This window comes from Streptomyces mirabilis (assembly GCF_018310535.1).
In the GTDB taxonomy this organism is placed as follows: Bacteria; Actinomycetota; Actinomycetes; order Streptomycetales; family Streptomycetaceae; genus Streptomyces.
The window spans coordinates 3,728,921-3,842,193 of the sequence record NZ_CP074102.1 but is presented as its reverse complement, the minus strand read 5'-3'; the positions used below and the strand labels follow the sequence as shown (position 1 = coordinate 3,842,193).

The following is a 113,273-nucleotide window of genomic DNA, read 5'->3' as shown; positions in this document are numbered from 1 at the left end:
GATACGCCCGGCGCAGGAAGTGCAGCGCGTCGTAGTCGAAACCGGCGACCGGGGCCACGTCGCCGGAGAGCCCCGGCATGTACGCGTACACCGGGACCGGCGGAAGTCCGGCCTCGCCCAGCGCTTTGTCGTAGAGCGCCAGCTCCTCGGCGAAGGGATTGTCGGGGGTGTGGCACAACACGTCGACGAGCGGGACCAGCCACAGGTCACAGGCCAACAGACGGCTCCTCTAGCTCCTTGGGAAGCACGGTGGTCAGGGAAGCGTAATGGGTGGGACCCGTCCTCAGTCCCCCTCGTGCGGATCCCATACCGCACCCCATGCCCGCACCCCGTGTGCCCATCCGTCGCGCAGGCGCACACGCCTCCCGGCACGACCTTACGTCGCGCTCATCCGGCGGTCAGGCGCTCGAGGAGGGCGAGGGAGTGCTCGTTGTACGCGGCGACGATCGCGTGCGCCGCGCCGGGGTCGCGGCGGGACAGCGCGTCCACGAGCTCCGTGTGGCCCGCCCACAGGTGGCCCTTCAGATCTTCCACCCGGCGCAGGTGCTGCACCGTGCACACCCAGGACTGGACGCGCAGGCGGTGCAGGAAGTCGGCGAGGTAGGCGTTGCCGAAGAGGGCGCTCAGTTCGCGCCAGAAGCGCAGGTCGTAACCGATGAGGATGTTCAGGTCGCCGGCCGTCGCGGCGCGCTGGGCCTCCTCGCCGCGACGTCGGACCCCGGCGAGGGCGGCGAGGGTGCGCGGATCGTCGGCCTGCGCCATGCCTCCGGCGAGGAGACTCTGGAACATTCCGTCGGTGACGAGGCTCCGGGCCTCGATCATGCCGCGGTAGTCGGCCGGAGAGTACTCGTGCACGTGGAAGCCGCGGTGCTGGTCCGCCTCCAGGAGGCCCTGGGCAGACAGATCGACGAGGGCCTCGCGGACGGGGGTCGCGGAGACGCCGTACTGCTCGGCGATCTCCTTCACCGTGAACGCCTGCCCGGGCCGGAGCCGGCCTGCCAGCACCTCGTCGCGGAGCGCGTCCGCGATCTGCTGCCGCAGGGTGCTACGGGTTACGGCGCCGTTGCCGCCGGTGCCGGGCATGGTCTCTCGCTCCCTCATCGCGTACGGGTGCACGTGCGTGTGCTTCCACTATGAGCACGTCACCTTACGCGGACCCGAGCCTTTCAGGGGCCCGGGATGCGGGGCGCAGCCCCGCCCCCCAGGGGCGCGGGGAACTGCGCGCCCAGCCCCCACCCCCCGCGGCCGACCCGCATGCCCCGGGGGCGAAGGGGCGGAGCCCCCGGGGCATGGGACGGGTAGGGGCGGCGGGGGCGAGACCCCCCACGCGTCACACGGTGTGTTCGTCCGCCACCGACAACGCCTCGTCCAGCGCCGCGAGCCCCTCCTTCGCCTCCCCCTCGGAGACATTGCACGGCGGCACCACATGAGTCCGGTTCATGTTGATGAACGGCCACAGCCCCCGCGCCTTCGCCGCGGCCCCGAACGCGACCATCGGCCCATTGGCCTCACCGGCGGCGTTGTACGGCACCAGCGGCTCCCGGGTCTCCCGGTCCTTGACCAGCTCCAGGGCCCAGAACACCCCCGTACCGCGCACCTCACCCACACTGGGATGCCGCGCGGCGAGCTCCCGCAGCCCGGGCCCGAGCACCGTCTCCCCGATCCGCGTGGCCTGCTCGACGATGCCCTCCTCCTCCATCACGTTGATGGTGGCGACGGCGGCGGCGCAGGCCAGCGGATGCCCGGAGTACGTGAGCCCCCCGGGGTAGGGCCGCCGGGCGAAGGTCTCCGCGATCGCCGAGGAGATCGCGACACCGCCGAGCGGAACGTAGCCCGAGTTCACGCCCTTCGCGAAGGTCATGAGGTCCGGCGTCACGTCGTAGTGGTCCGCCGCGAACCACTTCCCCGTACGCCCGAAGCCCGCCATGACCTCGTCCAGGATGAAGACGATCCCGTACTGGTCGCAGAGAGCGCGCACCCCCGCGAGATAGCCCGGCGGCGGCGTCATGATGCCCGCGGTCCCCGGGATCGTCTCGAGGATGATGGCCGCGACGGTCCCCGGCCCCTCGAAGGCGATCGTGTCCTCCAGGTGCTGAAGCGCCCGCTCGCACTCCTGCTGCTCACTGTCGGAGTGGAAGGGGGAGCGGTAGAGGAACGGCGCCCAGAAGTGGACGACGCCCGCCGCGCCGCTGTCGTTGGGCCAGCGCCGCGGGTCACCGGTGAGGTTGATCGCGGTGGAGGTGGCTCCGTGGTACGAGCGGTACGCGGAGAGCACCTTCGGACGCCCGGTGTGCAGCCGGGCCATGCGCGTGGCGTTCTCGACGGCCTCCGCGCCACCGTTGGTGAAGAAGATCTTGTCCAGGTCGCCCGGGGTCCGCTCGGCGATCAGCCGGGCCGCCTCCGAACGGGCCTCCACGGCGAAGGCGGGCGCGAACGTGGACAGGGTTGCGGCCTGTTCCTGGATCGCGGCGACGACCTTCGGGTGCTGGTAGCCGATGTTGGTGAAGACGAGCCCGCTGGTGAAGTCCAGATACCGCTTGCCTTCGTAGTCCCAGAAATACGACCCCTCCGCGCCGGCGACGGCGAGCGGGTCGATGAGCTCCTGCGCGGACCAGGAGTGGAACACGTGCGCGCGGTCCGCGGCCTTCACGGCGGCGCCGACCTGGGGGTTGGGCTGAGGGGTCATGCGCCGAAGCGTAAATGTCCCCGGAGGGGGCGCGACATCGGCGTCCTGTCTGTGACCGGGGGCTTTCCACGACAGTCTGTCGGGCTTGGCCGCCGACAACCGTACATTGACAGCGCACTGTCGAAATGACAGCATGCTGACATAGTGCACGGCCACGGTCCACGCGAGGAGAGAGAGCGATGAACGCAATGAGCGCGACGAGCGACCACGGCAGTCCCGTCCACCTCGCGGTCTACGACACCTACGCCGACTGGGAGACCGGTCACGCCACCGCGTATCTCGCCCGCGCCGGCCACGAGATCCGGACCGTCGGCCCCACCCGGGAGCCGGTGACGACGATCGGCGGTCTCCGCATCCGGCCCGACCTCGCGCTCGACGAACTCCGCCCCGAGGACAGTTCCCTGCTGATCCTCACCGGCGCCGACCTCTGGGACACCTCCGACGACCTAGCCCCCTTCGCCCGCAAGGCCCGCGCCTTCCTCGACGCGGGCGTGCCGGTCGCCGCGATCTGCGGGGCGACGGCCGGGCTCGCCCGCGAGGGGCTCCTCGACGACCGGGACCACACCAGCGCCGTGTCCTTCTACCTCGCCGCCACCGGCTACCGGGGCACCGGGCGGTACGTCGACACCGACGCCGTCACCGACGGCGACCTCGTCACCGCCGGACCGACCGAGCCCGTCGCCTTCGCCCGGGAGGTCCTGCGGCTCCTCGGGGTGTACGAGGGGGAGGTGCTGGACGCCTGGTACCGCCTGTTCCACGACTCCGACGCGTCCGCGTACGCCGTACTGGAGAAGGCCTCAAGGCCCGCCGAGGAGGCCGCCCGATGAGCCGGGAACGACAGAACCTCCTCAGCCGCGCCGCCCTCGGCGTCTTCCGGCTCAACGGCCAGTTCCTCTCCGTGGCGGACGAGCTGGCCGGCCCCGCGGGGCTGACCGCCGCCTGGTGGCAGGTGCTGGGCGCGGTGCTCCCCGAGCCGCTCCCCGTCGCCGGGATCGCCCGCGTCATGGGCATCACCCGGCAGAGCGTGCAGCGCGTCGCCGATCTGCTCGTTGGCAAGGGCCTCGCCGAGTACCTGCCCAACCCGGCCCACCGCCGCGCCAAACTGCTCTCGCCGACCGCCACCGGCCGCTCCGCCGTCGCCGCGATCGGCCCCGGCCACGCCGCCCTCGCCGACCGGCTGGCGCGGGCGCTCGGGGAGGACGGCTTCGCCGAGACCGTACGGATCCTGGAGCGACTGTCGGCGGTTCTCGACGAGATCGACGGGGCCGCGACGGACGTCACGAAAACGCCAGGTGCTGTTACTGAACCGTAGACCCCGCCCCACCCACCTCCCCGTAGGGCCGCACTATCCTCGGGCTCGGGCGGTTGCACAGGCACGGGGGAGGGCGGCGCGACGATGGAGCAGCTGGGGGCGGGGGAACCGCAGCAGATCGGGGCGTACCGACTGCTCGCGCGGCTCGGTGCCGGTGGCATGGGGCGCGTCTATCTGGCCCGCTCCGACCGGGGCCGTACCGTCGCCGTGAAGCTGGTGCGCGAGGAACTCGCGGCGCAGGAGGAGTTCCGGGCCCGCTTCCGCCAGGAGGTGCAGGCCGCGCGCCGGGTCGGCGGCCTGTGGACCGCCCCCGTCCTCGACGCGGACACCGAGGCCGCCGTCCCGTGGGTCGCGACCGGATATGTCGCCGGACCCTCCCTCCAGACGGTCGTGGGCCACGACCACGGAGCGCTACCGGAACGTTCCGTCCGCATCCTCGCGGCCGGACTCGCCCACGCCCTCAAGGACATCCACGCCGCCGGACTCATCCACCGCGACCTCAAGCCCTCCAACGTCCTCGTGACCATCGACGGCCCGCGCGTCATCGACTTCGGGATCGCGCGCGCCCTGGAGACCGTCACCGACGGCGGCCTCACCAGCACCGGCGCCCTCGTCGGCTCGCCCGGATTCATGGCGCCCGAGCAGGTCCGCGGCGACCGCGTCACGCCCGCGTGCGACGTCTTCTGCCTGGGCTCGGTCCTCTCGTACGCCGCCACCGGCGTCCAGCCCTTCGGGGCGGCGAGCAGCGGGGTGCACGCGACGATGTTCCGCATCGCGCAGGAGGATCCCGACCTGGACGGCGTACCGGAGGGCCTCGCCGACCTCGTACGGCACTGTCTGCGCAAGGACCCCGCCGCCCGCCCCGGCCTCGACGAGATCCTGGAGCGCATCGGCGCGGAGGACACCGTCGTGGACGGACGCTCCCGTGACCCGTGGCTGCCCAGCGCGCTGGTGGCCCAACTCGGACGGCACGCCGTGCGGTTGCTGGACACGGAGAACCCGGACGAGCGCCCCGCACCGGCTGCGGCGCCGCCCGCGCACCACGCCACCGTCCCCGCTCCGGAACCGGCCCCGGGATCCGCCCCGGCGGCCCTGGACCTGTCCAAGCCTTCGGCCGCACCCACCCCCGCTCCCGAGGTCGCCCCGGAGCACGCCGCCACCCCGCCCCCGCCGGGCGGACCGGCCTCGAAGGACCACCTCCCGACGCTGGTCGCGGGCGCCGGCCAGACGCCCCCACCGGCCGCGCCGCCCGCCGCGCACCCCGCGTACGGCCATCCCCAGCAGCACCCCAGCCCCACGGGCCCGCCCGCGTACGGCTATCCGCAGAGCGGCTGGGGCGCTCCCGGCTCGTACGGCCCGACGCCGCCGTACGGACCCGGCATGCCCACAACGCCGTACGGCCCCGTGGGCGTCCCCGAGCCCGAGCCGCCGCGCAGAAGCGGCCGCTCCACCGCCGCCCTGATCGTCGTGGCGGTGGTCGTCGCGCTCGGCGCGGGCGGTTCCGTCTACGCGCTGATGCAGGGCGGCACGGCCAAGGGCAGCGACGACGCGAAGGCATCCTCGGCCTCGTCCACGAGCCCGACCTCCTCCGACTCGCCCCCGCCCTCCCCCTCTGCTCCCTCCTCCTCCCCTTCCGGTTCGCCCTCTTCCCAGGCATCCCAGGGCGGCACGATCCCGGAGGGGTTCCTCGGCACCTGGGACGCCTCCATCGACAACGCGACGGGCCACAACACCCGCCGACTCACCATCCAGCAGGGCGCGGTGGGTGACACGGTCCTCTCGCTCGTCGCGGACGGTCCGTCCGGCAGCAGCACCTACCACTGCGTCTTCCGGGCCGAACTGACCGCCGCCCCCGGCGCCGGCGGCCCCCTGGTGATCGGGCCCTCCGAAGTCACCGGCGGCGCACCGATCTCCTCCTGCTCCCCGGGCGCCGCCTCCGAGATCACCCTTCTGTCCGATGGCCGGCTGCGCCGGGTGAACACGGGCTCGGGCGAGTCGTTGACGTACACGAAGATCGGCTGACGAGCCGTCAGTTCGGTTGACCGGACGCCAACTCCTCCTTGGACTGCGTCCACAAGGACGACGCGACGGCGCCCGTGGTGCGGTGCGAACTCGACTCCACCGAGCAGGTGCTGAGCACCGTGGCCGGGTTGCCCGGGGCGATCGGCTCCAGCGAACTGAACCTCGCCACCGGTTACAAGGGCCTGCACCAGCTCACCCTCCACGGGCACACCGCGTCCGTGGAGGACCTGGAACACGGCACGTCCTCCTACCCGTACCGGGAGACCGAGTACGCCTACGGCCGCCCGCCGACTCCCTCGCCTCCGGCTTCCTCACCTGCATCAGCCGCGGCAACGGCCAGGACGCCATCCGCACCCACGGCCACCTGCCGTGCGGCACCCCGGTGGGCCTGAAAATCTGCGGCACCAACTGATCCTTCGACCTGCATCCCCCGCCCACCCGGTTCGTTTGGCTGCGGGCCCGGTGGGGGCTGGTCGCGCGGTTCCCCGCGCCCCTTGAGGGCGTCGGCGCGCATCTTCAGCCGGTCCGGCGTATGAGGACGAGGCCGTCCAGGCCGATGCGGGGTGGAAGGGGCGGAGTCCCTGGGGCGGCGGGGCGAGGGAACGCTAGCGCGGCTCCGGGGGGCGCTGGCGGGGCATGTTCGGGCGGGTGCCCGGCGGCAACGGCAGCCGCCCGGGCGACGCACCCTCCCCCCGAGGAACCCCGGCCAGGGACGACTGGATGCCCAGCGGCGCGGGCCCGGTCCGGAACTCCACCATCCAGTCCGCCGTCTCCACCCGCACCAACTCCGTCATATCCTCCGAAAACCTCCGCAGCACCCCCAGACACCGATCCGCCGCCTCACTGGCGGTCCCCTCCGTCGGCCCCAGAACCTCCCGCACACTCTCCGACGCCCAGTCGAACTGCAACACCTGCAACCGCCGCTGCACCGCCTGCGCGGTCGCCACGTCCCTTATCCACCCGGAGGTCACCCCGAAGAACCGGTCCCCGGCCACGCACGCGACCCCGAGCAGTAGCGCGAGATACCCCCAGGGGGCGACCCCGCCGACCACCCCCGTGAGGTCCAGCAGGGGAAGCGCGGCCCCCGCCGCCGCGCCCGCCGCCGCCCCGCCCCGCAGCACCCGCGCCCCCCGCCGCTTCCACACCCGGTTCGCGAGATACCAGGACGCCGTGTCGAGCGCCCCCCGCTCCACCCACCGGTACAGCTCATGGAGCCGCTCGGCCGGCTCCCCCCAGTCCCCGAGCGGAAACGCCCGGCCGGTCAGATCACCCGGCCGGGTCCCCGCGGCCCCGCCGTCCCGCCCGTCCTGGGGCGGCCCCTCGGGCTGCATCTCCGGCTGGCTCACCCGGCACTCCCTACTGGCGAAGGACGACGAAGCTGGTGATGTTGCTGGTGACGTTGTGTCTGGTGACGGTGTGTGATGTCAAGTGACGTGTGGTGCCGAAGCGCCGCCCCCTTCCTACCGCCCAATGGGTGGCGATGGCCCGGGTTTCGCCGCTTTTCCGCCCGGAAGAGGGTCTTGGTCAGGTATAGGCTTCGAGATCGTCTCACTCGAAAGAGTGCTTGGGCGACGGCCCCGCCAACCACGTAGGCTCGTGCTGAACGGGAAAACCCCGTCCAGACAGCCGTACGGACCAGGAGCTGATCGTGATTCCCGGTGGTGGCCAGCCCAATATGCAGCAGCTGCTCCAGCAGGCCCAGAAGATGCAACAGGACCTCGCCAACGCGCAGGAGGAACTCGCGCGCACCGAAGTCGAAGGCCAGGCGGGTGGCGGTCTGGTGACGGCGACGGTGACGGGCTCGGGTGAGCTGCGCGCCCTGGTCATCGACCCGAAGGCCGTGGACCCCGAGGACACCGAGACCCTCGCCGACCTGGTCGTCGCGGCGGTCCAGGCGGCCAACGAGAACGCCCAGGCGCTCCAGCAGCAGAAGCTCGGCCCGCTCGCCCAGGGCCTCGGCGGCAGCGGCATCCCCGGCCTGCCTTTCTAAGACCGGCGGCGGCCAACTACCGTACGTACTGAAAGATTCCAGGAAGGGCGGCAGTCCGTGTACGAAGGCGTGGTCCAGGACCTCATCGACGAGTTGGGGCGGCTGCCCGGCGTCGGTCCCAAGAGCGCGCAGCGGATCGCCTTCCACATCCTGCAGGCCGAGCCGACGGACGTCCGCCGGCTCGCTCAGTGCCTCATGGAGGTCAAGGCGAAGGTCCGCTTCTGCGCGACCTGCGGCAATGTGGCGCAGGAGGAACTGTGCAACATCTGCCGCGACCCGCGTCGGGACCTGACCGTCATCTGTGTGGTCGAGGAGCCCAAGGACGTCGTCGCGATCGAGCGGACGCGCGAGTTCCGGGGCAAGTACCACGTGCTGGGCGGCGCGATCAGCCCGATCGAGGGCGTCGGCCCGGACGACCTCCGGATAAGGGAACTCCTCGCCCGTCTCGCCGACGGCACGGTCACGGAGCTCATCCTCGCCACGGACCCGAACCTGGAGGGCGAGGCGACGGCCACGTACCTCGCCCGCATGATCAAGCCCATGGGCCTCAGGGTCACCCGCCTGGCCAGCGGCCTCCCGGTGGGTGGCGACCTGGAATACGCGGACGAGGTCACACTCGGTCGCGCCTTCGAGGGGAGACGACTCCTAGATGTCTGACGCCACGCTGCACGCGACCAGTCAGGACCCCGACGACTTCGTGGTCCAGATCGCGGACCAGGTCGAGAGCTTCATCGTCGCCGTCACCGAAGTGGCGAAGGGCGACGAGCCCGACTCCGCCGTGCCCTTCCTCCTCCTGGAGGTGTCCCAGCTGCTGCTGGCGGGCGGCCGTCTCGGCGCGCACGAGGACATCGTCCCCGACGAGCGCTACGAGCCGGACCTCGGTCCGGAGCCGGACGTCGACGACCTGCGCGAGCGTCTCGCGGTCATGCTGGAACCGATCGACGTCTACTCCGAGGTGTTCGACCCGTACGAACCGCGCAAGGCCCCGGTGGCCTGCCGCATCTCGGACGACCTCGCGGACGTCATCACCGATCTGCGCCACGGCATGGCCCACTACCGCGCGGGCCGCACCACCGAAGCCCTGTGGTGGTGGCAGTTCTCCTACTTCTCCAACTGGGGGTCCACCACCTCGGCGGCCCTGCGCGCCCTCCAGTCCCTGGTGGCCCACGTCCGTCTGAACCAGCCCCTGGACGACCTCAACGGCCTCGACACCGACCAGGACCTCGGCGAGGAGGTCCTCGCGGAGGAGGCGGGCCGGGTCATGGCCGAGGAGATCGGCGGCCCGCTCGGCATCAGGTCGTCCAAGTAGCCCCGGTCCGGGGTCAGTCGGCGGGCCAGTGCGCCCGGGTGAAGGCGGCGGCGGAGGTCAGCGCGGCGTCGGCGTCGTCGAGCAGCGCGGCGAACCCCTGGAAGACGTGCGGGACCTGGGGCCAGACCTGCAGCTCGACCGCCACGTCGTGCTCGGCCGCGCGGGCGGCCAGTCGTACGGCGTCGTCCAGCAGGATCTCGTGCGAACCGACCTGGATGAGCAGGGGCGCGAGCCCCGTCAGGTCGGCGTGGACCGGGCTGGCCAGCGGCGTGGCGGGGTCGGTCTCGCCCAGGTAGTCGCGGGCGCGGATCTGCAGTCCCTTGGCGGTCAGCGCGGGATCGACGTCGGCCTTGCCGGTCAGACTGTCCCCGGACAGGGTCAGATCGGCCCACGGGGAGAAGACCACGGCCGACGACGGCTGCGGCAGCCCCGCCTCCTTGAGCGCGACGAGCGTGGCCACCACCAGCCCGCCGCCCGCGGACTCGCCGACGAACGCGATCTTGGAGCTGGGTGTCCCGTCCGCGAGCAGGGCGCGATAGGCGGCCACGGCGTCGTCGACGGCCGAGGGGAACGGATGCTCCGGGGCCAGCCGGTAGTCCACCGAGACGGCACGGACCCCGACACGCCGGGCCACGTCGGCGGCCAGTCCCACGGAGTCGGCGGCCGAGCCGAGGGCGTAGGCGCCGCCGTGGAAGTAGAGCACCACAGCCGAGGAATCGTTACCCGGAGTCTCGACGGTGACGACCGGTATGCCACCGAGCCGGCCCTGCGTGGCCGTGACGTCTTCGGGCAGCGGCACGGACGCGATCATCTCGTGGAAGAGGGCGCGCTGTTCGCCGAGTTCACCGCCGATGTCGAACGGGGCGTGCCGAAGGAGCTCATCAAGGGCTTGGCGTTGCTGCTGGGTCATGAGGGACCTCTCATCGGTGAGCGGGGGTGGGCGTCGGTCAGCGGGGCGGTCCCAGAACGACCTGTCCGTACTTGTCGGCGGCTTCGGCCAGCAGCTCCGGCGCGATCCGGAAACCCTCGGGTCGAGGTGTGGCCAGATCACGGCCGGCGTGCCGGAACATGCCCTCGATGCCGCCGGGGGTGCAGATCATCAGCAGGTCGGCCGTGTCGGAGGTGATCCGGTAGCCGTGCGGGACGTTCTTGGGCAGATAGACGATGCCGCCCTCGGACAGCTCCATCTCCTGATCGTCGGACCAGACCAGCGCGGTGCCCTTGATCAGCATGAAGACCTCGTCCTCACGGGTGTGCAGGTGGTACGGCGGCGCCTCGCCCTTGTTGACGCTGAACCGCCCGACGGTCAGCTGCCCATCGGTGGCCGCGCTGTCCAGCAACACGGCGAAGACACCACCGTCGAGCCACTCGAGCTTCTGCTGCTGATCGGCCTGCGCGAGATAAGCCATGCTCATGACCAGTCTCTCCTTCACTGTGGCAGATGCTGCGAATTCGAAACACATGGCGACCTTACTTCTGCTTCGAATTCGCAGCAAGTAAACTCTTGGTCATGCCCGACACACCGCCCCCCGATCCCGAGCGACTGGATCCCGAGCAACTGGCCGCCTACTTCGCCCTGATGGAGGTCAGCAGCCTGCTCCAGCACGCCGTCGACCAGCAGCTGCGCGACGAGGGCGGCCTCAGCTACACCCAGTTCCAGATCCTCGCCGTGCTCGGGCAGGCCCCCGAGGGGCAGCTGCGGATGACCGACATCGCCGACCGCCTGGTCCACAGCCGCAGCGGACTGACCTACCAGGTGGCCCAGTTGGCCAAGGCGGGACTGGTCACCAGGGCACCTTCGGCGGACGACGAACGCAGCGTCAACGTCACGGCCACCCCACAGGGCCAAGAGCTCCTCGGCCGAGTGATGCCGGGCCACGTGGCGGTCGTACGCAGACTCCTCGTCACACCCCTGAACCGCTCGGACATCACCACACTCAGCGACGTACTGGGCCGGGTCCGTACCCACATGCGCACGACCCCACCCCGCTCAGCGACCCCCGGCCGCAAGCCCACGACACTCCGCAACGACTGACCCCCCGCAGCCACCGACCACCGCGACGTACCGGCACGGCCCCGACCCGCCACCGGCGCCCCACCACCGGTACCAGGCGCCCCACCACAGGTCACCCCAACCCCCACAACCCCTTCCCTAACGTGGTGAGCCCGCCGGCCAACGCCAGCAACAGAACCAGCACCCGCGCCCGCTGCTCCGGCACCCGATCGGCAAGCACCCTCCCGATCGACGCCCCCACCACCGTCCCCGTCACCACGACCCCCCACCGCGCCGGCCCCAGATGCGGAACGCCGTTCGAAGCCACCGAGAAGGCGTTCACCACCACCCCGTAGAACAGCGCGTTCGGCACGAACTCCCGCACCGTCCAGCCCGCGTTGAGGGCGTACAGGGAGACCGGCGGACCCCCCACCCCCGCCGCCGAGTTCATGAACCCGCCCGCCGCCCCCGCGGCCACCGCACCCCGAGTGCCACGCAGCGCGGGCAGCCGGACGCCCCGCATGACCACGACCACGGCGACCGTCACCAGCGCGCCCATGAAAACCAACAGCGCCGCCGGCGGCAGCCGCCGCGCGACCCAGCTGCCCACCGGCACGGTGAGCGCCGCCGCCAGGCACAACGGCACCATGGCGCGCGGCCGTACCCGCCGCCACCCACCGGCCAGCCCCACGACACAGATCGCCCCGGCGACGCAGTTCGCGAGGACGACACCCTCGGCCGGCCCGAGGAGCAGCACCAGCGCCGGCACGGCGACGAGCGCGAAGCCCATCCCGGTCAGCCATTGCACGCAGGACCCCAACAGCACGATCCCGCCCAGCATCAACTCGCCCGTCACCCACGCCCCTTACCCCACCCGGCACCCGCACACGCCCGTCACCACCCCCTCGCACAGCGTGAGTTGGCCGTGAGTTGGATCAGCCCTGCACGTCCGCTGGACGGCCCCTAACCGGCGCGAAGAGAGGCTGGAGTCGCTCCCACAGCAAGCGGAGCACCCCGCAAGTACCCCCACCGCACTGGAGTTTTCATGAAGCGCCAGATACGCAAGCGCGCCGCCGTCGTCACCGTCTCCGCCCTCGTCGCGGCGGGCGCCGCGGGCGTCGGGATCGGCACGTCGGCCAGCGCGGCCCCGCAGAAGCCGCCCACCAAGGCGCGGATCGCCGCGCTCTTCGACGGCTGGAACGCCGCGCTGAAGACCGGCGACCCGGAGAAGGTGGCCGACCGCTACGCCTCCGACGCCGTCCTGCTGCCCACCGTCTCCAACAAGATCCGCGACACGCACGCCGAGATCGTCGACTACTTCGAGCACTTCCTCGAGAACAAGCCGGTCGGCAAGAAGATCGAGACGATCGTCAACGTCCTCGACGAGAACTCCGCCATCGACACCGGCCTGTACGAGTTCACGCTCACCGACCCGGACACCGGCGCCAGGCGCACCGTCGGGGCCCGCTACACGTACGAGTACGAGAAGCGCGGCGGCAAGTGGCTGATCGTCAACCACCACTCCTCGGCGATGCCCGAAGGCTGACGGCCACCCACAGCCCGCCGCCGGGCGCGTCGCGCAGGGCCACGGTCCCGCCGTCGTCCGTCACCAGCTGTTTGACGATGGAGAGGCCGAGCCCGGAGCCGGAGCGCCCGGTGAGGCCCTGGCCGCGCCAGAAGCGGTCGAAGGCGCGGGCCTTCTCCGCGTCGGACATGCCGGGGCCCTGGTCCAGCACCGAGAGCACCACCTCGTCGGGGCGGACCGCCACCTTCACGGTGATCACCGAACCGTCCGGGGAGACCTCCAGGGCGTTCGACAGGATGTTGTCCAGCACCTGGTCGAGGTGACCGGGACCGGCCAGCACGAGCGACCGGCCGCAGAGATCCCCGTCCTGCGCGATGGTGACCCCGCGCTCCTCGGCGGCCGGCCGCCACACCGTGAGCCGGTTCTCCACCAGCTCCCGCAGCGGCAGCGCCTCCGCCGCCGAGACCTTCGCCTCGGCACGGGCGAGCACGAGCAGCCCGTTCACCAGCCGGCTCATCCGGACGACCTCGGCGGTGGCCTGGTCCACGTCCTCGCGCACGAACTCGTCCTCGACCCCGTCCGCGATGTTGTCGAGGGACAGGCGCAACGCCGTGAGCGGGGTACGGAGCTGGTGGGAGGCGTCGGCGACGAAGATCCGCTGCGAGTCGATGAGGGTGTCCAGGCGTTCCGCGCCCGAGTTGAGGGTGCGGGCCAGGCGCTGGGTCTCCGGCGGTCCGGTCACCGGCGAGCGCGCGGTCAGATCCCCGTCGCCGAACTTGCTCGCCATCTCGTTGAGCTGGCGCAGCGGCCGGGTCAGCCGGCGCGCCACCAGCGCGCCGAGCCCGGCGGCCACCGCCAGCACACCGACGGCGAGGATCACCCGGAAGCCCCAGATCCGCCACAGCCGGGCGGTCAGATCGGAGGTCGGGTACGTGACGCGCACCGCGCCCACGACATGGTTGTCCCTGATCGCCGGAACCGTCACCCGCAGCGCGCCGTCGCCCCAGCGTGCCGTGTCCGTCCCGTCCGTGCCGGAGGCCGGGAGCACGTCCACACGGCCGGGCGTCCGGTCGGCGTACGCCGTCGCCAGCCGGTTCAGCGCGGCGCGTGAGGCGGGATCGCCCTGCGCCAGCATGAGTGCCATCGTGGTCGCTTCCCGGCGCACCGAGGCCTCGGTGTCGCCGCGCAGCTGAGAGGTCAGCGTGAAGGCCACCGGCACGGTGAACGCGGTCAGCGCGACGGCCACCAGCAGGACGTAACTGACGATGAGCTGCCGGATCATGAGCCGGGCGCGCCCTGATCCGGAGCGTGGGCCGACTGCGGGGCCGAGGCCGGGTCCGGGGTCGTCCTCGAGTCCGGCACCGGATCCCGTACGACCTCCAGACGGAACCCGACCCCCCGCACCGCCTCGATGGTGATCGCCCCCGTGAGCTTGCGCCGCAGTGCGGCGACATGGACGTCGAGCGTCTTCGTCGGGCCGAACCAGTTCGCGTCCCAGACCGCTTCCATGATCTGTTCGCGTGACATCAGCGCGCCCGGCTCCTCTGTGAGGAAGGCGAGCAGGTCGTACTCCTTGGGCGCGAGCGCCACCTCGACGCCGTCGAGGCGGACCCGGGCGGCCTTGCGGTCGACGGTGAGCCGGGGCCCGTACCGGTCGGGGCCCGCCGACGTGTCCGTACGGGGCCGGACGCGCCGCATCACCGCCCTTATCCGCGCGATGACCTCCCGTACGCCGAAGGGCTTGGAGACGTAGTCGTCGGCGCCTATCTCCAGGCCCACCACCCGGTCGGTCTCGTCGCTGCGCGCGCTGATCACGATGATCGGCACGTCACCGCGGGTCCGCAGCGCCTTGCAGACGTCGAGGCCGTCGGTGTCGGGCAGGCCGAGGTCGAGGAGGACGACGTCGTACGGGCCCTGGTGGGCCAGCGCCGCGTGGCCGGTCGTCACCCACTCGACCTGGAAGCCGTAGCGCAGCAGCCCCCGCCGCAGTGACTCGGCGACCGGCTGATCGTCTTCCACCAGGAGTACACGCACAGCCGAACCTTAGTGCTTGAGAGTTAAGACACGGCGGTGTCGTGTGACACGGGGCACTTTCCGGAGTGGCGGGGCGTGTGGGCGGGCAGGTGCCGCTCGGAGCGGCCGGAGGAACCCTGCCGAAACCGGTGGATCTGACGACTCCGGTGGACTCCCGGTGGACCTTGACGGTCCGGAGTGATCACGTCGTGAGCGGGACATCTCACGATTCGATACTCCGGAAGGGAAATCCGGCCGCTCGTTAGACTGAGCCGACCGCAGTTGTGCGGTGCAGAGACGGATTGAGCGAGGAGCGCACGTGGGCCTTGTCGTGCAGAAGTACGGAGGCTCCTCCGTAGCCGATGCCGAGGGCATCAAGCGCGTCGCCAAGCGAATCGTGGAAGCGAAGAAGAACGGCCACCAGGTGGTCGTGGTCGTTTCCGCGATGGGCGACACGACGGACGAGCTGATCGATCTCGCCGAGCAGGTATCTCCGATGCCAAGCGGACGAGAGTTCGACATGCTGCTGACCGCCGGAGAGCGGATCTCCATGGCCCTGCTGGCGATGGCGATCAAAAACCTGGGCCACAGCGCCCAGAGCTTCACCGGCAGCCAGGCAGGCGTCATCACCGACTCGGTCCACAACAAAGCGCGGATCATCGACGTCACGCCGGGCCGTATCCGGACGGCGCTCGACGAGGGCAACATCGCCATCGTCGCCGGCTTCCAGGGCGTCTCGCAGGACAAGAAGGACATCACCACGCTCGGGCGCGGCGGGTCCGACACCACGGCCGTCGCGCTCGCAGCGGCGCTGGACGCCGAGGTCTGCGAGATCTACACCGACGTGGACGGCGTGTTCACCGCCGACCCGCGGGTGGTGAAGAAGGCGAAGAAGATCGACTGGATCGCCTTCGAGGACATGCTGGAGCTCGCCGCCTCCGGCTCCAAGGTGCTGCTCCACCGCTGTGTGGAATACGCCCGCCGCTACAACATCCCGATCCACGTGCGCTCGTCCTTCAGCGGGCTTCAGGGCACCTGGGTCAGCAGCGCACCGAACAAACAAGGGGACCAGAAGGTGGAGCAGGCCATCATTTCCGGTGTCGCTCACGACACCTCCGAGGCCAAGGTCACGGTCGTCGGTGTCCCGGACAAGCCGGGCGAGGCCGCCTCGATCTTCCGCGCCATCGCCGATGCCGAGATCAACATCGACATGGTCGTGCAGAACGTGTCCGCCGCCTCCACCGGTCTGACGGACATCTCCTTCACCCTCCCCAAGACCGAGGGCCGCAAGGCCATCGACGCCCTGGAGAAGGCGAAGAACGTGATCGGCTTCGACTCGCTGCGCTACGACGACCAGATCGGCAAGATCTCGCTCGTCGGCGCGGGCATGAAGACGAACCCGGGTGTCACGGCCGGCTTCTTCGAGGCGCTGTCCGACGCGGGGGTGAACATCGAGCTGATCTCCACCTCCGAGATCCGCATCTCGGTGGTCACGCGTGCCGACGACGTCCCCGAGGCCGTCCGCGCGGTGCACACCGCCTTCGGACTCGACTCCGACAGCGACGAGGCCGTCGTCTACGGAGGCACCGGACGATGACCGTCCTTTCGTACGGCGGCACTGGCCGCCGCTGATGAGCAGGCCCGCAGGACCGACGCTGGCGGTCGTGGGTGCGACCGGGGCCGTCGGCACGGTCATGCTCCAGATCCTGTCCCAGCACGCGGACATCTGGGGTGAGATCCGTCTGCTCGCCTCCCCGCGTTCGGCCGGCCGCAAGCTGGCCGTGCGCGGCGAGGAGGTCGAGGTGGTGGCGCTCAGTGAGGCCGCCTTCGACGGTGTCGACGTCGCGATGTTCGACGTCCCGGACGAGGTGGCCGCGCAGTGGGCGCCGATCGCCGCGGCCAAGGGCGTGATCGTGGTCGACAACTCGGGCGCGTTCCGGATGGACCCGGACGTGCCGCTGGTCGTCCCCGAGGTGAATCCGCACGCCGCGCGTGTGCGCCCGCGCGGGATCATCTCCAACCCGAACTGCACCACCCTCTCCATGATCGTGGCGCTCGGCGCGCTGCACGCCGAGTTCGGCCTGCGCGAGCTGGTGGTCTCCTCGTACCAGGCGGTGAGCGGTGCGGGGCGCGCGGGCGTCGACACCCTGCGCCAGCAGCTGTCCCTCGTCGCCGGTACGGAACTGGGGACCACCCCCGGGGACGTACGCCGGGTCGTGGGCGACAACACGGGTCCCTTCCCGGAGCCGGTGGCGCTGAACGTCGTCCCGTGGGCCGGGTCGCTGCGCGAGGACGGCTGGTCCTCGGAGGAGATGAAGGTGCGGGACGAGTCCCGCAAGATCCTCGGGCTGCCGGACCTGCCCGTGGCCGTGACCTGCGTCCGCGTCCCGGTCGTGACCACGCACTCCCTCACCGTGCACGCCCGCTTCGAGGGCAAGGTCACCGTGACCAAGGCCCGCGAGATCCTGGCCACCGCGCCCGGAGTCGTCCTGTTCGACAACCCGGCCGCCGGTGAGTTCCCCACTCCGGCGGACGTCGTGGGTACCGACCCGACCTGGGTGGGCCGCGTCCGCCGGGCCCTCGACGACCCGACCGCTCTCGAACTCTTCGTCTGCGGCGACAACCTCCGCAAGGGCGCCGCCCTCAACACGGCCCAGATCGCTGAACTGGTGGCGGCGGAGCTGTTCTAGACAGCCGCGTCAGGGGAGCGGCGTGCGCGCGGATTCGACGGAATCACTCGGGTACGCCGCCGCCCCGGCACGGGGGCTCCACGCGGTGGCGTACGGCGGATGTCCATGGTCGAAGGCCAGGGAGGCAACTGTCGTCGTCGCGAACCGCTTTCGGCGGCGTGTGTCCGAGACTCGTCTTGCATGGCCGGTAGATTTCGCTGCTCTGGGTGTCCGCGGGTCAAAATCTCCCTGGCCATCACCGGATTCGTTTGTAGGATCTGTGTCAGTTGTGTGGCCGGAATAATGGTCCGGACCACTTGTACGGGACCCGCTTGGCGTTCGAAGATTTCCCTCCCCGTTCTCCGCAACCGCGCGGAGGGCGGGGAGCGTCTTTGCGGTCGCCCTAAACGGGTGCCCGGGGGCGGCACGGCATAACGGGGCATAGGGGATGAGCTAGTACGCATGAGGGCATTCAATGCACTGCCAGACGCGCTACCGGTCGCGTCGGCAGGCGTTCCGGCACATGGTCCGGCGGGCGTTGCGAGGTGCGTGGGGGCGGGTCTTGTGGAGCGCGTGGGGGCGGGCGTTGTGCGGTGCGTGGGGGCGGACGTCATGGGGTGCGGGGGAGCGGGCGCTTCGGCCGGTGTGAACCCTGGAGCGAATGTGATGCCTGTCGCGTACAACCCTGACGGGGGGAAGCGTGTCCAACTGGCGTGGCAGAGGTTCTCGAATTCACCGCGGTACAGACCAGGGGCACGCCCCTGCGTCCACCCCGCCGACTCCGCAGCCCCGGCATGCCGGTGATCGCGCCCATGCCTGCAGCGCGGCCCGCCCGCATACCGAGTCAGCGCGACGGCGCTGAAGACAGCATGGCCGCCGGCACCACGGTCGACCATCTCACCGAGACCTACCGCGCCCACTACCGGTCGCTGCTGGGCCTCGCGGCACTCCTGCTCGACGACACCGCCTCTTGCGAGGACGTCGTCCAGGAGGCCTTCATCCGGGTGCACTCGGCGCGCAAACGCGTCCGGGACCCCGAGAAGACGCTCGCGTATCTGCGGCAGACCGTCGTCAACCTCTCGCGCTCCGCGCTGCGCCGGCGCATCCTCGGCCTCAAGCTCCTCTCGAAGCCGATGCCCGACATGGCGAGCGCGGAGGAGGGCGCGTACGACCAGCTGGAGCGCGACGCCCTGATCAAGGCGATGAAGGGCCTCCAGCGCCGTCAGCGCGAAGTCCTCGTCCTGCGCTACTTTGCGGACATGACCGAGGCCCAGGTCGCCGAGACCCTCGGCATATCGCTCGGGTCGGTCAAGGCGTACGGCTCGCGCGGCATCGCCGCGCTCCGTGTCGCCATGGAGGCCCCGGCATGAGCCAGCGACGCGACAACCACGACCGACACGAGCCCTATGAGTGGCATGAGCCGACACACCGGTCCACGCCCGCCGAAGACGAGCAAGAGCACGAGCAGCAAGCTGGGAACGGAACTGTGAACCACGGCCCCGACGCAAACGGCCCCCACCCGCAGGGCCCGGACGCACTGGGCCCGGACGCACTGGGCCCGGATGTACTGGGCCCGGACGCACTGGGCTCCGACGGGTTCGGTTCGGACGAGCTGGCGCTGCGCCGGCTGCTGCACCAGGCCGTCCAGGAGATCGAACCCACCGACGGCACGCTGGAGCACCTGCGCCGCGCGGTCCCCGCACGTCGGGCCCGCAAGCGTCAGGCCATCGTCGGCGTGGCCGCCGCCGCGCTCTTCATCGGCACCGCCGTCCCCGCCCTCGTGCACGTCTCGAACGTCTCCGGGTCGAACGCCGACCCGTCCATAGCGGGCAACAGCTCACAGGCCCAGGGCGGCACAAGCCAGGGCAAGGGCCCCGACGGCGGCGAGAGCTCCGCGGGCGGCAGCTCCGGCACCTCCAAGGACAAGGGCAAGGGCAGCCAGACCGCCACGCCCGACAAGGGCAAGGGGGCGAACACCGGGTCGGCCACGGGCGGTCCGGATCCCTCGGCCTCGGCCGCGATCTCGCCCGCGTGCACACCGGCGCAGCTCGGCGGGGCCACCAGTGCCGTCGGCACCCCGGACGCCACCGGCGCGGTCTACGGCTCCTTCACGCTCTCGAACGTCTCCGCCACCAGTTGCACCGTCAGCGGCGCGGGCGCGGTCGGCACCCTCGCGCAGGGCGCCGCGGACTCGGCCAAGATCAGCGTGGTGACGCATGTGGCGGGCGACGCGGCCACCGGGCTGCCCGACCCCTCCACTGAGGTCGCCTCGGTGGTACTGAAGCCGAGCGCCTCGTACGTCGTGAAGTTCGCCTGGGTGCCCTCGGAGACCTGTCCGACCACCGGCGGCGGACAGCCCTCGCCGACCCCGACGACCACCACGGACGGCGCCACCAGCACGGGCGGCACCGCCACGGACACCGGTGGCACCGGCACCTCGACCCAGATGGTGACGGAGGACGGCGGCCTGGCCGACGGCAGCGTCACCGTGTCGTACACGGCGCAGACGGGCGTGGCGACGGCCACGACGACCGTGTCCAACGCGTGCGCCGGGACGATCTACCGGACGGGGATGTTGTCGGCGTCCTGAGGGGCGTCGGCGGCGGGTTCGGCGACCGTGGCTTCTTCTTCGTCATGGTCCGGGACGATTCCCAGCTCCGCGTCCCGCGCGAACTCCGCCTCGCGGCGCAGCAGCCGGAACCACATGAAGACCACGAAGCCCGCGAACACGAACCACTCACCGGTGTAACCGAGGTTCTGGAACGCCTTCAGGTCCAGGCCGGTGCCCTGAGGCGCGGTCGCGGGCACCGCACGCATCCCGCTGTCGGCCTTCGCGAGGGTGATCCAGGCGTCGTACACCTCGTACGGCACCAGGTTCACCAGTGACGCCGAGCTGATCGCGCCGGTCTGTCCTGCGGGCAGACCCCCGGCGGCGGTGACGCCGTTGGCCCCCGGGCTCTCGGACGCCTGGAGCGCACCCGTGACGGTGATCTCACCGGTCGGGGCGGCGGGCGCCTTCGCCGGGTCGGCGCTTCCGGGCAGCCAGCCCCGTACGACGGGCAGCGCCTTGCCGCCGTCGACGCGCAGCAGCGTCAGCACGTAGAACCCGGGCTCACCGTCGAGCTCGCGGCCCGGCACGAGGAGCTGCTTGCCGTACCGGCCGGTCGCGGTGGCCTGCTTTCCGGAGGTCTCCGTGCTCACGGGCAGCAGCCGGGCGAGCGGACGGGCCGCCTCCGTCTTGGCCGCGGCGGCCTGCTCACCGGCCGCGCGGTGGTCCTGCACCCGCGCCTCGAACCGGCTCAACTGCCAGGACCCCATGAAGATGCAGAAGGGGATGGCCAACAGCACGAAGACGTTGATCCCCCACCAGCGGGGCGTCAGCAGGAACCGGTACACGAGTTCAAAGGTACGGTGCCGCGCTCGACGCCGAGGCTTCGGGGCCCTCGTGCCGGTGCTCTCCCGTAGTTCGTCCGGCGCGATCGGCGAAGTTATCCACAGGCTGGGGACCTCGCCAGCGCGGGGTCGGTCGGGCCAGGCACTATGGGGCCATGACTGAGAGCAACGGGTCCATCGAGCAGCGGCAGGCAGCCATGCCCGACTGGGAGAAGCGCTTCCGGGCGCCGCGAGTGTCGCTGCCCGACTGGGCGGAGGACGCCCCGCACCGCGCGCTGTTCGTCTCCAACGCGACGGGGACGTACGAGCTGTACGCGTGGGACCGCGGGACGGGGGAGCAGCGCCAGGTCACGAACCGGGCGAACGGTACGACGGACGGGGTGCTCTCCCCGGACGGCGAGTGGATCTGGTGGTTTGACGACAAGGACGGCGACGAGTTCGGCATCTGGCGCCGCCAACGCTTCGTCGCGCCCAAGACCACGGAGACGGGCGATGTCGGCGATGCCGTCGATGGTGCCGAAAGTGTCGACGCCCCCGCTGCTCCGGGCCTGGAGCCTTCCTACCCCGGGGGCCTGGCCATCGGCAGGGACGGCCGCACCGCGGTCGTGGGCCGCTCGACGGACGAGGACGGCTCGACGATCCACGTGGTCCGCCTCGGCGAGGAGCCGGTGGAGATCTACCGTCACCGGGAGTCGGCGGGCGTCGGCGACCTCTCGCACGACGGCTCCCTGATCGCCGTCGAGCACACCGAGCACGGCGACGCGATGCACTCGGCGCTGCGGGTGCTGCGCCCGGACGGCTCGACGGTCGCCGAGCTCGACGACACCAAGGGCGGCACGGTCGAGCTGGGTCTGGAAGTGCTCGGCTTCGCCCCGGTCGACGGGGACACCCGCCTCCTCATCGGCCATCAGCGGCGCGGCCGTTGGGAGCCGCTGGTGTGGGACGTGGCGACGGGGGAGGAGACGGACCTGGCCCTGGACCTCCCGGGTGACGTGGCGGCCGAGTGGTACCCCGACGGTTCGGCCCTTCTCATCGCCCACAGCTTCGAGGCCCGCAGCGACCTGTGGCGCTACGACCTGGCGTCCCGCGAGCTGGTCCAGGTGCCCACCCCACAGGGCACGGTCTCCGGGGCGACGGCCCGCCCCGACGGAACCGTGGAGTATCTGTGGTCCTCGGCGGCCGAGCCGTCCGTGGTCCGCTCGACGACGGGCGAGATCGTCCTCGATCCCCCCGGCCTGAAGTCCCCGGGCTCGGTCCCCGTGGAGGACGTGTGGGTGGAGGGTCCCGGCGGCCGCGTCCACGCGCTCATCCAGAAGCCGGCGGGCACGACGGGCCCCCTGCCCACGGTCTTCGACATCCACGGCGGCCCGACCTGGCACGACAGCGACTCCTTCGCGGCGGGCCCGGCAGCCTGGGTGGACCACGGGTACGCGGTGGTCCGGATCAACTACCGAGGCTCCACGGGCTACGGCCGCGAGTGGACGGACGCCCTCAAGCACCGAGTCGGCCTGATCGAACTCGAAGACATCGAGGCGGTCCGGGAATGGGCGGTGACGTCGGGCCTCGCCGACCCCGCCCGCCTGATCCTCACCGGCGGCTCCTGGGGCGGCTACCTCACCCTCCTGGGCCTCGGCACGCAGCCGGAGGCGTGGACCCTCGGCATCGCCGCCGTCCCGGTCGCCGACTATGTGACGGCTTACCACGACGAGATGGAAGCTCTGAAGGCGATGGACCGCACCCTTCTCGGCGGCACCCCCGAGGAGGTCCCCGAACGCTTCGAGGCGTCCTCCCCCCTCACCTACGTCGACGCGGTCAAGGCCCCCGTCTACATTTCGGCCGGCGTCAACGACCCCCGCTGCCCCATCCGCCAGATCGACAACTACGTAGCCCGCCTCACCGCCCGCAGCGCCATCCACGAGGTCTACCGCTACGACGCGGGCCACGGCTCCCTGGTCGTCGACGAACGCATCAAGCAGGTGAAACTCGAACTCGACTTCGCCAACAGACACCTGCCCCAGTAAGGCCGCCCCGCCAGGGGCGCGGGGAACTGCGCGCCCAGCCCCCACGGGCCCGCGGCCAAAAGGACCCGGGCAACGGCAGGGGCGAAGCCCCGGGGGCGCAGGGGCGGAGCCCCGCAGGGGTCCGGGGGCGGAGCCCCCTGGTGGGGTCTGGGGCGGAGCCCCGGGGGGATGGGACGGGTAGGGGCGGCGGGGGCGAAGAAAATCCCCCCACCCCACTCCCCGCACCAGAGCCAGACACCCCTGCCCCCCGGAGACCGAAACCTACGTGCCAGCCGATTCTCGCCGCCGCCGCCGCCCCAACAACTCCGCCAGCCCCCTCCGAGTCGCAGCCAACACCACCCGATCCTCCGCCCGAAGCACATACGTGGAGGGAAGATCCCAGACCAGCCCGGAACCACCGCGCTCGCCCCCACCGCCCCCCACGGCGGACACCGGCTCACCACCCCGGCGTCTCCCCGACGCAGCCGTATCCAACGCGAGCACCCGCCACGCCCCCGCCCGAAACGCCTCCCCCACAGTCCGCCCCTCCAACTGCGGATGCCCACCCACCACGATGGCCGCGAACAGCAACACCCGCCGCTCCACCGGAATCGCCCCGAGGATCTGCCGCCCCATCATGGCCCCGGCAAACGCGGGTGCGGCCAGATGCGACACGCTACGACTGCGGGTCAGCGCCTGCGGATGCGCGGCCCGCAGGGTCCGGTACACGGCGGTGGCGAAGTCGTCGTCGTACAACCGCAGCACGACCCGCAGATCGGGCCGCACGGTACGGGCGTACAACGCGGCTTCCAGGTTCGTCGTGTCCGCGCTGGTCAGCGCGAGCAGCGCATGCGCCCGATGAATCTTCGCGGCCTCCAGCACACCTTCCTGCGTGACGTCACCCAACACCACCGGCACCCGCAACCGCCGCGCCAGCGCCAGCCCCCGCGCCTCCGGATCTGCCTCGACACACACCACCGGAATGTGCAGCTCACGCAGGCGCGTCAACACCCGCGTCCCGATCTTCCCGACCCCGAGCAGCACCACGTGCCCGGACAGTCCCCGCGGCGGCTTGCGCAAGGCGGACCCGCTGCGGAACGTACCGAGCGCCTCCAGCACGGCGGCGAGCAGCACAGGCAACAGCAACAACCCGACGAGCCCGGAGAAGAGCTGAAGAATCTGCCGCCCGATGGGTTCGCCGATGGCGGGGTTGTTGATGGCGAAGAGATCGAGCAGCGTCAGATAGGTCGCCCGCAGCGGGGGCTCCCCGGTGACGAGCATCGAAGCGACCGCCAGCCCGACCACACACCCCACCAGCCCGGCGAACGACCAGCGCAGCCGCCGCGACAGCAGCGAGCCGAAGGGCACGACACTGCGCCCCGCGGACGGCGCGGACGCGGCGTACGACACCGTCTCCAGGACGACGGTTCCGCGCCCGGTGGCCGCCGCCACGGCCCGCTCGTCCGGCAGCAGCCGTGGCCCGTGCGACCCGCTGCTTTCCGAACCGTCGGCCCCGGCGGGGTCGTTGGTGGTGGCGGACAGCAGCGCGAGCGTGCACAGCCCGGGATCGGCGACCTCGCCGGGCCCCGGCGGCGGCCGCTCCACCGCCCGCAGCATCAACCCATCGGTCTGGACGACCTTGCTGGTCCCGGCGACGGCGGTCGCGGCGAGCGCGGGCGCGGCGGTGTCGGCATCGGACAACACGGTGGTGGACGCGTCGAACCCGAGCCCCCCGCTCCCCCCTCCACCGTCTCCCTCACCATCGGTCACGGCCATGGCCAACGCCGAAGCCTGATCGAGGAGTTCCTCGATGTGCTGCCCGAGGCGCCGGTTGTAGAGCCGTATGACGAGCCGCAGCCGCGGATTGAGGCGGCGCGCGGTGAGCGCGGCCCGGATGTTGGTCTCGTCGTCGTCATGGACGAGCGCGAGGGCGGCGGCCCGTTCCACGCCCGCCTCGGCGAGTACGGCCTCGGTGAGTTCGGTGGCCTCCAACACCCGCTCGGAACCGGCGGGTTCGGCCGTCCGGTCGGGCGGCCCCTGCGACCCCTCCCCGTTGCCCGCGGCCCGGTTCACCGCCGCGGACATCCGGTCGAACAGCGTCGAGCCCCGCGCCCGCCCGACCACAGGCGGCCGCACACTGCGCTGGGTGGGCGGCACGACGAGGGTCACCCGTTCGCCGTACACACCCCGCAGTTCGGCGGCCAGCCGGTGCGCCAGGGCGTCGTCCCCGGCCACCACCATGTGCGCGGTCGTGTCGGTCGACGGGCTTTGATACGGAAGGGTCCCCACGAGGAAGAAGAGTGCCGCACTGGGAGGTGTGGTTCCAGAGGGCGGCCGACGGGCCGGCACCGCCTCAGCGGCGCGTACGGGCCCGTGCCTCGCGTGGCGGCCGGACGAACTGCAACTCCAGCGCGACCGGAGGTTCGGCGACCCCCGGCCCTCCGGCGGACGCCCAACTCACCAGCTCCTCGGTGCAGTCGTCCCCCATAGCGAACCCGATCCAGGTCGCCCGCGCACCCCGGCGCCGCGCGTCCCCCGAAGGCTGTACGACCACGACATTGGCCTGGTCGCAGGGCCCGAGACAGTCCACGGTCCGCACCACGAACCGCCCCCCGGACGCCTCGGCCCCGGCCCGCAACCGCTCCAGCTGCCAGGCGTGATCGGCGTCGGGATACTTCCGCGGATCGCCACAACAACACCCACGGCAGACGACCAGCGTGCAGGGCCGCGACCCGGCGGCACCGATCGCCACCGTACGAGACCTGTCGGCCGAGGCTCGGTTCAACGGATCGGCTCTCCTTGTCGAACGTACGTCTACAGCCGCAGACGATAGTTGACGCTCAGACGGCCACGGGCAGTCCGAGTTTCCGTAGCGCCGATCTCGCGGCGTTGTGCCCGCACATGCCGTGCACGCCCGCCCCCGGCGGCGTTGCCGCAGAGCAGAGATAGACGCCGGGGATTCCCGTGGCGTACGGATCAGGGGCCAGGCGTGGGCGAAACGCGAGAGAGGCGAGGGAGTTGGCGCCGTTGAGGATGTCCCCGCCGACGTAATTGGGGTTGTACGCCTCGAGCGCGGCCGGGGAGCGGGCGGTCAGGCCGATGACGCGGTCGCGCAGTCCGGGGGCGTACTGCTCGATGCGCTCCAGGACGGTGGTCGTCGCGTCCCCGTCGTAGCCGTGCGGGACGTGTGCGTACGCCCAGACGGGGTGGACGTCGCCGGCCGAGCGCCCGGGGTCGGCGAGGTACTGCTGGGCGACCAGTACGAAGGGATGCCGGGGCATCCGCCCGCGGGAGACCGCCTGTTCGGCCTCCGCGATCTCCTCCGCGGTTCCGCCGAGGTGAACGGTGCCCGCCGTGCGGCACACCTCGGCACGCCAGGGAACGCCTCCCTCCACCGCCAGGTCGACCTTGTACGCGGCGGGCCCGTGCCGGTAGCGGGTGTAGGCGCGTCGGACGTGGGCCGGAAGACGCGGACCGCACACCTTCGCCGCCTCGCGGGGAGCCAGGTCGAGCAGGACCGTGCGGGCGGGGGGAAGGTCCCGCAGGGAACGCACGGGGGTGCCCGTTTCGATGGTGCCGCCGAGTTCGACGAGACGGGCGGCGAGCGCATGGGCGATGGTCCCCGAACCCCCGCGGGCGACGGGCCAGCCATGACGGTGCGCGGCGGCGGTGAGCATGAGTCCGATGGCGGAGCTGCCCGGGCCGGTGAGCGGGCTCAGCGCATGGGCGGCGACCCCCGCGAACAGGGCCCGGGCCTCTTGCCCGCGCCATCGGCGCAGGGTCCACTGCGCCGGGTGGGCCGCCAGCAGCCCGAACCCGCCCGTGAGGACGGGGTGGCGGGGCAGGGCTGCCAAGGGGCGCATGAGGTCTTCGCTCAGGGCGTCGTAGCGCGCGGCCAGGGGCGCGAACAGCCGACGCCAAGCCGGGCCGTCGGCGCCGAGGCCGCGTACGGTCGCGTCCAGGTCGCGCCGGAGTACGGCCGCCCGACCGCCGTCGAGGGGGTGGGCGAGGTCGGTCTCGGCGTACTCCCAGCGCAGTCCGTGGCGGTCCAGGCCGAGGGTGCGCAGGTAGGGCGACGCGACGGCCATGGGATGCACCGCGGCGCAGTGGTCGTGGAGCAGGCCGGGCACCGTGACCTCGCCGCTGCGGGTGCCGCCGCCGATGGTGGCCGCGGCCTCCAGGACGGTCACGGAAAGGCCCGCCTGGGCGAGCGTGACGGCGCCGGCGAGGCCGTTGGGCCCCGCTCCCACGACGAAGGCGTCGACGGTCACTTCAGGGTGCCCTTGGTGTGCTGGAACCAGCGCAGGTAGCCGGTGTCGGGGGAGCCGAGACCGGTGGCGTCGTCGTAGCCGCGGCGGGCGTGGAGTCCGAAGTCGTGGCCGAGGGTGTAGAGGAGATAGCGCTGTGCGCCCGTGGAGGTGTCGACGGCGGGGCCCTCGTCGCGTACCACGGTGAGAGGTTGTGCGCCGGCGTTCGCGGGCCGGTCGGTGACGTCGTGGAAGACGTGGGCGCGGGACCGGGCAAGGGCGTACAGCAGCGGGTTGGCGAAGCCGAGCCGGTGTCCGGAGGCTTGTTGCGCGTCGGCCTGCACGGCGGCGAAGGCGGGCGCGGCCGCCGACGTGCCGCCGAATCCGACGAGGTGGTAGGCCCCGGCGTCCGTGAGCCCGACGAGGACGGGCAGTGCCCCGTCGCCCTCGAGCGCCACGTCGGGCGTCGTGCGGTGTGCGGTGCCGCCGGGGACGCGGCCGCGCTGGTACCAGGGCTGCGGGAAGTCGCTCGCACCCCCTCCGCCGCCGAAGGCGAAGACGCCGGGGACGGGCCCCCATGCCCTGCCCTTGTCGGTGAGGACGGACAGCCCATCACCCATGCTGGTCTCCCAGGCGTAGTCGCCGTGCCGGTCGAGAGCGAGGGTGGTGCCGCCGACCGAGGTGACCCACGGGGAGCCGCTGGGGAAGTCGGCCTGGGCCCGGATGGTCTTCGGATCGCAGTTGACGCCGGTCTGGGCGGCCTCGGGCGAGGAGTCGCCGCAGTCCCCCGCGGCGAAGTAGACGCCGATGCCCTCGGCGGCGGACTGCTCGAACAGCAGGTTCCAGGCGGCTACGAGGGTGGGGGTGAGGTGCCCGGGACTGGAGTGGATGATCTCGGCCCAGGAGTTGGAGATGACGTCCGCCCGGCGGCCGTCGATGATGTACGACTCGGCGTCCATCAGGTCGTTGTCGAGGCAGGAGTTCGCACCGACGTAGAGGACGTTCGCGTCCGGGGCGAGGCCGTGGGCGAGGTCGATGTCGAGGGCCTGTTCGCCGGCCCAGGTGCGCGGGGACGCGCACGCGTCGTCGATGTGCCAGTCGCCGGGAGTGACGTGCCGGCGGTACTGGCCCGGCCGGAAGGCGTGATCGCCGGTGGCCCGGGCGTAGCGGTCGGCGTCGGTGAGCATGTCGGGTGATCCGTAGGCGTCCACGACGGCGATGGTGGAGCCGCGCCCGGTGGCACCCTTGGCGCCCGCGCCGTAGGCGTGGCGGAGCTGGGCGGGGGTGTAGGGGCACGGAGCGTACGTGGCGGTCCTGCCGTACGCCTTGGGCAGACCCGTGGCGGGCTTCTCCCCGAAGTGACCGGAGCAGACGGCGTCGTCGGCGGGTACGTCGAGAGCCGGCGCGGGGGTCGACAGGGGGCGGGCCGCTCCGGGGGTGGACAGGCCGGACACGCCGAGCACGGTGGCGCCGAGGGAGGCGGGCACACTCAGGTCACCGGCGGGGGCGTCGCTCGTGCCGCGGCCGGTGCGATAGCCGTGCAGGCTCGTGCCGAAGGCCTGCCGGACGGCGCGGGCGGGCCCTTCGAACGTCAGGTAGTGGGAGGTTCGGCCGGTGACGGTGAATCCGGACCCGCCCAGCCATGCCGTGAGGGTCCGGACCTGACGGTCCGTCGGGCCGAAGTGCCGTTGGTATTCCGCCGGGGTGAGGTAGTGCCGGTAGCGCGGGCTGCGGGGGTCGCTGATGTCGCGCAGGAACGCCGCGAGCCCTTGCGGGTCACGGGAGTTGAGGTAGAGACGCGCGCTGACGTGACTACCGCCGGGGACGGGGCCCGTGTCGGCGGTTCGCGTCGCATATGTGGGCCGGGATCCCACGAGAGGGTGCCGGTCGGCCGCGTGGGCGGCGGGAAGGGAGCCGGTGGTGGCGAGCAGTGCGGCGCAGGCAGCCGCGACGACGGAGCCGCGCAGGCGACGCAGCGGGCGTATGGGGGCATGGAGAGGCACGGGATGCAGACCTTTTGGTGTGGGGGCGCCGGACGGCGCGCAGAGCAGAACGAGGGGGCGCGGCACGGACGTCTCGCCGTACCGGCCCGGTGGCTGCTGAACTGAACGGGATGCCTAGGTGCGGACGGTCCGGCCCCGGCACAGCGGGCCCGAGATTCCCTGGAACTCCAGGTCGAGGCCGAGGCCGTCGCGCTCGGCGTGGAGGTGCAGGTGCGGCTCGCTGCTGTTGCCGGAGTTCCCGACCTCGCCGAGCACCTGCCCGACGCGCACGGGGTCGCCGGTGCTCACGGTCACGGTGCCGGGGCGCAGATGGGCGAGCTTGACGATCTCGGCGCCCGTGTCGATCCACACGTGGTTGCCGTACAGGGGTTGGTAGCGGAGGGCGCCGGGTTCCTGGTCGTCGATGTGATCGGCGGCGGAGACGACCGTGCCGTCGCAGGGTGCGTGCACGGGCTGCCCGTAGACGAGGTAGCGCTCGTTCTTGCCGTGCATGCCCTGGGTGCGGGCGCGGTGACGCCCGCGCGTCCCGCCCGGGCCGGCCTGGACCACGTCCAGGGCGCCGCGTTGCTCGGGGACGGAGACGTGATGGTTGAGGCTGCGTCCGCCTCCCTGCGCCACGTACCAACTGCCGCCCTGCAAGGGGAAGACGAGGGGCCGGGAGACGGCCGTCCCCCAGCGGTGACGCCGTGCCCGCATCAGGAGTACGCCGAGGACGGCGACCAGTGCGGCCCCCACGACCAGTTCGGGGGCACCGCCCGACGTGGGCAGCCCCGGCAGCCGCCAGGCGGAGGCGAGGGCGACGAGCGCCCCGGCCTCCAGCGGCCGGCGTATCCACCACGGAAACAGGGCGGGGGCACGCCAGCCCTCCACGACCAGGTATCCGGCCGCGACGATCAGCAGGCGGCCGCACCAGGCGATCCGGGAGGGGGCCTCCCAGCAGGCGTCGATGCGCACGACGAACAGCAGCACCAGCACGGTCCAGGCCAGAGCCGGGCGCACCCAGTCGGTGCGCAGGCGTGCCGGGCGGTGTGCGCCAGGGGCGATCAGGAGCCCGTCCAGCTCATGGCCGTCCCTGGTGGCGGCGAAGGCGAGGGCCCGCCCCCGGGTGCCTTCGATCACCAGTCCGTCGCGGCTGTCGCGCACGCCGGTGACCTCGCCGACCCGTCCGAGCGTGGAGTCCACGATCTCGTCGAGCCGCTTCCGGCCCACGGCGGCGACCACGCGCGGCGCCAGGCGTTCCCGGTCGGCGGGCTCGGCGGTGAGGAACCGGTACAGGGCGTCCGGCGCGGCGTTCGCCGCTTCCTCGGTCGCGTCACGCATCGGCCGCACCTTCCTGTCCCGCCGTCATCGCCACCGGGGTCATGCCGCGCGCGGACAACGGTGACCAACTCCGGCTCAGTACACGTTCCTTGACGGACCGGAAGCGCCGCGCGAGCGACCGGTAGTCCTCGTCGCGCAGGCAGGTGCAGTCCGCGCCGATCATCAGTAGCCCGAAGCACACCAGGCCCATGCAGGCGATGATGCCCAGGTGCATGCCCTCCAGGGCCACCGTGTTGGCCTTCCGGATCCACGGGCGAGCGGACAGGATCGCGAAGGGCAGCGCCAGCTCGATGAAGATCGTGAAGTAGCAGAGGGCGGTGCCCACGAAGGCGTTGTTCATCAGGTGCGCGTACGTGGCCGACATCTCGAAGCCGGTGATCCGGCTGATGTAGTACATCGCCACGCCGTCCTGCCACACCTTCCCGGTGATCTTCCAGTAGCCGGCGGTGAAGTAGAGCACCGCGGTCTGGAAGACGATGAGAAAGGCGGCGAGGTTGTGCAGCACGGTGGACGTTGTCGGCCGTTCGTCCGCGCGCATCTGCGCGCGCCGCCGCTTGGCGCCGGGCGCGAAGTAGGCGTTGGAGACGGTGAAGACCATGAACAGGATGACGATCTGGGCGAGGTTGTCGCCGCCTTCGAGCACATCCTGGTTCCGGTTGTGCAGCGACCACATCATCAGGGCCTGCGCGAGGGTGAGTGCCCGGCCGCCGAAGATCATGAACGCCAGGGCGACCACGATCACCGCGTGATAGGCGATCTCGAACCAGAGCGTGGAATGGCTCCACAGGAAGATCGAGAAGCCCCAGCGCGGCAGCGCGGCCTTCGCCGTGGAGATCGAGTTGTAGGAGTCCGGCCCCCACAGGAAGCGCCGCCGTGAGTAGTCGGACAGGCAGTACAGCAGGGTGGCGAAGCCGATGACGACGCGGAGCGCCGCGACTCCGATGAGCCGGTGCTTCCTGCTCGCGAGGCGCAGCAGCGCGGCGTCCAGCCGCGCCGTGCCGGCCTGCCATCCCCTGCCCATCAGGGCGAACACGCCGGTCACTGCTCCACCCCCGCTACGTAGTCCATCCATGACGTCGCCAGCAGTCCCTTCTCGTGCTCCTTCGGCTTGGGTTCCGCGTACCGCGCCGAGAACGGCACGATGGGACGGTTCTTGAAGGTCGCTTGTACGGAGATGATCTCCGCGTTCGGGTAGAGCGCCTTCGCCTGTACGGAGAAGAACCGCTGCATCTCCTCGAAGTCCGGCTTGAACTGGTCGTCGAGACGCTTGCGGGCGTCCTCCCGCTCCGCTGCCGGAAGTTTCTGGATCTTGTTCGCGATACCCGCGTACCGGTTGGCCACGGCGTCGAACGCGAGAAGCACGCCGGGGAGTTTCGTCGGGTTCACCCGGAAGTCGCGCGGGGATCGGTCGACGGCCTGCTCGATCTCGACGGGGCTCGACTCCACGGTCTTGCCCGAGCCGGGGAGCGTCATCCGGGCGCGCAGGTATACGAAGTCGTTGTTGCTGCCGGGGGTGGGTCCGAAGAGCTGCCAGTCCTGCCAGAAGTACGGCTCCATGAAGGCCATGACGGGGCCCTTGACACGGTCCTTCGCCGGGGAGTCGGGGGCGTTGTACACCAGGCAGCACAAGCAGTACACCGCCACGGCCACGAGGGCGGCCAGCGCGCTGACCCGTACCTTCGCCGGGAGCGCCCCGCCCGCCGTCCGGGGTGCGCCCTCCGATGCGCGCGAGCGCGCGAGAACTCTCATCGCTGTCCACATCCAGGTGGGGCCGACGTCCAGGTCGGTCATGTCGGAAAAAGGGATGGATTCGCGCGACACTGTGTGCCGGGGCGGGGCGCCCCGCCCCGGCACCGGGGGCGATGCGGTGTCGGTGGACACCCGACACCGCATGTCACTTCGCACCGCTGGTCATGCGGTGGCTCACGTCATCCGGCACCGATCGTCGGTCGATGCCGCATGCCACGCGGCTTCGCCGGCCGGGCGGTGCCGTGGCTTCCCCCTGCGCCGAAGGTCAGTCGGCGCCACAGGTCACGCGGCGCCGGTGGTTGGCCGACGCCAGTGGGTCTTTCGCTGCCGCACCTCGTGCGGCGGTGTGGAACACCTGACGCAACGAGGTCAGTTGGCGTCGTAGGCGGTGTCGCCCGGTATCACTCCGTGCAGCGACTTGCCGCTGAGAGCGGGACCGCCGCTGGAGGACGACGAGGACTCGCTGGACGACGAGGAGTCGCTGGACTTCGGGAGCTTGGTCGTGTACTTCGCGACCTGCTCCGTCGCCTTGACGACCGTCGCCGCGGCGACGCTCTGGGCGATCGCGTGCCAGAACTGCGGCTGCGCACCCTTGCTGAGGACCTGGGCGGTGGTGACCGAGTGCTGGGCGGCGGCCTTGTGCTGCGGCAGGGAGGCAGCCGACGCGCTGGAAGTGGTGAGACCCGCGGTGCCGACCGCGGCGAGAGCCGCGATCACCGCACCGGCGACGGCACGCTTGCCGTTCATGGTGATTCCCTTCGAGTGGTGGAAATTTCAGCTGGGTGCGCGAATCGATTCGCAGACAAGTGCGCACTTTTCTCCATGGCTCATCACGGCACGCAATGGCCTTGAGCAACCGGGGAGTGAGTTCATGCTAGCCACGACTCGGCGCGACACTCAACGAAATAATTGGCCGTGAAGTGGAGTTAAGCCCTCCAACCTCAGATAAAGCTCAATTGACCTCAGGTGAAGCTCAAATCGAGAGGTTTTATTGCCACCCGTACTCTCCACAAGGCTTCAAGGTAATGGCCGCGCTGCACAATCTTTACTCCGCGATGGGTTCTTCGGGGGGAAACTAAACCCGCACTAACGCAGCCCTCAATGGACTGGCAGGACAAGGAAATAAGGTCTGCTCGGCCTCTATGGTTTGGAGCGTGAAAGAGCGTTATAGGAACGGACGGCCATGGGTTCCGACAGCGGCGGGGCACATCTGCCGGCTGATCGGTGTCCTGGACCTGGTGAGTGCCCTCTTCCCGGGCTTCCGGCACTCCCGGGTGCACAGCTGGCTCGGTGACCTTCCCGGCGGGGTGAGCACGCTGGCGGCGGTGGGCCAACTGACGAGCGGACTGCTGCTGGTCCTGCTGGCCCACGCGCTGCGCCGCCGCAAGCGTCGCGCCTGGCGCGCGGTGGTGGTGCTGCTTCCGACGAGTGCGGCACTCCATCTGCTGCACCGCCATGAGCTGCTCACGGCACTCATCGCGCTGGTCCTGCTGGGGCTGATCCTGGTCCACCGGCGCGAGTTCTACGCCAAGGCCGACCCGCGCACCCGCCTGAGAGCACTTGCCAGTCTCCTCGGCCTGGGCGGGCTCAGCGTCCTGCTCGGCCTGCTCGTCGTCAGCGTCCACCCGTCGAGCGAGCGCCGGTCGTACACCTTTTCGCAACGGCTGGAGCACGTGCTGTACGGGCTGTTCGGCATCGAGGGGCCGGTCGGGTACACCTCCGTCCGGGTCGCCGATCTGGTGGGCTACTCGCTGGGCGCACTGGGCCTGTTGACCGCGCTGACCAGCGCTTGGCTGGCACTGCGCCCGGAGACGCCGGAACCGGAACTGACCGCCGAGGACGAGTCGTGTGTGCGGGCGCTGCTCGACCGCTACGGCGCCCGTGACTCCCTGGGCTATTTCGCTCTGCGGCGCGACAAGAGCGTGGTGTTCTCCCCCTCGGGCAAGGCGGCGATCGCCTACCGGGTGGTCTCGGGCGTCATGCTGGCCTCGGGCGACCCGCTCGGAGACGTCGAGGCATGGCCCGGTGCGATCAACGCCTTCATGACCGAGGCCCGCGAGCACGCGTGGGTGCCCGCCGTGGTGGGCTGCAGTGAGACCGGCGGGGAGATCTGGGCCAGGGAGACCGGGCTGGACGCGCTGGAGCTGGGCGACGAGGCGGTGGTCGACACGGCCGACTTCTCGCTGTCCGGACGGGCCATGCGCAACGTCCGGCAGATGGTGAAGCGGATCGAGCGGGGCGGCTACGTCTGCCGGGTCCGCCGGGTCGCCGAACTGAACGAGAGGGAGCGGCAACGGATCGGTGACGCCGCCGCACAGTGGCGGGGCACCACCGTGGAACGCGGATTTTCCACCGCGCTGGGCCGGTTCGGCGATCCCGCGGACGACGAGTGCGTCGTCGTCACCGCCCACAAGGCACCCGATGAGGCGGCGGGGGAGGACCCGGCCGGCGACGACCTGAAGGCGATACTGCACTTCGTGCCCTGGGGGCCTGAGGACATCTCCCTGGACCTGATGAGACGCGACCGCTCCGCCGACCCCGGCCTCAACGAGCTGCTGATCGTCGCGGCCTTGCAGGCGGCGCAGCAGATGGGGGTGCGTCGCGTGTCACTGAACTTCGCGATGTTCCGCTCGGCCCTGGCAAGGGGTGAGCGACTCGGCGCAGGACCGGTGCTGCGCGTGTGGCGCGGACTGCTGGTCTTCTCCTCGCGCTGGTTCCAGATCGAGTCGCTCTACAAGTTCAACGCCAAATTCCAGCCGCGCTGGGAGCCGCGGTTCCTGGTGTACCCGCGGGCACGCGATCTGCCCAGGATCGGCCTCGCCATCATGCGGGCGGAGGCGTTCATCACCCTCGAACTGCCCCGGGCCGCACGCGCCAGGCGAACCACCACCCTCACGCCCGCCGAGGATGTCCGGCCCGCGGTCTGAGGCGGCGGAACGGACGTCCCCGGGGCAGGCGTGAACCTCTACGAGACCAGCGGAAGGGCGGCCTTGTCCTCGAGCCAGGAGGCCCGGGAGAGAACGGCCCGCTGTACCTGCCGGAGCCGGAGGCTCGGTTCCATGCCGAGCCCTTCGACGAGCTTGTTCCGGAGGGTGTTGTAGACGCCGAGCGCATCGGCGGTGCGGCCACTCCGGTAGAGAGCCACCATCAGATAGAGATAGAGGTTCTCCCACAGCGGCTGGTCCGCGACCAGACCGTAGGCCTCACTGATCACCCAGGCGTTCCGGCCGAGCCGGAGTTCGGTTTCCACCCACAGCTCGTGAGCGGAATTCCGCTTCTCGTCCAGCTGGTGGCCCAGATCGTCCAGCATGGGCAGGCCGCGGACGTCGGCGAGGGCAGGCCCGCGCCACAGCGCGATGGCGGAGGCCAGCAGCTCCGAGGCCTCCGCCGTCCGCCCGATGGCGTTCAGCTGGTGGGCCCCGGTCACATGGGACTCGAAACGGCGCAGATCCAGTTCGTGCCGCCGGCCCAGGTCGAGGACGTAACCGGGAGCCCGAGTGGCAAGGACGGCCGGGTCCGCGCCCAGTGCCAACAGGTGCTTGCGCAGCCGGGATACGTAGACCTGCAGAGCGGTGGCCGCGGTGCGTGGCGGGTTGTCCGCCCAGAGGAGGTCGGTCAATTGCTGGGTGGAGACGACTCGCTCGGCGTTCAGGCACAGCAGCGCCAGCAGCGCCCGCTGTTTGAGGGCGCCGGGACCCTGTGTGACGGAGCCGTCGGCTGCCGCAATCTGCAGCGGCCCGAGTATGTGGAAGTCCATTTCTATCCCCCGTGGGCGTGTTTTCCATGACGGCAGGTTGGTCAATCCCGCCGAAGGATGATCTTCGGTGGCGTGCCGGACGCCAGGCAAGTTCGAGGTGTCCCTTTTACCGAGAATTGGCTCGACTCTCACCGCAACTTGAGCCCCGGGGCGACCGGGCCGATGGGATGTGACGTACGCCATCGTTGTGGAATATGCACTGCGGGACGCATGAAATGCGGCTGGTCCGGCGTATGCGGGAGTTTAGCGGTGCGGTCTAGTCTCTGAAATATCTGCACAACGTGATTTACGGGGGAAAGAGTTGGACGGCACACGTCTGCCAATTTCGGCTGCCCAGCATGAGATATGGTTGGCCGAGCAGTTGAATCCGAAAGGGCAGCAGTCCCGCATCGGTGAATACCTGGAGATCCGCGGACCGATCGACGCGGAGAAGTTCGAAGCCGCACTCCGGCGGACCATCGCCGAGGCCGAACCCTTTCAGGCACGGTTCGGCGAATGCGAAGGCGTGCCCTGGCAGACCGCCGGCCTGGCCGATGACTGGGTTTTCCCCGTTCTCGACGTCAGCATCGAGGACGATCCCATGGCGGCGGCCAAGGCCTGGATGCGCGCCGACCTGGCCCGTCGGATGCCGCTGTCCACCGGTCCCCTCTTCTCGTACGCCCTGTTCCGACTCGGGCCCGAACACTTCGTCTGGTACCTGAGTGCTCATCACATCCTGGCCGACGGGCACAGCGGCGCACTGATCTCCCTCCGGGTCGCCGAGCTCTACAGTGCCGCCGTCACAGGCCGCGACCCGGCGCCGGCACCGTACGGCAGCCTGCGCACGCTTCTGGAGAACGAGCGCCGATACCGGGAATCGGACGCATGCGCGGCCGACCGGGCCCACTGGGGTGACCGGTTCGCCGAGGCGCTGAGGCCGACCCGGCTGGCCGGCACCCCCTCCGGCACCCCGGACCACAACCTGACCGAGACGGGCCGGCTCTCCGCCGCCGAGACCACCCGGCTCCGTACCGCGGCGCGGCAGGCGCGCACGCACTGGTCGGTGCTGCTGATCGCTGCCACCGTCGCCTACCTGCACAAGACGACAGGGGAGCGGCACGTGGTCCTCACCCTGCCGGTCGCGGCCCGGACCGACGCCGAACTCCGCACGGTGCCGGTCATGCTCTCCAACACCCTGCCGCTGCACGTGGAGGTGCGCCCAGAGGAGTCCGTGCTCGACCTGATACGCAAGGTCTCCCGGGAGTTCCGCCGACTGCTCCGGCACCAGCGTCACCGGGGGGAGTCCCTCGCCCGGTCATTCGGACTGCGCCCGCAGGAGAGCTTCCTGACCGGCCCTCAGGTCAACATCATGTCCTTCGACTACGACCTGGAATTCGCCGGGCACCGGGCCGAGGCGCACAACCTCACCCAGGGACCGGTCGACGACCTCTCCGTCACGGCCTACGACCGCTCCGACGGCTCCGGACTGCGGATCGACCTGGTCGGCAATCCCGAGTTGTACCGGCCCGACGGACTGGCCGCCCACCACCGCCGTTTCCTGGCACTGCTCAGGGCGTTCACCGCGCCGAACGCCCAGGAGCGAGCGGTCGGTCTGATCGACCTGGCCACCGAGGAGGAGCGCGCCGATCTGCTCGCCGAGTCCCGCGCCAACCGCCTCAAGTACCACGAGACCACGCTGCCCGAACTGTTCGCCGCCCAGACGGCACGCACCCCCACGGCGACGGCCGTGCTGGACTGCGACGGACGGGCCGTGACCTACCGGGACCTCGACCTCGCGTCGAACCGCCTCGCCCGGCTGCTGATCGCCGAAGGCGCCGGCCCGGACCGAATCGTGGCCCTGGCGGCGTCCCGGTCGGCCGACATGGTCGTCGCCCTGCTGGCCATCCTGAAGGCCGGAGCCGGGTACCTTCCCGTCGACCCGGAGTACCCGGTGGAGCGGATCGCCTTCATGCTGCGGGACTCCGCCCCCGCGCTGCTGCTCACCACCACACGGGTTCTCGCCGGCCTGCCCGAGACCGGCGTCCGCACCCTCGTGGTCGACGGGTCCGAGACCGCCGAGGCACTCCGACACCGGTCCGGTGCCGCGGTGGACGACCGGGACCGGCTCGGCCGGCTGGAGCCGTGGCACACCGCGTACGTCATCTACACCTCGGGCACCACCGGGACTCCCAAGGGCGTGGTGATGCCCACCGGCTCCCTGGTCAACCTGCTCAGGTGGCACAACGACGACCTTCCGCGGGTTCCCGACTCCAGGACGGCCCAGTTCACCGCACTCAGCTTCGACGTGTCGGTGCAGGAGATCACCTCGGCGCTGCTCTTCGGCAAGACCCTGGTCATTCCGGACGACGACGTCCGACGCGACCCGGACCGCCTGGCCAAGTGGCTGGACGAGCAGCAGATCAACGAACTCTTCGCACCCCACCTGGTGATCGAGGCGGTCTGTGAGGCCGCGGCCGCGCAGGACCGGGACCTTCCCGCGCTGCGGGTGCTCGCCCAGGGCGGCGAGGCCCTCGTACCCAGCCGCGCCGTCCGGGAGTTCTGCCGCCGGGTGCCGAACCGGCGACTGCACAACCATTACGGTCCTTCCGAGACCCACCTGGTCACCGCCTACACCCTGCCGGCCGACACCGCCGACTGGCCCTCCCCCGTGCCGATCGGCCGGCCGATCCCCAACGTGTCGGGGCACGTCCTGGACGGTGGACTGCGTCTGGCACCGCCGGGTGTTCCGGGCGAGCTCTACCTGGCCGGTGAGGCACTCGCCCACGGCTACCGCAATCGTCCGGCGCTGACGGCCGAACGCTTCGTGGCCGACCCCTTCGGCGAGCCCGGGAGCCGGATGTACCGCACGGGCGACCTGGTCCGCCGCCTGCCCGACGGCGATCTGGAGTACCTGGGCCGCACCGACCACCAGGTCAAGATCAGGGGCGTCCGGATCGAACCGGCGGAGGTCAGGGACGCCGTCGCCGGTTGTCCGGGCGTCACCCAGGCCGAGGTCGTCGTCCGTGACGACCCCTCGGGAGCCGCTTGTCTGGTCGCCTATGTGGTGGCGCAGGGCGGGGGAGCACCGGCTCCGGCGGCCGTCCGCGAGCATGTGGCGGAGCGGCTGCCCAGGCACATGGTGCCGGCCGCCGTGGTCGTGCTCGACGCGTTCCCGCTGACCCCCAACGGCAAGCTCGACCGCCGGGCCCTGCCCCGACCCGACTTCACCGCGGCCACCCCCACCCGTGCCCCGCGCACCGGGCGGGAGAAGGCCCTGGCGGGGCACTTCGCCGAGGTGCTGGGAGTGGCCCGGGTCGGCGTGGAGGACGACTTCTTCCAGCTCGGCGGCCACTCGATGCTGGCGGCCCGGGTGCTCGCCCGGATCCGAGCCGACTTCCGGGTGGATCTGAGCGTCCGCGACCTGTTCGAGGCCCCGACGGTGGCGGCACTGGACCGCCGGATGACCGCTGCGGCTGCCGACGACGGGCCCCTGGCACCGCTGCTGCCGCTGCGCCGTCGGGGCGACCGTCCGCCGCTGTTCTGCTTCCCTCCCGCCGCCGGCATCAGCTGGTCCTACCAGGGCCTGCTCCGCCATCTCGGGCCCGACCAGCCGGTGTACGGCCTGCAGGCGCGCGGGCTCACGGACTCCGGCCGGATGCCCGGCAGCGTCCAGGAGATGGCCTCCGACTACCTGGAGCAGATCCGGGCCGTGCAGCCCAACGGGCCCTACCACCTGCTCGGCTGGTCCTTCGGCGGGCTGGTGGCGCATGCCGCGGCGACCGCCCTGGAGACGGCGGGCGAACGGGTGGCGCTGCTGGCCGTGCTGGACTCCTACCCCTGCCCGAGCGCCGTGGGACCGGTGCCCGAGATCGATGAACGTGCCTTCGTCAGGCTTGTGTTCGGCGGCACCGAGCAGCTGCCGGACGAGGTGCCGACCAGGTCTCTGCACGAGGTCTTCCTGCACGACCTGCGTCTGATGACCTCGTTCACACCCGGCCGCTTCCGGGGTGATCTGCTCTTCTTCGCCGCCGCGCTGTCCGACCCGACCGACCCCTATGAGGCCGGCCGCACCTCCCCGCAGGCCTGGCGGCCGTACGTGGACGGCGAGATCCGCACGCATGACGTGACGGTGACCCATCACCGCATGACCACGCCCGAAGCCCTCGCGCAACTGGGGCCCGTACTCACCGATCACCTGCACAGAGCGGCCCTCGGCCGCGACTCCGTGGGGAGCTGAACCCGTGCCGAACCCCTTCGACGACCCGAACGGGACCTATCTGGTCCTGGCCGACGGGAAAGGCCACCACTCGTTGTGGCCGGCCTTCGTCGACGTCCCCGCCGGCTGGGCCGTCGCCCGTCACGCCGGCACCCGCCAGGAGTGCCTGGACCACATCGACCATCACCCGGCCGACCGACTGGAGCACGAAACCACATGACCACGACCCTGAGTGACGAAGCAGCGAAGGACACCGAGGAACTGACACGCATCCGTGCGCTGGTGCGGCACGGCATCGACGGCCGCGAGGACCACCACGGGCCGAGGCTGCTCCGGCGCCTCGCCGAGGGACGGCAGGGCGGACCGTACGGGCACTTCTCGGTGCGCCCCTACGGCCCACTGCTGGGTGCGCAGATCGAGGGCCTGAACCTGTCCGAACCGCTGGCCCCGGAGGTCTTCGAGGAACTGGACCGTGCCCTGCTGGAGTGGAAGGTCCTCTTCTTCCGCGGGCAGGAACTCACCCACGAGCAGCAGCGGGCCTTCGCCGCCAACTGGGGCGAGATCGACCAGCACCCGTTCCTGCCCAAGGGCGCCTCCCAGGACGTCGTCCGCCTGGAGAAGGGCGCTGCCAACCCCGGCTTCGAGAACGTCTGGCACCACGACTTCCCCTGGATCCCCAACCCGCCGCTCGGCGCGGTCCTGCGGATGGTGGAGATGCCCGAGGCCGGGGGCGACACGCTCTTCGCCGACACCGGTGCGGCCTACGACAACCTGCCCGACGAGGTGAAGAGGCGCCTGGAGGGCCTGCGGGCGGTGCACGACTTCACACCGTCGGCGAACTACCGCGACCTGCTGACGGACGAGCAGCGCCGGCACTTCCAGGAGTTGTTCCCGCCGGTCGCCCATCCGGTGGTGCGGACCCACCCGAGGACAGGACGCAAGAGCCTCTTCGTCACCTCCATCTTCACCACCCACATCGAGGGGCTGGAGCCCGCGGAGAGCGAGGAACTGCTGCGGTACCTGTTCCGGCAGGTCCAGTACCCCGAGTACCAGGTGCGTTTCCGCTGGCAGCCGGGGGACGTGGTGTTCTGGGACAACCGCGCAGTGCAGCACTACGCCACGTCCGACTACTACCCCCACCGTCGTGTCGTGGACCGTGCGGCCATCGCCGGTGACCGGCCGTTCTGAGGTGGCCGCCCGCACGGCCGTGGTGAGCGGCGGCACCCGCGGCATCGGACTGGAGCTGTCCAGGCGGCTCAGCGCCCTGGGCTACCACGTCCTCGCCCTCTACCGGGGAGATGAGCGGGCGGCCCGTGCGGCCGCCGGGCAGGGCGGAGACGGCATCGAAACCGTGCGGATCGACCTGACCCGACCGGCTGGGGTGCGGGCGGCCTGCGAGCGCATCCTCGCCGCCCACGGCGCACCGCACGTCCTGGTGAACAACGCCGGTGTCAACCGGGACCGGCCCTTCCTGGAACTGACCGACGAGGACTGGGACCAGGTGATCGCCACCAACCTGTCCGGGCCGTTCCACCTCACCAGGGCGCTGGCCCCGGCGATGGTGGCGGCAGGCCGCGGATCGATCGTGAACATCGGCGCGACCACCGCCATCCGGCCGCGGCCGAACGGGGCCAACTACTGCGCCAGCAAGGCCGGACTGCTCCAGCTCACCCGGTGTCTGGCGCTGGAACTCGCGCCGGCGGTCCGGGTCAACGCGCTGATCCCCGGTTTCACCGACACACCCGAGGTCGTCGAGCGGTACCGGCTGGACGAGGCAGAGCCGCGTCGGCGCGTTCTGGGCCAGATCCCGCTCGGGCGGATCGGCACGGTGACGGACGTCGCCGACGCCCTCGAATTCCTGGTGACCGATCGGAGCCGCTATCTCACCGGCCAGCAACTGGTCGTCGACGGCGGCCACTTCATGGGCTGAGCGCCACTGCGTCGGGCCCATCCGTAACACAGCGAGAGAAGCGAAGAATTGATGAGCGAGGAACACATCGACCGCTACCACGAGGACGGTTTCCTCCTGGTGGAGTCCGCACTCACCGCCGCCGAAGTGGCGTCCCTGCGTGCGGCGTTCGAGCGCGACTGCGAGGTCCCCGGACCCCAGCGGATCGTCGAGGACGACGGTGCCGCGGTGCGGGCCGTCTACGCCTCCCACCAGCGCCAACCGGAGTACGCCGCACTGCTGCGTGACCCCCGGGTCCTGGGGCCGGTCCGGCAGTTGCTGACCGAGGACGTCTACCCCTACCAGTTCAAGATCAACGCCAAGCCGGCCTTCGGCGGCGAACGCTGGTCGTGGCACCAGGACTACGTCGCCTGGCGGATCGCCGACAACCTGCCCGCCCCCCGCCAGATCAACGTCGGTGTCTTCCTCGACGACGTGGACGAGTTCAACGGCCCGGTCATCTTCGTCCCCGGCTCCCACCGCGCCGGCCTGGTGCGCGACGACCGCCGCCAGGGGGCCAAGTCCGAGCTGCACCTCGACCCGGACGACATCGCGCTCACCGCCGAGCAGCTCGCCGACCTGGTCGCCACGCACGGCATGACCAGCCCCAAGGGACCGGCCGGCTCGCTGGTCTTCTTCTCCCCCGAGATCGTGCACGGTTCGGCTCCGAACATGTCCCCGTTCCCCCGTCGGCTTCTCATCGCGACCTACAACGACACCACGAACCTGCCGAGCTGGCCCGGTGAACCACGCCCGGAACACGTGGTCCTGCGCGACACCCGGCCGCTGGTGCCCCTTGAGGAGACGTTCCTCGCGTCCCTCGACGGAGCCGCACGATGACCGCGCGACCCGCACCGCGGTCGCGTGCCCTGGTCCTGGAGGAGTTCGACCAGCCCCTGAAGCTGCGGGAGTTCGACCTGCCGCCGGCCCCTGCCGGCGGGCTGGTGGTGGCCTGCGGCTACGGCGGGGTGTGCGGAACCGATCTGCACCTTCAGAAGGGCCACCTCGCGGTGCCCACCCCGCTGGTGCTCGGCCACGAAGGTCTCGGCGTGGTGCACGAGCTGGGCCCCGGCACCGGCGTGGACGCGGCCGGTCGGCCGCTGCGGGTGGGGGATGCGGTGATGTGGGCCTCCTCCATCGCCTGCGGCGTCTGCGTGCCCTGTCGGCAGTACCGGGAACCGACGCTGTGCGAGCAGCGCCGCACCTACGGCGTGAACCGCTCCACGGCGGAGGAACCGGCCCTTTCCGGGGCCTGGGCCGAGCACATCGTGCTGCGTCCGGGGACCACGGTCGTCAGACTCGACCCGGGGGTCGATCAGGTGGCCGCGATGTCTCTGGCCTGTGCCGGTCCGACGGTGGTGCACGCCCTCCACGAGCGTCGGCCGGTCCGGCTGGGCGAGACGGTCCTGGTCCAGGGCAGCGGGCCGGTGGGCCTCGCGGCCGCGGCACTGGCCCAGCTCTCCGGCGCGGGCAAGGTGATCATCGTGGGAGGCCCCGCGGAGCGGCTGCGACTGGCGGCCGAGGCCGGTATCGGCGACGTGCACATCGACATCGCCGGCGCGGCAACACCCCAGGAGGTGCCGGCCGAGGTGCTGGAGGCGACCGGTGGGCTCGGCGCCGATCTGGTGATCGAGTGCGCGGGAGTGCCCGCAGCGGTGGCCCAGGGTCTCTCCCTGGCCCGGCGCGGGGGCTCCTACCTGGTGATCGGCCAGTACACCGACGCCGGTGACACGGTGCTCAACCCGCACCAGATCGTCTTCCGGCAGCTGGACGTGATCGGTTCCTGGGCATTCTCCGGAGCGCACCTGGCCGAGTACGTGAAGCTTCTCCCGGCACTGACGGCGCGCTTCGATCTCGCCCGGCTGGTGACGGTGTTCCCGCTGAGCGACCATGCCGAGGCGCTGGCACGGGTGTCCGACGGATCGGTGATGAAGGCGGTCTTCACCGGCTGAGCGGTGGAGGTGTCGTGCTGAAGGGGTTCCACCCGGGCCATCGGGAGGAACCCCTTCGTCCTGCCTCAGCCGTGCAGGACGGGCGCTGCCGTCTTCTCCGTGTCGGTCGCGGCGGACGGGCCGGTGTCCTGGCGGGGAGCGTCGATGAGGGTGAAGGCGGCCAGCGCGGCGATGCCGAGGATCGACACGGCCCACCAGGTCGCGACCGTGTACCCGTGGACGGCGGCGTGATTGGCGTAGCCGGTCCTGCCGAGGGACCGGGCCTGCCGAAGGTGCCGGGCGGCCCAGCGGTGGCCCGAACTGCTCGCGACGGTGTTCAGCAGTGCGGTCCCGATCGAACCGCCGACCTGCTGCGAGGTGGAGACCATGGCGGAGGCCACGCCGGCGTCCTGCGGTTGCACGTGGTGCGTGGCCAGACTCGTCGCGGGCATGAAGGCCGTTCCCATGCCGAGCCCGAGCAGCACCTGGGCGGGCAGCACCACAGAGACGTACGAGCTCTCGACCCGGAGCTGGGTGAGCATCAGGATGCCGAGAGCGGAGACCAGGAAGCCCGTGCCCATCAGCAGCCGGGGCGGCAGCACGTTCATCAGCCGGGAGCCGATCTGGGTGGACCCGGTCACCATGCCGACGATCATCGGGAGGAATGCGAGTCCGGTGGCGAAGGGGGTGTAGCCCTTCACGACCTGCAGGTAGTAGGTGAGGAAGAGGAAGAGGCCGAACATCCCGATGACGGACAGCCCGAGGGAGAGGTACACCCCGCCGCGGTTGCGGTCGGTGACGACGCGCAGGGGGAGCAACGGCGTCGCGACCCTGCTCTCGACCACGACGAACACGGCGAGCAGGAGCACCGCGGCGACGAGCAGAGTCACGGTGATGTGCGCGTGCCACCCGTGCGTCTCGGCCTGTGAGAAGCCGAGGACGAGCGAGACCAGACCAGCGGTCGCCAGCAGGACCCCGGGGATGTCCAGCCGGGACCTCGGGGGCCGCTCGGCGGGTTCGCGGATCACGGTCACGGCGCCGACGATCCCGGCGACCGCGAAGGGGATGTTGACGTACAGCGCCCAGCGCCAGCTCAGATACTGCGTGAGCACACCGCCGAGGATCAGTCCGAGCGCGCCGCCGCCACCGGAGACGGCACCGTAGATGCCGAACGCCTTGGCACGCTCTTTCGGTTCGCTGAACGTCACGGCCAGCAGGGACAGGGCGGCCGGCGCCAGCAGAGCCCCGAACACTCCCTGCAGCGCGCGGGCGGCCAGCAGGGTCGCCGTGCCGACCGCCGCACCGCCCAGCGCGGAGGCTCCCGCGAAGCCGACGAGGCCGATGATGAACATACGGCGGCGCCCGGCCAGGTCGGCGATGCGGCCGCCGAAGAGCAGCAGCCCGCCGAAGGCCAGCGAGTAGGCGGTGATGACCCACTGGCGGTTGCCGTCGGAGATGCCGAGGTCGTGCTGCGCCGACGGCAGGGAGATGTTGACGACCGTGGTGTCGAGGACGACCATCAGCTGGGCAAGTGCGATGAATATCAGCGCTTTCCAGCGCCGGGAGTCTGCCCGTCGGGCGTCCGGACGGGGCGGCGTCCCTTGCATCGTGTAATCCCTCGCGGAAGTAGGGGGAACCGGGCGCCGGCCCGTGACCGGTGCCCCTGACGTCAAGCCATGTGCAGGGCGATGCCCGCGCGCCCTATGACTCCGGCTCCGGGGCCGCGGGGGCCGACGCGATGCCGAGTTCGGGAAGGATCGCCGAGAGCGTCGCGACCGCGGCCTCCAGCGCTTCCCGCGCACCCGGTCCCTCGCCCGCCGTCCTGGCGAGGATGCCCTCACGGATGGCCAGCAGGGTGGCCGCGACCCCGCCGACCGGCGCGACCCCGCGCGCCACCCCGGGACAGCACCTCTGGAGCAGCTCTGCCAGGGCGTCCCGGACGGCTCGGTCGTGTTCGTCCAGCTTGGCGCCGAGCCGCGGATCCCTGGCGGCGTGGATACGGAACTCCAGGAACAGCAGGATCCAGTTCCGCTCCAGCGCGTCGACCTCCAGCAACGCCCGGGCCACGCCCTCGGCCGAGACGGCACCGGACCCGTCGAGCAGCCGTTCCAACTGGTCGAGACGGTCCGCCGAGTGGCGGTCGAAGAGCGCGAGGACCAGGTCGTCCTTGCCGCGGAAGTTGGAGTAGAACGCGCCTCGCGTGTATCCCGCGGCGGCACAGAGGTCCTCGATCGTCGTCTGGGCGTAGCCGTGCTCCACGATGACGCGTTCAGCCGACTCCAGCAGCCGCGCACGGGTGTGCACGCGGCGGCGGGGCGGGCGGGTCTCTCGTCCGGGCACGGCGTCTGGTGTACTCACGGATTCACGATACACAGTGTATTGAATGCGCTGTGTATTGAATGCGCCATATATTTAGTTCATCGCGTACTGAACCCGGGAGCCGGGTCTGTGGAGTCCGGACCTGCCCGTGTGACAGGGCAGGTCCGGCGGCCTTCAGCTGACGGCGTACGCGTTGTACACCGTGGTCGTCGAGCTGTCGCCGTGGGTGTCGGTGACCGTCGAGCGCAGGCCGACGTGGCCGGAGGCCGGGTTGTGGACGGCGATGGTCCACTTGCCGCCGGACAGCTTCGCGGTGGCGGCGTGCCAGTGGGCGCCGTTGTCGGTGGTGTACCAGGCATGCACGGACTTCACGCTGTCCGACAACTGACGCACCGTGCTGTCGTCCGTGCCGTTGCGCTGCATCCCCAGGGCGACGGTCGTGGTCGACCCGGGAGCCGCCCGGTTCCTGCTGTTGAGCGCTTCGGGCCAGAACCGGGTGATGTAGTCACGGATCTGCTGGTTCTTGCTGGGATCCGCGTAGAAGTGCAGGCTGAGGCTGGAACTGGTCGACAGCGAACCGGACGGCAGGCTGCGATGGCCGGTTTCACTGAGTGTGTACCAGCCCGCACCGGGGATCCGCGGGTGCCCGTCGACGTCCTCCCCGCGCGCGTAGTTGTGCGAGTAGAGCGTCTTGCCCGCGTGGGTCAGCTTCACGGTGCCGTCGGCCAGCGTCCCGCCGGCAGGAAGGGTGGGGTCGGCGAACATGTTGATGGACCCGAAGTACAGCTGGTGGTACCAGGTGTTGGGCAGCCGCCCGCCAGGCCCCCAGACCGCGTGGCCGAGCGCCAGCGAGGTCGTCTTGCCGGCCGCGTACTTGTGGAACCCGTCGTAGATGAAGTCGCGGCTCTGCTGGCCCACGTTCCACTCGCCCGGCGGGAGGTGGACGCTGAAGGAGTTGGGCAGGTCACGTTGGAACCAGAGCGAGTTCGTGGACATCGAGCAGCCGTCGCCGCCCGTCGACTGGTAGCTGAACGAGAACTGCGCCTGTCCGCTGTCGGGGCCGGAACGGGCAGAGACCTTGAGGGTGGTCAGCCCGGACTTCTTGAGTGTCGCGGACACCCCGGACGGCACGCCGCCCCTGTGTGTGGCGGAGGCCAGCCAGAAGTCCCCGCCGGTCGCTGACTGTGGCTGGTACGCGGTGCCGTAGGACACCTCGTACGCCTTGCTGCTCGTCGGGATGACGTACAGGTCACCCGCCTCCGCCGAAATGCCCATGGTGGCGGGGCTGTTGTCGGAGGCGCAGACGTACGCGCTGACCGTGTGGTCGTATCCGCTGCCCGGTTTCGGGCTGAGCGAGACGTTGACCGGGCGGCCCTTCCGGGCGTCGAACGTGGTCTTCGTGGCCCCGGAGACCGTCAGACTGTGGCCGCCGACGGTGGCGCCTTCACCCTCGGCGTCGGTGAAGGATGTGACGAGTTCGTAGCTGCCGTTGGGCAGTGACGTCGCCTTGTTGCTGTCGATGTAGCGGAAGTCGTTCGTTTTCGTGTTGTAGACCGCCACTTGGGCGTGAACCGGCTTGCCGCTCCGGTCCAACGTCCTCACGGTGATTGACCCTTTGGCTGCGGCCGACGCCGTGGAAGCGCCGGCCAGGAGAAGCGGCACGAGTACGGTGACGACACTCGCGGCTGCTGTGGTTCGTCGCATCAAACCCCCCATAGGTGCGCGACAAAAGCGAGTCACCGTAGCGCACAGGGGCTGCGTCACCCTCACCGGCCCCTCCTGCGTCGAAACAACACCGTGGTGAACCGTTGGCCCACGCCGTACGCTCCCTGTGATCAACCAGGACTCCATGGGGGGACATCCATGCGCGCAACCACGCGCCTTGCCCTGCTCGGCACCAGCGTCGCGCTGGTCGCCCCCGCATTCGGTGCCACCGCCGCCCAGGCGGAAGACGGCGGCTCGGGCAACATCACGATCGACAAGGTCGTCGTCAACGGTGGCAAGCCGGTCGTGGTCGGTACCACCAAGGTGGTGACCGCCAAGGTCTCCGTGACCGCGTCGGACGATTCGGGCATCGCCGAGACCACGTACATCAGCGCCTTCGGTCCGAAGCCGAACTTCGCGCAGATCTGGTACGACGACGGCGAGATCACGTGTGTCAAGGCGAGCGCCACCACGTCGACCTGCACGGGCACGCTGACCTTCGACCCCCAGGCGGCGACCGGCTTCGTCAACAACAGCGCGGCGGCCACCTGGGACCTCGCCACGCTGGTCTCCGCCCATGACTACGACTACATCCACCGGGACGCGGCCACCACGTTCAAGGTGCAGCGCTACTCGACGCTGACGGTCAACGCCTCGCCGGAGCCGGTGAAGAAGGGCAAGACCATCACGGTCACCGGCAAGCTCTCCCGGGCCAACTGGGAGGACAACAAGTACCACGGCTACACGAACCAGTCGGTGAAGCTGCAGTTCCGCAAGAAGGGCAGCAACACCTACACCACGGTGAAGACGATCAAGTCCAACTCGACGGGCAACCTCAAGACGACCGTCACCGCCTCCACCGACGGCTACTTCCGCTACAGCTTCGCGGGCACGACGACGACTCCGGCGGTCAACGCGGCCGGCGACTTCGTGGACGTCCGATAGCCACGTACTGAGATCGGTCGAGTCTCCTCATCCTTGTCACCCTGGGCGGCTTCGGCGCGCGTTCGACGGAAGCCAGTGATTGCTCTGGGGTGGCGGAGCGCCGGTATGCGGGCGCTGCGCCCGCGGCACCGCTGATGCGGACACGCCGGTCCATATCTAGACTGGCGAAGGCGTAGAAAGTACTGAATTAGGGAGATATGCACCATGGCCAAGCGAGGGAACAAGCGACGCGCCCGTAAGAAGAAGAAGGCCAATCACGGCAAGCGTCCCAACGCCTGAGCCAACCGAGCGGACGGCTGCGGGTCCCATGTCTTCGCCGCCCGGATTGAGGTGAAGGACCGGGATCCCGCAGCGGTGCGGGAGCAGGCAAAGAGCCGGACCCGACGAGACCGAGGCCGGCTCTTGGGGACCGGGCGGGCGCTTCTCCGTCATGCGACCACCGGCGGTCAGAACCGTCCGCGGTTTCCCATCTGAGCTCACCCGGCGGGGAAGGTCAGCCGCAGAACGATCTCACCGTCGTCCATCTCCCCGGTGGGCTCGAACCCGAACCCCTGGTAGAAGGGCCACGGTTCGCCGTCACCGGGCTCGTAGCTGGTCAGCAGCTCGGTGGCGCCGTCCGCGCGAACCAGGGCGGCGATCTGCGTGAGCGCCTCTTGGCCGACCCCTCGCCGCTGGTACCGCTTGTCGACGAGGAGGCGCCAGAGGAAGTGCCGCCCTTCGAAAAGACCGGCCGACGGCTTCCACGACAGCATCACGAAACCGACTGGCTCGTCGCCACGGTATACGGCGCGGTACCAGGGATTGGCCTCCGGTTTCTTTGCCGCCTCCTTGAGCGACTTGGACACGGAGGCGACGAACTGCTTCTGGTCCCGTCGGACCCGGAGGGCACGAACGGCATCCCGGTTTGCGTCGGTGATCTCCCGTAGGTGCACACCTGGGGACCTCATGCCACACCCCTTCCGCATCCGGCAGCCGCGCCATCCGGACCGACGTGAAGAGCCGCCACCGGGCGGCATTCCCTTGTGCGTACGCGTTATCGAGGACGCCAGGTTCGACGTCTTCGCAGCGTATTCGACACGGGCGATCTCGAGCGGGACTGGCACGCCGGGCTGTGACCACGTCCGAGACAGCTCCTGGCGGAGAGCAATTCGACCGTTTCGCCCCGGGGCTGACCGTGTGTGACATGCCGCGTGTGGCGTAATGGGCCTTTTGGGTTGGTCGGCCGAGTCACTCTGTGCGGGTTGATCACGGCCGTGTCAGGAGCTCGTGTGTACAGATCACGTGAGCGGGTCGAGCACATCCGCCGTGACCGCCGGATGGACCCGAGGACGTCGGGGCGGGCGCTGGATTCGTGGCACGAAATGAGCAGGGATATGGCGGCCGAGGCTTCGAAGGCGCCGGTGCGGGGGGTCGGCCGTGGCGGAAGGTGAGCGGCGGCCCGACAAGGGCATGGTGGACCGCTCGGAAGGGTTCGGTGAGCGGCTGCTGGGGGTGCTGTTGGACCGGGCACACGAGATGCCGCCGCAGCTGGTCGCCCCGCTGATCGCGGAAGAGGTGGCCAGGGTCGGTGGCCGCGACGTCTCGATCCTGCTGCAGGACTATGGCCAGCTGGTGCTGGTGCCGCTACCGGGCCGGCGGCTGATGGTCGGCGAGCCTGAGCCGATCGATGACTCTCCCGCCGGTACAGCCTTCCTGTACGCGACCATTGCCGAGGTGCCGCAGGCCGACGGTGTCCGGATGTACCTGCCGTTGCTGGACGGCAGCGACCAGGTGGGCGTGATGGCCCTCACCCTGGACGTCGTCGATGGCGACGACCGGCGGCTGCTGCGCAGGCTCGCCGGCCTGGTCGCCGACATGCTGGTCACCAAGCACAGCTATACCGACCAGTTCTTCCTCGCCCGGCGCCGCGAACCGATGAGCGTGGCCGCGGAGATCCAGTGGTCCCTGCTGCCGCCGCTGGCGATGTCCATCCCACAGGTCGCGGTGGCCGGAATCCTGGAGCCCGCCTACAACGTCGCAGGCGACAGCTTCGACTACGCCCTGAACGAAGACATCCTGCACGTGGCCATGGTCGATGCGATGGGCCACGGCCTGGACGCCGCCACGATGGCGACCGTCGCCATTGGGGCCTACCGGCACGCCCGACGTGCCGACGTCGGACTGTCCGAGATCTACGCGTTCATGGACCGGGCGATCGCCGAGCAGTTCGGACCCGACCACTTCGTCACCGCGCAGATGATGCGTCTGAACGTCGCAACGGGTCACCTGCAGTGGGTCAACGCCGGTCACCCCGCACCGCTGCTGATCCGCGACCACCGAGTCGTCCGGCAGCTGACGGGCCCGACCACCCTGCCGGTCGGCTTCGGCGGTGAGGATCCGCGGATCAGCGAGCAGATGCTCCGACGTGGCGACCGAGTGCTGTGCTTCACCGACGGCCTGATCGAGGAGCACGAGGCCGGCGAAGAACAGTTCGGCGAGGAACAGCTCATCCACTGGGTCAACCGCATCGAACACGGAGAGAAGGGAGTACGAGCGGTGGTGCGCGCGCTCTCCCACGCCCTGAAGCAGCAACGAGGCGGCCGCACCAGCGACGACGCGACCCTCTTCCTGATCGAATGGCGCGGGGGCGCGGCCGACCACCTCGCCGTCCTGGACTGAGCCGACGGCCGCACCACCATGGACCGAGCCGATGGCCCGTAGACCTGCTGCCGCGAACACTCTGCCGGTAGAGCCGCACGGGAGAGTGCACCGGCCCCCGGGTCGCGTCAGCCGCGTTCCTCCTCCTCGGCCTCCATGAGCCGGATCCCCCGATGCGTCAACATCACCATCACGGGTGTGTTTCCCTGCGCCCAGTCGACGGTGATCAGCTCTTCGCCCACCAGATATGCGCAGGCCGCGGCCAGATCCTGCTCAGGGACCTGGAGATCGTCACGCAGCCTCGCCCCGGTGACGCCGAGGAGGCGATTGCCTTCCGTGGCCTCGTACAGCATTTTCATGATCGCTTGGCGGTAGTTCTTCCGCTCGTGCAGTGTTGCCATGATGGCGGGTCTTTCAGCGTCCGTTGCAATGGATCGGCGAGAACAGCACCAGCGCGGAAGCCGGTGTGTGAAGGAAGCCGGTGGAGTGGGGAGTGGTTTCGGCGGCCTCCGGCCTCGGGGGCGGCCGACGACGCGGGTTCGGCGACGGCTTGCCCGAGATGCTTCTCCCGGTCGGTGGGGTGTCGTACGAGTGGGAACCGATGCCTTCCGCGTGCTGGGGGCTGAGCCGGGTGATCCACGGGTGGCCGCGACGGTCAGGATCAGTAGGGCGCTGAAGGCCACGGTGGTGAATCATGACGCTCACTTCGCCGTGATCAGGCGGCATGGCCGGGCGGCAGCTGCCCGGTGGGCGGAGGCGTCATCCCCGTCCTCCCAGGTTCCCTCGGAATCCTGGTCCAGGGCAGTCATGGAACTGCCGTGGAGGGCGTGTTCCGCTGTCATGAGCGCGCTCGCGGTCGTCGGAGGGCGGGCGCTGTCGGTCGCGGCAGCCATCAGGCGGGCGGCTGCCGGGGCGCTGGTCTCCGGTGGTATCACCAGCAGGTTCCAGCTGCCCGTGGTGTGGGACAGCAGCAGGATCTTGTGGGGGTCCAGCTCTGTCGTGAACCAACCGACCTTCACCACGTGACCGTTGACGGGCACCCTGCTCGGGATGGCAGGCCAGTACGTCGAGTTGACGGCGATCCGGGTGATCCGTCCGGACAGGGGGTCCAGTACGTCGGCCAGAGCGGAGAGTTCGTCTGTCAGGTCCCGGGAGCGGGGCCACCAGGCACCGTCGAGAGGTCCTCGGGACGTGCTCACGGTTTTGAGCGCGAGGCGAGCGGTCGGAGCCCTGAAGGGCACGATCCGCAGTGGGGGTCGGTCGGTGGTCGCGGACATCGCGCGCACCTGTCTCCCGGCCGCTGCTTGGGGCGGCGGCCCGGTGTCGTCACTCGCCGAGAACGACACCGGCGTGGCGGCCGGTGTGCGAAATACTCTCGATGCCTCCACGCTACTCCCGCGGCATGTCGGACGGACCCCGGCGAGGCACCGGTTCCGAACGCCGCCCATCGCGCACCGCACTATCGCGCACCGCGCCGGTCCGCCAGGGTCGCTTCGGACCTTGTCCGTCTGGTGATCGTCATTCCGCGGCGTCATTCCTTGAAGGCCGGCTGGTCTCCAGCCAGGACCGTGCCGGCTCCGCCGTGCGGGTGGTGTCCACGGTGAGGTCGAGGCGGGTCCCGCCATCGCGGCCCGCGGGATAGCTGCGCTGCTCGGTGGCGGCGAAGCAACGACGGAGGACCTCGGCGACGCGGCGGGCGGACTCGGGGGACGTGGCGACGATGCGTACCTCGGTCTGCCCGGCGGAGGAAGTTTTCGGTGGCTGCATGATGACCTCTTTCGTCGGGGCGAGGTGGTGATGGGCTTGGCACGTTGTTCCCGACCGGCCGCCCTCGGTGAGGAGAAGGTCCCACGGGGATCGGCGATCAGGGTGATGACTGCGTCCACGGTTCGGCGGTGAAGCGTTGGACAGCGAGACCTTCACGGATCCCCGGCTCTGCACGGCCATCGTCGACGGGTTCACCTTCAACCACGTTCTGCTCGTGCCCGGACGCGAACCATCCTGCGCTGACGAACTGCCCGCCGACGGCTACCCGGTGCGGGATATCGGGCCACCGCTCGATCCCCGGAATGACCCTCGTGATGCTGCCCACCCCGTCCATCGCTTGCACCACAACGGGCAGTTCGTCGGCGAGGTTGTGGGAGTACGGCCACCAGGCGCCGTCGAATCCGCCCGGGACGGCTTTGTGCGGCGCCAGTGAAAGCCGGACTGGCGGCTGTGGTGGGGAGGGGCGCTTCGCCGTGGTCGCGGAGTGGCCGGCAGTCGGTTCCATGACGTGGACCTGCCTCCAGGCACGGTCTCACCGGCCCGGCATTGTCGTCCACCGAGAACGACGCCGACACGGCCACCGGCGCACGCAAAGCCCTCGGTGTGCCCAGCCTACTCGCCGGAAGACTCTCCCCCTGTCTGGCATGTACTCCTCGCCAGCAGGTGCGCAATCACCCCTGTTGATGCTCAGCGGGGTTCACCACGTGCCGGGCGTTGAACCGGGATGAGCGTGCGATGCTGGACCCCACGGAGCGCGCCGAGTCCTTGGACCCCGCGTCCTCGCCGGGCGTGACAGCCCCAGGGCGGTGATGATTGTGACCAAGCAGCAGTGCCGAGATCGTCGGACCAGCCGGTGCCTCGCATCGAGGAACGGTGTCCCCGCCGGTCAAGGCGGGGCCGGATGAGCGTCTCTGCTCCGGCGCAGCCGCCTGTGTTCTTGCCCGGGGTGGTGTCGGCGGCGGTGTTGTCGGGGGACGACGTCCTGCGCGGACTCGGCGTCGTCGCCTTGGAGGGCCTGAGCGGCGAGGAGGTCCTGCGCCGCCAGGCACAGTTCGGCCCGAACGCGGTCGCCACTCACCGCGCCCGCGTGTTCCCTGTGCTGTGGCATCAGCTCCGCTCGCCGCTGCTCGGGCTGCTGGTGGCGGCCGCTGTCGCGTCCTTCCTGGTCGGGGAGCGAAGTGATGCGGTGATCATCGGGCTGATCGTGAGTGTGTCCGTGGGACTGGGCTTCGTCAATGAGTACCGGGCCGAGAAGGCCGCCGAGGCACTGCACTCGCAGATCCACCACCAGACCGTGGCGCTGCGCGACGGCCGGGCCACGCTGGTGGATGTCACGGCGCTGGTCCCCGGTGATCTGGTGGAACTGCGTCTGGGCGACATCGTGCCGGCGGACCTGCGGCTGCTGGAGGCCACCGGTTTGGCGTGCGACGAGTCGGTGCTGACGGGCGAGTCGCTGCCGGTGGACAAGAACCTCGCCGCGGTCGCGGCCGGGACCCCGTTGGCCGAATTGTCCGGGTGCGCTCTGATGGGCACGGTCGTCCGGGCCGGCGCTGCCCGCGGGGTGGTGGTGGCCACCGGGGCGCACACCGAGTTCGGCAAGATCGCCGCGGGGCTCGACACCCACCCGCTCGACACCGAGTTCCAGGTCGGCCTGCGGCGCTTCTCGCTGCTGCTGGTCTACGTCGCGGGTGCGTTGACGACCTCGATCTTCGTGATCAACGTCGCCCTGCACAAGCCGATCATCGACGCGCTGCTGTTCTCACTGGCTATCGCGGTCGGTATCACCCCGCAGCTGCTGCCCGCTGTCGTCTCGACCAGTCTTGCCGCCGGGTCGCGCCGGATGAGCCGGCGCAAGGTGCTCGTCAAGCGGCTGGTGTGCATCGAGGACCTGGGCGACGTCGATGTCCTGTTCACCGACAAGACCGGCACGCTCACCATGGGCCGTATCGAGTACATGCGCGCCGTTCCCGCCGACGGCCACGGCTCCGACGCGGTGACGCGATGGGGACTGCTCAGTACCGAGAACGCAGCGAGGGATGCGCAGGACGTCGGCGGGAACCCGCTGGACCAGGCCCTGTGGCGGTCTCCGGCCACCGTCGGCGAGCGGGCCGCGCTGGACGGGTACACACAGGTCGCGGTGCTGCCCTTCGATCACGAACGGCGCATGGTCTCGGTCCTCGTGCGGGACAGCAACGGCCATACGAGCCTGGTCACCAAGGGCGCCCCGGAGACCGTCCTGGGCCGCTGCGTCGACGTCCCGCCCGAAGCCCGTCAGGCGCTGGCGGCTGAGTTCGCGGCAGGGAACCGGGTGGTTGCCGTCGCCACCCGGCCCGTCGCCCCCGGATCGCAGGCCGTGGAGCCCGAGGACGAGCGGGGGTTGAGCCTGGCCGGGCTGCTGGTGTTCCTCGACCCGCCCAAGGCGGACGCCGCCACGGCCCTGCGCAGACTCTCCGGCCTCGGCATCGCGGTGAAGGTCGTCACCGGCGACAACGCCGCAGTCGCCGCAAAGGTCTGCCGTGACCTGGGGCTCACCGATACGGGCGCGATGACCGGCAGCGAGGTCGACGCACTGGACGACGCACAACTGGCCGAGGCGATCACCCGGACCACCGTCTTCGCGCGCGTGAGTCCCGAGGCCAAGGCGCGGATCGTGCACGCGCAACGGCGCAGCCACGGCGGCGTGGCCTTCCTGGGCGACGGGGTCAATGACGCACTGGCTCTGCACGCGGCCGACGTGGGCATCTCCGTCGACTCGGCCACCGATGTCGCCAAGGACGCGGCCGACGTCATCCTGCTGGAGAAAGACCTCAATGTCCTCGCGGACGGTGTGGCCGAGGGGCGCCGGATCTTCGCCAACACCATCAAGTACGTGTTGATGGGCACCTCGAGCAACTTCGGCAACATGGCCTCCGCCGCGGGCGCCTCGCTGTTCCTGTCCTTCCTGCCGATGCTTCCCTCGCAGATCCTGCTGAACAACCTTCTCTACGACAGCAGTCAGCTGGCCATCCCGACGGACAACGTGGACGAGGAGCAGCTGCGGAAGCCCTCGCACTGGGACATCGCCTTCATCCGCCGATTCATGATCTCCTTCGGACCGCTCAGCTCGGTGTTCGACTTCGTCACCTTCGGCGTCATGCTCTGGGTCTTCCACTCGGGGCCGGCCCAGTTCCGCTCCGGCTGGTTCGTCGAATCGCTGGCCACCCAGACCCTGGTGATCTTCGCCATCCGCACCCGGCGTATCCCGTTCTTCCGCAGCCACCCCAGCCTGCCGCTGACACTCGCCGCGCTCGGCGTCGTCACGATCGGCGCCGTGCTGCCGGCCACCCCACTCGCCCACACTCTGGGTTTCCAACCGCTTCCCGGGGCGTTCTTCGCCACGCTGGTCGGCATGATCCTCGCCTACCTGGCCCTCATCGAGATCGGTAAACGGCTCTTCTACGGAGCTGCAGTCACGGCACCTCAGGTTCCCAGGCACTACCACAGCCGCCGTCACCTGCGGCGCCGTGCGGGCCGCTTCAGCACCGCGGCGCCCCGCCCCACACCGGCCGACGGCCCGCTCTGATGCGGACCGTCAGCCTCGCCGCGAACGGCGGCGCGGGGCGGGGACGCGGACCACGATGCGGTGACCCGGCCGGCGGATGTGCGCCGTGGGCCACCGCAAGCCTCGCGCTGCCACGGGTGCTCACAGGCTCTCGGTCGCTCCATGCGGTGCCGGCACGCGAGCGGACTCGGTCAGGCCGAGAGCCGGTACGGGGCTGGGGGACGGTGGCGCTGTGGTGGCTGCCGCGGTCGTTTCGCGGGCGAGGAAGGCGCCGAGTTCTCCGATGGTGCTCATCAGTGGTGCGGGGAAGACGACGGTGGTGTTCTTGTCCACGCCGATCTCGACCAGGCTCTGCAGGTTGCGCAGTTGCAGGGCGAGTGGGTGGGCCATCATGGTGTCGGAGGCCTCGCCCAGAGCGGCAGCGGCCAGGGACTCGCCCTCGGCGTTGATGATCTTGGCGCGCTTCTCCCGCTCGGCCTCGGCCTGCCTGGCCATCGCGCGCTTCATGGACTCGGGCAGTTGGATGTCCTTGAGCTCGACCAGGGTGACCTGCACGCCCCACTCGGCGGTGGTGACGTCGAGGATCTGACGGATGTCCAAGTTGATGCGGTCGGTCTCGGACAAGGTCTCGTCCAGGGTGTGCTGGCCGACGACCTTCCGCAGGGTGGTCTGGGCGATCTGGTTGATCGCCGAGTTCACGTTCTCGATCGCGATGACCGACTTGACCGCGTCGACCACGCGGAAGTAGGCCACGGCGGAGACATCGACGCTGACGTTGTCGCGGGTGATGATGCCCTGGGACTGGATCGGCATGGTGACGATGCGCAGCGACACGCGGTGCAGGACGTCGACGAAGGGGATGATGAACCGCAGCCCGGGTGCGCGCGGGCCGACCAGCCGGCCGAACCGGAACAGGACACCCTGCTCGTACTGCCGGACGATACGGATGGCCATCGCCAGCCCGATCAGGACCAGGACGACGAGCACCACCAGGACAATGATCAAGGTGGCCATGTTTCGCTCCCTCAGAGGATGGACCGCGGTGACGGGGTCACCAGGTCGGAAACGCGTCGCTGCAGCGGAGCACCGGACGCGCGAGACCGCTTCTCGGTCACACGGCGAGCCTGCTCCGCCCGCTCCGCGGGGCAGTAGGGCCGACAGGCCCCGTATATCCCGAGACCGGGCCTCGTGCTCTTGCCTGCCTGCCTGCCGCCGAGGCGATCAGGACCACTTCTCCCTGCTAGTGGTCCCGCCGCACGCGACGCTCGACGCGGTACGTGCCGCGATGGCCAGAGCCGTCCATGCCGACAACGTCATGGAGGCTGAACAGATCACCATCGACACCGGAACCGATCGAGCGCGTCCAGTCGCGGAGAAGGACCCGGCCAAGGACCCTGAGGCGGGCCGGACAGACCGGAGCACGCCCTGACGCCGGGCAGGCGTCAAGGCCGTCGGTTTACTTACGCCCGGCCTGGGACGGTCGGGGCGACTGCATGTCTGTCACATGCCCGCCGCCGGAATCGGCACGCGGCCGATGGCGGCGCCCACGGGACTGTGTGAGGAGGTGTGGCGGGCGTCGTGTCCGCCTTCGGAATCCCAGACCGTTTCCCGGGCCGAGTCCCATGCGGCGGCCTCGGCCTCGGTGGCGATGCGGAAGAGCTCGGCTTCCTGGATCAGGCCGCTCGCGGTGAGGCAGCGTGCGGGATCCGTGGCGGTGGTCATCAGCCGGGCGGCCGTGACGGCGTCGGTCTCGGGCGGGATCACCAGTAGGTCCCAGCGGCCCGCGGTGTAGGAGAGCAGCAGCAGTTTGTGCGGGTCCTGCTCGGCCTTGAACCAGCCGACCTTCACCACATGGCCCTGGACGGGAACCTTGCGGGGGATGACCGGCCAGAACATGGGGTTCACGGTGACGTGGGTGATCCGCCCCCACAGCGGGTCCAAAACGGCGGTGAGCGTGGGCAGCTCGGCGGTCAGGTCGCGGGAGTGTGGCCACCATGCGCCGTCGATCAGGGCGGGGGCCGTGCCGGGTGGCGCCAGCTGCAGCCGGAGAGGTGACGGTGAAGAAGAGAAGATCCGGTCTTCGACCGCGGGCTTGTCGAACATGGTTGCGGTCATCACGCGAGCCCTGCCCCGGGCCGGCCGGGACCGGCCCGGTGTCGTGAATCGCCGGGGACGGCACGGGCATCGAAGCCAGTGTACGAAGTACCCTCGGTATCTTCAGGATACTCCTGTCCGGGGCCCGATGGACGGTTACGGTGGAGCGATTTCCACGGCGTGCCGGACGCGCGGTCGCCCGTTGCCCACCGTCAGCGGATGGGGCGACGGCTTGCGTGCCGGGACCATCGGGCGTAGGCGATGGCCACATCGGCCGCGAGCAGCACGATGCCGATGATCAGCAGATATCCCAGGCCCTCGGCTGCCACTCCGATGATTCCCAGGACAACGGCGACGAGGACGAGGAGAAGGAAGAGCACCATTGCCTGAACGCCTTCCTTGGACCGGACCCGACTGGGCTGGACCAGACCGGACTGAGTGGGACGGGGCGCGGTCGCTCAGCGGCGTGCGAGTTGGCGTTCGCCCTTCACGCCTGGCTGGTAGGTCATGTCGTAGTGCTGGAAGATCCCCTTCTCCTGCTCGGCGGGCAGGATATCGTCCGTGCCGATCGAAGGAGCCTTTCTCACCAGGCTCTTGGCGTAGGAGACCTTGAGGTAGCCCGGCCCGAGGATCGCCTCGTCGAGGGGGACGAAAACCAGGCGCTGGCGGGTGGGCAGCCCAGTTCGCACGGTGGCCACGGCGGGTTCGTCGGTGGTGGTGTCCACATAGATCGCTTCGAGTACGCCGATCTTGCGCCCTTTCGGGTCCACGACATCGTGGTCGCGCCACTCACGGATATCGGCTGCCTGGATCATGCCCTCTCCCTTCCGGGCGTGGCACCCTCACGAGGCATGAGCCAACGGCTCCGGCGCAAACACGCCGGAGCCGCCCTTCCGGGCGGTTGCACGTGAGAGTGAACCAACCCACAGCCAACGATACTGCGCTCGGTGATTTCCGTACGGCATCAGTGCTCGCCGGGTCCCGGACCGGCCACGTCGGTGTCGTCGTCAGGGGTGAGGGAAGGGCCGTACGGGGATCCGAAGCGGTGGTTCGGCCCGCCGCCGCCCTGACCGCCGTCCCGGACCGGTCCGCGTCCCACGAGTACGGCTGCCGTGGCGAAGACGATCAGGGCGGTGATCACCACGATGAACACGGCTACCATTCCTCAATTCCTCCCAGAGAATCCGCGTGGATGCCTGCCGGGTGGTGTCCGCACGACTACGGCGCCACCCGGGGCTTCGTGGTCACCGTCTGAAGGCGTGCCTCGCTTTTTCGCCCGCCTGCCTCAGATTGCCGGAGACCCGTTCGACCTTGCCCTGCCGTTCCAGTTTCCTGTTGCGGGTGGCCCGGCCGAACACTTCAGTGATCCAGCCCTTGATTTCCTGAGTCTTGTTCTTGACGGTTCGTCCAACGCTCATGGCCGGCCTCGTCGTTGAAGGTGGATTACCTGTGGCCGCGGTCGGAACGGATCAGCGGAAGGAGAGGAATCCGAGACATCGCCGGACCTCCGGATCGCGGGGATTTCCTGGTTCCGCGGGGGCCGGGCGGAGCGGGAAGGGGGAATGCCTCGCCCGAACGATCCGGGGTGGCACGGCCCTACGCCGTGCTGTCAGTCAACGCTCGGCGCCCTCCCGTGTCAACGGGGCCTCAGAATGGGGGAGTTCCCGGGGCCGGCGGGGGCTGCTGGGGTGAAGGGGGCCTCGGTGAGGGCGTCAGCCGGCTCGGTCGAGCGGATCGTTGCCCGCATGCAGCGCATCGGGCCGCGCCGGGATCGCTTCCTGGCGGGGAGCGAGTGCGAGAACGGCCACGCCCGTGGCGCGGCGGGTTCCGGCACCGATGCGCGGAGTGCGCCCCCTTGGGGGCGCGTTCGCGGTGCGACGCTGCCGTGGGCCGGGGCGGCACGTCACCCGCCGGCCCTTCCGGCATTTCCTCAGTAAGCGTCAAGTGGCCATCGATATCTGGCAGTAGATGCATGTGTCGCGTGCTATCGGCAGTCTTCGGGCAGGACTACGCTGTGGAGGAGGCCCCAGTCCCCGGTACCGATGCTGTGTTCCGCTCCCGGGGAGGCCCGTTGTGTTCGTTCTGCTTCTCGTCCTGATCGTGGTTCTGTTCGGCTTCGGCTTCCTCAACCCCGTCTGGTGGGTCGCCGCGGCTGTGTTGGTCTTCGGAGCCGCCCGTTACGGCCGTGGTGGCGGGGGCCGGGGCCGCGGCGACGGGTCCGACTTCGGTGAGTACCAGGATTACCGGGACCGCCGGGAGCGTCAGGACCGCTGGGATCGCCGCTACAGCCGACAGCACCGAGCGCGCTGGAACCGCGAGGACCGGCGGGACCGCGAGCGCCGCGGGTGACCGATGAAGCGTCCGTCGGCAGCCCCCGAACGGTGGCCGGCTGCTCCTGCCAGGTCCGTTCCGAAGCGGCATCGAGGCCAGAACGCGTACGTCATGCCCTGTTCCGCTCGTCGTGCATGTGCTCTACGGTCAGAGCAAGGCAGGTGGGACTTCGTCCGTGTCAGGAATCGACGGAACCGGCAAGTCCCCCACCCAGGCTCCCAGCCCCCGAGTCGCAATCGAGGCCGGCCGGAGCCGCATCGCCGAGAACGCGGCTCCAGCTTCCGTCCTCCTGGCGTTTTCCACTCGGGGTGCTCCCGCCACCCCGCCGCCGCGGAGGACAGCGCGCGAGGACACGATGGCCGGGGGGGCCTCGCGTCCTCGCGCCACGGCCGCCGCCGAGCACCATCGGCGGCGGCCGTCCGGCCCCGGAAGCAGAGTCTGTGAACCACAGCCCGTGAACCACAGCCCGGGAGCTGCTGCTGGCAGGCCGTGGCCTTGGTCAGGTCCTCAGGCCGGGGAGGGCTTCGGAGTCGTCGATGAACGCGCGGGCCAGGTCGGACAGGCGCCGGTTGTGAGCACGGGCGTAACCGCGCAGTGTGGTGAAGGCTTGTTCCATGTCGATGCCCCGGCGTTCGGCGAGTTTTCCCTTGGCCTGTTCGATCAGGACGCGGCTGTTCAACGCGCTCTGCAGTTGCTCGTTGAGGACGGTGCTGCGGTGCGCGGTGCGTTGTTGCAGCAGGCTGATGGTGGCGACGTCGGCCAGGGCCTGGGCGAGCGGCGTGGCGTCCGGCTCGAAGGGGCCCGGGGCGGCGTGGAAGAGGTTCAGGGCCCCTACGACCTCGTCCCGTAGACGCATCGGCAGGGCCTGGACCGACCCGAACCCGCTGCGGTGGGCCGCCGCGACAAAGCGTGGCCAGCGGTCGGCCTCCCCGCTCAGGTTGGCGACGATCACCGGTGCGCCGGTGCGGAAGCAGTCCAGGCACGGCCCTTCGTCGTTCTGCAGCTGGAAGAGCTCCAGCAGGCGCACCTGTTCGTCGGAGGCGGCCATGACGCGGAGTTCGCCGTCGCGGTCCGCGAGCAGCACGCCTGCGGCACTCGCGCCGAGCATGCCCACACAGCGGTCGGTCAGCAGACGCAGGAAATCGATCAGGTCGAAGTCGGCGACCAGGTTGTCCGCCAGCTCGACGAAGGTCTTGGCCAGGAGTCGCTGATTCATCGTGCACACCCTCCGTCGAGACTGATCCCGGCCCGGATGAAGGGACGGGAAGTGCAACTCACTTCTTGTCCGGTGTCTTGGTCCGGTTTCTTCGTTCGGCCTCTTGGTCCGGTGTCTTCGTTCGGCCTCTTGGTTCGGTCTCTTGGTTCGGCTTCCTGGCCAGGCAAAGGTGTCAGGCTTCATCGTCGGTCTGATCCCTGTCCGCGGCCGGGGGGAACGTGAGCCGGTGGGCGACCACGTCGGCGGCCACCGCGGCAAGGCGGCGTCCTCTCGCGTAGGCGTAGGCGCGCAGCCGGACGAAGGCGTCTTCGGCACTGACTCCGAGCTGGGCCGTCAGCATGCCCGTGGCCTGGTCGATCTCCGCTCGGTACACGCCCAGGTCCTCGTAGCGACCGTCCGTCGAGCATCCGCCGGCGAGGTCTTCCTCCCCGTCGATCCGGGAGTCGAGCAGGACCAGAGTGGCGGTGTCGGCGAAAGCCAACGCATCGGCCAGCTCCTCCGCGTTCAACCTGCCCGGGACTTGGGAGTACAGGTCCAGAACTCCGGGGCTGATCGCACCCATTTGCAGAGGGAAGGCGTAGACGGCGCGTGCCCCGGCTTCCAGGGCCGCGTCGGCGAACACGGCCCAGCGGTCCTGCACTTCGGCGGCGAGCAGATCGGGCGTCAGTACGGCGGAACCCTTTGTGAAGGCATCCACGCAAGGCCCTTCGCCCAAGGTGAGCTGGAGCTCCTCCAACTGCTCGCTGACATCGTCGGTGCTGCACAACGGATGGCTGGCCGCAGATCTGGACATCGCGGAAAGTCCGGCCCCGCCGACCGGCAGTGCGGCCACCGCTGCGGTGCACACGTCCACCACGCCGACCCGGGCACCCCGCCGGGCCGCCTGCTCGGCGACCAGTACCTGGATCCGGGCCGACCGGTTGTCGGACCTCACCCGGGCCACCGTATCCGGGCTTCGTGCGCAAGACCCTCCAGCCTTGCCGTGGTCCGTTCCCCGAGGGGGAGCACCAGCGCACGGAACGTGGTGGGGCTCGTCGGCCTCCGAACCTCTCCGATGTCCAGCCATCCCGAGGAGTGGAGCGAGTCGAGAGTCGGGCGGTCGGCTTGATCCACCAAGGTGGCGCCAAGGGTCGCCTGGTGGTCGGTCAGCAGCTTCTCCTGCAGACGGTGGGCCAGTTTCTGGTCCTGCGGGTGCGGGCGGACCAGGGTGTCGCTGATCGCGAAGACACCGCCGGACTTGGTGATCCGCTCAATGGTGCGCGGCAGCACACCGTCGAAGCCGAGCCACCAGCGGCCGTCGCCGAGTACGGGGAACCCGAAGGCGCACCCCGTCAGACTGTCCGTCTCCGCGATCACCATGGCGAATCCCGGTCGGCGGATGTGGCCCGTCAGTTGGTTCAGGAAGTCCTGGCGGCTGGGACGGCGGTATGCCTTTCCGGATCCCGTCGCGCAGGAGTCCTCGTACAGATTCCCCAGATCCTCGCGGATGTCCTCCACGAGCCATCGGTTCACCCGGCGCATCCGCACCGCGGCCGCTCCCGGGTCCGCTCTGAGGTCCGCTCCGGAGTTCACGCCGGGCTTCTCGTTTCCACGGGGCTGCCGTGACCTTCCCTGATACGGCCGAGCCATCACACCGCACCGCCCGACAGGGCAGGTACAGGAGGAAGAGGCGGAACAGGCGGAAAACGCCGATGAGGCGGGACGGGAGCGGTCGTGACCGGGGCGTACCCAGGAGGAGGCGACAGCTGCCCGAACGGGACGCCCAGGAGCAGGAATTCGCAGCCGGCGACATCGAACATGAGCAGCAGCGTCGGTGGTGGATGGTGCAGTCGCAGCGTCCCCCCGGCCGCGGTGATGCGCTGTGAGGCGTGGAGGAAGGCGTTGAGGCCGCTGCAGTCGCAGAAGGTGACGGGGGTGAGGTCGACGTCGATGGTGCGGATGCCGTCGCGCAGACACCGTTCCAGTGATGCGCGCACCAGGGGCACCGTCTCCAGGTCGATCTCACCGGCCAGCGTGATCAGTGCCCGTTTTCTTCGGTCGTGACGGTAGATGGTGAGCGGCGGAAGGGGCATGACGCCTCGGTTCGGAAGACCGTCCGGCAGGGGAGTCGGTGGCGCCGGGATCCCGGCGCCGTCGGCCCACTTCCGGCAGCGGAGTACATTCGGCGGAGGTCGGGCAACGGCCGACTGGCCGGCCTGCGCGGCAGGACTGCGGACCCACCCGGTTCCCTCCAGGGATGCGCCGGGCGACGGGCGAAGGGCCCGCTCCCCGCGGCGATCTGTGCTCGGCAACGACATGCCGCCAGGGTCTGGGACGTCTGTGGAGCAGCGTAGTCCTCGCCCGGCGCGACGGACGGCCGGAGCGGCCCATTCCCAGCATGTGGACGGTATCGACGCGTGGTGGCGTGCGCATGTCCTGTGCGCCGGACGGTACTTGGGAGTTCAACCTCGCAGAGATCCGAGCCCGGTGAGCCTCACACGTGATCGTCACGCGATCATTCACGTCCGGCATCCCCATCGGTTCTGCCACGACGAATCAGCAGCACGGATCCGGACTGCACGGCGCTCAGTTCGCGAAGGCGCAGCTGGGCGAGACGCGGTGACTCGGTGGTCGGGCGGGCGCGGCTTCAGCCGCCCGGGAGACCCCGACCAAGATCTTCTCCCAGTTTCCTCCCAAACGATCACCGGAGAAGCAGGAAGGGCCTGATCCTCACTGAGGATCAGGCCCTTGACCTGGTACTTCACTGTCGGGGTGGCGGGATTTGAACCCACGACCTCTTCGTCCCGAACGAAGCGCGCTGCCAAGCTGCGCTACACCCCGATTGTCGCTGCTCTCGCGGCGACGTCGTTTACTTTAGCCCACTGGTGGCCGGAGACGAAATCCGGTTTTCGGGGCGTCGGCCGCGGTAGCGGTACGGGTCGGGGCGGACGTGGTCCAGGGCGATGACGAGGAGGGCGAGGGCGTAGAAGGCGACGCCGAGGATCGCGGTGTTGCCGAGGATGCCCACGTAGCCGTGCCGGTCGACGTCCACGAAGGGGTAGAGGTAGCGCGCCGAGGTGCCCGGCGGCAGCATCGCTCCGCGGACGAGGGAAAAGCCCAGGTAGGCGAGGGGGTAGACGAGCCACGTCGTCGCATGCCGGATGGCGAACGGCGCCGGGCGGGCCAGCAGGAGCCAGTCGATCACCGCGGCGATGGGGGTCGCCGTGTGCAGGATCTGGTTCGCCACCACCTGCCAGCCGGTGGGCGGGGCGATACCCCCGGTCATGGAGAAGCCGCTGGACGGGTCCGCCAGGATCAGGTGGTAGACCAGGCCCGTGATCGAGATGTAGAGCAGCGTGCCGCCGGTGAGGACCGCGGGCAGCGGGCGACGCGCCGTCCATTCTCGCCGGGCCGAGGCGGCGAAGACCACCGCCACCAGCAGGTTGGCCTGGATGGTGAAGTAGCTGAGCACGTGGAGCGGACTGCCCAGGCGCATCTCGATGGCCACGCCCCCGGCCGCGACGAGGGCGACCAGGAGGCGGAAGGCGGCCACCAGCGGGCGACGCACGGGGGCCACCACTGCCGTGGCCGGGACGATGAAGGGGGCCGGCGAGGGGATGCCCGGTATCGCGGGCAGGTCGGGTATGTCCCTGGGGATCGGGGCGATCATGGCCCCACGCTAAGCGCGGGGGGCGAATCGGGCGATATGGGTCACCCGAGTGGGTGACGGCCGGGCGTGGACTCGCACCCCATCAACAGCAACAGCAATATCAACGCTCCGCACGACGCTATCGACCCGAACGACCCGATCGACGTGCCGTTCCCGCCGCACTGGACGCCGCTCCGATCATCCCCCGCGCTCGACCGCCACATTCCGGCCGACCCGCTTCCGTCCGACCTACCGCCATCCGACCTACTGCCGAGCGACCAGCGTCAGCAGTGACGCCTCCGGGGGGCATGCGAACCGTACCGGCGTGTAGCGGCTCGTACCGCAGCCCGCCGAGACGTGCATGTACGACGTCTGCCCCTCCGCCGTGTGCGTGGACAGGCCCTTCACGCGGTCCGTGTCCAGGTCGCAGTTGGTGACGAAGGCGCCGTAGAAGGGGAGGCACAGCTGGCCGCCGTGAGTGTGACCGGCCAGGATCAGGGGGTAGCCGTCCGCCGTGAACGCGTCGAGCGCACGCAGGTACGGGGCGTGGACCACGCCCATCGAGAAGTCTGCCGACTCCGACGGGCCGCCGGCCACGCGCGCGTACCGGTCCCGCTTGATGTGCGGGTCGTCGAGGCCGGTCAGCTCGATCTCGGCACCTTCTATCTTGAGCGTCCCCCGGGTGTTCGTCAGGTTCAGCCAGCCCGCCGCGTCGAAGCCGTCGCGCAGGTCCTCCCACGGGTTGTGGATGGCGCCCACGGCCGGCTTGTTGCCGTTCAGACCGTGACGGCCATGGGACTTCTCCAGCAAGTACAGGGCGGGGTTGCGGAGTTTGGGGCCGTAGTAGTCGTTCGAACCGAAGACGTACGCACCGGGGAACTCCATCAACGGTCCGAGGGTGTCCAGGACTTCGGGGACGCCCTCAGGGTCGGAGAGGTTGTCCCCGGTGTTGATGACGAAGTCGGGGCGCAGCCCGGCCAGGGAGCGCAGCCAGCGCTGCTTCTTGCGCTGACCGCTCACCATGTGGATGTCGGAGACCTGGAGGACGCGGAGCGGTCGCATGCCTGGTGGCAGGACCGGGACCGTCACCCGTCGGAGGCGGAACGAGCGGGCCTCGAAACCCGCCGCGTACAACAGTCCGGCGGCGCCCACCGCCGTGATTCCCAGGGGTACTCCGTATCGCGCGCGCATACGTCCATCGTGTCAGACCCCGACACCCCCGCGTGCCCCCCCTGTGGACAACCTCGAACCTGTGGACAGCCTCGCGCCCATCGACGGCGTGTCCCGGGCACGGTGCTGAAATCAGCAGGCGACCGCCGCACCACACCTGCGACAATCGACGACATGACCACGCTCAAGTCGAAGCTGCAGGAAGACCTCAACGCCGCCATCAAGGAGCGCGACGAGCTCCGCTCCGCGACGCTCCGGCTGACCCTCGCCGCGATCACCAAGGAGGAGGTCGCGGGCAAGACGAAGCGCGAGCTCTCCGACGACGAAGTACAGAAGGTGATCACCCGCGAGGCGAAGAAGCGCCGCGAGGCCGCGGACGCCTTCGCGCAGGGCGGGCGTCCCGAGTCGGCCGAGCGGGAGAAGGCGGAGGGGGAGGTCCTCGCCGCGTACCTGCCCAAGCAGCTGTCCGACGAGGAGCTCCAGCAGATCGTCGGGCAGGCCGTCGAGGAGGCCAGGGCGGCGGGTGCCGAGGGGCCGCGTGCCATGGGTCAGGTCATGAAGATCGTGAACCCGAAGGTCGCGGGGCAGGCCGAGGGCGGCCGTGTCGCCGCCGTGGTCAAGAAGCTGCTCGCGGGCTGAGCCCAAGAGGGACCAGAACCAGTAGCAGTAGTAGACGACCGGAACCAGTAGCAGACGCAGTACCCGGACCAGTACGAGTACCCGGACCAGTACGAGTACCCGGACCAGTACGAGTACCTGCACCCGTACGAGTACCTGCACCCGTACGAGTACCTGCACCCGTACGAGTACCTGCACCCGTACCCGTACCAGCCCGCCCACCGAAAGCCGTCGGCCTCGGCCCTCCCCCGACCGGGGGAGCGCCGAGGCCGACGACTGTGCTGTGCCGCTCTCTGTCAGCGGGCGTGACCGGGTGGGTTACCCGTGACGCCCCCCGTTGCCGTTCTGACCCTGAATGAAGCCCGAGGGGATCGAGAACGTGGGCGTCGGGAACCCGCCACCGTTCGTGTCGCCGGTGGTGCCACTGATGGTGTTGCCGCTGATCGTGTTCCCGTTGGTGGTGTTCCCACCGTTCGCGTTGCCCTTGTTGTCGCCGTTGTTCCCGTCGCCCGGGCCGTGGCCGTTGTCCTTGGGCTTCTCGTCGGGAATGTCGACGAGGTTGAAGGACGGGGAGTCCTTGCCCGAGAGGGCGCCGGTCATGGCGTCCTTCCAGATGGGGCCGGGCACCTGACCGCCGTAGACGAGGTCGTGGTAGACGCCGCCGATGCGGATGTTCGTCATCTTGACGTTCTGCTTGGGGCTGCCGACCCAGACCGCGCCCGACAGGTTCGGCGTGTACCCGACGAACCAGGCGTTCTTGCGCTCGTCCGTCGTACCCGTCTTACCGGCGTTGTCGCGGTCGGAGAGGCCGGCCTGCTGACCCGTACCGGAGTCGATCACGCCCTGGAGCAGCGTGTTGACGGTGTCCGCGGTCTTCTCGGACATGGCCCGCGAGCACGTCGTCTTCGGGACCTCGAGCGACTTCTCCTTGCCGTCGGCCTTCTGAGTGATCGACTCGATGGCGATCGGCGTGCAGTACATGCCCCGGGAGGCGAAGGTGGCGTACGCGCTCGCCATGGTCAGCGGGGAGATGCCTTTGGAGCCGAGGGTGATGGCGGGCACCTCGGGCAGCTTGTCGCCATTGCCCTGCACGACGTGCAGCTTGTCGGTCATCTTCACCACGGGGCAGATGCCGATGTCCGAGATCATCTGCACGAAGTAGGTGTTGACCGACTTGGCCATCGCCGTCTTCAGCGCGTACGGGCCCTTCTCCTCGGTGCTCTCGTTCGACAGCTTCTCGTTGGTCAGGTTGGTCCAGGGCTTGCTGCTGCACGTCTGTACGGGGCTGGGGTAGGCCATCTCGTACGGCGACGGGTACTGCTGGGTCGCCGGCCGGCCCTCCTCCAGCGCGGCCGCGGCCACGAACGGCTTGAAGGTCGAACCGGTCGGGAAGCCGTAGTTCGAACCGCCCATGTCACGGTCGACCGAGTAGTTGTACTCCGTCTCGTTCTTCCCGTAGCCGTACGGCCTCGACTGGCCCATGCCGACGATCTTCCCGGTGCCCGGCTCGACCAGGGTGGCCGCCGTGGCGACCGAGTCCGATTTGTTGACGTGGGACTTGATCGAGGACTGCACCGACTGCTGCGCCTGCGGGTCGAGCGTCGTACGGATGGTCAGGCCGCCCTGGTTCCAGACCTTCGCCCGGGCCTCCTTGGTCTTGCCGAAGACCGGGTCGCTGAGGAACACGCTCTCCACGTACTTGCAGAAGAAGCTTGCGCCCTTGACCGCCGTGATGCAGCCGTTCTTCGGCTGGCTGACCCTCAGGCCGAGCTTGGCCTCCTTGGCCTTGTCGGCCTCCTGCTGGGAGATGTCGTGCACCTCGGCCATGCGCTGCAGCACGGTGTTGCGGCGCTTGATGGCCTCCGCCTCGTCGTTCACCGGGTCGTACCGGCTGGGCGACTGGACGATGCCCGCGAGCATCGCCGACTCCTCGAGGTTCAGGTCCTTGGCGGGCTTGGAGAAGTAACGCTGGGCGGCGGCCTCGATGCCGTAGGCCTGCTCGCCGAAGAACGTGATGTTCAGGTAGTTCTCAAGGATCTTCTTCTTGCCGAGCTTCTCTTCCAGCTGGATCGCGTACTTGAGCTCGCGGACCTTGCGGCCGAGGGTCTGCTGGGTGGCCTGGGCGACCTTCGTCGGGTCGTCGCCGGCCTCCTCCACGAAGTAGTTCTTCACCAGCTGCTGGGTGAGCGTGGAGGCGCCCTGGGCGACCCCGCCGTTCTGCGCGTTCTGGTTCAGGGCGCGCAGGACGCCCTTCAGGTCGATCGCGCCGTGCTGGTAGAAGCGGGAGTCCTCGATCGCGACGATCGCCTTCTGCATGTACGGCGAGATGTCCTTGAGGTCGACCACCGTGCGGTCGCGCGAGTAGACCGTCGCGATCTGACCGCCCTTGCTGTCCAGGATGGTGGTGCGCTGACTCAGCGCGGGACTCTTCAGGTTGTCGGGAATCTCGTCGAACCCCTGGACGGAACCCTTGGCCGCGAGACCGAGCGCGCCCGCTGCGGGCAGCGCGATTCCGGCCATGACTGCTCCAGCGAGCACGCTGACACCGAGGAACTTGGCGGCCTGTTGCGTTGGCGACAGACCACCGCCCGAGCGCTTCTTTGGCATAGGGGCAGCCTACGTTCTCATTCGCCGGACACGCGTATATGCCTTGGCCTAAGCTGCTCTCAACTGTCACAGCAGTATGGCCACGTATCAATACGTCCGGCGACCCCGAATCGTTCCGGAGGTTCCCCAACTTTTTTGGGGAGGTCGTGTCCGAATCAGCCTCATGCGTCACCTGGCGTCCGTTGTGACTCAACTGAACTGTCCCGGTTTGCCGGGATACTCACGTATGTCCGCCGCTCACTCCCCCGGGTGATCTGCCGCTTACGCATAGTCCGTTCGGGCCATTCAAGATTGGGCCCGCAGGGGGTGTTGCGCTGTGCCTGCCTTCCGTAACGTCCTCAACTGGCGGCGGTGAATATGCCGCTGCCGCCGTGGGGGAGCCTCGATTCGGGAGAGGACGGCGCCGGTATGGGCTGGGTTACCGACTGGAGTGCGCAGGCGGCCTGCCGCACTACCGATCCGGATGAACTGTTCGTTCAAGGAGCAGCGCAGAACAGGGCGAAGGCAGTGTGCACCGGATGTCCGGTACGCACGGAGTGCCTCGCCGATGCGCTCGACAATCGCGTCGAATTCGGCGTGTGGGGTGGCATGACGGAGCGGGAGCGTCGCGCATTGCTGCGCAGGCGTCCCACCGTCACCTCGTGGCGTCGCCTGCTGGAGACCGCGCGTACGGAGTACGAGCGCGGCGCGGGCCTGCTGCCCCTCGACGAGGAAGAGGTGTACGAGCGCTACGCGGCGGTGGGCTGAGGGCGCCACGGAAGGCGTCCCGCGGGCCACCTCGGCCCGCGTCGGACCCACCTACCGCCTCGGACCCACTCGCCTCAGGCCATCTCAGGCCCGGCCACGAGTTCATGACTCAGGGCCGGCCCCGGGCGCGTGGACGGCGCCGCTCAGGCGCCGGTTTCAGGCAGCTCCGGCCGGTTGGCCGCGAGCCGTTCTCCGATGTCCCGCAGTCCTGCGAGATCGTGTACGTCGCCGGGTAGCGCGGCCACTTCGGCAACCGCCACCTCCGGGTGGAGCGCGGCGAAACGGTCACGCGTGCGCTGCTCGCGGGAGAGCAGCTGCATGCGCTCGGCGTGCAGCCTCAGCAGGCCTGCGGTGAGTTGTTCGACGGTCCGGTGCCCGTGCGGCGGCGTTTCGGTCGGTGCGTCGGTCCTGTCCGTGGCATCTGTGCTGTCCGTGGCGGCGGGGGAGCCTTCATCGGAACCGTCGGAGCCGGCTGGACCTTCGGAGCCGTCGGGAGCTGATGTTTCGGAAGCGGGAGATTCTGAACTGCCGTACGTGTCGGGAGAGTTACGAAGTCCAGCTTTCCCGCCCTCCTGATCCACAATGCGGGCGTCGTCAAGATTTTCTACAGCCGTGGATTCAAGATCTTCCGCGGGATCGGGATCAAGGCCGCCGACGGCCCCGGGATCCGTGTCCCCCTCGGCCGCAAGTTTCCCGGCGGTCTCGGCCGCAAGTTCCTCGGCGGTCTCGGCAGCGAGATTTTCCGCGGTCTCGGCATCGAGGTTCTCCGCCGCCGCGAGCGCCCGCTCGGCGGACAGCTGGGCGGCACCGCTGCCGTGCACCCGGTTGAGTACGAGACCGGCGAACGGCATGTCCTCGGCCGCCAGCCGCTCCACGAAGTACGCGGCCTCGCGCAGCGCGTCCCGCTCCGGGGCCGCCACCACCAGGAACGCCGTCCCGGGTGCCTGGAGCAGCTTGTACGTGGCGTCCGCGCGCGTACGGAAGCCCCCGAACGTCGTGTCCATCGCTGCCACGAACGTCTGCACGTCCTTCAGGAGTTGTCCCCCCAGCAGCTTCCCCAGGGTGCCGGTCATCATCGACATCCCGACGTTCAGGAACTTCATCCCCGCACGCCCGCCCAGCTTCGCCGGGGCCGTCAGGAGCCGGATCAGCCGTCCGTCGAGGAAGGACCCGAGCCGCTTGGGCGCGTCCAGGAAGTCGAGCGCCGAGCGGGACGGCGGCGTGTCGACGATGATCAGGTCCCACTCGTCCCGCGCCCGCAGCTGGCCCAGCTTCTCCATCGCCATGTACTCCTGCGTGCCCGCGAAGCCCGCCGAAAGCGACTGGTAGAAGGGGTTGTTCAGGATCACGGCCGCCCGTTCGCCGTCCGCGTGCGCCTCGACGATCTCGTCGAACGTGCGCTTCATGTCGAGCATCATGGCGTGCAGCTCGCCGCCCGCGGAGTCGTCGATGCCCTTCACACGGCGTGGGACGTTGTCGAGGGAGTCGATGCCCATCGACTGGGCGAGCCGGCGGGCCGGGTCGATGGTCAGGACGACCACCTTGCGGCCCCGCTCGGCGGCGCGCAGCCCCAGGGCCGCCGCCGTGGTCGTCTTGCCGACGCCGCCCGAACCGCAGCACACCACGATGCGGGTGCCGGGGTCGTCGAGCAGTGGGTCGAGGTCGAGTACGCGGGCCGGGTCCAGACTCATGAGATCCCTTGAGTGCGCAGTTCCGTGGCGAGCTCGTACAGGCCCGCCAGGTCCATTCCCTCGGCGAGCAGGGGGAGTTCGTGCAGCGGGAGGTCCTGCTCGGTCAGGACCGCCCGCTGCTCGCGCTCCAGGGTGTGCCGCTCGGCGTACTCCTCGGCCTGTTCCAGGAGGGGCCCGACGAGCCGCTCGGCGTTCCCGCCGCGGCGGGCGCCGCCCAGCCCGGCCGCCGAGAGCGACTTGGCGATGGCGCTGCGCGCTACGGCGCTCGTGAGCTCCAGGTCGACGTCGTCCAGGAGGGCGGGCCGCACCATGTTCACGATGATCCGTCCCACCGGCAGCTTCGCCGCCCGCAGCTCGGCGATGCCGTCCGCGGTCTCCTGGACGGGCATCTCCTCCAGCAGCGTCACCATGTGCACCGCCGTCTCCGGCGACTTCAGGACGCGCATCACGGCCTGCGCCTGATTGTGTATCGGCCCGATCTTGGCGAGCCCCGCGACCTCGTCGTTGACATTCAGGAAGCGGGTGATGCGGCCCGTGGGTGGCGCGTCCATGACGACGTAGTCGTACGCGAACCGCCCGCTCTTGTCCTTCCTGCGGACGGCCTCGCACGCCTTCCCCGTGAGGAGCACGTCCCTGAGACCGGGCGCGATGGTGGTCGCGAAGTCGATGGCGCCGAGCTTTTTCAGGGCCCGGCCGGCGCCGCCCAGTTTGTAGAACATCTGGAGGTAGTCCAGAAGGGCCAGTTCGGGGTCGATGGCGAGGGCGTACACCTCCCCGCCCCCTGGAGCGACGGCGATCTTCCGCTCCTCGTAGGGCAGCGCTTCTGTTTCGAAGAGCTGCGCGATGCCCTGCCTGCCCTCGACCTCGACGAGGAGGGTGCGCTTGCCCTCGGTCGCGAGGGCGAGCGCGAGGGCCGCGGCTACCGTGGTCTTGCCGGTACCGCCCTTGCCGCTGACGACCTGGAGCCTGCTCACGTCTTCGAGCCTAACCAGTCCGCCGCCGTACTACGCAGGAGGCTGTGGACAACGTGCGCGCGAGGCCCCCCGCGGCAACGACTACAGTCGGCGACATGACCAAGTGGGAATACGCAACCGTGCCGCTGCTCGTCCATGCCACGAAGCAGATTCTGGACACCTGGGGCGAGGACGGCTGGGAGCTCGTCCAGGTCGTGCCCGGGCCGAACAACCCCGAGCAGCTGGTGGCCTACCTGAAGCGCGAGAAGTCGGCATGAGCGGCGCCGTCGAGGCGAAGCTCGCGGAGCTCGGTCTGACGCTGCCGGGCGTCGTTCCGCCGCTGGCCGCCTATCAGCCCGCTGTGCAGTCCGGTGTGTACGTCTTCACCGCGGGGCAGCTGCCGATGGTGGACGGCAAGCTTCCGGTCACCGGCAAGGTGGGCGCGGAGGTCACGGCCGAGGAGGCCAAGGACCTGGCCCGCATCTGCGCGCTGAACGCGCTGGCCGCGGTCAAGTCCGTCGCGGGCGACCTCGACCGCATCGCGCGCGTCGTGAAGGTCGTCGGCTTCGTGGCCTCGGCCTCGGACTTCACCGGCCAGCCGGGTGTCCTGAACGGCGCGAGCGAGCTCCTGGGCGCGGTCCTGGGCGACAAGGGCGTCCACGCCCGCAGCGCGGTCGGCGTGGCCGTCCTCCCGCTGGACGCCCCGGTCGAGGTCGAGATCCAGGTGGAGCTGACGGCGGTGTAGGCGGTCGGGACCGGCGGCGGTCTTCTTCGCCCCCGCCGCCCCCGCCCCCGGCCCCGCCCCCGGAGATCCTCATGGGCCCCTCGAACATTCGCCCGGCTCGGGATAGCCTCCGGCCATGGCGAATGGGCAGTGGTATCCACCGGAGTGGCCCGAGCGGATCCGCGCGCTCGCGGAGGGCACGCTGACCCCGGTACGCCCCAAGCGCGCGGCCACCGTCATGCTGCTCAAGGACACTCCCACCACCCCCGTGGTGCACATGCTGCGCAGACGCGCCTCCATGGCCTTCGCCGGAGGCGCGTACGCGTACCCGGGCGGCGGCGTGGACCCACGTGACGACGAGCACCAGATCCGCTGGGCGGGCCCCACACGCGCGTGGTGGGCGAAAAGGCTCGGCACCGACGACACGTCCGCCCAGGCCGTCGTCTGCGCGGCGGTTCGCGAGACGTACGAGGAGGCCGGCGTGCTGCTGGCCGGACCCACGCCGGACACCGTGGTCGGCGACACCACCGGCGAGGACTGGGAGGCGGACCGCGCGGCCCTGGTCGCCCGCGACCTCTCCTTCGCCGAGTTCCTCGACCGCCGCGGACTCGTGCTCAGGTCCGACCTCCTGGGCGTCTGGACCCGCTGGATCACACCGGAGTTCGAAACCCGCCGCTACGACACCTGGTTCTTCGTGGCCGCCCTCCCGGAGGGCCAGCGCACCCGCAACGCCTCCACGGAGGCCGACCGCACGGTCTGGATCCGCCCGGCGGACGCGGCGGACGGGTACGACAAGGGCGAGCTCCTGATGATGCCGCCCACCGTCGCGACCCTGCGCCAGCTCATTCCGTACGACAGCGCCGCCGACGTCCTCGCCGCCGCGCCCGCCCGTGATCTGACCCCCGTCCTGGCCAAGGCCCGCCTGGAGAACGGCGAAGTGGTCCTCGCCTGGCCGGGCCACGACGAGTTCACCAAGCACATCCCGACCGGTGGAGCCTCCGCATGACCGACGCCGCAGCCCTCCCCGGCCAGCCGCGAGGCGGGGTCCTTTCCGGCTCCGCCACCTCGCGTGCCGTCAATGTGCTCGCGCCCAACGCGTCCGCGATGACCCTGGACGGCACCAACACCTGGATCGTCTCCGAGCCGGACTCCGACCTGGCGGTGGTGATCGACCCCGGGCCCCTGGACGACGTACATCTGCGCAATGTCGTGGACACCGCAGAGAAGGCGGGGAAGCGGGTGGCGCTGACCCTGCTGACGCACGGGCACCCCGATCACGCCGAGGGCGCCGGGCGGTTCGCAGAACTGACGGACACGAAGGTGCGGGCGCTGGATCCGGCGCTGCGGCTCGGGGACGAGGGACTGGCGCACGGGGACGTCATCACCGTGGGCGGCCTCGAACTGCGTGTCGTACCGACTCCGGGCCACACCGCCGACTCGCTGTGCTTCCATCTCCCGGCCGATCGGGCCGTTCTGACGGGTGACACCATCCTCGGCCGCGGTACGACCGTCGTGGCCCACCCCGACGGCCGTCTGGGCGACTATCTCGACTCGCTGCGGCGGCTCAGGTCCCTCACCGTGGACGACGGCGTGCACACCGTGCTGCCGGGGCACGGGCCCGTCCTGGAGGACGCCCAGGGCGCCGTCGAGTTCTACCTCGCCCACCGCGCTCACCGCCTGGCCCAGGTCGAGACGGCGGTCGAGAACGGCTACCGGTCGCCGGCCGAGGTCGTCGCGCACGTGTACGCGGACGTGGACCGCTCACTGTGGCCTGCGGCGGAGCTGTCGGTCCGGGCGCAGATGGACTACCTCCGGGAACACGGCCTCATCTAGACGTTCGGGCGTCCGGGCGGCTGGTGGGCGCCCTGGCGACACGGGAACCGACGACACGGGAACTGGCGATACGAGAAGGGCCCCGCTGTGCAGCGGGGCCCTTCAGGTGCGTCGAAAGCCGGCGCGCGGTGTGGTCAGCGCGAGCGCTTCGCGAGTCGCTCCACGTCCAGCAGGATGACCGCGCGGGCCTCCAGGCGGAGCCAGCCGCGGCCCGCGAAGTCGGCGAGCGCCTTGTTGACCGTCTCGCGGGACGCGCCGACCAACTGGGCCAGCTCCTCCTGCGTCAGGTCGTGCACGACGTGGATGCCCTCCTCCGACTGCACGCCGAAGCGGCGGGAGAGGTCCAGGAGCGCGCGGGCCACGCGGCCGGGCACGTCCGAGAAGACCAGGTCGGACATCTGGTCGTTGGTCTTGCGCAGGCGCCGGGCGACGGCGCGCAGCAGCGCGGCGGCCACCTCGGGCCGCGCGTTCAGCCAGGGCTGGAGGTCGCCGTGGCCGAGGCCGAGCAGCTTGACCTCGGTCAGCGCGGTGGCGGTCGCCGTGCGCGGGCCCGGGTCGAACAGCGACAGCTCGCCGATGAGCTCACCGGGGCCCAGGACGGCCAGCATGTTCTCGCGGCCGTCGGGTGAGGTGCGGTGAAGCTTCACCTTGCCCTCGGTGACCACGTAGAGGCGGTCCCCGGGGTCGCCCTCGTGGAAGAGAGCGTCGCCGCGTGCGAGGGTCACCTCACTCATGGAGGCGCGGAGCTCCGCGGCCTGCTCGTCATCGAGCGCCGCGAAGAGCGGGGCGCGCCGCAGAACGTCGTCCACGAGTTCTCTCCTTGTCGACCTGCTCAGGGGATCTTGTTCCCCCGTGATACCAGGGGACCGTGTTCCCCATCTTGCTGGACGGTCCAAACAGTGTGATCAGTCACAAGTCTGCCGCACTGGCGCGCCGGGCAGTGCGGCAGGGGGCCAATTGGGGGCTGATCTTCTGGGTCCGGGGCGGATGTCGGTGGGGGGCTTTAGGCTGGCCGGGTGTCCAAAACGCCGGTGAGAGCACAGGCCAAGGGGGCTGGGCGGGTGGTTGTACGTCGCGATTCCGCTGTGGGCGAACAGAGTCCCGCCGGAAGTATGAAAACGACAAAAGCGACAAATTCGACGCCGGTGAAGCCGGTCGCGAAGAAGGCCGCGAAGAAGTCTGCCAAAAAGGCGACAGCCACGACCGGGAAGACGACAGGCGTGGCCAAGAAGGCGACGGCCACGATCGAGAAGGCGGCGACCACGTCCAGCAAGGCGACAGCCACGTCCGAGAAGGGGGCGAGCGCCTCCAAGAAGGCGACTGCCTCCAAGAAGGCGGCACCGGCCAAGAAGGCCGCCTCCAAGAAGGCGGCGCCTGCCAAGGCTGTGGCCAAGAAGGCGCCCCCCGCCCAAGCCGCCCCCAAGAAGGCGTTCGTCGAGTCCCAGGCCGCTCTCGTGCGCCGCGCCCGCCGCATCAACCGCGAGCTCGCCGAGGTGTACCCGTACGCCCACCCGGAGCTGGACTTCGAGAACCCCTTCCAGTTGGTGATCGCCACGGTCCTGTCGGCCCAGACGACCGACCTGCGGGTGAACCAGACGACTCCGGCGCTCTTCGCCAAGTACCCCACGCCCGAGGACCTCGCCGCGGCGAATCCGGAGGAGGTCGAGGAGATCCTCCGTCCGACCGGTTTCTTCCGGGCCAAGACCAAGTCGGTGATAGGGCTCTCCAAGGCCTTGGCGGAGGACTTCGGGGGCGAGGTCCCCGGCCGCCTCGAAGACCTCGTCAAGCTCCCTGGCGTAGGCCGCAAGACCGCCTTCGTGGTCCTCGGCAACGCCTTCGGGCGCCCCGGCATCACCGTGGACACCCACTTCGGCCGACTCGTGCGTCGCTGGCAGTGGACCGACGAGACCGACCCGGACAAGGTGGAGGCCGTCGTCGGCGCGCTCTTCCCGAAGAGCGAGTGGACGATGCTCTCGCACCACGTGATCTTCCACGGCCGTCGCATCTGCCACGCCCGCAAGCCCGCGTGCGGCGCCTGCCCCATCGCCCCGCTCTGCCCCGCGTACGGGGAGGGCGAGACGGACCCGGAGAAGGCGCGCAAGCTCCTGAAGTACGAGAAGGGCGGCTTCCCCGGCCAACGCCTCAACCCGCCGCAGTCCTACCTGGACGCGGGCGGCATCCCGGCACCCCCACTGGGCGCCGGATGACGGAACGAACACGGCGCCGCCCGGCGTTGGGCAGAACAGAACGGGGGTGGCGATGACGCACGCGAGCAACACGCACAGCAGGCACGACGAGCCGGACACAGACCGCACACGGAACGAGACGGGTACGCGCGGCACGCAAGACGAGACGGGCACACACGGCACGCGGAACGAGACGGGCACCCACCGCACGTACGACGGACCCGGCGCGCACCACCGCACACACGGTCCCGACTCGCACAACGGCCAGGTCGTGGTGACCAAGGACGGCCTGCCCGCCTGGCTCGACCCGGTGGTGCACGCCGTCGAGACCGTGGAGCCGCTCCAGCTGAGCCGCTTCCTGCCGCCGTCGAACGGCGCGGGGCGGCAGTCCGCCGTTCTCATCCTCTTCGGCGAGGGCGCCCGCGGCCCCGAGCTGCTGCTGATGGAGCGTGCCAGCTCCCTGCGCTCGCACGCGGGGCAGCCCTCCTTCCCCGGCGGCGCCCTCGACCCGCAGGACGGCGACCCGAAGGCCGACGGGCCGCTGCGGGCCGCGCTGAGGGAGGCGGAGGAGGAGACCGGGCTGGACCCGAGCGGCGTCCAGCTCTTCGGCGTGCTGCCGAAGCTCTACATCCCGGTGAGCGGTTTCGTGGTCACCCCGGTCCTGGGCTGGTGGCGCGAGCCGACCCCGGTCGGCGTGGTCGATCCGGCCGAGACGGCCCGGGTCTTCACGGTCCCCGTGGCGGATCTCACGAACCCCGTCCACCGTGCGACGACCGTGCACCCCAGCGGTCACCGAGGTCCGGCATTCCTGGTCGAATCGGCCCTGGTCTGGGGCTTCACCGCGGGGATCATCGACCGTCTGCTGCACTACGCGGGCTGGGAGCTGCCCTGGGACCGCGAGAAGCAGGTCCCGCTCGACTGGCGCGCATGACAGGGTGGCCCCCGTGAACGTGCTGGACATCCTGTTGCTGGTCGCCGCCGTGTGGTTCGCGATCGTGGGCTACCGCCAGGGCTTCGTCGTCGGCATCCTGTCGGTGATCGGGTTCCTGGGCGGCGGCCTCGTCGCCGTCTATCTGCTCCCCGTCGTCTGGGGTGCCCTGACCGACGACACCAAGGTGAGTACGACCGCCGCCGTGGTCGCTGTGATCGTCGTGATCGTCTGCGCCTCCGTCGGCCAGGCCCTCACCACCCACCTCGGCAACAAACTGCGCCGGTACATCACCTGGTCCCCGGCCCGCGCCCTGGACGCGACCGGCGGCGCCCTCGTCAACGTCGTCGCGATGCTCCTGGTCGCCTGGCTGATCGGCTCGGCCCTCGCGGGCACGACGCTGCCGACGCTCGGCAAGGAGGTCCGCGGCTCCAAGGTGCTCCACAGCGTCTCCAGCGCCCTGCCCTCCCAGGCCGACACCTGGTTCGCCGACTTCTCCTCGGTCCTCGCGCAGAACGGCTTCCCGCAGGTCTTCAGCCCGTTCGCCAACGAACCCATCACCGACGTCCGGCCCCCCGACCCGGCGCTCGCGAACAGCCCCGTCGCCACCCGCGCCCAGAAGTCCATCGTCAAGGTGATGGGTACCGCGCAGAGCTGCGGCAAGGTCCTCGAGGGCAGCGGCTTCGTCTTCGGCGACCGCCGCGTGATGACCAACGCGCACGTGGTCGGCGGGGTCGACGAGCCCACCGTCCAGATCGGCGGCGAGGGCAGGAAGTACGACGCCAAGGTCGTCCTGTACGACTGGGAGCGCGACATCGCCGTTCTCGACGTACCGAACCTGCGCGCGCCCGCCCTCCAGTTCACGGGCAAGGACGCGACCAGCGGCAACAACGCGATCGTCGCCGGCTTCCCGCAGAACGGCGCGTACAACGTCCAGCCCGCGCGCGTGCGTGGCCGCATCACGGCCAACGGCCCGGACATCTACCACCGCGGAACCGTGCGCCGCGACGTCTACTCGCTCTACGCGACCGTGCGCCAGGGCAACTCCGGCGGCCCGCTGCTCACGCCCGACGGCAAGGTGTACGGAGTGGTCTTCGCGAAGTCCCTCGACGACGCCAACACCGGGTACGCGCTCACCGCGGACGAGGTCCAGCCGGACGCCACCAAGGGCCGTACGGCCGATCAGCAGGTGGACAGCGACAGCTGCGCGCTCTGAGAGCGAAGGGTGACGGGCGGCGGTGCGCGGGGGCTCAGCCTCGTGGGTGACGCAGCCGTACCGAAACCCAGCGGGCCCGGCGGCGCAAAATGCGCGGGATCCCCACTTGGGGGTCCGCGCCCGGCAACTGCGGGGTGCCCCTCTGATGGGAGCTCAGGCCCGTCGCCGAGCGGCGGTTGCGTGGTGCGTCACTGTAGTCGTGCGTCCAGCCCATACCCCGACGTGTGCCCCTGCCCCAAGGTCGATAACCGCGCCCGAGCCCCCCAATTGGCCTATGCGCGAGGCATTTGGCTGTTCGTAGGACAGGCGTTCCCGTCCGCATACCGGGCGGGCCACGGGCCGCAATCGGACAGTCACCGACGGGTCACCGGTCGGGCTCGGGATCCTTCAGCCAGTTGACCAATTCGGTCGAAAACGCCACGGGGTCCTCTTCGTGGGGGAAGTGTCCGAGACCGTCGAACAGCCGCCAACGGTACGGCGCTTCGACGTACTCCCCGGAACCGGCCGCGCTCCGCGTCCGCATCACCGGATCGAGCGATCCGTGCAGATGCAGCGTCGGCACCCGAACCGGCCGCTTCATGCGCCGGTTGAACTGGATCCCGTCCGGTCGTGCCATCGAACGGACCATCCACCGATAGGGCTCGATCGAACAATGCGCCGTCGACGGGATGCACATGGCGCGACGGTATGTCTCCACGGCCTCGTCGTCCGGCTGTCGCGGCCCCGACCAGTCCCGCACCAGACGACCCACCAGGGCGCCTTCGTCGGCGACGAGTTGGCGTTCCGGGATCCAGGGCCGCTGGAACCCCCAGATGTACGAACCCGCGGCCGACTGCTTGACGTCGGAGAGCATGGCCGAGCGCCAGCGGCGCGGATGCGGCATGGACGACACGGCGAGCCGGCGGACGAGCTTGGGGCGCATCACGGCCGCCGTCCACGCCAGATAGCCGCCCAGGTCGTGTCCGACCAGCGCGGCGTCGGGCTCCCCGAGGGACCGTACGACCCCGGTGATGTCGAGCGCGAGGTTGGCGGGGTCGTAACCGCGCGGCGTGCGGTCGCTGCCGCCGACGCCGCGCAGATCCATGGCCACGGCCCGGAAGCCCGCGTCCGCGAGCGCCACCATCTGCCGGCGCCAGGTCCACCAGAACTGCGGGAAGCCGTGCAGCAGCAGGACGAGCGGCCCGTCGCCCATCTCGGCGATGTGGAAGCGCGCGCCGTTGGCGGCGACGTCCCGGTGGGTCACTTCTCTCCCGCCGGGGACGTCGAGCCGCACGACTGAGGTGGGTTGCGCCGAAGGGGTGGCGGGGTCCGTCATGACGTCGAGCGTGCCACAACCTCGACCGCGTCACTTACAGGGACGGTCCGGGGATGCGGTTTGGCGTTCTGGAGCACACCTGCGGTCTCCTTGACCGAGGCGGCGACCCTTTGCGGTCCCTTGCCCTTCGTCGCCTTCTTTGCGAAGGTCAGACCGATCAGCGCGAGGACGGCGGCGACCAGGACGTTCGCGGCGAACGACAGGACGAAGCAGATCGCGAGATTCCAGTGGCTCCAGGTCCGGATGCCGTACGCCAGGGCGAAGTTCAGCATCGGGAGGGAGAAGATCAGCACCGCTCCGGCCGCGGAGAACGCGCCACCGCTGACCGCGCCGCGCTTGACGTCCTGCTTGAGCTGCGCCTTCGCCAGCGCGATCTCGTCGTGCACCAGTGCGGACATCTCGGTCGTCGCCGAGGCGAACAACTGGCCGATGCTGCGTTCGGCGCCGACCGGGCTGCCGTCGGGTGCGCTCATCGCGGACTCCCTCTTCTGTATGTGCCTGATCTGTACGGGCTGATCTCTACGGTCTGGCTGCCAACGGTGCCGGCACGGCCCTGGCTGCTCCAGCGTCCGTACCGTCCACTGCCGACCGTCCGGTCCTGACTGTCCGGTCCTGACTGTCCGGTTCTGACCATCCGGTTCTGCTCAGATCATGCCGGACCGTCGTTCTCCTCGCTTGCCCCGCCCGCCACTTCGGCAAGCCTTCGGTGCTCGGCGGCCTTCCGTTCGTGGATCTCGGCCATCCGTAGGTGGTACGCCGGGTTGTTCTGCTCGTAGATGTCGGGGATGCCGTCGCTGTCCTCGTCGAGCTCCTCGGCCTCGTACAGCGCACGGTACTTGGCGTTGCGTACCTTCAGCAGCGTCGTGGCGAGTACGGCGGCTATGAGCGAGCCGATCAGTACGGCGGCCTTGACCTCGTCGGTGAGTACCGGCTCGTTCTTGAAGGCGAGTTCGCCGATGAGGAGCGAGACGGTGAAGCCGATTCCGGCGAGGGAGGCGACGGCGAAGACGTCGGGCCAGACGAGATCCTCACTGAGCGAGGCCCTGGTGAACCGGGCCGCCAGCCAGGTCCCCCCGAAAATGCCCACGGCCTTCCCGACGACGAGCCCCAGCACGACACCGAGCGTCTCGGGCCGGGTGAACACGTCACCGATCGCCCCGCCGGAGACGACGACCCCGGCGCTGAAGAGCGCGAACAGCGGCACGGCGAGCCCGGCGGAAAGGGGCCGGACGAGATGCTCGATGTGCTCCCCGGGTGAGTGCTCCTCGCCCTCCTGCCGGTGGCAGCGCAGCATCAGCCCCATCGCGACGCCGGAGATGGTGGCGTGGACGCCGCTGTTGTACATCAGCCCCCAGATGACGAGCGCGAGCGGCACATACACGTACCACCCGCGTACGCCCTTGCGCAGCAGTACCCAGAACACGCCGAGCCCGACGACGGCCCCGCCCAGCGCGCCGAAGTCGATGTGGTCGGTGAAGAAGATCGCGATGATGAGAATCGCGAACAGGTCGTCTACGACGGCGAGGGTGAGCAGGAAGGCGCGCAGGGAGGACGGCAGGGAGGTGCCGATCACGGCGAGTACGGCGAGGGCGAAGGCGATGTCGGTGGCGGTGGGTACGGCCCACCCACCGAGGGATCCGCCCCCGATCACATTGGTGAGGGTGTAGGCCAGTGCGGGCACGGCCATTCCGCACACGGCCGCGACGACGGGCAGTATCGCGGCCTTCGGATCGCGCAGATCCCCCGCCACCAGCTCGCGCTTGAGTTCGATACCGGCGACGAAGAAGAACACGGCCAGAAGTCCGTCCGCCGCCCAGTGCTGAACGGACAGGTTCAGCCCGAGCGCGGAGGGCCCGAGATGGAAGTGGCTGACGGCGGCGTAACTGTCCCGCGCTGGCGTGTTGGCCCACACCAGCGCGGCAACCGCCGCGACGAGCAGCAGCACCCCACCGACGGTCTCGGTCCGCAACGCCTCCGCGACGAAGTTCCGCTCGGGCAGGGAGAGGCGCCCGAGGAGCTTGCGGTTGTTGGCACTGGGCGTGGCCACGGCGGGACCTCCGGGTCGTTACGGCTGCTTGCTGACGGCCGCCACACGGGATCGCTGACGACACCGCCGACCAGACTTCCCGGCACACCCTGAGGTCACTACTTTACCTTGCCATTACAGCGAGATATTTCGCATTGCGAACATATGGCGTGCAAGGGGGATGGGCGCCCGCGTGGACGTGCGGGGCGTGCCTCGGCACCAACGAAGGCTGGACACAACGGGGGCTGGACATGATGGCCCACGGTCATGCCGCACGGACCTGTGAGAGCCCGCCCGGGACACGGCGTACAGGGAGCGAGCCCACGGCCGGGTAATGGACGTGCGAGGCCCAGAGGGGCGGGGAGGCCGGAGCGGTGATAGCCCGACTCGGCGGAGACCTCACGAGCTCCCAGGCCCAGCACGACCCCAGGAGGAGACCCCCAGCGTGCTGCCACAGGGCCGCGCCACAGCGCTGCACGCCTCGCAGCCGCAGCGAACACGGCCGGGGCCCGGGCTGTACCGCCCGACGCCAGGCCCCGGCGGGGTCGCGCAAGCCCGGGGTGGTCAGCGGGATGGGGTACCCGCCGGGGGCAGGGGCGGAGCCCTGCGTGGGGTGAGGGCGGAAGTCCCTCAACGTTAGGAGTGACGGGGCGAGTGTCACGCCGCCGGGGGTGCGGGTGTGTGGCCCCGCGTCGGGTGCGCGCGCGGGTTCAGCGATGGTGGGGGTGCCGTGGAGCGGAGCCCCGCGAGGTTGGGGGTGTGGGGGCACATGGTGCCCCCACACCCAAAAGGGGCGGGTGGGTGGGGGAAACCCTCAGTCCTCGCTCGGCGCCGCCGGCAGCTTCGCCTGGATGAGATCCATCACCGTGGAGTCCGTCAACGTCGTGACATCCCCCAGCTCCCGGTTCTCCGCCACGTCACGCAACAACCGCCGCATGATCTTCCCGGACCGAGTCTTGGGAAGCTCGGCCACCGGCAACACCCGCTTCGGTTTGGCGATCGGCCCCAGCGTCGCCCCTACGTGATTCCGCAGATCCGACACCAGCCCGGCATCCTCCGCGGAAGCGGTCCCCCGCAGAATCACGAACGCGACAATCGCCTGTCCCGTCGTCTCGTCCGCCGCACCGACCACCGCCGCCTCGGCGACCGAGGGATGCGAGACGAGCGCCGACTCGACCTCGGTCGTCGAGATGTTGTGCCCGGACACGAGCATCACGTCGTCGACCCGCCCGAGGAGCCAGATGTCCCCGTCCTCGTCCTTCTTCGCCCCGTCCCCGGCGAAGTACTTCCCCTCGAACCGCGACCAGTACGTGTCGAGGAACCGCTGGTCGTCGCCCCAGATCGTGCGCAGCATCGAGGGCCACGGCTCGGTGAGCACCAGGTACCCGCCACCCCCGTTGGGAACCTCCCGCGCCTCGTCGTCGACCACGGTCGCCGAGATCCCCGGCAACGGCCGCTGCGCCGACCCCGGCTTGGTCTCGGTGACCCCCGGCAGCGGCGAGATCATCATCGCGCCGGTCTCGGTCTGCCACCACGTGTCCACGATGGGCGTCCGGTCGCCGCCGATGTGCTTGCGGTACCAGACCCACGCCTCGGGGTTGATCGGCTCACCCACGGACCCCAGCACCCGCAGGCTGCTGAGATCGAACTTCGCGGGGATGTCGTCCCCCCACTTCATGAACGTACGGATAGCGGTGGGCGCCGTGTAGAGAATCGTCACCCCGTACTTCTGCACGATCTCCCAGAACCGCCCCTGGTGCGGCGTGTCCGGCGTCCCCTCGTACATCACCTGCGTCGCACCGTTCGAAAGCGGCCCGTACGTGATGTACGAGTGCCCGGTGACCCAGCCGATGTCGGCCGTGCACCAGTACACGTCGGTCTCCGGCTTGAGGTCGAAGACGGCGTGGTGGGTGTACGAGGCCTGCGTGAGGTACCCGCCCGAGGTGTGCAGGATGCCCTTCGGCTTCCCCGTGGTCCCGGAGGTGTAGAGGATGAACAGCGGCTGCTCGGCGTCGAACGCCTCCGGAGTGTGCTCGGCCGACTGCCGCTCGACGATCTCGTGCCACCACACGTCGCGGCCCTCGGTCCAGTCGACCTCCTGCCCGGTGCGCCGCACCACCAGCACCTTGTCGACCCCGTCGACCCGGCTCACCGCGTCGTCGACGGCCGGCTTGAGCGCGGACGGCTTGCCGCGTCGGTAACCGCCGTCGGAGGTGATGACCAGCTTGGCGTCCGCGTCCTGGATGCGCGTGGCGATCGCGTCCGCGGAGAATCCGCCGAAGACGACCGAATGCGCCGCGCCGATCCGTGCACACGCCAGCATCGCGACGACGGCCTCGGGGATCATCGGCAGATAGACGGCGACCCGGTCGCCCTTCCCGACGCCCAGCTCGATCAGTGCGTTGGCGGCCTTGCTCACCTCGTCCTTGAGCTCGGCGTAGGTGATCGCCCGGCTGTCACCCGGCTCGCCCTCGAAGTGGATGGCGACCCGGTCGCCGTTCCCGGCCTCTACATGCCGGTCGACGCAGTTGTACGCGACGTTCAGCTTCCCGTCGGCGAACCACTTCGCGAACGGAGGGTTCGACCAGTCCAGCGTTTCGGTCGGCTCGGTGGCCCAGGTCAGCCGGCGGGCCTGCTCGGCCCAGAAGCCGAGCCTGTCAGCCTTGGCCTGCTCATACGCCTCCGCGGTGACATTGGCGTTCGCCGCCAGGTCGGCGGGCGGCGCGAACCTGCGCTCTTCCTTCAGCAGGTTGGCCAGGCTTTCGTTGCTCACGACATCTCCCTTTCCCAGGGTGTCCGTTGTGTCCCAGGCCACAGCTCATCAGACCGGGGGCCTCGATGACAAGGGCCGATCTCAAATTGGTTTAGACCTATCGAGAAGCTGAGGTCCCTTCAGAAGCACGCACCAGGCACGCATGGGGTACGCACTCCGAGCCACGTACGGACAGGCATACGGGTTCACCCGCCAACCATTCCCGCGACCGCCCCCCACGTGGACGCCGTGACACATGCGACGTCCGGGCGTGTCGCGGCCCCCACGCCCGGCCCCCACGCCCGGCCCTCACGACGCCCGGCCCTCACGCCCGGTCCGCACATCCGGCCCACGTAAGGGCGTCCCGCGCCTATATACCCGCCGCATCCATACGCACGGCGTGGTGCGCGCCCCACCAGCCGGCGCCGCGCACCACGCCGAGGTCACACGGGTGGCGAGGTCAGGCGGGGTGCCGCAGATCCTCCGCCGCCCCCACATGATCGAACAGCTCGCCGTCGTCGCGTTCGACCAGCAGATACGCCTGCGCCTCCCCGACGTGGAAGTACATCCCGTGCAGCTCGAGCGCACCCTCCCGCAGGGCCCGAGCCACGGACTCGTGCGCCCGCAGATGGTCCAACTGCTGCACCACGTTGGTCAGGCACAGCTGCTCCACCGCGTCGGCCGGCGCCCGCCCGGCCAGCCGGGCCCAGGGGCGGTTCTTGGCGGCCACCCGCTCCAGACTCGGCAGCCCGTGCCGCAGCCAACGTTTGAGTGGGGTCTGAGCCCCACCGGGCTCCGCGTTCAACAGGGCCTGCATGGCCCCGCACCCGGAGTGCCCGCACACCGTGATGGATCGCACATGCAGTACGTCCACCGCGTACTCGATCGCCGCGGCCACCGAATCGTCCCCGCTCTCCTCCCCGGGTCTCGGCACGAGGTTGCCCACGTTGCGTACGACGAACAGGTCGCCCGGACCACTGGAGGTGATCATCGACGTGACAAGCCGAGAGTCGGCACAGGTCAGGAACAGCTGCGACGGTCGCTGCCCTTCCCGCGCCAGCCGTGCCAGCTCACCCCGCACCAGGGGCGCGGTGTTGCGCTGGAACGCGCTGATCCCGCGCGCCAGCTGACTCCCGCTCTGCCCGCTCCGGCCATCGCGCCCGGTGGCACCGGACGCACCGTCCGGCCCCTCCGGCCCGTCTGCTGGGCCCGCCCCACCCGACCGGTCGCCGGCGGATGCGGGCTGCGGACCGGAGGAGGGTTCGCAGTGGTGGTTGCGCCATGGCGTCCAGGGGCGGCAGCGGCAGTGGGAGGGGCCTGCGGGCTCGGCGATCCGAGTGCCGGTCCGCCCGGTCAATTCGACCGTGCCGCCTCCCGCGACATGCGCGTTCTGCCAGTCCTGCAGGGACTCGTATGCCGCGTGGTCCATGAACGATCCGTCCAACTCCAGGACCACATGCGCTTCTTGGGGTACCAGGTGCAGGGCGCGGCTGAGCCGGGGCACCGCGAGGAACGTCAACTGCCCTCGTACTCGTACGTGATGGACTCCTCCTCTCTCGTCATGCGTGATGCGGGTGCGGGCGAGGCGGTGCAGGGCGACGGCGACGGCCACGGAGACCCCCAGCGCCACGCCCTCGAGAACACCGAGGCACACGACGCCGAGCGTGGTGACGACGTACACCAGCACTTCGCGGTGGCGGGTGACCGTGCGGATGTGGTGGAGGGACACCATCTGGATGCCGACGGCCATCACCAGGGCGGCGAGCGATGCGAGGGGGATCAGCTCCAGGATCGGGACCATCAGCAGCGCGGCAACTACTACGAAAACGCCGTGCAACATCGTGGAGTTCCGGCTCACGGCACCGGCTTGCACATTCGCCGAACTGCGCACGGCGACCCCGGCGACGGGCAGCCCACCGAGCGCGCCGGAGACGACATTGGCGGCGCCCTGACCGAGCAACTCCCGGTTCAGGTCGGAGCGACCCACCCGGGCTTGCTGCGCGGGTCGTCCCGCCACCAGCTTGTCCACGGCCACGGCGCCGAGCAGCGACTGCACACTGCACACCAGCGTGACGGTGAGGACGGCGGCGGCGATCCCGAGCACCGGCCCCTCGGGCAGCCCGGCCAGCGCGTGGCTGCTCCAGGACGGCAGGTCGACCTTGGGCAGGACCAGCCCGGTGAGTGAGGCGGTCAGGGTGGCCCCCGCGACGGCGACCAGCGCGGCCGGCACGGTGCGCAGGGCGTTCCCGACCCGTCCGGGAATCCGTGGCCAGGCGAAGAGGAGCGTCAGTGTCAGCGCGCTCATCGAGACCGCCGCGGGGTGAACGCGCGCCAACTGGGCGGGTAGCGCGCGCAGGTTGTCGAGCACGGAGCTCTGCGGGGTGCCGCCGAGCACGATGTGCAGCTGGGCGACGGCGATGGTCACACCGATGCCCGCCAGCATGCCGTGCACGATCGCGGGGCTGACGGCGAGCGCCGTGCGGGCCACGCGCAGGCACCCAAGGCCCAGCTGGGCGACTCCGGCGAGGACGGTGATGGCGCAGGTCGTACGCCATCCGTAGCGGTGGATGAGCTCGGCGGTGACGACCGTGAGCCCGGCGGCGGGCCCGCTCACCTGGAGCGGTGAGCCGCCGAGCCGCGCGGCGACGAGTCCGCCCACGGCGGCGGCGACGAGCCCCGACTGGAGCGGCGCGCCGGTGGCGAGGGCGATGCCGAGGGACAGGGGCAGGGCGATCAGGAAGACCGCGATCGAGGCCGACAGATCGGCGCCCGCGATGCGGAATCGGCGGGGCGGGGTCGGCGGGGGGCTGTGGGGTTGGTGGATGCGCCTGGGCCGAGTCGAGTCGGCGGCGCGGGTGGGGACGCAGGCAGACATTCCCGTCTCCTCCGGGGCAGCGCGGTCGCGGAACAGGTGATCCCCGTCCAGGGAGGACGGGGGCAGATCGCGGCCGTGGGTCACGGCGTGCAGTGGCGGGACTTTCAACGCTCGGTAAATAGATCGTAATCCAGAGTAAAGCTCTCATGCGGACTTTAGTAGCAAATGGGGCATTTATTCACCCTCGTGGGTGAACCGAGCTTTTTATCGGCTTGTCGTATTTATTCGGTCTCGGCCTCGTGCGACCTTGACGACGCTGTCGGCATTTAGCCGGACAACACCCTAGAACGCCCGAAGCGGCGTTGCTCTGACAGAAGGAAGAAGGTGGGCGGAAATGGCCGCCACCCAGAGGATCGCCGCGGGCGTAGCAGTCGCCGCGGCCTGCGCCACGGCGCTCGCCGGTTGCGCCACCGGCACCACCGGTTCCAAGGAAGGCGCGCACGGCGCGAACGAGGCCGCGGGGGCCCCGGCGCCCCAGAGCGTGGTCCGCCTGATCGGCGACGGCTCCACCGCGTACACCGGAGCGCAGCCGCATCTGCCCAAGCCCGAGCGGCTGAAGCCCGGTCAGAAGCCCCCGCAGTTCGTGGTCTTCTCGTGGGACGGCGCCGGCGAGGACAGCCAGAAGCTCTTCTCGCACTTCCGCAAGGTCGCCAAGGACAACGGGGCGACGATGACGTACTTTCTGAGCGGTGTGTACCTGCTGCCGGAGGACAAGCGCGAGCTGTACAAGCCGCCGGAGCACTCGCCGGGCAGCTCGGAGATCGGCTTCAACGACGAGAAGGGCATCAAGGACACCGTCGAGCAGCTACGTGGTGCGTGGCTGGAGGGCAACGAGATCGGCACGCACTTCAACGGCCACTTCTGTGGTGCGGGAGGCGGTGTCGGCGAGTGGTCGGTCGCGGAGTGGAAGAGCGAGATCGCCCAGGCGAAGGCGTTCGTGAAGTCCTGGAAGACCAACGCGGGCATGAAGAACGCGGCTCCGCTGCCCTTCGACTACGACAAGGAGCTCATCGGCGCCCGTACGCCCTGCCTGGAGGGCCAGAAGAACTTCATGAAGGCGGCCCGGCAGCTGGGCTTCCGCTATGACACCAGCGGCGTCAACAACCAGCTCTGGCCCAAGAAGAAGAACGGCCTGTGGGATCTGTCGATGCAGTTGGTCCCCTTTCCCGGGCACACCTACGAGCAGCTCACCATGGACTACAACTTCATGGTCAACCAGTCGGGCACGCAGACCCAGGGCGACCCCAGCAAGCAGGAGTACTGGGGCAACCAGATGCGTGACGGCCTGCTCAAGGGCTTCGACCGCGCCTACGACGGCAACCGCGCGCCGCTGATCATCGGCAACCACTTCGAGTCCTGGAACGGCGGCACCTACATGCGTGCCATCGACCAGGTCGTGGAGAACGTCTGCAACAAGCCCGACGTCCGCTGCGTCTCCTTCCGGCAACTCGCCGACTGGCTCGACGCCCAGGACCCGACCACGCTGGACAGGCTGCGCGGCCTCACCGTCGGAGAGGCCCCGAAGCAGGGCTGGGCGTCCTTCCTGTCGGGCCGCCCCGCCCCGGTCCCGAAGGGCATCCCCGGGGCGCCGGCCCTCAAGCCGTAGCCACCAGTCCCTCTCCCAGTACGAAACCGGGGTCGACCTGCGCCGCCAGGTCGGCCCCGGTCCTCTCGTTGCCCCAACTGCCCGCGTTCTTCAGGTGGAAGTGCACCATCTGGCGCGTGTAGCGCTCCCAGTCCCGCAGCTCGTACGTGGCGTCGGCGGCGGTCTGCAAGGTGCGCAGGGAGCGGCGGTTGGCGTCCTCCAGGAGCTCGAACCGAGGTGGGCGGCCCTTCTCCATGGCGCGCACCCAGTCCGAGTGCCCGACTGTGACCAGGAGGTCGTCACCGACCTCGGCACGGAGGAAGTCGATGTCGTCCTGGCCCTGCACCTTGTTGCCGACGACCTTCAGGATGACTCCGAAGTCGCGGGCGTACTCCTTGTACTGCCGATAGACGGAGACCCCCTTCCGGGTCGGCTCGGCGACGAGGAACGTGATGTCGAAGCGGGTGAACATGCCGGACGCGAAGGAGTCGGAGCCCGCCGTCATGTCGACGACGACGTACTCGCTCTGGCCGTCGACGAGATGGTTCAGGCAGAGCTCCACTGCACCGGTCTTGGAGTGGTAGCAGGCCACTCCCAAATCGGCCTCGCTGAACGGGCCGGTGACCATCAAACGGACGGCGCCGCCGTCGAGTTCCACCGGCCGCGCACAGGCGTCGTACACCGGATTGTTCTCGCGCACCCGCAGCAGTCGGGACCCCTCACCGGGCGGGGTCGTCTTGATCATCGTCTCCGCGGACGTGATCCGCGGATTGGAGCCGCGCAGGTAGTCCTTGATCAGCTGCAGCCGCGGGCCCATGGCGGGCAGCCCGGCGGCCACCGCCTCGTCGAGGCCGAGGGCGGGCCCCAAGTGCTGGTTGATGTCGGCGTCCACCGCGACGACCGGCGATCCCGAGGCCGCGAGGTGGCGGATGAAGAGGGAGGACAGGGTCGTCTTGCCGCTGCCGCCCTTCCCTACGAAAGCAATTTTCATGTTCACCAAGGGTAGTGGGATGATTGCGCACAGTGCCCCGGTGACGTGAAGAAGACCACTCCTTCGTGGGGCGGGCCGCCGGGGTGCGTAGGGTCGTACTCATGAGTACGACAGGCGCGACCGCCGATCCGCTCGCGGCCCTGGGCTCGCTGCCCGGCGTGGCCGAATCCGTCGAGTCCGTCCGCAAGGCAGTGGACCGGGTCTACGGACACCGGATCATGCGGCGCCGCAGCAACGAGATCACTTCCGAGGCCGCACTGCGGGGCGCCCGTGGTTCCGCGGCGCTGTCCGGCGCCGACTGGGCCCTCGAAGAGGTGCGCCGGCGCACCGACTTCAGCGGTGACGGCGAGGCCCAGACGGTCGGCGCGGCTCTTCGGCTGACCGCCGAGGCGGGCCAATTGCTGTCCATCTGGCGGCAGTCGCCCCTCCGGGTGCTGGCCCGGCTGCACCTCGTCGCCGCCGCGGACCAGGGGGACACCGTCGGCAGGCCCCGTCAGGACGGCGAACCGGTCGACGAGCCGCTCGTCGAGCTGCCCCTGCCCGACGCGACCGAGGTGGCCGGCCGACTCGAAGGGCTCTCGCAGCTGATCATCGCGGGTGGTTCGGCCCCGGCGCTGGTGACGGCTGCCGTCGTGCACGGCGAGCTGCTCGCCCTGCGCCCCTTCGGGACCCACAACGGCCTGGTCGCACGCGCGGCCGAGCGCATCGTCCTGGTCGGCAGCGGCCTCGACCCCAAATCCGTCTGCCCGGCGGAGGTCGGTCACGCCGAGCTGGGCCGCGCGGCCTATCTGGCGGCCCTGGAAGGCTATGTCTCCGGCACCCCGCGGGGCATGGCGACCTGGATCGCCCACTGCGGAAGGGCGATCGAACTGGGAGCCAGGGAGTCGACAGCCGTCTGCGAGGCGCTTCAGCGCGGCGCGGCGTAAGTCTTCGGACAGGGTTGCGGCGGTACGAGTTTTCGTACCGCCGCTGGCATGCTCACCGGGTTACCAAGCGTCCTCGATATGTTGCCCATCAGGTCGGGAACTCCTGCCCGTCACCTGGTGTGGCTGGCCCGTAATCGACGGGTCGACGTCGCGTGGGTGCTCGATGTCCATGCGCGGTCCGTGGGGCCTTCGGTTGCGTTTGAAGGTGATCCTTTCGGATGTCCTTGGTCTCGCGGGCCGTTAACCCCTTTCTACTCCTGGTCCAGAGGAAGCGGAACCCCTGACTGCACTTCTTTACTTTTAGGTTCAAATGGCACTGAATCGGACGTAAATGTGCCGCACGCACACGCGTGACGCGCTCACGCCACCGTCGCGCGCCGCTTGCTCGCGTACCAGACGAGTCCCGCCGTGGCCGCCGCCGCTCCTATCGCGGCCGCCGCGACGAGCGCTGGACGCGGCGGTACCGACAGCGCGGGCAGCCGCTGCTTGAGCCGGACCGGCCGGTGGAAGTCCAGAATCGGCCACGAGCGGGCAAGCGCCTCGCGTCGCAGCGCACGGTCCGGATTCACCGCATGGGGATGGCCGACGGCCTCCAGCATCGGAACATCGGTCGCGGAGTCGCTGTAGGCGTAGCAGCGCGCGAGGTCGTACCCCTCGGACGCGGCCAGCTCCTTGACCGCCTCGGCTTTCGTCGGCCCGTACGCGTAGTACTCCACCTCTCCGGTGAAGCAGCCGTCCTCGCCGACGACCATGCGTGTGGCCACCACTCGGTCCGCGCCGAGCAGCTCTCCGATCGGCTCGACCACTTCTGCCCCGGACGTGGAGACGATCACGACGTCCCGCCCGGCGGTGTGGTGCTCCTCGATGAGGGAGGCGGCCTCGTCGTAAATGATCGGGTCGATCAGGTCGTGCAGCGTCTCGGCGACGATCTCCTTGACCTGCTGGACGTTCCAGCCGCGGCACAGCGCGGACAGGTATGCGCGCATCCGCTCCATCTGATCGTGGTCCGCGCCGCCCGCCATGAACACGAACTGGGCATATGCGGTGCGCAACACGGCCCTTCGGTTGATCAGCCCGCCTTGGTAGAACGACTTGCTGAACGTGAGCGTGCTCGACTTCGCAATGACCGTCTTGTCCAGGTCAAAGAAGGCTGCCGTGCGAGGCAAGGAGTGGTTTTCCACGAGCCCGAGCATATGCGCCCACCATTCGGGCTAGTGTGGGGCGCGTGGGTTTGCCTGAGAGGGCTCTCGGGTACACCATGGAAGTCACGGATCGTTCGCGACCGTGCTAACCCGGTCCGACTCCTCCCCCCCCGAGTCGGCCGTGGGGACGACCCCCGCTCTCCCCCCCGGCGGGGGTCGTCGCATGTCCGGATGGGTTTTTCCCCTCTTTCGCGCGACCCCGGGACTCCGCTGTGGCCGCCCCCTCTGCATGCCTATGATTCGTCACTCTGCGTATCTGTGAGGCTGCTCTGTGGAAGTCACAGGCGGCTCACCGGTATGGGTGAAGGCGATATTCACAACCACTGAGTTGTCCACAGTTATCGACCAAGATCCACACGATTTTCTGGATCGCTGCACCGTGATTCCAGCGCGTCCCGCTCGCGGCGAGTTCCTCGCGGCAAGTTCATGGCCGGTTCCGTTTGTCGGACGCGTTTGGCCGGTTCGTAACGGCCGTTCATATGGAGGCCGCTTGCCGGTTCTTCACACGAGCGGGAATCGCGGGTCCGCAGAGGACCTTGCGAGCTCCGCGCAAGGAGCAGCGAAGGGGGCTGGAGATCGTGGTGGGAGCCATCACACACGACCTGCCGCCCGCCGCCGACGGGCGGCAGGGCGGACCATTGATCGTCACGGAGGACGCCGAACTCCTCGACGACCTGCTGCGCCTGTGCGCCGCGGCGGGCGCGAGGCCGGAGGTCCACCACGGGGTGCCCGAGGGGCGCGGCAGCTGGGAGGCGGCACCGCTCGTCCTGGTCGGCGACGACGCGGCGCGGCGCGTGCGCGGAGCGGCGCGCCGACGCGGAGTGGTGCTGGTCGGCCGGGACCAGGACGACTCCGGCGTCTGGAAACGGGCTGTCGAGATCGGAGCCGACCACGTCCTGATGCTTCCGGACGGCGAGCAGTGGCTCGTCGACCGCATCGCCGACGTGGCCGAGGGAGTCGGCCGCCCCGCGCTCACCGTCGGCGTGATCGGCGGCCGCGGCGGGGCCGGAGCCTCCACGCTGGCCTGCGCGCTCGCCGTCACCTCTGCGCGCGAGGGACGCCGCACCCTGCTCGTGGACGCGGATCCTCTGGGTGGCGGACTCGACGTACTCCTGGGCGGAGAGGCCACCGAAGGCCTGCGATGGCCGGCGTTCGCCGCCTCCCGCGGCAGGGTCGGCGGCGGCGCCCTGGAGGAGTCCCTTCCCGCACTGCACGCGCTGCGCGTCCTCAGCTGGGACCGCGGCGACTGCGTCGCCATCCCGGCGCAGGCCGTCCGCGCGGTCCTGGCCGCCGCCAGACGGCGCGGCGGCACCGTGGTCGTCGACCTGCCCCGCCGCGTCGACGAAGGCGTCGCGGAAGCCCTCGCCCAGCTCGACCTCGGGCTGCTGGTGGTCCCCGCCGATTTGCGCGCCGTCGCGGCGGCCAAACGGGTGGCGTCCGTGGTCGGCATGGTCCTGCACGACCTGCGTGTCGCGGTCCGCGGCCCCTACGCGCCGGGTCTCGACGACCGAGAAGTGGCCCGCCTGCTCGGACTGCCGCTGGTCGGCGAGGTGCCCGCGGAATCCATGCCGCCAGACACCGGTGTGCCGCCCGGGGGAGCGTCGCGGGGGCCGCTCGCCCGGTTCTGCACGGCCTTCTGGGCTCGGGTTCCGGTGGAAGGCGGGGGCGTATGAGCTGGGAGGCGGGCACGGGCACGGGGACCGGCACGGGACTGCTGGACGGCGTACGGCAGTGGCTCGCCGAGAGCGGGTCGGAGCCGACTCCCGCGCGCGTGGCACAGGCCCTGCGCGAGCAGGGGCGAGTGCTCGGAGACGCCGAAGTCCTCGGCGCGGCCGAGCGGTTGCGCTCCGAGCTGGTCGGCAGTGGGCCGCTGGAGCCGCTGCTCGCCGACCCGTCGGTGACCGACGTCCTGGTGTCCGCGCCGGACCGGGTGTGGGTGGACCGGGGCGGTGGCCTGGAACTGACGAGCGTCTCCTTTCCGGACGCGGCGGCCGTACGACGCCTCGCGCAGCGCCTCGCGGCCGTGGCCGGGCGAAGGCTCGACGACGCCCGGCCCTGGGTCGATGCCCGGCTTCCGGACGGCACCCGACTGCACGCGGTACTGCCCCCGGTGGCCGTCGGCTCCACCTGCCTGTCGCTGCGGGTCGTACGGCCGCGCGCGTTCACCCTCGACGAGTTGGTGGCTGCGGGGACAGTCCCGCCCGGCGGGGACCGGGTGCTCAGAGCCCTGCTGGACGCCCGGCTGTCGTTCCTGATCAGCGGCGGCACCGGAAGCGGCAAGACGACCCTGCTGAGCGCGCTGCTGGGGCTGGTCGGCGCCGGGGAGCGGATCGTGCTGGCCGAGGACTCGGCGGAGCTGCGGCCCGACCATCCCCATGTGGTGCGCCTGGAGGGGCGGCCCGCCAATCATGAGGGCGTCGGACTCGTGGCGCTGCAGGACCTGGTCCGTCAGGCCCTGCGCATGCGACCGGACCGACTGGTGGTCGGCGAGGTGCGCGGACCGGAGGTCGTGTCGCTCCTGGCGGCGCTCAACACCGGCCACGAGGGCGGCTGCGGAACGGTGCACGCGAATGCTGCGGCGCAGGTACCGGCCCGTCTGGAGGCCCTGGGCACGGCGGCAGGGCTCGACAGAGCGGCGCTGCACAGTCAGTTGGCGGCGGCGCTGTCCGTGGTCCTGCATCTCGTACGGGACCGGGCCGGGCGGCGGCGGATCGCCGAGGTGCATGTCCTGGAGCGCGACGCGACGGGGCTGGTGGTGACGGTGCCCGCGCTGCGGTGGGGCGCGGAGGCGTTCGCGTACGAGCGGGGGTGGGAGCGGCTGCGGGGGCTGCTCCGGGACGGGACCGAGGGGAGTGGGCTGCGATGACGGGGGTCGGTGACATCTCGGTGGGCGCGGCCATGGCGTGTGCCGGGGCGGCGGCCTGGTTGATGGGCGGGTGGGACGCGGGCGCGCGCAGGGCGCGGCTGCTGTGCGCTGCTGGCGGGGTGGTGGCCACCGGACCGCCGGCGTGGGAGCGGGCGCGGGCCGAGTGGCGGCGGCTGCGCGGGCGGCTGCGTCCCGAAGGGTGGTCGCTGGTCGCCGGGTTGGTGATCGCGGTACTGGGTGCGTCCGTGCTGCCGCTGTTCCTCGGGGCGGCCGGGATGCCGCTGCTCCGCCGAGTACGGCGGGCCGGGGAGGCGCGGCGCGCGGGGGAGCAGCGGGGTGAGGCGGTGATCGCCCTGTGCGGGGCGCTGGCCGGCGAGGTGCGGGCCGGGCATCAGCCGGGCGAGGCACTGCGGAGAGCCGCGCGCGACTCGGGCGGGCTCGGCGAGGCCCAGGCGGTGGTGCTGGCGGCGGCGCGGTTCGGCGGTGATGTGCCGGGTGCGCTCACCGACGCGGCACGGCAGCCGGGGGCCGACGGGCTGGTGGGGCTCGCCGCGTGTTGGCGGGTGGCGGTGGACCGGGGCGCGGGCCTGGCGGCGGGACTCGACCGCCTGGAAGGGGCTCTGTGTGCGGAGCGGGACCAACGGGCCGACCTGAGAGCCCAATTGGCGGGATCGCGATCCACGGCGGTGATGCTCGCGGGACTGCCCGTTATGGGCCTTCTGCTCGGCACCGCGCTGGGCGCCGATCCGCTGCACGTGCTGCTGCACAGCGGGCCGGGCCTGGGCTGTCTGGTGGTCGGAGGGGTGCTGGAGGGCGTGGGGCTGTGGTGGGCGCTGCGCATCGTGAGGGGAGCGGAGGCGGCATGAACACGGAAGTTGTCCACAGGCTGGGGGCGCTTGTGTGCGGGGCGCTCGCGCTGGGGTGGCTGCCCCGGGCGCTCGGTGCGGCGCGGCGTGAGCGACGGGCGCGCAGAAGGCTGACCGACCTGCTGGCCCTGGAGAGGACACCCGTGAAGCGGCACTTCGCGGTCCGGGACATCGTGCGGCGGTGGCTGCCGGTGGCGGGCGCGGTGTGCGCCGGCTGGGTGCTGGTCGGCGGTCTTGCCGGGGTTGTGGTGGGGCTGCTGGCCGGGTTCGGGACCTGGCGGTGGCGGCAGCGCAGACCGGGGCCGGTGGAGGAGTTCGACGCGGAACTGGCTGCCCGGCAACTCCCCCTGGCGGCAGACCTGGTCGCGGCCTGTATCGCGGCGGGGGCGGACCCCGTGGTCGCGGCGCAGGCGGTGGGCGAGGCCCTGGGCGGACCGGTGGGGGAGCGGCTCGCGCGGGGCGCGGCGGAGCTACGGCTCGGGGGCGAACCGGCCGAGGCGTGGCGGAGGTTGGCGTCGCTCCCGGGCGCGGGGGCGCTGGCGCGGCTGCTGGAACGGGCGGGCGAGTCGGGCGTACCGGCAGCCGTGCCGGTCGGGCGGCTCGCCATGGAGGCCCGCGCCGAGCGGGGCCGCACCGCGACGGCGCGGGCGCGTCGGGCAGCCGTCATGGTCACCGCGCCCGTGGGGCTGTGCTTTCTTCCCGCGTTCCTCGCGATGGGCGTCCTGCCCGTGGTGATCGGGTTGGCGGACGGGGTGCTGGGAGGGGGTGGCGGATGACGGGCTACGGCTTGGGCTGAGCAACGGACGATCAGCTGAACGACGGACGATCAACAGGTTCGAACCTTACGGGGGTTGAGATGTGCAAGACGGTGGGCGTACGGATGCGGGCGTGGCTGCTGGGTCTGGTGGTGCGCAGGGACGCGGGAATGGTCACCTCCGAGTACGCGGTGGGTGTCCTCGCGGCGGTGGCTTTCGCTGCGGTGCTCTACAAGGTGGTGACGAGTGGCCAGGTCGGCGCGGAATTGCAGGACATCGTGGGGCGGGCGCTCAATGCCCCGATGTGACCGCGGGACGGCGGGCTGGGGCCGGGACCGGAGCCAGACCTGGCACCGAAGTTGGGACCGGAGCCGGAGCCGGAGCCGGAGCCGGAGCCGGGACCGGGACCGGGGTTTTGTGACTGCCGAGGCCGCCGTGGTGCTGCCCTCTCTGGTGCTCGTCGGAATGGCGCTGGTCTGGGCCCTGCTCGCCGCGTCGGCGCAGATCCAGTGCGTGGACGCGGCCAGGGCGGGCGCCCGGGCGGCGGCCCGCCAGGACCCGCCGGACACGGTGGTGGCGACGACCCGCCGCGCGGCACCGCGCGGCGCCAGGGTCACGGTGACCCGGGAGGGCGACCTCGTCCGGGTCACGGTCAAGGCAAGCGCGCCGGGACCGGACGGACTGTCGCTGGAGCTGAGCGACGAGGCCGTGGCACTGGCGGAGGAGACGGTGGGGGTGGTGAGGGGATGAGGGTCTGGAGCCGCGGTCACGTCGCGCGGACGGCCGCTGGGAGCAGACGGCACACCTACCGGACCCGTTGCTCGGACAGAGGATCGGCCACCGTCTGGACCGTCGGGGCGATCGCCGTGCTGTGTGTCGTGTTCGGGGCCGTCCTGGCCATGGGACAGGCGGTCGTGGTCCGGCACCGCGCGGCGGGGGCGGCCGACCTGGCCGCGCTCGCCGCGGCGGACCACTGGTCGGACGGCGACACCGCGGCCTGCGCCCAGGCGGACCGGGTGGCGCGGGCCCAGCGGGCCCGGCTGGTGCGGTGCGCCGTGGAGGGCGAGGTCTCGGACGTCACGGCCGCGTCGGGCGCCGGACCCTTCGACGTGGAGGTCAGGTCCAGAGCCGGTCCCGCGAGACCACAGGAGCCGGGGCCTAGCCCTCCGGCGCCCCCCGCAGCAGCTCCGTGAGCAGCCGCACAGCGCCCCGTTTGTGCAGCGGCTCGTTCCCGTTGCCGCACTTGGGGGACTGGATGCAGGACGGGCAGCCGGCCTCGCACTCGCAGGATGCGATGGCCTGCCAGGTGGCGGTGAGCCAGGCGCGGGCGGTGTGGAAGGCGCGCTCCGCGAAGCCCGCGCCGCCCGGGTGGCCGTCGTAGACGAAGACCGTGGGCAGGAGCGTGTCCGGGTGCAGCGGGATGGACACGCCGCCGATGTCCCACCGGTCGCAGGTGGCGAACAGCGGGAGCATGCCGATCGACGCGTGCTCGGCGGCGTGCAGGGCGCCGCCGAGGATCTCCGGGCTGATCCGGGCCGCGTCCAGCTGGTCCTCGGTGACCGTCCACCACACCGCGCGCGTGCGGAGCGTACGAGGAGGGAGGTCGAGTTTCGACTCGCCCAGCACTTCACCGGTGATGACACGACGACGCAGGAAGGAGACCACCTGGTTGGTGACTTCGACGGAGCCGTAGCACAACCGGCCTTCGCCCCAGGGGACTTCGGTGTCCGTCTCCAGGACGGAGATGGACGTCGTGTCGCGGGCGACCGTTGAATACGGCGGGTTGGCCTCCTCCACCAGGGCGACGGAGTCCTCCAGGTCCAGGTGCTTCACCAGGTACGTACGGCCCTGGTGGAGGTGGACCGCGCCCTCGTGGACCGTGGTGTGCGCGGAGCCCGCGTCGACCGTGCCGAGCAGGCGCCCGGTCCCGGCCTCGACGATCTGTACCGGACTGCCGCCCTCGCCGCGGATGTCGGTCAGGTCGGCGGCGCGCTCCCGACGGGTCCAGTGCCACGCCGTCGTCCGCCGGCGCAGCAGCTTCGCGGCCTCCAGCTGTGGCAGCAGATCCGCGGCGGCCGGGCCGAAGAGCTCCAGATCCTCTTCGGTGAGGGGGATCTCGGAGGCGGCGGCGCACAGGTGCGGAGCGAGGACGTACGGGTTGTCGGGGTCGAGGACGGTGGATTCCACCGGCTGGTCGAACAGGGCCTCAGGGTGGTGCACGAGGAACGTGTCCAGCGGGTCGTCGCGGGCGACGAGGACGGCGAGTGCGCCCTGCCCCGAGCGGCCGGCGCGGCCCGCCTGCTGCCACAGGGAGGCCCGGGTGCCCGGGTAGCCGGCGATGACGACGGCGTCCAGGCCGGAGACGTCGACGCCGAGTTCGAGGGCGGTGGTGGCGGCGAGGCCGAGGAGTTCGCCGGAGTGCAGGGCGCGCTCCAGAGCGCGACGTTCCTCGGGGAGGTAGCCGCCGCGGTAGGCGGCCACGCGCCGGGCCAGTGAGCGGTCGATCTCGGCGAGACGCTCCTGGGCGATCACCGCGATCAGCTCGGCGCCGCGGCGGGACCGTACGAAGGCGACGGAGCGCACGCCCTGGAGGGTCAGATCGGTGAGGAGGTCGGCCGTCTCGGCGGTGGCGGTACGCCGAACGGGTGCTCCCTTCTCGCCGTGCAGCTCGGTGAGCGGGGGCTCCCAGAGGGCGAACACGAGTTCGCCGCGAGGGGAGGCGTCGTCGGCGATCTCGACGACCGGGAGGCCGGTCAGCCGACGGGCGGCGACCGAGGGCTCCGCGGCGGTCGCGGAGGCCAGCAGGAAGACCGGGGAGGAGCCGTAGCGGGCGCACAGACGGCGCAGCCTGCGCAGTACCTGGGCCACGTGGGAGCCGAAGACGCCGCGGTACGTGTGGACCTCGTCGATGACGACGTACTTCAGGGCGCGGAGGAAGGAGGACCAGCGGGGGTGGGAGGGCAATATCCCGCGGTGCAGCATGTCGGGGTTGGTCAGGACGTAGTTGGCGTACTGCCGTACCCACTCGCGTTCCTCGAACGGAGTATCGCCGTCGTACACGGCTGGGCGAACCGCATTGCCCAAAGGTTGTGAAAGTTCCTTCACCGACCGGCGCTGATCGGCTGCAAGGGCCTTTGTGGGGGCCAGATAGAGCGCGGTGGCCCCCCGGCCGTTCGGAGCCTCGGAGCCGTCCAGGAGGGCCGTCAGGACCGGTGTGAGGTACGCCAGGGACTTTCCCGAGGCGGTGCCGGTGGCGACGATCACGGAGTCGCCGTCCAGGGCGTGCTCGGCGGCCAGTGCCTGGTGGGCCCACGGGTGCTCGATGCCCGCGGCCTGCACCGCGGCGATGACCTCCGGACGGATCCGGTCGGGCCACACTGCATGGCGACCCGCCCGCGGGGGCAAGTGCTCCGTATGAGTGATGCGCGAAGCCCGGCTCGGCCCCGAGGCGAGCCGGTCAAGGACCGTGCCCGGATCGGGGCGGGAAGCGGTGTCCGTCGAGGGTCGATCGGATCGGTGATTCTTGGCCATCGGCACCGAGTGTGTCACTGGCGTGACGGACAATGGGGCCAAGGCGTCGTGCACGCCTGCCGGTAAGTGATTGAATGCCATCGCGGCTGGCGAACCGTCCCGGGGGCTCTGCCGAGGTGTCCCTTGGGATGACCGCTCGATAGCAAGGTGCTGGAGGATCCGTGGACCTGTCCCTGTCGACCCGTACCGTCGGCGATCGTACGGTCGTCGAGGTCGGTGGCGAAATCGATGTATATACCGCGCCCAAGCTGCGCGAGCAGCTGGTCGAGCTGGTGAACGACGGCAATTTTCACCTTGTCGTCGACATGGAGGGCGTGGACTTCCTCGACTCCACCGGGCTCGGCGTGCTGGTGGGCGGCCTGAAGCGTGTGCGTGCCCATGAGGGCTCGCTGCGACTGGTCTGCAACCAGGAGCGCATTCTGAAGATCTTCCGCATCACCGGTCTCACCAAGGTGTTCCCCATCCACACCTCGGTCGAGGAAGCGGTAGCGGCCACCGACTGACCCCGTACCCGGGCCTCACGAGTGATGTGGCGTCCGAGACGGTAGAAGCAATGGACGGGGGACCGGGCCTCGGCGGCCCGGCCCCCTGACAGCACGCCCGTAGTTGAGGGGGATGCATGGCCACCGTTGAACTCCGCTTCAGCGCGCTGCCCGAGCACGTCAGGACCGCCCGACTGGTGGCGGCGGCGGTGGCGCGCAGGGCCGGAGTGGACGAGGCCGTCCTCGACGAGGTCAGACTCGCCGTCGGCGAGGCCTGTACTCGTGCCGTCGGACTGCACCAGAGCAACGGCATCTCGGCGCCGGTGCAGGTGAAGCTGATCGAGGAGGAGAAGCAGTTCTCCATCGAGGTCGGCGACGAGGCGCCGCGTTCGGCGCCCGGTGAGACGGCGCCCGGTGCCTCGGGTGATCCGGACATGGATGCCGAGGAGGACGAGATGGGCCTCGCGGTCATCAGTGGCCTCGTCGACGATGTCGAAGTCATCGCCGGCGAGCACGGTGGACTGATCAAGATGAGCTGGCCGACCACGCCGCCGGCCGCGCTCGTTCCCTGATCGCACCCCCGCAACACACTCGAAGGGCCCTGCTGAGCAGGGCCCTTTTTGTATGCCCGCTTCCGGCCGGGGTCCGGCCCGGCCTTTTCGTGAATTCATTCACGATCAATCACGCGATTATTGGATCAAGCGTCAACGCTTTTAGGGCGTTACTTCTTTTGGGTTCCATGGATGCCCGTCGATCATTTGCTGATGGGCATGTGAAGGCGAATTCCGCTTACCGGGCACTGTTTTGATCAGGTTCCGGTACCTACAATCCGTCCACATCTTGAGCTCAGCACAGGCGTCAAGGAGGACGAATGGCGGGGCTTTCTACCCCTCATCAGTTTGACCATCCCACAACCTTCGCATCCGCAGTACTGACCAATGACAATCGCTTGATCGTGATGGTCATCGGTGCCGTGGCCCTGGCGGCCCTGGCGGTCGCCGGGGTGCTGGTACGGCAAGTGCTCGCGGCAGGCGAGGGCACCGACAGCATGAAGAAGATCGCGACGGCCATCCAGGAAGGCGCGAACGCCTACCTGGGACGGCAGATGCGCACGCTCGGTGTATTCGCCGTCGTGGTGTTCTTCCTGCTCATGCTGCTGCCCGCGGACGACTGGAATCAGCGCGCCGGACGATCGATCTTCTTCTTGATCGGCGCGGCGTTCTCGGCGACCACCGGTTATATCGGTATGTGGCTCGCCGTACGCAGCAACGTCCGCGTGGCCGCCGCGGCAAGGGAAGCGACTCCGGCCGAGGGTGAACCCGAAAAGGATCTCACCGCCGTCTCGCACAAAGCCATGAAGATCGCTTTTCGTACCGGCGGCGTCGTCGGCATGTTCACGGTGGGGCTCGGTCTGCTGGGCGCCTCCTGTGTGGTGCTGGTGTACGCGGCCGACGCGCCGAAGGTCCTGGAGGGCTTTGGTCTCGGCGCGGCGCTGATCGCCATGTTCATGCGTGTCGGCGGCGGCATCTTCACCAAGGCCGCCGACGTCGGCGCCGACCTGGTCGGCAAGGTCGAGCAGGGCATTCCGGAGGACGATCCGCGCAATGCCGCGACCATCGCTGACAACGTGGGCGACAACGTCGGCGACTGCGCCGGCATGGCCGCGGACCTCTTCGAGTCGTACGCCGTCACGCTCGTCGCCGCGCTGATCCTCGGCAAGGCGGCGTTCGGCGACGCCGGGCTCGCCTTCCCGCTGATCGTGCCCGCGATCGGCGTCCTCACCGCGATGGTCGGCATCTTCGCGGTGGCACCCCGGCGCTCCGACCGCAGCGGCATGTCCGCGATCAACCGCGGCTTCTTCATCTCCGCGGTGATCTCGTTGGTGCTGGTGGCGGCGGCCGTCTTCGTCTACCTGCCGGGGAAGTACGCCGACCTCGACGGCGTCACGGACGCGGCGATCAGGGCCAAGGACGGCGACCCGCGGATCCTCGCGGTCGTCGCGGTGGCCATCGGCATCGTGCTCGCCGCCCTCATTCAGCAGCTGACCGGCTACTTCACCGAGACCACCCGTCGTCCCGTACGGGACATCGGCAAGAGCTCGCTCACCGGCGCGGCCACCGTCGTCCTGGCCGGTATCTCCATCGGTCTGGAATCGGCCGTCTACACCGCCCTGCTGATCGGCCTCGGTGTCTACGGGGCCTTCCTGCTCGGCGGTACGTCGATCATCCTGGCGCTGTTCGCGGTGGCGCTCGCCGGAACCGGTCTGCTCACCACGGTCGGCGTCATCGTCGCCATGGACACCTTCGGTCCGGTCTCCGACAACGCGCAGGGCATCGCCGAGATGTCCGGCGACGTGGCGGGCGCGGGTGCCCAGGTGCTCACCGACCTGGACGCCGTGGGCAACACCACCAAGGCCATCACCAAGGGCATCGCCATCGCCACGGCCGTCCTCGCGGCCTCGGCGCTCTTCGGCTCGTACCGGGACGCGATCCTCACGGCCGCGAACGACGTGGGCGAGAAGGTCTCCGGGCCCGGCGCGCCGCTGAACCTGATGATGGACATCTCGCAGCCCAACAACCTGGTGGGCCTGATCGCGGGCGCGGCGGTCGTCTTCCTGTTCTCGGGGTTGGCGATCAACGCTGTCTCACGGTCCGCGGGGGCCGTGGTCTACGAGGTGCGGCGGCAGTTCCGCGAGCACCCCGGGATCATGGACTACACCGAGAAGCCGGAGTACGGGCGGGTCGTCGACATCTGCACCAAGGACGCCCTGCGGGAGTTGGCCACTCCGGGTCTGCTCGCCGTCCTGGCGCCCATCGCCATCGGCTTCACGCTCGGCGTCGGCGCGCTCGGTTCGTATCTGGCGGGCGCGATCGGCACCGGCACGCTGATGGCGGTCTTCCTCGCCAACTCCGGAGGTGCGTGGGACAACGCGAAGAAACTCGTCGAGGACGGCCACCACGGCGGCAAGGGCAGCGAGGCCCATGCCGCCACGGTGATCGGCGACACCGTCGGCGACCCCTTCAAGGACACCGCGGGCCCCGCGATCAACCCGCTCCTCAAGGTGATGAACCTGGTGGCGCTGCTGATCGCACCCGCGGTCGTGAAGTTCTCGTACGGCGACGACAAGAACCTCGGTATGCGCATCCTGATCGCGGTGCTCTCGATCCTCGTGATCGTGGGCGCGGTGTATATCTCCAAGCGGCGCGGGATCGCCGTGGGTGACGAAGACAACGCGGAACGAGTGTCCAAGTCTCACGACGCCGCGGTGGTTTCGTAGCGTTCGGGTCTTTGGGCAGGTCCCCACGGGCGGGCGGCACGCAGCGACGTGCCGCCCGCCCGTCGTTGGTGTGTGTTCACACCTGTGTCGTGAGCCTTCTCTCGCGTGGAGCAAATGGCTGCAATAGAGAATAAATCGGAAATTTGCCATGGAGGTGACACCCATGCGGCGTGTAAGTTCCGGGGCCGAGAGCCACGGAAGGGACCAATCCGGTGAACAAGAAGCTCACGGCCGCACTGTCCGGCGGTGCGGTACTGGTGCTGGCGCTGTCGGCATGCAGCAGCGGTAGTAGTAGCAAGGACGACAAGCTGGACCCCTGGGCCAAGCAGGTCTGTGACGCGGTGCAGCCGCAGGTCCAGAAGATCGCGGCCGCCAACACCGCGATCCAGAAGGAGACCACGGACCAGAGCGCACCGGCGGACGTGCAGAAGGCCGACTCCAAGGGCTTCCAGGACATCTCCGACGCCTACAAGGCGATGGCGGCCGCCATCGAGAAGGCCGGCCCGCCGGACGTGGACAGCGGCAAGACCAAGCAGGAGAACGCGGTCAAGGAGCTCAACGCCCTCTCCGCCTCCTACGCCGATCTGGGGAAGCAGTCCGACGCGCTGAACACGAAGGACCAGGCGAAGTTCGCGGACGGTCTCGACGGTGTCGCCAAGCAGCTGGAGAAGCTCAGCAAGACCGGGACCGACGCCCTGAAGGAGCTCGAAGCGGGCGACGTCGGCAAGGCGATGGCCAAGCAGGTGAGCTGCAAGTCCGCCTCCGCGTCCGCCTCGCCGGCGACCACCCAGGGCTGACCCCCGGAGAACGACCGCGGAGCGACCCCAGAGCGGGATCCGCCCCGTCACCCGGAAAGAGCCCGGTACGCGCGCGTACCGGGCCCGTGGCGCATGCCCTACGGCTCTCGGCGCAAGCCCACGACTCCCGACGTCGCATGGCCCGCGGCTCCCGGCGCAAGCCCCCACGACTCCTCGTGCGGGCTTGTCCACATCGGCACGGGCTCTGTCCACAGGTGTGCGTCCCTTTCGGCGGGAACGGACACAATGGGGGACGTGAGTCACACCAGCCTGTCACCGTTGCCCTCGTCCGACCGCGTCGACGTCGCCGCTCGGCTGCGGGACGCCCTGCTCGGCGCCTCCTTCACCGCCGACGGCCTGCTCGACCTGCTCGGCGCCCCCGCGTACGCGGCGCTGGCGCGCAGCGAGACCGTGCCCGCGCTCCGGGCGACCCGCGGGGACGCACCGCTGGAGACGCTCGTACGACTGTTCCTGCTCCAGCAGCCCGTGCCGCACGCGCGCGTGGCGGACGTGCTGCCGGTGGAGGACTGCCTGGCGAGCGGCTGGCTGACCCGGGCGGGCGCGGACGAGATCGCCGCGACCGTGGACATCCGGCCGTACGGCGGGCCCGGCGGCGAGGACTGGTTCATCGTGTCCGACCTGGGGTGTGCCGTCGGCGGCGCGGGCGGCATCGGCAGCCGCGAGGAGGGCGTCGTCCTCGGTGTGGGCGGCGCGTCCACGACCCTGGCCGGCATCACCGTCCGTACGCCCGTCTCCTCCGCGCTCGACCTCGGCACCGGCTCCGGGATCCAGGCCCTGCACGCCGCGCAGCACGCCACGCGCGTGACCGCGACCGACCTCAACCCGCGCGCTCTGCACATCACCGCGCTCACTCTGGCGATCTCCGGTGCCCCGGCGGCCGATCTGCGTGAGGGCTCCCTCTTCGAACCGATCGCGGACGACGAGACGTACGACCTGATCGTCTCGAACCCGCCCTTCGTGATCTCGCCCGGCGCCCGGCTCACCTACCGCGACGGCGGGATGGGCGGGGACGATCTGTGCCGCACGCTCGTTCAGCAGGCGGGAGACCGGCTCAGCGACGGGGGGTACGCGCAGTTCCTGGCCAACTGGCAGCACGTGGAGGGCGAGGAGTGGCAGGACCGGCTGCGCTCCTGGGTGCCGCGCGGCTGTGACGCCTGGATCGTGCAGCGCGAGGTGCAGGACGTCACGCAGTACGCGGAGTTGTGGCTGCGCGACGCGGGCGACCACCGCGACGACCCCGCCGAGTACCAGGCGCGGTACGACGCCTGGCTGGACGAGTTCGAGGCCCGCAAGGTCAAGGCCGTCGGCTTCGGATGGATCACGCTGCGCAGAACGGCGGCCGCCGAGCCGTCCATCACGGTCGAGGAGTGGCCGCACTCCATCGAGCAGCCGCTCGGCGAGACCGTGCGCGCGCACTTCGACCGCGTCGACTACCTGCGGGCGAGCGACGACGCGGCCCTGCTCGCCGGGCACTTCAGGCTCGTGGCCGAGGTCGTCCAGGAGCAGGTCGGGCTGCCCGGCGCCGAGGACCCGGAGCACGTGGTGCTGCGCCAGCACCGCGGGATGCGTCGGGCCACCAAGGTGGACACGGTCGGCGCGGGCTTCGCGGGCGTGTGCGACGGCACGCTGAGCGCCGGGCGGATCCTGGACGCCATCGCCCAATTGGTCGGCGAGGACCCGGTGTTGCTGCGTGACCGGACGCCCGCGCAGATCCGGCTGCTGGTGGAGCAGGGGTTCCTCGAGCCCGCGGAGTGAAGGGCTGAGTCGCATGTGCCTGTTCTGACGGGATTGGGCAACATTGATCAGGATTAGTCGGTAAAAGGGCTCCTGTCAGTGGTGCGTGCGAAGCTACCTTCAAGAGACAAGCTCCATGCGTCCTCGGGGGAGGCGCGCTGTCTCGGGGGAGGCGCCATGGCGGGGGAGACGCCGGATCAGGGCGAGAGCAGGATCATCGGCGGCCGGTACCGGCTGCTGCGGACGCTCGGCGCGGGCGGCATGGGCAGGGTGTGGCTCGCGTACGACGCGGAGTTGGCCTGCGAGGTCTCCATGAAGGAGATCACGCTGCCGGACGTGCCGATGGGTGCGGCGGAGCATGGGCAGCGCGTCGCCCGGGCGCGCAGTGAGGCCCGGCACGCGGCGCGGCTGCGCGGGCATCCCCATGTGGCCACCGTGCACGACGTGGTGGTGCACGAGGGACTGCCATGGATCGTCATGGAGTACGTGCCGGACGCGGTCGATCTGCAGGCGGTCGTAAGGCAGTCGGGACCGCTGCCGCCCGCCCGGGCCGCCCGGATCGGGCTGGCCGTCCTCGACGCGCTCTCCGCGGGGCATCGGATCGGGATCCTCCACAGGGATGTGAAACCAGCCAACATCCTTCTGGCGCCCGACTCTTCGGGCGATCCCTACGCGCGCGTACTGCTCACCGACTACGGGATCGCGCTCCAGCCCGAGTCCCGCGAGCCCCGGCTCACCGCCACCGCCGGCATCCTCGGCACGCCCGGCTATCTCGCCCCCGAGCGCGCCCGCGGCGAGCCGCCCACCCCGGCCGCGGACCTCTTCTCCCTCGGCGCCACGTTGTACGCCGCCGTCGAGGGCCGCGGCCCCTTCGACCGGCCGGGTCAGTTCGCGACCTTGACGGCCCTGCTCGGTGAGGAGCCCACCCCGCCCGTCCGCGCCGGTGAACTGACCTCCGTGCTGCACGGACTGCTCGTCAAGGACCCATTGCGGCGGTCGTCGCCGGAGGCGGTCGCGCGGGGGCTTGAGCGGGTGGTGCAGGCGGCGGCGGGTGGGGTGTTCGGGCCACCGTCGGGGTATCCCGCGGGGCTACCGTCGGGGTACGTCGCGGGGGCGTCGCCCGGGTATGCCGACGGGGCACCGCCCGGGTTCCTCGCCGGGGCGCCACCCGGGTATGTCACGGGCTCGCCTCCGGGAACCCCGCAGCACCCGGGTGCCCCGCAGATCCCCGGCGTTCCGCAGACTCCAGGCGTCCCGCAGATCCCCGGTGTCTCGCAGACTGCAGGCGTCCCGCAGACCTCAGGCGCGCCGCCGACCCCGCACAACCCGAAGACCCCCAGCACCCCGCACAACCCCAACACCCCGCACACTCCACCCGGCGGCCCGGCCACCCCCGGTGGCCCGCTCGGACCGGCCTGCGGTGCCCCGCCGCCGTACGGCCCTTGGCGCCCGTCCACTCCCAGTGGCGCGTACGAGTGGAATCCGTACGCCGGGACCGGCGCGCCCACCCAATCCACGGTCGGCCCGCCCCGACCGCCCGCGCGCCGCAAGAGGCCCCTGCTCCCCGTCGTCGCCCTCGTCGTGGGCGTCCTCCTGGTGGTCGTCGGCGGCACCTGGGCCGCCGTCTCACTCACCGGTGGCGAGGGGGGCACGAAGGGTACGACCGCGAAGAAGCGCCCCACAGGGAGTCCGCCGTCGGGACCGACGGGGCTGGTGTATCCGTACGGCGAACAGGTGGGCCTCACCAAGCCGTTGCAGGCCGGGGACTGTGTGAAGGCGGTCTGGTCGGGGCCCACCTTCAAGTCGGCGCTCAACCTGGGCGTCGTGAACTGCGCCAAGGACTGGCCGGACGGCCAGGTCGTGGCCGTCGACACGGCCGACGACTACGCCGACGCCCTCGCCCATGGCGCGCAGCGCTGCACCAGCCAGAGCACGGCGACGGCCGACGCCCTGCCCGACGCGGGTGTCTACGCCGTCGTACCGACGAAGGACGGGTTCGGCGCGGCCAAGGGCGGAACGGCATGTCTCGTGCTCGGACGGCATGTCGCGATAGGCGGCGAGGTGGGGCGGTTCCGGGACGCGGGCGTGAATCTGTGGCCCACTCAGATGGGCGCCGGGGACTGCTGGAACTACGCGGAGAAGGACAAGAGCTTCGATGCTCACCTGGCGGACTGCGGCGAGCCGCATACCGACCAGGTGATCGGCACCGCGCAGGCCGCGGCGGGCATGGACTACAAGAAGGCCCTCGCCCAGGGAGGCAAGCTCTGTACCAACAAGTTCGCGTCGAGTTGGGCGCCCGACACGGAGCACACCGTCTCCGGTTGGCTGGCCAGTGAGGAGGAGTGGAATCAAGGTTTCAGCAAAGTCGTGTGCACCGTGAGACGGGTCGACGGCACGCGGACGAGCGAGCGGATATCCGGCCCCGCCACGGTCTGAGCGGTCCATGGTGCGCCGTCTTCCCGGTGTTCACCGCAGGTTCGCACGTCGGCTTCCGGGGAGTGGCAGCCTCCCCACCCTGGGGCTCCGGAGTGGAAGGACATATCAATGGAAAGCGGACCAGCGATCTTCGTGGGGACGGTGTTCGCCCTGTTCGGAGGCGGGCTGCTGGTCTGGATCGCGGTGCGGGTGCGACACGGCGAGCCCGTCGCCGTCGGTGTGAACCGCGTCGCATCGGCGACGCTCGCCGGCGTCGCCGGAGCGGGTGCGCTGGCACTGGGGATGTGGTGTTTTACGCGCGCGTGAGAGGTGGGTCTCCGGTAACTGAGAGGTCACGCTCCGGATAGGCCCGAAAGGGCTGCTGGACACTCCGGGCGGCAGGAATGGCGGTAGTCGGGTTACCGTTCGAGTGGCCGTTGCGGGCTTTTCCCGTTTGACACGGGGGCGGGATGTACCGTCACACTCCGCAGCGTCAGCATGACCCGACCCCCGGGACCAAGGACTGGGGAGACCCCCTGCGTCGACCGGAGAGAAGAGCGAAGTTGTCCCCGACCAGCGACACCGCACACGGCGGCCGCCGACTCGTCATCGTCGAGTCGCCTGCCAAGGCGAAGACGATCAAGGGCTATCTCGGCCCCGGCTATGTCGTCGAAGCGAGCGTCGGGCACATCCGCGACCTCCCCAACGGTGCCGCGGAGGTGCCCGAGGAGTACACCGGCGAGGTGCGCCGCCTCGGCGTGGACGTCGAGCACGACTTCCAGCCCATCTATGTGGTCAACGCCGACAAGAAGGCCCAGGTCAAGAAGCTCAAGGACCTGCTGCGCGACTCCGACGAGCTCTACCTCGCCACCGATGAGGACCGCGAGGGCGAGGCCATCGCGTGGCACCTCCAGGAAGTGCTCAAGCCCAAGGTCCCGGTCAAGCGGATGGTCTTCCACGAGATCACCAAGGCCGCGATCCAGGCCGCCGTCGCCAACCCGCGCGAGCTCAACCAGAAGCTCGTCGACGCCCAGGAGACCCGCCGCATCCTCGACCGCCTCTATGGCTACGAGGTCTCGCCGGTCCTGTGGAAGAAGGTCATGCCGCGGCTGTCGGCGGGCCGTGTGCAGTCCGTAGCGACCCGGCTCGTCGTCGAGCGGGAGCGCGAGCGCATCGCCTTCCGCTCCGCCGAGTACTGGGACCTGACCGGCACCTTCCTCACCGGCCGCGCCGGTGACGCCAGCGACCCGTCCAACCTGGTCGCCCGCCTCACCACGGTCGACGGCAAGCGCGTCGCCCAGGGCCGCGACTTCGACTCGCTCGGTCAGCTGAAGAGCGCGAACACGCTGCACTTGGACGAGACCAGCGCCCGTGCGCTGGCCGCCGCCCTGGAGAACACGAACTTCGCGGTCCGCTCGGTCGAGTCCAAGCCGTACCGCCGCTCGCCGTACGCGCCGTTCCGCACGACGACCCTCCAGCAGGAGGCCTCGCGCAAGCTGGGCTTCGGCGCGAAGGCCACCATGCAGGTGGCCCAGAAGCTGTACGAGAACGGCTTCATCACGTACATGCGTACGGACTCCACGACCCTCTCGGAAACGGCGATCTCCGCCGCCCGCGCCCAGGTCACGCAGCTCTACGGTGCCGACTACCTGCCGGCCCAGCCGCGGACGTACGCCGGGAAGGTCAAGAACGCGCAGGAGGCGCACGAGGCGATCCGTCCCTCGGGTGATCGTTTCCGCACCCCGGCCGAGACGGGCCTGACCGGCGACCAGTTCAAGTTGTACGAGCTGATCTGGAAGCGGACCGTCGCCTCCCAGATGAAGGACGCGGTCGGCAACTCCGTCACCGTGAAGATCGCGGGCACGGCCTCCGACGGCCGCGACGCCGAGTTCAGCGCGTCCGGCAAGACGATCACCTTCCACGGCTTCCTGAAGGCGTAC

The 113,273-nt window shown here is 70.2% G+C and carries 103 protein-coding genes, 1 tRNA gene and 2 pseudogenes (2 of these 106 running past the window's edge); 53 read left to right on the top strand and 53 right to left on the bottom strand.

Going from position 1 to position 113,273, the window contains the following annotated elements; translation table 11 throughout:
* The 3 genes from SMIR_RS16890 to SMIR_RS16880 form a co-directional block, all read right to left on the bottom strand.
* On the bottom strand, positions 1-217 hold the 5' end (the start) of the coding sequence (locus tag SMIR_RS16890) for a putative DNA-mimic protein (RefSeq protein WP_054231368.1). 434 nt of this gene lie to the left of the window's left edge; the window shows 217 of its 651 coding nt (coding positions 1-217); the start codon lies at positions 215-217; its stop codon lies off the left edge, out of view.
* Positions 218-387: 170 nt separating this feature from the next.
* Complete coding sequence (locus tag SMIR_RS16885) at positions 388-1,083, bottom strand: GntR family transcriptional regulator (protein ID WP_168494017.1); 696 nt, start codon at positions 1,081-1,083, stop codon at positions 388-390.
* A 247-nt stretch (positions 1,084-1,330) separates the two neighbouring features.
* Positions 1,331-2,686 (bottom strand): aspartate aminotransferase family protein, encoded by a 1,356-nt coding sequence (locus SMIR_RS16880; protein WP_168494019.1) that lies wholly within the window; start codon positions 2,684-2,686, stop codon positions 1,331-1,333.
* A 179-nt stretch (positions 2,687-2,865) separates the two neighbouring features.
* Between SMIR_RS16880 and SMIR_RS16875 the strand changes: the two genes are divergently transcribed.
* The 4 genes and pseudogenes from SMIR_RS16875 to SMIR_RS16860 form a co-directional block, all read left to right on the top strand.
* The gene (locus tag SMIR_RS16875; protein WP_422664437.1) at positions 2,866-3,513 is read left to right on the top strand and encodes a type 1 glutamine amidotransferase family protein; all 648 of its coding nucleotides are present in this window, start codon (positions 2,866-2,868) and stop codon (positions 3,511-3,513) included.
* Complete coding sequence (locus SMIR_RS16870) at positions 3,510-3,998, top strand: MarR family winged helix-turn-helix transcriptional regulator (RefSeq protein ID WP_168494021.1); 489 nt, start codon at positions 3,510-3,512, stop codon at positions 3,996-3,998. Before SMIR_RS16875 ends, SMIR_RS16870 begins: the two co-directional genes overlap by 4 nt.
* An 84-nt stretch (positions 3,999-4,082) precedes the next feature.
* Positions 4,083-6,020, top strand: a complete 1,938-nt coding sequence (locus SMIR_RS16865) for a protein kinase domain-containing protein (RefSeq protein WP_212727171.1) — start codon at positions 4,083-4,085, stop codon at positions 6,018-6,020.
* Positions 6,021-6,046: 26 nt separating this feature from the next.
* Positions 6,047-6,432, top strand: a pseudogene (locus SMIR_RS16860) (type 2 periplasmic-binding domain-containing protein); the annotation flags it as partial.
* A gap of 193 nt (positions 6,433-6,625) precedes the next feature.
* On the opposite strand, the gene SMIR_RS16855 reads toward SMIR_RS16860, so the two are convergent.
* Positions 6,626-7,366, bottom strand: a complete 741-nt coding sequence (locus tag SMIR_RS16855) for an SLATT domain-containing protein (RefSeq protein WP_168494025.1) — start codon at positions 7,364-7,366, stop codon at positions 6,626-6,628.
* Between the two features lie 302 nt (positions 7,367-7,668).
* On the opposite strand from SMIR_RS16855, the gene SMIR_RS16850 reads away from it, so the two are divergent.
* Genes SMIR_RS16850 through SMIR_RS16840 form a run of 3 tightly spaced genes read left to right on the top strand, consistent with a single transcriptional unit; the run spans position 7,669 to position 9,319 of the window.
* The gene (locus tag SMIR_RS16850) at positions 7,669-8,010 is read left to right on the top strand and encodes a YbaB/EbfC family nucleoid-associated protein (protein ID WP_075033091.1); all 342 of its coding nucleotides are present in this window, start codon (positions 7,669-7,671) and stop codon (positions 8,008-8,010) included.
* Between the two features lie 57 nt (positions 8,011-8,067).
* Positions 8,068-8,667 (top strand): recombination mediator RecR, encoded by a 600-nt coding sequence (recR, locus tag SMIR_RS16845; RefSeq protein WP_055613476.1) that lies wholly within the window; start codon positions 8,068-8,070, stop codon positions 8,665-8,667.
* The gene (locus tag SMIR_RS16840) at positions 8,660-9,319 is read left to right on the top strand and encodes a DUF5063 domain-containing protein (protein ID WP_095853427.1); all 660 of its coding nucleotides are present in this window, start codon (positions 8,660-8,662) and stop codon (positions 9,317-9,319) included. The genes recR and SMIR_RS16840 overlap by 8 nt, the downstream gene beginning before the upstream one ends.
* A gap of 13 nt (positions 9,320-9,332) precedes the next feature.
* Here the strand turns inward: SMIR_RS16840 and SMIR_RS16835 are convergent, their stop codons facing one another.
* Together SMIR_RS16835 and SMIR_RS16830 are read right to left on the bottom strand one after the other, a co-directional pair.
* Positions 9,333-10,229, bottom strand: a complete 897-nt coding sequence (locus SMIR_RS16835) for an alpha/beta hydrolase (protein WP_168494027.1) — start codon at positions 10,227-10,229, stop codon at positions 9,333-9,335.
* A 37-nt stretch (positions 10,230-10,266) separates the two neighbouring features.
* Positions 10,267-10,734 carry a cupin domain-containing protein gene (locus SMIR_RS16830; RefSeq protein WP_067374033.1) on the bottom strand — a complete coding sequence of 156 codons (468 nt, stop codon included), beginning with the start codon at positions 10,732-10,734 and terminating at the stop codon, positions 10,267-10,269.
* A 95-nt stretch (positions 10,735-10,829) separates the two neighbouring features.
* Here SMIR_RS16830 and SMIR_RS16825 point away from each other — a divergent pair, with 95 nt between their 5' ends.
* Positions 10,830-11,354 (top strand): MarR family winged helix-turn-helix transcriptional regulator, encoded by a 525-nt coding sequence (locus SMIR_RS16825; protein ID WP_168494029.1) that lies wholly within the window; start codon positions 10,830-10,832, stop codon positions 11,352-11,354.
* Positions 11,355-11,445: 91 nt separating this feature from the next.
* Here SMIR_RS16825 and SMIR_RS16820 read toward each other — a convergent pair whose 3' ends face one another.
* The gene (locus SMIR_RS16820) at positions 11,446-12,153 is read right to left on the bottom strand and encodes a sulfite exporter TauE/SafE family protein (RefSeq protein WP_168501195.1); all 708 of its coding nucleotides are present in this window, start codon (positions 12,151-12,153) and stop codon (positions 11,446-11,448) included.
* Between the two features lie 204 nt (positions 12,154-12,357).
* Between SMIR_RS16820 and SMIR_RS16815 the strand changes: the two genes are divergently transcribed.
* Entirely contained in the window at positions 12,358-12,858 is a 501-nt protein-coding gene (locus SMIR_RS16815; protein ID WP_168494031.1) for an SgcJ/EcaC family oxidoreductase, read from the top strand.
* Here the strand turns inward: SMIR_RS16815 and SMIR_RS16810 are convergent.
* Together SMIR_RS16810 and SMIR_RS16805 are read right to left on the bottom strand one after the other, a co-directional pair.
* Entirely contained in the window at positions 12,824-14,119 is a 1,296-nt protein-coding gene (locus SMIR_RS16810; protein WP_168494033.1) for a sensor histidine kinase, read from the bottom strand. The genes SMIR_RS16815 and SMIR_RS16810 overlap by 35 nt on opposite strands.
* Entirely contained in the window at positions 14,116-14,871 is a 756-nt protein-coding gene (locus tag SMIR_RS16805; RefSeq protein WP_248003042.1) for a response regulator transcription factor, read from the bottom strand. The genes SMIR_RS16810 and SMIR_RS16805 overlap by 4 nt, the downstream gene beginning before the upstream one ends.
* A 298-nt stretch (positions 14,872-15,169) precedes the next feature.
* Here SMIR_RS16805 and SMIR_RS16800 point away from each other — a divergent pair, with 298 nt between their 5' ends.
* The 4 genes from SMIR_RS16800 (at position 15,170) to SMIR_RS16785 (ending at position 20,109) form a co-directional block, all read left to right on the top strand.
* A complete protein-coding gene (locus tag SMIR_RS16800; protein WP_168494035.1) occupies positions 15,170-16,447 on the top strand; it encodes an aspartate kinase in 1,278 nt (425 codons plus the stop codon).
* A 34-nt stretch (positions 16,448-16,481) separates the two neighbouring features.
* The gene (locus SMIR_RS16795) at positions 16,482-17,540 is read left to right on the top strand and encodes an aspartate-semialdehyde dehydrogenase (RefSeq protein WP_168494037.1); all 1,059 of its coding nucleotides are present in this window, start codon (positions 16,482-16,484) and stop codon (positions 17,538-17,540) included.
* A 773-nt stretch (positions 17,541-18,313) separates the two neighbouring features.
* Entirely contained in the window at positions 18,314-18,889 is a 576-nt protein-coding gene (locus SMIR_RS16790; protein WP_054231405.1) for a SigE family RNA polymerase sigma factor, read from the top strand.
* Entirely contained in the window at positions 18,886-20,109 is a 1,224-nt protein-coding gene (locus SMIR_RS16785) for a hypothetical protein (protein WP_248003043.1), read from the top strand. The genes SMIR_RS16790 and SMIR_RS16785 overlap by 4 nt, the downstream gene beginning before the upstream one ends.
* On the opposite strand, the gene SMIR_RS16780 is transcribed toward SMIR_RS16785, so the two are convergent.
* Complete coding sequence (locus SMIR_RS16780) at positions 20,079-20,915, bottom strand: SURF1 family protein (RefSeq protein WP_168494039.1); 837 nt, start codon at positions 20,913-20,915, stop codon at positions 20,079-20,081. The genes SMIR_RS16785 and SMIR_RS16780 overlap by 31 nt on opposite strands.
* A gap of 152 nt (positions 20,916-21,067) precedes the next feature.
* Here SMIR_RS16780 and SMIR_RS16775 point away from each other — a divergent pair, with 152 nt between their 5' ends.
* Positions 21,068-22,933 carry a S9 family peptidase gene (locus tag SMIR_RS16775; protein ID WP_168494041.1) on the top strand — a complete coding sequence of 622 codons (1,866 nt, stop codon included), beginning with the start codon at positions 21,068-21,070 and terminating at the stop codon, positions 22,931-22,933.
* Positions 22,934-23,194: 261 nt separating this feature from the next.
* Here the strand turns inward: SMIR_RS16775 and SMIR_RS16770 are convergent, their stop codons facing one another.
* The 8 genes from SMIR_RS16770 to SMIR_RS16735 form a co-directional block, all read right to left on the bottom strand.
* Positions 23,195-25,153 carry an NAD(P)-binding protein gene (locus tag SMIR_RS16770; protein ID WP_168501197.1) on the bottom strand — a complete coding sequence of 653 codons (1,959 nt, stop codon included), beginning with the start codon at positions 25,151-25,153 and terminating at the stop codon, positions 23,195-23,197.
* Between the two features lie 112 nt (positions 25,154-25,265).
* Positions 25,266-25,697, bottom strand: a complete 432-nt coding sequence (locus tag SMIR_RS16765) for a (2Fe-2S) ferredoxin domain-containing protein (RefSeq protein ID WP_248003044.1) — start codon at positions 25,695-25,697, stop codon at positions 25,266-25,268.
* 55 nt (positions 25,698-25,752) lie between these two features.
* On the bottom strand, positions 25,753-27,183 hold the full coding sequence (locus SMIR_RS16760) for a phytoene desaturase family protein (protein WP_168494043.1): 1,431 nt from the start codon (positions 27,181-27,183) through the stop codon (positions 25,753-25,755).
* Positions 27,180-29,162 carry a S53 family peptidase gene (locus tag SMIR_RS16755; RefSeq protein WP_168494045.1) on the bottom strand — a complete coding sequence of 661 codons (1,983 nt, stop codon included), beginning with the start codon at positions 29,160-29,162 and terminating at the stop codon, positions 27,180-27,182. The genes SMIR_RS16760 and SMIR_RS16755 overlap by 4 nt, the downstream gene beginning before the upstream one ends.
* A gap of 114 nt (positions 29,163-29,276) precedes the next feature.
* Positions 29,277-30,482, bottom strand: a complete 1,206-nt coding sequence (locus SMIR_RS16750; RefSeq protein ID WP_211118770.1) for a peptidoglycan DD-metalloendopeptidase family protein — start codon at positions 30,480-30,482, stop codon at positions 29,277-29,279.
* Positions 30,475-31,524: an HTTM domain-containing protein gene (locus SMIR_RS16745; protein WP_168494047.1), complete on the bottom strand. Its 1,050-nt coding sequence runs from the start codon at positions 31,522-31,524 to the stop codon at positions 30,475-30,477. The genes SMIR_RS16750 and SMIR_RS16745 overlap by 8 nt, the downstream gene beginning before the upstream one ends.
* A complete protein-coding gene (locus SMIR_RS16740; RefSeq protein ID WP_168494049.1) occupies positions 31,521-32,273 on the bottom strand; it encodes a DUF5819 family protein in 753 nt (250 codons plus the stop codon). Before SMIR_RS16740 ends, SMIR_RS16745 begins: the two co-directional genes overlap by 4 nt.
* A gap of 327 nt (positions 32,274-32,600) precedes the next feature.
* Positions 32,601-32,978, bottom strand: coding sequence for a hypothetical protein (locus tag SMIR_RS16735; protein WP_168494051.1), 378 nt, complete (start codon positions 32,976-32,978; stop codon positions 32,601-32,603).
* 395 nt (positions 32,979-33,373) lie between these two features.
* Here SMIR_RS16735 and SMIR_RS16730 point away from each other — a divergent pair, with 395 nt between their 5' ends.
* Positions 33,374-35,158 carry a phosphatidylglycerol lysyltransferase domain-containing protein gene (locus SMIR_RS16730; protein WP_168494053.1) on the top strand — a complete coding sequence of 595 codons (1,785 nt, stop codon included), beginning with the start codon at positions 33,374-33,376 and terminating at the stop codon, positions 35,156-35,158.
* A 38-nt stretch (positions 35,159-35,196) separates the two neighbouring features.
* Here SMIR_RS16730 and SMIR_RS16725 read toward each other — a convergent pair whose 3' ends face one another.
* Positions 35,197-35,988, bottom strand: coding sequence for an AfsR/SARP family transcriptional regulator (locus SMIR_RS16725; protein WP_168494055.1), 792 nt, complete (start codon positions 35,986-35,988; stop codon positions 35,197-35,199).
* Positions 35,989-36,289: 301 nt separating this feature from the next.
* Here SMIR_RS16725 and SMIR_RS16720 point away from each other — a divergent pair, with 301 nt between their 5' ends.
* Genes SMIR_RS16720 through SMIR_RS16695 form a run of 6 tightly spaced genes read left to right on the top strand, consistent with a single transcriptional unit; the run spans position 36,290 to position 44,083 of the window.
* Positions 36,290-40,204 carry a non-ribosomal peptide synthetase gene (locus tag SMIR_RS16720; protein WP_168494058.1) on the top strand — a complete coding sequence of 1,305 codons (3,915 nt, stop codon included), beginning with the start codon at positions 36,290-36,292 and terminating at the stop codon, positions 40,202-40,204.
* 4 nt (positions 40,205-40,208) lie between these two features.
* Complete coding sequence (locus tag SMIR_RS16715; protein ID WP_168494060.1) at positions 40,209-40,403, top strand: MbtH family protein; 195 nt, start codon at positions 40,209-40,211, stop codon at positions 40,401-40,403.
* A complete protein-coding gene (locus SMIR_RS16710) occupies positions 40,400-41,371 on the top strand; it encodes a TauD/TfdA dioxygenase family protein (protein WP_168494062.1) in 972 nt (323 codons plus the stop codon). Before SMIR_RS16715 ends, SMIR_RS16710 begins: the two co-directional genes overlap by 4 nt.
* A complete protein-coding gene (locus SMIR_RS16705) occupies positions 41,355-42,113 on the top strand; it encodes an SDR family NAD(P)-dependent oxidoreductase (RefSeq protein WP_211118771.1) in 759 nt (252 codons plus the stop codon). Before SMIR_RS16710 ends, SMIR_RS16705 begins: the two co-directional genes overlap by 17 nt.
* 51 nt (positions 42,114-42,164) lie before the next feature.
* The gene (locus SMIR_RS16700; RefSeq protein WP_168494064.1) at positions 42,165-42,971 is read left to right on the top strand and encodes a phytanoyl-CoA dioxygenase family protein; all 807 of its coding nucleotides are present in this window, start codon (positions 42,165-42,167) and stop codon (positions 42,969-42,971) included.
* Entirely contained in the window at positions 42,968-44,083 is a 1,116-nt protein-coding gene (locus SMIR_RS16695; protein WP_168494066.1) for a zinc-binding dehydrogenase, read from the top strand. The genes SMIR_RS16700 and SMIR_RS16695 overlap by 4 nt, the downstream gene beginning before the upstream one ends.
* Before the next feature lie 65 nt (positions 44,084-44,148).
* On the opposite strand, the gene SMIR_RS16690 is transcribed toward SMIR_RS16695, so the two are convergent.
* From SMIR_RS16690 to SMIR_RS16680, 3 genes are all read right to left on the bottom strand, one after another.
* On the bottom strand, positions 44,149-45,669 hold the full coding sequence (locus SMIR_RS16690) for an MFS transporter (RefSeq protein WP_212727170.1): 1,521 nt from the start codon (positions 45,667-45,669) through the stop codon (positions 44,149-44,151).
* A 94-nt stretch (positions 45,670-45,763) separates the two neighbouring features.
* Positions 45,764-46,420, bottom strand: coding sequence for a TetR/AcrR family transcriptional regulator (locus SMIR_RS16685; protein ID WP_168494070.1), 657 nt, complete (start codon positions 46,418-46,420; stop codon positions 45,764-45,766).
* Between the two features lie 135 nt (positions 46,421-46,555).
* Positions 46,556-47,983, bottom strand: a complete 1,428-nt coding sequence (locus tag SMIR_RS16680) for a hypothetical protein (RefSeq protein ID WP_248003048.1) — start codon at positions 47,981-47,983, stop codon at positions 46,556-46,558.
* A 261-nt stretch (positions 47,984-48,244) separates the two neighbouring features.
* On the opposite strand from SMIR_RS16680, the gene SMIR_RS16675 reads away from it, so the two are divergent.
* Positions 48,245-49,030 carry a single-stranded DNA-binding protein gene (locus tag SMIR_RS16675; protein ID WP_168494074.1) on the top strand — a complete coding sequence of 262 codons (786 nt, stop codon included), beginning with the start codon at positions 48,245-48,247 and terminating at the stop codon, positions 49,028-49,030.
* A gap of 204 nt (positions 49,031-49,234) precedes the next feature.
* Positions 49,235-49,309, top strand: coding sequence for a 50S ribosomal protein bL37 (locus SMIR_RS44915; RefSeq protein ID WP_100661309.1), 75 nt, complete (start codon positions 49,235-49,237; stop codon positions 49,307-49,309).
* Between the two features lie 197 nt (positions 49,310-49,506).
* On the opposite strand, the gene SMIR_RS16670 is transcribed toward SMIR_RS44915, so the two are convergent.
* Positions 49,507-49,977 carry a GNAT family N-acetyltransferase gene (locus tag SMIR_RS16670; RefSeq protein WP_248003049.1) on the bottom strand — a complete coding sequence of 157 codons (471 nt, stop codon included), beginning with the start codon at positions 49,975-49,977 and terminating at the stop codon, positions 49,507-49,509.
* Positions 49,978-50,446: 469 nt separating this feature from the next.
* Between SMIR_RS16670 and SMIR_RS16665 the strand changes: the two genes are divergently transcribed.
* Complete coding sequence (locus tag SMIR_RS16665; RefSeq protein ID WP_168494076.1) at positions 50,447-51,688, top strand: PP2C family protein-serine/threonine phosphatase; 1,242 nt, start codon at positions 50,447-50,449, stop codon at positions 51,686-51,688.
* A gap of 107 nt (positions 51,689-51,795) precedes the next feature.
* Here the strand turns inward: SMIR_RS16665 and SMIR_RS16660 are convergent, their stop codons facing one another.
* From SMIR_RS16660 to SMIR_RS44910, 4 genes are all read right to left on the bottom strand, one after another.
* Positions 51,796-52,068 (bottom strand): hypothetical protein, encoded by a 273-nt coding sequence (locus SMIR_RS16660; RefSeq protein WP_168494078.1) that lies wholly within the window; start codon positions 52,066-52,068, stop codon positions 51,796-51,798.
* A 300-nt stretch (positions 52,069-52,368) separates the two neighbouring features.
* Positions 52,369-52,866 (bottom strand): DUF5994 family protein, encoded by a 498-nt coding sequence (locus SMIR_RS16655; protein WP_349636905.1) that lies wholly within the window; start codon positions 52,864-52,866, stop codon positions 52,369-52,371.
* Positions 52,867-53,185: 319 nt separating this feature from the next.
* Positions 53,186-53,434: a hypothetical protein gene (locus SMIR_RS16650; RefSeq protein ID WP_168494082.1), complete on the bottom strand. Its 249-nt coding sequence runs from the start codon at positions 53,432-53,434 to the stop codon at positions 53,186-53,188.
* A 97-nt stretch (positions 53,435-53,531) separates the two neighbouring features.
* A complete protein-coding gene (locus SMIR_RS44910; protein WP_168494084.1) occupies positions 53,532-53,939 on the bottom strand; it encodes a DUF5994 family protein in 408 nt (135 codons plus the stop codon).
* A 396-nt stretch (positions 53,940-54,335) separates the two neighbouring features.
* Here SMIR_RS44910 and mgtA point away from each other — a divergent pair, with 396 nt between their 5' ends.
* Positions 54,336-56,996 (top strand): magnesium-translocating P-type ATPase, encoded by a 2,661-nt coding sequence (mgtA, locus tag SMIR_RS16640; protein ID WP_212727167.1) that lies wholly within the window; start codon positions 54,336-54,338, stop codon positions 56,994-56,996.
* Positions 56,997-57,116: 120 nt separating this feature from the next.
* Here mgtA and SMIR_RS16635 read toward each other — a convergent pair whose 3' ends face one another.
* Entirely contained in the window at positions 57,117-57,989 is an 873-nt protein-coding gene (locus SMIR_RS16635; protein WP_168494088.1) for a slipin family protein, read from the bottom strand.
* A gap of 199 nt (positions 57,990-58,188) precedes the next feature.
* Here SMIR_RS16635 and SMIR_RS43510 point away from each other — a divergent pair.
* Positions 58,189-58,404, top strand: a pseudogene (locus SMIR_RS43510) (DUF5994 family protein); the annotation flags it as partial.
* A gap of 71 nt (positions 58,405-58,475) precedes the next feature.
* Here SMIR_RS43510 and SMIR_RS16630 read toward each other — a convergent pair.
* From SMIR_RS16630 to SMIR_RS16610, 5 genes are all read right to left on the bottom strand, one after another.
* Entirely contained in the window at positions 58,476-59,090 is a 615-nt protein-coding gene (locus SMIR_RS16630; RefSeq protein WP_168494090.1) for a DUF5994 family protein, read from the bottom strand.
* Positions 59,091-59,281: 191 nt separating this feature from the next.
* Positions 59,282-59,452, bottom strand: coding sequence for a hypothetical protein (locus tag SMIR_RS16625; protein ID WP_212727166.1), 171 nt, complete (start codon positions 59,450-59,452; stop codon positions 59,282-59,284).
* 75 nt (positions 59,453-59,527) lie between these two features.
* The gene (locus tag SMIR_RS16620) at positions 59,528-59,884 is read right to left on the bottom strand and encodes a PRC-barrel domain-containing protein (protein ID WP_168494094.1); all 357 of its coding nucleotides are present in this window, start codon (positions 59,882-59,884) and stop codon (positions 59,528-59,530) included.
* Positions 59,885-60,033: 149 nt separating this feature from the next.
* Positions 60,034-60,231 (bottom strand): hypothetical protein, encoded by a 198-nt coding sequence (locus SMIR_RS16615; protein WP_168494096.1) that lies wholly within the window; start codon positions 60,229-60,231, stop codon positions 60,034-60,036.
* An 82-nt stretch (positions 60,232-60,313) separates the two neighbouring features.
* Positions 60,314-60,487, bottom strand: coding sequence for a CsbD family protein (locus SMIR_RS16610; RefSeq protein WP_168494098.1), 174 nt, complete (start codon positions 60,485-60,487; stop codon positions 60,314-60,316).
* 655 nt (positions 60,488-61,142) lie between these two features.
* Between SMIR_RS16610 and SMIR_RS16605 the strand changes: the two genes are divergently transcribed.
* Complete coding sequence (locus SMIR_RS16605) at positions 61,143-61,418, top strand: hypothetical protein (protein WP_168494100.1); 276 nt, start codon at positions 61,143-61,145, stop codon at positions 61,416-61,418.
* A gap of 481 nt (positions 61,419-61,899) precedes the next feature.
* Here the strand turns inward: SMIR_RS16605 and SMIR_RS16600 are convergent, their stop codons facing one another.
* The 7 genes from SMIR_RS16600 to SMIR_RS16575 form a co-directional block, all read right to left on the bottom strand.
* Positions 61,900-62,616, bottom strand: coding sequence for a GAF and ANTAR domain-containing protein (locus tag SMIR_RS16600; RefSeq protein ID WP_168494102.1), 717 nt, complete (start codon positions 62,614-62,616; stop codon positions 61,900-61,902).
* 172 nt (positions 62,617-62,788) lie between these two features.
* Entirely contained in the window at positions 62,789-63,550 is a 762-nt protein-coding gene (locus SMIR_RS16595; protein ID WP_249938436.1) for a GAF and ANTAR domain-containing protein, read from the bottom strand.
* A complete protein-coding gene (locus tag SMIR_RS43505) occupies positions 63,547-64,188 on the bottom strand; it encodes a hypothetical protein (protein ID WP_249938435.1) in 642 nt (213 codons plus the stop codon). The genes SMIR_RS16595 and SMIR_RS43505 overlap by 4 nt, the downstream gene beginning before the upstream one ends.
* Before the next feature lie 56 nt (positions 64,189-64,244).
* Positions 64,245-64,688, bottom strand: a complete 444-nt coding sequence (locus SMIR_RS16590) for an STAS domain-containing protein (RefSeq protein WP_168494106.1) — start codon at positions 64,686-64,688, stop codon at positions 64,245-64,247.
* Between the two features lie 674 nt (positions 64,689-65,362).
* Positions 65,363-65,436: transfer RNA gene (locus tag SMIR_RS16585), tRNA-Pro, on the bottom strand.
* Between the two features lie 28 nt (positions 65,437-65,464).
* Complete coding sequence (locus tag SMIR_RS16580) at positions 65,465-66,265, bottom strand: Pr6Pr family membrane protein (protein WP_168494108.1); 801 nt, start codon at positions 66,263-66,265, stop codon at positions 65,465-65,467.
* A 243-nt stretch (positions 66,266-66,508) separates the two neighbouring features.
* On the bottom strand, positions 66,509-67,435 hold the full coding sequence (locus tag SMIR_RS16575) for a metallophosphoesterase (protein WP_212727164.1): 927 nt from the start codon (positions 67,433-67,435) through the stop codon (positions 66,509-66,511).
* Between the two features lie 153 nt (positions 67,436-67,588).
* Between SMIR_RS16575 and SMIR_RS16570 the strand changes: the two genes are divergently transcribed.
* Positions 67,589-68,053, top strand: coding sequence for a GatB/YqeY domain-containing protein (locus tag SMIR_RS16570; RefSeq protein ID WP_168494112.1), 465 nt, complete (start codon positions 67,589-67,591; stop codon positions 68,051-68,053).
* 297 nt (positions 68,054-68,350) lie between these two features.
* Here the strand turns inward: SMIR_RS16570 and SMIR_RS16565 are convergent, their stop codons facing one another.
* The gene (locus SMIR_RS16565) at positions 68,351-70,639 is read right to left on the bottom strand and encodes a transglycosylase domain-containing protein (protein ID WP_168494114.1); all 2,289 of its coding nucleotides are present in this window, start codon (positions 70,637-70,639) and stop codon (positions 68,351-68,353) included.
* Positions 70,640-71,047: 408 nt separating this feature from the next.
* On the opposite strand from SMIR_RS16565, the gene wblA reads away from it, so the two are divergent.
* Positions 71,048-71,386 carry a transcriptional regulator WblA gene (gene wblA / locus SMIR_RS16560; protein ID WP_028799159.1) on the top strand — a complete coding sequence of 113 codons (339 nt, stop codon included), beginning with the start codon at positions 71,048-71,050 and terminating at the stop codon, positions 71,384-71,386.
* 143 nt (positions 71,387-71,529) lie between these two features.
* Here wblA and bagB read toward each other — a convergent pair whose 3' ends face one another.
* Both bagB and bagA read right to left on the bottom strand, forming a co-directional pair.
* Entirely contained in the window at positions 71,530-73,077 is a 1,548-nt protein-coding gene (bagB, locus tag SMIR_RS16555; protein ID WP_168494116.1) for an ATPase BagB, read from the bottom strand.
* Positions 73,074-74,051: an ATPase BagA gene (bagA, locus tag SMIR_RS16550; RefSeq protein WP_168494118.1), complete on the bottom strand. Its 978-nt coding sequence runs from the start codon at positions 74,049-74,051 to the stop codon at positions 73,074-73,076. Before bagA ends, bagB begins: the two co-directional genes overlap by 4 nt.
* A gap of 95 nt (positions 74,052-74,146) precedes the next feature.
* Here bagA and sp36 point away from each other — a divergent pair, with 95 nt between their 5' ends.
* The 4 genes from sp36 to SMIR_RS16530 all read left to right on the top strand — a co-directional run bounded on the left by sp36 (position 74,147) and on the right by SMIR_RS16530 (position 76,587).
* Positions 74,147-74,308 carry a Sp36 family protein gene (gene sp36, locus SMIR_RS16545; RefSeq protein ID WP_075033571.1) on the top strand — a complete coding sequence of 54 codons (162 nt, stop codon included), beginning with the start codon at positions 74,147-74,149 and terminating at the stop codon, positions 74,306-74,308.
* Positions 74,305-74,775: a RidA family protein gene (locus SMIR_RS16540; RefSeq protein ID WP_168494120.1), complete on the top strand. Its 471-nt coding sequence runs from the start codon at positions 74,305-74,307 to the stop codon at positions 74,773-74,775. The genes sp36 and SMIR_RS16540 overlap by 4 nt, the downstream gene beginning before the upstream one ends.
* A 115-nt stretch (positions 74,776-74,890) precedes the next feature.
* Positions 74,891-75,760: an NUDIX hydrolase gene (locus tag SMIR_RS16535; protein WP_168494122.1), complete on the top strand. Its 870-nt coding sequence runs from the start codon at positions 74,891-74,893 to the stop codon at positions 75,758-75,760.
* The gene (locus tag SMIR_RS16530; RefSeq protein ID WP_168494124.1) at positions 75,757-76,587 is read left to right on the top strand and encodes an MBL fold metallo-hydrolase; all 831 of its coding nucleotides are present in this window, start codon (positions 75,757-75,759) and stop codon (positions 76,585-76,587) included. The genes SMIR_RS16535 and SMIR_RS16530 overlap by 4 nt, the downstream gene beginning before the upstream one ends.
* Positions 76,588-76,721: 134 nt before the next feature.
* Here the strand turns inward: SMIR_RS16530 and SMIR_RS16525 are convergent, their stop codons facing one another.
* Positions 76,722-77,396, bottom strand: a complete 675-nt coding sequence (locus tag SMIR_RS16525; RefSeq protein ID WP_006382668.1) for a Crp/Fnr family transcriptional regulator — start codon at positions 77,394-77,396, stop codon at positions 76,722-76,724.
* Between the two features lie 303 nt (positions 77,397-77,699).
* Between SMIR_RS16525 and nth the strand changes: the two genes are divergently transcribed.
* The 3 genes from nth (at position 77,700) to SMIR_RS16510 (ending at position 80,917) form a co-directional block, all read left to right on the top strand.
* On the top strand, positions 77,700-78,794 hold the full coding sequence (gene nth / locus SMIR_RS16520; protein WP_212728371.1) for an endonuclease III: 1,095 nt from the start codon (positions 77,700-77,702) through the stop codon (positions 78,792-78,794).
* Positions 78,795-79,044: 250 nt separating this feature from the next.
* Complete coding sequence (locus SMIR_RS16515) at positions 79,045-79,704, top strand: NUDIX hydrolase (protein ID WP_168501202.1); 660 nt, start codon at positions 79,045-79,047, stop codon at positions 79,702-79,704.
* Positions 79,705-79,717: 13 nt separating this feature from the next.
* A complete protein-coding gene (locus SMIR_RS16510; protein WP_168494128.1) occupies positions 79,718-80,917 on the top strand; it encodes a MarP family serine protease in 1,200 nt (399 codons plus the stop codon).
* Positions 80,918-80,951: 34 nt separating this feature from the next.
* Here SMIR_RS16510 and SMIR_RS43500 read toward each other — a convergent pair whose 3' ends face one another.
* The 6 genes from SMIR_RS43500 to SMIR_RS16485 all read right to left on the bottom strand — a co-directional run bounded on the left by SMIR_RS43500 (position 80,952) and on the right by SMIR_RS16485 (position 89,885).
* Positions 80,952-81,131: a hypothetical protein gene (locus SMIR_RS43500; protein ID WP_075033566.1), complete on the bottom strand. Its 180-nt coding sequence runs from the start codon at positions 81,129-81,131 to the stop codon at positions 80,952-80,954.
* 150 nt (positions 81,132-81,281) lie between these two features.
* Positions 81,282-82,232: an alpha/beta fold hydrolase gene (locus tag SMIR_RS16505; RefSeq protein WP_067373876.1), complete on the bottom strand. Its 951-nt coding sequence runs from the start codon at positions 82,230-82,232 to the stop codon at positions 81,282-81,284.
* Positions 82,229-82,705 (bottom strand): phage holin family protein, encoded by a 477-nt coding sequence (locus SMIR_RS16500; RefSeq protein WP_212727163.1) that lies wholly within the window; start codon positions 82,703-82,705, stop codon positions 82,229-82,231. Before SMIR_RS16500 ends, SMIR_RS16505 begins: the two co-directional genes overlap by 4 nt.
* 176 nt (positions 82,706-82,881) lie before the next feature.
* Entirely contained in the window at positions 82,882-84,279 is a 1,398-nt protein-coding gene (nhaA, locus tag SMIR_RS16495; protein WP_168494132.1) for a Na+/H+ antiporter NhaA, read from the bottom strand.
* Positions 84,280-85,072: 793 nt separating this feature from the next.
* The gene (acs, locus tag SMIR_RS16490; RefSeq protein ID WP_168494134.1) at positions 85,073-87,073 is read right to left on the bottom strand and encodes an acetate--CoA ligase; all 2,001 of its coding nucleotides are present in this window, start codon (positions 87,071-87,073) and stop codon (positions 85,073-85,075) included.
* A 397-nt stretch (positions 87,074-87,470) separates the two neighbouring features.
* On the bottom strand, positions 87,471-89,885 hold the full coding sequence (locus SMIR_RS16485) for a bifunctional SulP family inorganic anion transporter/carbonic anhydrase (protein ID WP_168494136.1): 2,415 nt from the start codon (positions 89,883-89,885) through the stop codon (positions 87,471-87,473).
* 334 nt (positions 89,886-90,219) lie between these two features.
* Here SMIR_RS16485 and SMIR_RS16480 point away from each other — a divergent pair, with 334 nt between their 5' ends.
* Entirely contained in the window at positions 90,220-91,491 is a 1,272-nt protein-coding gene (locus SMIR_RS16480) for a polysaccharide deacetylase family protein (RefSeq protein ID WP_168494138.1), read from the top strand.
* On the opposite strand, the gene SMIR_RS16475 is transcribed toward SMIR_RS16480, so the two are convergent.
* On the bottom strand, positions 91,481-92,461 hold the full coding sequence (locus SMIR_RS16475) for an ATP-binding protein (RefSeq protein WP_168494140.1): 981 nt from the start codon (positions 92,459-92,461) through the stop codon (positions 91,481-91,483). The two genes, SMIR_RS16480 and SMIR_RS16475, sit on opposite strands and share 11 nt — an antisense overlap.
* A gap of 101 nt (positions 92,462-92,562) precedes the next feature.
* On the opposite strand from SMIR_RS16475, the gene SMIR_RS16470 reads away from it, so the two are divergent.
* Positions 92,563-93,387, top strand: coding sequence for a Fic family protein (locus tag SMIR_RS16470; protein ID WP_168494142.1), 825 nt, complete (start codon positions 92,563-92,565; stop codon positions 93,385-93,387).
* 359 nt (positions 93,388-93,746) lie between these two features.
* On the opposite strand, the gene SMIR_RS16465 is transcribed toward SMIR_RS16470, so the two are convergent.
* The gene (locus tag SMIR_RS16465) at positions 93,747-94,580 is read right to left on the bottom strand and encodes an HAD family hydrolase (protein WP_168494144.1); all 834 of its coding nucleotides are present in this window, start codon (positions 94,578-94,580) and stop codon (positions 93,747-93,749) included.
* 587 nt (positions 94,581-95,167) lie between these two features.
* Between SMIR_RS16465 and ssd the strand changes: the two genes are divergently transcribed.
* The 7 genes from ssd (at position 95,168) to SMIR_RS16430 (ending at position 100,269) form a co-directional block, all read left to right on the top strand.
* Positions 95,168-96,262 carry a septum site-determining protein Ssd gene (gene ssd, locus SMIR_RS16460; protein ID WP_168494146.1) on the top strand — a complete coding sequence of 365 codons (1,095 nt, stop codon included), beginning with the start codon at positions 95,168-95,170 and terminating at the stop codon, positions 96,260-96,262.
* A complete protein-coding gene (locus tag SMIR_RS16455) occupies positions 96,259-97,455 on the top strand; it encodes a TadA family conjugal transfer-associated ATPase (protein WP_212727162.1) in 1,197 nt (398 codons plus the stop codon). The genes ssd and SMIR_RS16455 overlap by 4 nt, the downstream gene beginning before the upstream one ends.
* Positions 97,452-98,321 carry a type II secretion system F family protein gene (locus SMIR_RS16450; protein WP_168494150.1) on the top strand — a complete coding sequence of 290 codons (870 nt, stop codon included), beginning with the start codon at positions 97,452-97,454 and terminating at the stop codon, positions 98,319-98,321. The genes SMIR_RS16455 and SMIR_RS16450 overlap by 4 nt, the downstream gene beginning before the upstream one ends.
* Positions 98,318-99,097, top strand: coding sequence for a type II secretion system F family protein (locus SMIR_RS16445; RefSeq protein ID WP_212727161.1), 780 nt, complete (start codon positions 98,318-98,320; stop codon positions 99,095-99,097). The genes SMIR_RS16450 and SMIR_RS16445 overlap by 4 nt, the downstream gene beginning before the upstream one ends.
* Positions 99,098-99,177: 80 nt before the next feature.
* A complete protein-coding gene (locus tag SMIR_RS16440) occupies positions 99,178-99,384 on the top strand; it encodes a DUF4244 domain-containing protein (RefSeq protein WP_101399637.1) in 207 nt (68 codons plus the stop codon).
* A gap of 109 nt (positions 99,385-99,493) precedes the next feature.
* On the top strand, positions 99,494-99,826 hold the full coding sequence (locus tag SMIR_RS16435; protein ID WP_248003054.1) for a TadE family type IV pilus minor pilin: 333 nt from the start codon (positions 99,494-99,496) through the stop codon (positions 99,824-99,826).
* A complete protein-coding gene (locus tag SMIR_RS16430) occupies positions 99,823-100,269 on the top strand; it encodes an Rv3654c family TadE-like protein (protein ID WP_168494154.1) in 447 nt (148 codons plus the stop codon). Before SMIR_RS16435 ends, SMIR_RS16430 begins: the two co-directional genes overlap by 4 nt.
* Here the strand turns inward: SMIR_RS16430 and sftH are convergent.
* Positions 100,235-102,688, bottom strand: a complete 2,454-nt coding sequence (gene sftH, locus SMIR_RS16425) for a DNA 3'-5' helicase SftH (RefSeq protein WP_168494156.1) — start codon at positions 102,686-102,688, stop codon at positions 100,235-100,237. The two genes, SMIR_RS16430 and sftH, sit on opposite strands and share 35 nt — an antisense overlap.
* A gap of 80 nt (positions 102,689-102,768) precedes the next feature.
* Here sftH and bldG point away from each other — a divergent pair, with 80 nt between their 5' ends.
* The 8 genes from bldG to topA form a co-directional block, all read left to right on the top strand.
* Positions 102,769-103,110 carry an anti-sigma factor antagonist BldG gene (bldG, locus tag SMIR_RS16420; protein WP_010986038.1) on the top strand — a complete coding sequence of 114 codons (342 nt, stop codon included), beginning with the start codon at positions 102,769-102,771 and terminating at the stop codon, positions 103,108-103,110.
* A gap of 116 nt (positions 103,111-103,226) precedes the next feature.
* Positions 103,227-103,661, top strand: coding sequence for an ATP-binding protein (locus SMIR_RS16415; RefSeq protein WP_168494159.1), 435 nt, complete (start codon positions 103,227-103,229; stop codon positions 103,659-103,661).
* Between the two features lie 299 nt (positions 103,662-103,960).
* Positions 103,961-106,366 (top strand): sodium-translocating pyrophosphatase, encoded by a 2,406-nt coding sequence (locus SMIR_RS16410; protein ID WP_168494161.1) that lies wholly within the window; start codon positions 103,961-103,963, stop codon positions 106,364-106,366.
* 212 nt (positions 106,367-106,578) lie between these two features.
* Positions 106,579-107,163, top strand: a complete 585-nt coding sequence (locus SMIR_RS16405; RefSeq protein WP_067373825.1) for a small secreted protein — start codon at positions 106,579-106,581, stop codon at positions 107,161-107,163.
* Positions 107,164-107,409: 246 nt separating this feature from the next.
* Positions 107,410-108,939: a DUF7059 domain-containing protein gene (locus SMIR_RS16400; protein ID WP_422664436.1), complete on the top strand. Its 1,530-nt coding sequence runs from the start codon at positions 107,410-107,412 to the stop codon at positions 108,937-108,939.
* A 156-nt stretch (positions 108,940-109,095) separates the two neighbouring features.
* Positions 109,096-111,354, top strand: a complete 2,259-nt coding sequence (locus tag SMIR_RS16395; protein WP_168494165.1) for a serine/threonine-protein kinase — start codon at positions 109,096-109,098, stop codon at positions 111,352-111,354.
* Between the two features lie 108 nt (positions 111,355-111,462).
* The gene (locus SMIR_RS16390) at positions 111,463-111,660 is read left to right on the top strand and encodes a hypothetical protein (RefSeq protein WP_168494167.1); all 198 of its coding nucleotides are present in this window, start codon (positions 111,463-111,465) and stop codon (positions 111,658-111,660) included.
* A gap of 236 nt (positions 111,661-111,896) precedes the next feature.
* Positions 111,897-113,273 carry the 5' portion of a type I DNA topoisomerase gene (topA, locus tag SMIR_RS16385; RefSeq protein ID WP_212727159.1) on the top strand. It continues 1,437 nt past the right edge of the window, so the window shows 1,377 of its 2,814 coding nt (coding positions 1-1,377); the start codon lies at positions 111,897-111,899; its stop codon lies beyond the right edge, outside the window.

Bases quoted from the DNA above. Each gene is read 5' to 3' on its own strand.
- SMIR_RS16885 (WP_168494017.1), bottom strand. From the start codon at position 1,083: ATGCCCGGCACCGGCGGCAACGGCGCCGTAACCCGTAGCACCCTGCGG.
- SMIR_RS16880 (WP_168494019.1), bottom strand. From the start codon at position 2,686: ATGACCCCTCAGCCCAACCCCCAGGTCGGCGCCGCCGTGAAGGCCGCG.
- SMIR_RS16875 (WP_422664437.1), top strand. From the start codon at position 2,866: ATGAACGCAATGAGCGCGACGAGCGACCACGGCAGTCCCGTCCACCTC.
- SMIR_RS16870 (WP_168494021.1), top strand. From the start codon at position 3,510: ATGAGCCGGGAACGACAGAACCTCCTCAGCCGCGCCGCCCTCGGCGTC.
- SMIR_RS16865 (WP_212727171.1), top strand. From the start codon at position 4,083: ATGGAGCAGCTGGGGGCGGGGGAACCGCAGCAGATCGGGGCGTACCGA.
- SMIR_RS16840 (WP_095853427.1), top strand. From the start codon at position 8,660: ATGTCTGACGCCACGCTGCACGCGACCAGTCAGGACCCCGACGACTTC.
- SMIR_RS16835 (WP_168494027.1), bottom strand. From the start codon at position 10,229: ATGACCCAGCAGCAACGCCAAGCCCTTGATGAGCTCCTTCGGCACGCC.
- SMIR_RS16830 (WP_067374033.1), bottom strand. From the start codon at position 10,734: ATGAGCATGGCTTATCTCGCGCAGGCCGATCAGCAGCAGAAGCTCGAG.
- SMIR_RS16825 (WP_168494029.1), top strand. From the start codon at position 10,830: ATGCCCGACACACCGCCCCCCGATCCCGAGCGACTGGATCCCGAGCAA.
- SMIR_RS16820 (WP_168501195.1), bottom strand. From the start codon at position 12,153: ATGCTGGGCGGGATCGTGCTGTTGGGGTCCTGCGTGCAATGGCTGACC.
- SMIR_RS16815 (WP_168494031.1), top strand. From the start codon at position 12,358: ATGAAGCGCCAGATACGCAAGCGCGCCGCCGTCGTCACCGTCTCCGCC.
- SMIR_RS16810 (WP_168494033.1), bottom strand. From the start codon at position 14,119: ATGATCCGGCAGCTCATCGTCAGTTACGTCCTGCTGGTGGCCGTCGCG.
- SMIR_RS16795 (WP_168494037.1), top strand. From the start codon at position 16,482: ATGAGCAGGCCCGCAGGACCGACGCTGGCGGTCGTGGGTGCGACCGGG.
- SMIR_RS16790 (WP_054231405.1), top strand. From the start codon at position 18,314: ATGCCGGTGATCGCGCCCATGCCTGCAGCGCGGCCCGCCCGCATACCG.
- SMIR_RS16785 (WP_248003043.1), top strand. From the start codon at position 18,886: ATGAGCCAGCGACGCGACAACCACGACCGACACGAGCCCTATGAGTGG.
- SMIR_RS16775 (WP_168494041.1), top strand. From the start codon at position 21,068: ATGACTGAGAGCAACGGGTCCATCGAGCAGCGGCAGGCAGCCATGCCC.
- SMIR_RS16770 (WP_168501197.1), bottom strand. From the start codon at position 25,153: ATGGTGGTGGCCGGGGACGACGCCCTGGCGCACCGGCTGGCCGCCGAA.
- SMIR_RS16750 (WP_211118770.1), bottom strand. From the start codon at position 30,482: ATGCGTGACGCGACCGAGGAAGCGGCGAACGCCGCGCCGGACGCCCTG.
- SMIR_RS16740 (WP_168494049.1), bottom strand. From the start codon at position 32,273: ATGACCGACCTGGACGTCGGCCCCACCTGGATGTGGACAGCGATGAGA.
- SMIR_RS16735 (WP_168494051.1), bottom strand. From the start codon at position 32,978: ATGAACGGCAAGCGTGCCGTCGCCGGTGCGGTGATCGCGGCTCTCGCC.
- SMIR_RS16730 (WP_168494053.1), top strand. From the start codon at position 33,374: ATGGTTTGGAGCGTGAAAGAGCGTTATAGGAACGGACGGCCATGGGTT.
- SMIR_RS16725 (WP_168494055.1), bottom strand. From the start codon at position 35,988: ATGGACTTCCACATACTCGGGCCGCTGCAGATTGCGGCAGCCGACGGC.
- SMIR_RS16710 (WP_168494062.1), top strand. From the start codon at position 40,400: ATGACCACGACCCTGAGTGACGAAGCAGCGAAGGACACCGAGGAACTG.
- SMIR_RS16700 (WP_168494064.1), top strand. From the start codon at position 42,165: ATGAGCGAGGAACACATCGACCGCTACCACGAGGACGGTTTCCTCCTG.
- SMIR_RS16695 (WP_168494066.1), top strand. From the start codon at position 42,968: ATGACCGCGCGACCCGCACCGCGGTCGCGTGCCCTGGTCCTGGAGGAG.
- SMIR_RS16690 (WP_212727170.1), bottom strand. From the start codon at position 45,669: ATGCAAGGGACGCCGCCCCGTCCGGACGCCCGACGGGCAGACTCCCGG.
- SMIR_RS16675 (WP_168494074.1), top strand. From the start codon at position 48,245: ATGCGCGCAACCACGCGCCTTGCCCTGCTCGGCACCAGCGTCGCGCTG.
- SMIR_RS16670 (WP_248003049.1), bottom strand. From the start codon at position 49,977: ATGAGGTCCCCAGGTGTGCACCTACGGGAGATCACCGACGCAAACCGG.
- SMIR_RS16660 (WP_168494078.1), bottom strand. From the start codon at position 52,068: ATGGCAACACTGCACGAGCGGAAGAACTACCGCCAAGCGATCATGAAA.
- SMIR_RS16650 (WP_168494082.1), bottom strand. From the start codon at position 53,434: ATGCAGCCACCGAAAACTTCCTCCGCCGGGCAGACCGAGGTACGCATC.
- SMIR_RS44910 (WP_168494084.1), bottom strand. From the start codon at position 53,939: ATGGAACCGACTGCCGGCCACTCCGCGACCACGGCGAAGCGCCCCTCC.
- mgtA (WP_212727167.1), top strand. From the start codon at position 54,336: ATGAGCGTCTCTGCTCCGGCGCAGCCGCCTGTGTTCTTGCCCGGGGTG.
- SMIR_RS16635 (WP_168494088.1), bottom strand. From the start codon at position 57,989: ATGGCCACCTTGATCATTGTCCTGGTGGTGCTCGTCGTCCTGGTCCTG.
- SMIR_RS16630 (WP_168494090.1), bottom strand. From the start codon at position 59,090: ATGACCGCAACCATGTTCGACAAGCCCGCGGTCGAAGACCGGATCTTC.
- SMIR_RS16625 (WP_212727166.1), bottom strand. From the start codon at position 59,452: ATGGTGCTCTTCCTTCTCCTCGTCCTCGTCGCCGTTGTCCTGGGAATC.
- SMIR_RS16620 (WP_168494094.1), bottom strand. From the start codon at position 59,884: ATGATCCAGGCAGCCGATATCCGTGAGTGGCGCGACCACGATGTCGTG.
- SMIR_RS16615 (WP_168494096.1), bottom strand. From the start codon at position 60,231: ATGGTAGCCGTGTTCATCGTGGTGATCACCGCCCTGATCGTCTTCGCC.
- SMIR_RS16610 (WP_168494098.1), bottom strand. From the start codon at position 60,487: ATGAGCGTTGGACGAACCGTCAAGAACAAGACTCAGGAAATCAAGGGC.
- SMIR_RS16600 (WP_168494102.1), bottom strand. From the start codon at position 62,616: ATGAATCAGCGACTCCTGGCCAAGACCTTCGTCGAGCTGGCGGACAAC.
- SMIR_RS16590 (WP_168494106.1), bottom strand. From the start codon at position 64,688: ATGCCCCTTCCGCCGCTCACCATCTACCGTCACGACCGAAGAAAACGG.
- SMIR_RS16580 (WP_168494108.1), bottom strand. From the start codon at position 66,265: ATGATCGCCCCGATCCCCAGGGACATACCCGACCTGCCCGCGATACCG.
- SMIR_RS16575 (WP_212727164.1), bottom strand. From the start codon at position 67,435: ATGCGCGCGCGATACGGAGTACCCCTGGGAATCACGGCGGTGGGCGCC.
- SMIR_RS16570 (WP_168494112.1), top strand. From the start codon at position 67,589: ATGACCACGCTCAAGTCGAAGCTGCAGGAAGACCTCAACGCCGCCATC.
- SMIR_RS16565 (WP_168494114.1), bottom strand. From the start codon at position 70,639: ATGCCAAAGAAGCGCTCGGGCGGTGGTCTGTCGCCAACGCAACAGGCC.
- wblA (WP_028799159.1), top strand. From the start codon at position 71,048: ATGGGCTGGGTTACCGACTGGAGTGCGCAGGCGGCCTGCCGCACTACC.
- bagB (WP_168494116.1), bottom strand. From the start codon at position 73,077: ATGAGTCTGGACCCGGCCCGCGTACTCGACCTCGACCCACTGCTCGAC.
- sp36 (WP_075033571.1), top strand. From the start codon at position 74,147: ATGACCAAGTGGGAATACGCAACCGTGCCGCTGCTCGTCCATGCCACG.
- SMIR_RS16540 (WP_168494120.1), top strand. From the start codon at position 74,305: ATGAGCGGCGCCGTCGAGGCGAAGCTCGCGGAGCTCGGTCTGACGCTG.
- SMIR_RS16535 (WP_168494122.1), top strand. From the start codon at position 74,891: ATGGCGAATGGGCAGTGGTATCCACCGGAGTGGCCCGAGCGGATCCGC.
- SMIR_RS16530 (WP_168494124.1), top strand. From the start codon at position 75,757: ATGACCGACGCCGCAGCCCTCCCCGGCCAGCCGCGAGGCGGGGTCCTT.
- nth (WP_212728371.1), top strand. From the start codon at position 77,700: ATGAAAACGACAAAAGCGACAAATTCGACGCCGGTGAAGCCGGTCGCG.
- SMIR_RS43500 (WP_075033566.1), bottom strand. From the start codon at position 81,131: ATGGGCTGGACGCACGACTACAGTGACGCACCACGCAACCGCCGCTCG.
- SMIR_RS16505 (WP_067373876.1), bottom strand. From the start codon at position 82,232: ATGACGGACCCCGCCACCCCTTCGGCGCAACCCACCTCAGTCGTGCGG.
- SMIR_RS16500 (WP_212727163.1), bottom strand. From the start codon at position 82,705: ATGAGCGCACCCGACGGCAGCCCGGTCGGCGCCGAACGCAGCATCGGC.
- SMIR_RS16485 (WP_168494136.1), bottom strand. From the start codon at position 89,885: ATGTCTGCCTGCGTCCCCACCCGCGCCGCCGACTCGACTCGGCCCAGG.
- SMIR_RS16480 (WP_168494138.1), top strand. From the start codon at position 90,220: ATGGCCGCCACCCAGAGGATCGCCGCGGGCGTAGCAGTCGCCGCGGCC.
- SMIR_RS16475 (WP_168494140.1), bottom strand. From the start codon at position 92,461: ATGAAAATTGCTTTCGTAGGGAAGGGCGGCAGCGGCAAGACGACCCTG.
- SMIR_RS16470 (WP_168494142.1), top strand. From the start codon at position 92,563: ATGAGTACGACAGGCGCGACCGCCGATCCGCTCGCGGCCCTGGGCTCG.
- SMIR_RS16465 (WP_168494144.1), bottom strand. From the start codon at position 94,580: ATGCTCGGGCTCGTGGAAAACCACTCCTTGCCTCGCACGGCAGCCTTC.
- SMIR_RS16455 (WP_212727162.1), top strand. From the start codon at position 96,259: ATGAGCTGGGAGGCGGGCACGGGCACGGGGACCGGCACGGGACTGCTG.
- SMIR_RS16450 (WP_168494150.1), top strand. From the start codon at position 97,452: ATGACGGGGGTCGGTGACATCTCGGTGGGCGCGGCCATGGCGTGTGCC.
- SMIR_RS16445 (WP_212727161.1), top strand. From the start codon at position 98,318: ATGAACACGGAAGTTGTCCACAGGCTGGGGGCGCTTGTGTGCGGGGCG.
- SMIR_RS16440 (WP_101399637.1), top strand. From the start codon at position 99,178: ATGTGCAAGACGGTGGGCGTACGGATGCGGGCGTGGCTGCTGGGTCTG.
- SMIR_RS16430 (WP_168494154.1), top strand. From the start codon at position 99,823: ATGAGGGTCTGGAGCCGCGGTCACGTCGCGCGGACGGCCGCTGGGAGC.
- sftH (WP_168494156.1), bottom strand. From the start codon at position 102,688: ATGGCATTCAATCACTTACCGGCAGGCGTGCACGACGCCTTGGCCCCA.
- SMIR_RS16415 (WP_168494159.1), top strand. From the start codon at position 103,227: ATGGCCACCGTTGAACTCCGCTTCAGCGCGCTGCCCGAGCACGTCAGG.
- SMIR_RS16410 (WP_168494161.1), top strand. From the start codon at position 103,961: ATGGCGGGGCTTTCTACCCCTCATCAGTTTGACCATCCCACAACCTTC.
- SMIR_RS16400 (WP_422664436.1), top strand. From the start codon at position 107,410: ATGGGGGACGTGAGTCACACCAGCCTGTCACCGTTGCCCTCGTCCGAC.
- SMIR_RS16395 (WP_168494165.1), top strand. From the start codon at position 109,096: ATGGCGGGGGAGACGCCGGATCAGGGCGAGAGCAGGATCATCGGCGGC.
- SMIR_RS16390 (WP_168494167.1), top strand. From the start codon at position 111,463: ATGGAAAGCGGACCAGCGATCTTCGTGGGGACGGTGTTCGCCCTGTTC.